This window comes from Rhodococcus sp. BP-349 (assembly GCF_019835845.1).
Taxonomy (GTDB): Bacteria; Actinomycetota; Actinomycetes; order Mycobacteriales; family Mycobacteriaceae; genus Rhodococcoides.
This window is the reverse complement of sequence record NZ_JABUDR010000002.1, coordinates 283,652-385,719: the sequence shown is the minus strand read 5'-3', so window position 1 is coordinate 385,719 and position 102,068 is coordinate 283,652. Positions and strand designations below refer to the sequence as shown.

Sequence of the window (102,068 nt, the reverse complement as noted above, 5' to 3'; positions counted from 1 at the left end):
AACGGGCAGGCCGGAGGCCGGTCGAGGTGATACGTTCTGCTCGTGAAATCCGCAGCGATCAGCGCCGTCATCGGCGTCGTACTGGGAGTGGCCGTGGTGTTCGGCGCCACCGCCGCCGCCTCGTCGAACACCCGCCCCGAGGTCGATCGTTCCGGTAACGCCGAGTCCTCCCTCCTCAACCAGGTCGAGTACGGCAGCCGCTGACGTCCGATGCTCCCGTCACCGCGCCCGTAGGGGCCCGGTGGCGTTTCTTCTCCGCGGTCGGCGCGCTGGTCCTGGCGTTTCTGCAGGCTCCCGGTCTGACCGTCGCCGACACCAAGTACGACTTGACGCAGAACCCTCTGGGGTTCCTCTCGCGGGCGTCCCATCTGTGGACGTCCGACGCCACCTTCGGCCAGGTGCAGAACCAGGCCTACGGCTACTTCTTCCCGCACGGGTCGTTCTTCGCCCTCGGTGACGTACTGGGACTGCCCGGGTGGGTGACGCAGCGCCTGTGGTGGGCCGTCCTGATCTTCCTCGGGTTCTGGGGTGTCCTGCGGCTGTGCGAGGCCCTCGGGGTCGGGAGCCGCGGGTCGCGGGTGGTCGGTGCACTCGCGTTCGTCCTCGCGCCGCGGGTGATCACCACACTGGGGTCGATCAGTTCCGAGTCGCTGCCGATGATGTTGGCGCCGTGGGTGCTGATCCCCCTGGTCCGGGTCTTCTCGGGCCGTGCCGTGAGTATTCCGCGGGCTGCGGCGTGTTCTGCGCTCGCCGTCGCGGCGATGGGTGCCGTGAACGCCGTGGCGACGGCGGCAGCCACCCTCGTGGCGGTCGTGTGGTGGCTCGCGCACAGACCGGACGCCCGGTGGCGACGGTTCTCCGTGTGGTGGATCGGGTGCCTCGTCGTCGCGACGGCGTGGTGGCTGGTCCCCCTGTTCATCCTGCGCGGTGTCAGCCCACCGTTCCTCGACTACATCGAGTCGGCCGGCACGACGACGCAGTGGACCTCGTTGGTCGAAGTTCTGCGCGGCACCAGCAGCTGGACACCGTTCGTCTCGCCGGAACGCATCGCCGGCGCGGTCGTGGTGACGCAGCCCGCCGCCGTGATCGCGTCCGCCGTCGTGGCCGCGGCGGGCATGGCCGGGCTCTGCATGCGGTCGATGCCGGCGCGCGGTCGGCTGACCCTGGTGCTGCTGATCGGGCTGATGGGCATGACCGCCGGCTACGTCGGCGGTCTGGCCTCGCCCGTTTCCGACGAGGTCCGCATGTTCCTCGACACCTCCGGCGCGCCGCTGCGCAACATTCACAAGCTCGAACCGATGATTCGACTGCCGTTGGCGCTGGGCCTCGCGCAACTGCTCACGTACGTGCCGCTGCCGGGTTCGGTGCCGTCCCCCCGCTGGCGTCGCGCGGCAGTGCATCCGGAACGGGAGCCACTCGTCGCATTCGCCGCACTCGTCCTGGTGGCGCTCACCGTCTCGACCTCGCTGGCCTGGACCGGTCGGCTCGCACCGCAGGGGGCGTACGAGGCGGTTCCCGACGAGTGGTCCGACGCGGCGGCCTGGTTGGCCGACCATGCGGGCGCCGGAGCCGAGCAGTCACGCGCGCTCGTCGTCCCCGGCGCACCCCTCGCCGCGCAACTGTGGGGACTGACTCGCGACGAACCGCTGCAGGCGCTGGCCTCGTCACCATGGGCCGTCCGGGACGCCGTTCCGCTGGTTCCACCCGGCGCGATCCGAGCACTCGACTCGGTGCAACGGCTCCTCGCGGACGGCAGGCCGTCCGACGGACTCGCCGACACGCTGGCGTCGATGAACATCCGCTACCTGGTGATGCGCAACGATCTCGATCCCGAGACGTCGCGCTCGACACGAACCCCGCTGGTGCACCAGAGCATCGAGAACTCACCGGGGCTGCGACGGGTCGCGACGTTCGGCGACGACGTCGGACCCGGACGGGTGGACGGCTTCGTCGCCGACTCCGACCTGCGACCCACCTATCCGGCGATCGAGATCTTCGAGGCGACACCCAGCACTCCCGCCGTCGCCGGCCCGTACACGGTGGTGGCCGACGACGTGCCCCGCGTCCAGGGCGGACCCGAGGTCCTCGCTCGCCTGAACGAGCACCGCGAGCGCGGCGGCCTGGACCCGACCCCGGCGGGGCCCGCGCTGCTCGACGGCGACGCCCGGGCTGCGGGACTCACGGTCGACGACGTCCTGGTGACGGACACCCCGATGAACCGCGAAGTGGACTTCGGCTCCGTCGATGATCACAGCAGCGCCCTGCGCGCACCGGACGACCCTCGCCGCACCCTCAACCTCGTGCCCGACTACCCCGTCCAGGGCACGCCGCTGGTCGAGGGCGCGTGGTCCGGCGCCCGAGTGTCCGTCTCCTCCGCGGCGTCGGACGCGACCCAGCTCGGCGGCGCGTCGCCCGGCAACGGTCCGGCGGCGGCCGTCGACGGTGACGCCGCGACGAGCTGGGTGAGCAACGGCCTCGAGAGCTCGGTCGGTCAGTGGATCCAGCTCGATCTCGAGCGCCCCGTACGTTCCGGCCTGCTCGAGCTCCGCACCAGCCCCGGAACCCTGGGGTCACCGGTGAAGTGGGTGGAGGTCGAGACGGACAACGGAACCGCGGCCGCACGCATCACCGAACCGGGCGCCCCGGTGACGGTCTCACTTCCCGCCGGCACGACGACGCGCATCCGGGTGACGGCCACTCAGACCGAGAACGGTTCCGTGGGAGCACAGTTCGGCGTCAGCGACCTCCGACTCACCGACTACACGGATCCCGATGCGCCGGCGCCGGTGATCATTCGGCACCTCACCGCGATGCCCGCTCCCGCTGACGGTGTCACGGTGACGGGATGGAATCTGGCACAGGAGCTTCCCGGCCGGACAGGCTGCGTGGACACGCCCGATCGGGTGCGCTGCGCGGGTGGTGTCGCCGTGGAACCCGAGGAGCTCGACAGTGTCCAGCGCACGCTCTCGGTTCCCACCGGCACGGCGGTGACCCCCGAGCTGTGGCTGCGCTCGCGTCAGTCGCCCGCGCTGGAGGACCTGCTGCACGACGCCACCCGCCCGCGGGCTCGGGGCGCGGCCGAGGTCACCGACGTGCGAGGATCGGCCTTCGCCCTGACCGACGGCGACGACCGTACGTCGTGGACCGCGAGCCAGGACTCGATCGACGGCCGGGCCGGAACGAACCCCACCGTCACTCTCGAACTGCCGCAACGTGTCTCGGTCGGTGGTCTCGACATCGCTCAGAGTCTCGGCGTACTTCCGGCCCATCCCACCCGGATCGCCGTGAACCTCGGTACCGGCCCCCAGGTCCGCGACGTCGACGCGGACGGCGACACCCGCATCTCCCTCGAGCCGGCGACGACCGACCGCATCACCGTCTCGCTCGTCGAGTGGGACGACGTACTCGACCGCACGGCACTGGGATTCGACCAGGTACGGCCTCCCGGTCTGGCCGAGATCACCGTGCTCTCCGAATCCGGTTCCGCGTTCGCTGGGGCACCGTTCGATCCCGACCGACCGATCGTGCTGCCGTGCGCGACCGGCCCCACCCTGAGCATCGCGGATCAGCTCGTCCGTACTGCCGTGTCGACGACCGCCGGGGCGCTGGCCACCGGCGCCCCGATCCGTGCGACTCTCTGCGCGGGCGATCTTCCCGTCGCGGCGAACGTCTCCACGCCGGTACCGCTTCCGGTCGGCGACCAGTCCGTGTCGGTCGACCCGGGAGACATCTTCACCGTCGACAGCGTCGCTCTCCGCGTGGCCCCACTGGAGCTGTCGTCGCGTACCGGGCCACGGCCCGTCGCCGTGAGCACGAGCACGTGGACCACCGACACCCGCCGAGTCCTGGTGCCCGGTGCCACCGCGGAACGCCTGCTCGTCGTGCCCGAGAGCACCAACCCGGGGTGGGTGGCCACGCGTCCGGACGGGGAGACACTCACACCGGTGGTCGTGAACGGGTGGCAGCAGGGGTGGATCCTCCCTGCCGGCCTCTCGGGGGAGGTGACTCTGACGTTCCCCTCGGACACCTGGTACCGGACGGCGATCGTCGTGGGCCTGGCGATGCTCGTGGCTCTGGCCCTGATGGCGATGCGACGGCGCACGCCGGCCACGCCCACCGACCCGACTCCCACGTGGCGACCCACCCTCGTGGGCCACGCGGGGCTGTTCGCCGCCGTGTGGGTCATCGGTGGTCCGGCGGCCGTGGGCTGGCTCGCCGTTCTCGCCGTGGCCGTCGCCGCCACCGACCACCGCTGGGGGCCTCGGGTTCGCGGTCGTGTTCTGGTCGCGGTCGCGGGGCTCGGGCTCAGTCTCGCCGGGGCGATGCTGTCGACCGGGCCCTGGCGGGATCCTGACGGCTATGTCGGGCACTCTGCCGTGATTCAGCTGGCGGCGTTGGCATCCGTCGGCGCTGTGGCGCTCGCGGCGCTTCCTTCCGTCGCCCGGATCCGGTCGGCCCTGCGCGCTTCCCGCGTGCGGAGTGCGACACGGACCGGCTCCTCCACCAACGCATAGCTCGCCGCGGCGACGGGCAACGTCAACACCGCCGTGGCACAGAGGACGAGAAGGAATCGGCCGCTGAACGGAGACACCCCCAGCATCGGGAACACCACGGCGAGCACGGCGAGGTGCCAGACGAAGATGCCGTAGGACCACCGGCCGATCATCAGCGCGAGCGGGCCCGTCAGCCACCGTGGAGGTACGCCCGCGCCGACGGCGAGTGGCGCGATGAGGCAGAACGCGACGACCGCGCCCAACGCCACCTTGACCGCGAACTGCCAGGCGGCCGGGGTCGTGAGGTCCTGCGCACCGGCGATCGGTGTCGACGATGCCGCGAAAGCGACCGCGGCGATGCCGGTGAGCAGCCATCGCCGGCTCGCGATCCTAACGACCAGTGGTGGAGCGGGCAGGTCGGAGACCGGTCGGGGTGGAGCGGGAAGGTCGGAGACCGGTCGGGGTGGAGCGGGCAGGTCGGAGACCGGTCGGGGTGGGGCGGGCAGGTCGCGCTGAGCTCGGGCGGCAGCCGCTTCCGCGATCACCATCCCGGCCGCGAACCACGCGAGGAAGCCGGGCAGCCAGTTCTCGATGTTCACGCCGTCCGTGGTGGAGATCGGAAGGAAGGTCCATCCCAGCGACAGGACGGAGACCCCACACAGCACCGGCGTCCGCAGACGTGCTCGAGGTCCGCGAAGCGTGGCCATAGCGAACCCGATGAACGGCAGCAGCAGGTAGAAGGCCACCTCGACGGACAGCGACCACATCTGGGTCATTCCCTCTGTCAGCGTCAGGGGAACGAACACCTGAACGAGCGTCAGATTGGCGGCCCAGAGGCCGACTCCGCCACCCGCGCCCGGAAGCAACGCCAGCACGATCACCACGACCACCCAGTACGCGGGGAGAACCCTCGCGGCCCGGTGCAGCAGGTAGCGGCGAACCGGCGGCGTGGGGCGTGATCCACGGGCTGCGGCCGCGTGTGGACGCCACAGGAGGAATCCGGACAGCGCGAAGAAGACCGCCACAGCGAGATCGAGACGAACCAGCAGGGGGCCGACCACGGGCACGCTGGTCGAACCTGTCTGGAAAGCGACATGGGTGATGAGAACCCCGATCGCCGCGACGCCCCGCATTCCTTCCAGTGCAGGCAGGAATGTATCGGTGCGATTCGTGTCCGGTGTGGTCATCGCCGGCAAGTCTGCCGTATCCGTCCCGGCAGGTCTGCCGTATCTGTCCGGGAAACCGCGCGGCCCAATACGTTAGTGTTCGACCCATCACGGCCGGTATGCACTGACAAGTGCACTTGCACAAAGGGGACCTCCAGTATGGCGAACAGATCCACACCGACGCGTGTGATCCCGCCGATCCTCATCGGGCTCGGAGCATTCTTGCTGGTCATCGCGATCCTGATACCGCTGTACACGGTCGGGCGCCTCGAGAAGACGCCGCTCGACCTGGAGATCACCAGCGTGTCCACCGGTACCGGCTCGGTGCTCGATTCGCGTTCGCTCACAGCGGGTTCCGCCGTCGTCGATCAGAACGTCCCCCTGATCTCCCAGCGCTTCGTCACCACTGAGGAGCCGTCCAACTCCGACGTCATCACCGTGCAGGCCGGCTCCTCGCTGCGGCGCACCGACCGCCAGGGCGACACCGGTCTGCTCACCGCGACCGTCGACCGTGTGAGCTTGGACCGCGTGTCCTCCATGCCGGTCGACCCGGTCGGATCCATCCAGAGCCAGGCCGACAAGCCTGCCGAGGAAGTGCCGCACACGGGACTGCAGTACAAGTTCCCGTTCGACTCGCAGAAGCAGACGTATCCCTTCTTCGACACCGTGGCCCGCGAGAGCTACGACATGACCTTCGTCGAGGAGACGCAGATCGAGGGCGTCACGGTCTACCACTACACGCAGACCATCCCCGCCGTGGACCTGTCCGCCGTCGTGGCCTCGCCGTCCAACAAGCTCGCACTTCCCGCCAGCACCTGGGGCGTCGAGGGCGGCGCCACGCCGATCACGATGACGCGGTTCTACGAGAACACCCGTGACATCTACGTCGAGCCCGTCACCGGCGTCATCGTCAAGGGCCAGGAGGACGTGCACCAGTACTACGCACGCCGCGCCGGAACCCCCGAGGTGGACGTGGTCAAGGCCGTCATCGGCTTCGACGACAACACCGTCACCTACCAGCTCGGTCGCGCACAGGACGGCAAGGACCAGATCGCCCTGATCGGCCGCACCGTGCCGATCGTCGCCGGCGTGCTCGGCGTCATCTTCCTGGCAGTCGGCCTCGTTCTGCTCCTGCGCGGCGGCCGCACCAGCCGCGGAACGCGTCCGGTGGCCGACGGTCCCGCGACCGGACCTCGAACCTCAGGCTCCGGCGCCGGCTCTCCCGCACCGGACCACGACTGGACGACGGACCGTACCGAGGAGATCCCCCGCACCAACCTCCGCAAGGACTGACGCCCCGCCTTCCCGTCTCGAATCGGCCGGCCTCCGGCCTTCCCGTCTCGAATCGGCCGGCCTCCGGCCTTCCCGTCTCGAATCGGCCGGCCTCCGGCCTTCCCGTCAGGGATACAACAGCGTCACTCCTGCAGACTCACCGAGGGCGTCCAGCGCGAGCTGGGCGTCCTCGAGTCGTCTGCGGGCTCCGATCATCGACTCCACGGCGGCGTGCGGGAGCGTGCGCAGCAGTTCGGGATACTCGTGAGCGGCCAGCCCGTGACTGCCGAGCACGTCGATCTCCCGCCCGATCACCACGTCCAACGACACGTGCGCGCCGCCGGGTAGCAACCCGATCTGCACGTGCCTGCCACGTCGCCGCAGACCGCGGATCGCCTCGTCCGCCAGCCCGGCGTGCCCGGAGCACTCGAGTGCGACGTGCACGTCGTCGACCGGCGCCTGCACCGTCCGAGACGCTCCGAGTCGGCGCGCCAGGTCCAAGGCCGACGTCGAGCGATCCACTGCCGTCACCTCCGCGCCGGCCCCGGACGCGATGATCACCGCGGACAGGCCCAGACCACCGCACCCGTAGACGGCGACGCGCTCGCCTGCCACCACACGCGCGCGCCGACGGACCGCCCGCCACGCGGTCGCGTATCGGCATCCCAGAGTGGCCGCCACGTCGAACGACACCTCGTCCGGCAACGCGATCAGGTTGGTCCCGGCGTAGCGCACCGCGACGAACTCGGCGTACGACCCGTCGTGGGTGAACCCGGGCTGTTCCTGACGGGGACACACCTGGTGGTCGCCGGCAGCACACGTCGGGCACGTCCCACACGCACACACGAAGGGGGTGGTGACGCGACGGCCGATCCAGTCACTGTCGACGTCCGCACCTACGGCGACGACCGTCCCCGCGAACTCGTGGCCCGGAACGAACGGCAGTCGCACGTCGCCGTCGTGTCCCTGCCAGGCGTGCCAGTCACTCCGGCACACCCCGGTGGCGGCCACCCGGATCACCGCACCGTCGGGGGCCGCGTCGGGACGGTCGATCTCCCGCACGGTTCCAGGTCGGCCGAACTCCTCGATCACCAGCGCACGCATGCACCGACACTACTTTTCGCACGACCGGCCTCCGGCCTGCCCGCTTCGAACGACCGGCCTCCGGCCTGCCCGCTGGCCAGCCACCCGGCTAGGCAGGCTCCGCCACCGTGTTGGTCACCGACCCGATGCGCTCGACCTCGAGGCGCACCACGTCGCCCGGCCGCACCCAGCGGTCGAGTTCCATCCCGCATCCCGACGGCAGGGTTCCCGACGTCAGCAGCTCGCCGGGGCCGATGCTCTCGGACCTGCTGGCGTAGGCGAGTCCGTCTACCAGCGACCACCGGCCGCCTCGCGTCGACGTCTCCGACCACACCTCGCCGTTGACGGTGACGGTGCCGCGCAGGTCGGTCAGGTGCGGCAGGACCTCGTCCGCGGTGACCACCTCGGCACTCATGGAACTACCGAACGTCTTGGTCTTCACGACGGGTCCGAAGGGGCCGTTGCGCTGCTCGTCCCACTGCACGTCGCGCGCGCTGAAGTCGTTGAACACCACGAAGCCGCCGATCGCCGCTTCCGCCTCCGCCGTCGAGGCGCTGACGACCGGCCGGACCACCACGGCGCCGAACTCGAGTTCGAAGTCGAGCAGCTCGGTGTACGCGGGCCACGCCATGGGTTCACCGTCGCCGACGACGGAGAGGTGATTGCCCGTGTAGTAGATCGGATGCTGGGACGCTGCGGCGCCCGGCCGCAAGGGCGGGAACGGCTTCCGGGCGATCGCCTGGAAGGCCTTCGCCAGCGGCACGACGGCGGGCAGGTTGCGCCGCACCATCTGCTCGGCCGCCTGGTGCCAGTGCTGGTCCCACCCCGCGAAGCAGCGGAGCGATCGCGGCTCGAACGGCAGAGCGGCGAAGGACGTCGACGCGGTGGCTGTCCCGGCGGTGACTGCCCGGTCCACGAGATCGCGCGCCGCGTCGCGTGCACGCTCACCCGCCCCGAGGAAATCGACGATTCCGCTCGGAAGCTCTTCTCCCCCAGCAGCTCTCAGATCGACCCACGTTCCCGTGGTCTCGTGCAGCACGTCGATACCCGCCATGCCTCTACGCAGCCTCACGGACCCACCCCCCGGATTCGGTCATCCACCGATCCAAGCACACGGACACGCCCGAGCGCGCTGGTCGAGACCACAACAGATGCCACCGCAGCACATGCCGCGGCCACGACCACGAGCTCGGTCGCGCTGCCGACGACCGTCAGGACGAGAACGGCCTCGACCACGAGCACGGTCCACGCCGCCAGTGCCGAGCGCGTGTCACCGCGGGCCACGGCCGCCAGCAGTCCGCACTGCACCAGGGCCAGCAGCGCACCCTGCGCCGCGAACAGCCACAGCAGGTACTGCACCGGCGCGTAGTCCGCGCCCATCACCAGCGGAACGATCGGCCCGACGATCGCAGCGCCCAGCACCACGACGGACCCGACGCCCAGCAGCACCAGCAGGGCAGCGCGGACCGCCGACGCCGACCGACGCGGATCCGCCATCCTCGGGTACAGCACCACGCCGACCGACTGCGGGAGCCAGAAGGCTGCCTTCGCGGCGACGGCGCCGAGCGCGTAGACACCCGCGGCCTCCGGGTCGAGGACGCGTCGGGCGAGTAGGAGGTCGACCGAGGACAGCGCGACGATCACGAGTTGGACCTGCGATGCGGCGAGCACGTCGCGCCAGGTCCCGGCTGCGGCGAGCCGGGTGCGCTCGTCCGTCTGCTCGGCGCGGTCGACGACGATGCGCGCAGCCAGAGCCATGACCGCGGTCCCCATCGCGCCGGCGACCAGGGCGGGTCCCACACCTCCGCCCAGCAGCAGCGTGGTCACCGCGGGCACCACCTTCGCCAGGCCGCTCGCCGCGAGCACACCGCCGAGGGCACCGAAGCGCGAGTCCCCCTGCAGCAGGCCCTGTTCCGTGGCCAGCAGCACGAGGAACGGAGCCGTCACGACGGCCGCCGCCGTGGTCACGACGTCGGTGTGGAGCAGGGCCGCCACGACGGGGGTCGTGACGACGGCAAGACCGGCGACGACCACGGCGTACAGGTGTCCGAGCCTGCGCGAGGCGGCCACCGATCGCCCGCGCACCCGGTCTCGCGCCACGACGGTCTGCACTGCCAGCGCCGGCACCGCGAGTACCAGCTGGGCGGCCAGCAGAGACGCGAAGACCCCGTAGCCCTGCGGTCCGAGCACGCGTCCGGCCGGGAGGTGCAGCAGATACGAGGCGATGTTCGCCGCCATCGACCCCGCCGTCACGATGCTCACCCCGGCCACCACGGTCGAGGCGCGCGCAGGGATCATGCCCTCATGATCGCAGGGTCGAGCAGGAGAGCCGGGGCGTGGTCCCTCGCCTGGTCCGTCGTGCTCACCGGTGTCGTTCTCGGCCCGCTCCTGCATGTTCTGCCTCCGGGTGGCGGCCACCTGCTGCTGCGTGACGCGGTGTCGACACCTCGGTCGTATCTCACCGACTCGGCCCTGGGTCTGTCGGACTCGGCGGCACGTGCGGTTCCTCAGGACGCCGTCGTCTCGGTCGCCACCAGCGTCGTCGACGGCGGCGTGGTGGTCGTCGGACTTCTCGCTCTTGCGTTGATCGCCGCCGGGTGGGGCGCCGCGCAGATGACGGCGCGGGTGCTCGGCGGCGCCTCGACCGGCCCTCGTCTGGTGGCCGCCACCGTGGCCGTGTGGAACCCCTACGTCGCCGAACGTCTGCTGCAGGGGCACTGGAGCCTGCTCGTCGGCTACGCGGCACTGCCCTGGACGGCCGTCGCGGCCATGACGCTCCGCGACCGCGGTGACCTGCGGTCCGCTGCCCCACTCGTGCTGGTTCTCGGCATCGCCGGGCTCACCCCGACGGGCGTCCTGCTCTGCGCCGTGCTCGCTGCGGCGGTCCTGGCCGCACCGGGTGGGGAACACCGCGTACGGCGGCTCGTCGTCGTGGCCGTCGCCACGGTGGTCCTGTCTTTGCCCTGGCTGGTGGCCACCGCCGTGTCCGGGGCCGGTACCGGCGCCGATCCGGCGGGAGTCGCGGCCTTCGCGGCGCGGGCCGAACCCGGACTCGGGACGATCGGAGCGCTCGCCGGTCTGGGCGGCATCTGGAACGCCGACGCGGTTCCCGGCAGCCGAACCAGCCTGTTCGCCGTCGTCGGCACCGCCGTGCTGCTCGGCCTGGCAGCCGCCGGACTCCCTCGTCTGCGCCGGACCGCATCGCCCGTGGTCGCGGCGCTCCTGCTCACCGGCGCCGTGTCCGTGGTGCTCGTCGCCCTCGCCGCCACCCCGATCGGGCTCGACGTCGGCCGATGGGCCGCCGAGTCGGTACCCGGTGCCGGGCTGTTCCGGGACGGTCAGAAATGGGTCGCCCTGTGGATGCCGGCACTCGCCCTGAGTGCAGGCTCCGCGGTCGATCGACCCGGTTGCAGCGGGACACGTCCCCGGCTCGCAGCCGTGTCCGCCGTCGCCGCGCTGCTCGTCGTCCTGCCCGATCTGGCATGGGGCGTGCACGGCGCGCTGCGTCCGGTCGACTATCCCGCCGGATGGTCGTCGGTGATCGACACTGTCGGTCCGTCCGACGCCCTCGTGGCGGTCCTGCCGACCGGCACGTTCCGCCGGTTCGACTGGTCGGGCGAGGCACCGGTCCTCGATCCCGCTCCGAGGCTGCTCGACGCCGACGTCCTCGGCACCGGTGATCTCCCGGTCGGCGGCACGGTCGTCCGGGGGGAGAACACCGTCGCGGGGCTGGTCGAACGACTGCTCCTGGACGGCGCTCCGGCGAGCGACCTCGCCGCACTCGGAGTCGGGTGGATCCTGATCGAGAGGTCGGCGGGCGAGAGCGGGGACTCCGCGCGCACGCTCGCGGGTCTGGAACCCGTGTACGCGGACGCCGATCTCACGTTGTACTCACTCGCTGATCCGGCACCTCGTCCACGCTCGGATCGTCTGCCGGCGATCGTCGCTCATCTGCTGTGGGCGGCCGCGGTCCTGACGTCGGCCGCCGTCGCCGTCGCGGGGGCGCGTCACACCCGGACTCGCTGACCGAAGACCACCGGCCTCCGGCCTGCCCGCCACCTACCGACCGGCCTCCGGCCTACCCGCCACCTACCGACCGGCCTCCGGCCTGCCCGCCACGACAGACCGACCGGCCTCCGGCCTACCCGCGACCAGCCCAGACACCGCTCGGCCGTCCACTCGCTCGCGCAGCACCGACTCCACCGCTCGCGCGCACCACGTCCACGAGAACTCCCGGGTCCGCAGCCGCGCCTTCTCCCCGAGCTGTCTACGGAGATCACCGTCGTCCAGCAGCGTCCGCACCGCGTCGGTCAGTTCACCGACGTCGGAGTCGCGGCTGAGCCACTCGTCGCCCACGAGGACTCCGGTGACACCGTCCACCACGGAGTCGGTCAACCCCCGAGAATGCCGGTAGCCGACGGTGGGGACACCGTGCTGAGCTGCCTCGACGACGGCGAGTCCCCACCCCTCCTTCCGGGACGGGAGCACGTGGACCCACGACTGCGACAGGATCTCGTGCTTACGGGTCTCGGACACGTGACCGTGGAAGGTCACGGCGTCGGCCACGCCCCGCGCGCGGGCGTGATCGCGCAGATTGTCGTCCCACCAGCCGCCGCCGATGACATCGAGACGCAGTGCAGGCGTCGCATCCCGCAGCGCGGCGAGGACGTCGATGGCGTCCTCGATCTGCTTGTGCGGAACGAGCCGGGACAGGACCGACAGCGTCGGTGCGTCCGCTCGGGTGTGTGGGTCGCCCACCGTGACGGAAGCGGGAATGTCGTCGACACCGTTGCGGACCACGGCGACCCTCTCGCGGTCCACGCCGAGGGCGATCAGCTCGTCCGCCGAGGGAAGCGACACCGTCAGGTACTGCGAGCGTCGATGGACCCGCGGCGACAACCTGGACTCGATGAACCATCCCAGCCGCGCCATGACCGCACCGGCCACCGGCCATTGTTCGCGGTGACAATGGTGGACCAGCACCGTGACGGGAGCCGCCGTCACGAGTCGTGCGAAGAAGGGGATTCCGTTCTGCGTGTCGATCACCGCATCGGGCTTCAGACCTGCCAGGGGACCGAGGCCGAGCCGCCCGGCGAGGAGCGCTCCGAGCGCTCGCGGGTAGACCGTCAGGCGCCCGCCGCCGCGGCTGACGCGCACGCCGTCGATCGTGTCTGACGCGGGTGCGCCGGGGTAACCGGCCGTGCGCAGGGTGACCTTGATGCCCTGCGACGCCAGCCCTGCGCCCACGTGCTCGAGGTAGCGCTCGCTACCTCCACCCTGTGGATGACCGCTGTCGCGCCAACAGAGCAGCAGTACCTCACGCAACTCCGTCATCTGCTGTCACCCCCTGGCGATCCTTCGACCATCGACGCCGTTCAGTATGCCGTCGTCCCGCCGCACTGCTGCATCCGAGAACCTCTACAGTCTCCACTCGTGCCCTCGTCTCCCGTCACCGCCGGACTCGCTCGACGGGCCACCCTGCGACGGTCACTCTCCCTCGTGGCGGACTTCCGATTCGAGCAGTCCGATCCCGCACGCTTCTACGGGGCGCTGGCTCGCGACACCGCGACGCTGATCCACGACCTGTGGACCGGGGCCACCGGGACGACGCTCGACGGACTGACGGTGCTCGACGTCGGCGGCGGACCCGGCTACTTCGCCGACGCCTTCGCCGACGCGGGCGCCCGCTACGTCTCCGTGGAGCCGGACGCCTCGGAGATGCACGCCGCGGGGCTCGACGCCCGCGGATCCGTCCGAGGCTCGGGTACTGCACTGCCCGTCCGCTCGGACAGCGTCGACATCTGCCTGTCCTCCAACGTCGCGGAGCATGTCCGACACCCGTGGGTCATGGCCGAGGAGATGCTGCGCGTGACGCGGCCCGGTGGACTGGTGGTGCTGTCGTACACGATGTGGTGGGGCCCGTTCGGTGGGCACGAGACCGGGCCGTGGCACGTGTTCGGCGGCGAGCGCGCCGCGCGACGCTACGCCCGCGTGCACGGCGCGCAACCCAAGAACCGTTTCGGGGTGTCCCTGTTCCCGATCCGCGCCTCGCACGGATTACGCTGGGCGGCAGACACTTCGAGCGGAGAGCTCCTCGCCGCCTTCCCGCGGTACCACCCCCGCTGGGCGTGGTGGTGTGTCCGCGTGCCCGGATTCCGCGAGCTGGCGGTGAGCAATCTGGTGCTCGTGCTCCGCGCGCACGCCGCTACCGACCGCGGGCTCGGGACCACGCTCGCCCGTTAGGGTGGCGTGAATGACGACGACCGAGAGAACATCGCTCGCACTCGACATCGGCGGCACCAAGTTCACCGCCGCGGTGGTGGGCGCCGACGGCCGACCGCAGGATCCCGTCGTCGTTCCGACACCCACCGAGAACGTGTGGGCAGCGTGCGAGGAACTCCTCCTCACGGTGGTCTCCGCGGCAGGGGTCGAGGTCCAGGACATCGACGCCGTCGGTATCGCGTCGGCCGGGCCCGTGGACACCGTGGCCGGCACGGTGGCACCGATCAACATCGCGGAGTGGTACGAGGGCTTCGGGCTCGTGGACGCCGTCCGCGGCGTGGTTCCGCACGCCACCGTGACCCTGGCGCTCGACGGTGCCTGCGCGGCGCTGGCCGAACATCGATTCGGGGCCGCCCGCCACGTGCAGAACGTGCTGGGCATGGTGGTGTCGACCGGCATCGGCGGCGGCCTGGTCCTGGGCGGGGAGATCGTGCGCGGCCACAGCGGTAACGCCGGGCACGTGGGACACATCGTGGTCCCCGGATCCATCGAACCCTGCACTTGCGGCGGGGTCGGCTGCGTCGAGACGGTCGCCAGCGGCCCGAACGCGGTGCGCTGGGCCCGCGAGAACGGCTGGGAGGGCGCCACCGGCATCGACCTCGCCGAGTCCGCCCGCGCCGCCGACCCGGTGGCGGTCGCCGCTCTCCAACGGGCCGGCGTGGCACTGGGGCAGGCGATCGCATCCGCTGCAGCGCTGCTCGACATCGAGACGGCCGTCATCGGCGGCGGCTTCAGCGCGGCGGGCCCGGCGTTGTGGAACCCTCTCCGCGAGACCGTGGCGCTGCACGCCCGGCTCGGCTTCCTGGAGTCGTTCACCGTGGTTCCCGCCGCGCTCGGGGCCGTCGGCACTCTGACGGGAGCGGCCGCACTGGTGACACCGAGACAGCACTGACGCCCGCCCCCGGAATCGGGAACGGGCGTCAGAGGTGGCGGATCAGGAGTTCAGGCGCTGCTTGAGAGCGTCGAACTCGTCCTGGATACCGGTGGGGAGCTTCTCGCCGACGAAGTCGAACCACTCCTCGATGAGCGGGATCTCCTTCTTCCACTCGTCGACGTTCACCGCGAGCGCCTCGGCCACATCGGCCGTGGCGACGTCGAGTCCGTCGATGTCGAGCGCGTCGGCCGTGGGCACCACACCGATGGGCGTGTCGACACCGGCGGCCTTGTGCTCGATGCGCTCGACGATCCACTTCAGCACGCGGGAGTTCTCACCGAATCCGGGCCACAGGAAGCGCTTGTCGTCGCCACGGCGGAACCAGTTGACGTAGAACACCTTCGGGAGCTTGGACTCGTCGGCGTTCTTGCCGAGGTCGATCCAGTGCTGGAAGTAGTCGCCGACGTTGTAGCCGAGGAACGGCAACATGGCCATCGGGTCACGACGGATGGTGCCGACGGTGCCCTCGGCCGCTGCCGTCTGCTCGGAACCGACGGTGGCGCCCATGAACACGCCGTGCTGCCAGTCACGAGCCTCGGTGACCAGAGGAACGGTGGTCTTGCGGCGGCCACCGAAGAGGATCGCCGAGATCGGCACACCCTGTGGGTCGTCCCACTCGGGCGCCATGGACGGGCACTGTGACATCGGCACGCAGTAGCGCGAGTTGGGGTGCGCCGCATTGCTGTCCGAGTCAGGCGTCCAGTCCTTGCCGGTCCAGTCGATCAGGTGCTGGGGATCGCCCTCGAGACCCTCCCACCAGACGTCGCCGTCGTCGGTCTGCGCGACGTTGGTGAAGACGGCATTGCCCTGGTCGATGGTGCGCATCGCGTTGGGGTTCGAGTCCCAGTTCGTTCCCGGCGCGACGCCGAAGAAGCCGAACTCCGGGTTGACCGCGTACAGCCGGCCGTCCTTGCCGAAGCGCATCCACGCGATGTCGTCACCGATGGTCTCGGCGCGCCAACCCGGAATGGTCGGCTGGATCATCGCGAGGTTGGTCTTGCCACAGGCGGACGGGAACGCCGCGGCGATGTAGTACGCCTTGTCCTCCGGCGAGATGAGCTTGAGGATCAGCATGTGCTCGGCCAGCCAGCCCTCGTCGTGGGCCATGGCCGACGCGATACGCAGCGAGTAGCACTTCTTGCCCAGCAGCGCGTTGCCGCCGTAGCCGGAGCCGTAGCTCCAGATCTCGCGATCCTCGGGGAAGTGCGAGATGTACTTGGTGTCGTTGCACGGCCACGGCACGTCCTGCTGACCCTCGTCGAGCGGGGCGCCGAGCGAGTGCAGGGCCTTGACGAAGAACCCGTCGTCCCCGAGCTTCTCGAGCACCTTCGCACCCATGCGCGTCATCACGCGCATGGAGACGACGACGTACTCGGAATCGGTGATCTCGACACCCAGCTTGGGGTCGTCGGCCTCGAGCGGGCCCATGCAGAACGGGATGACGTACATGGTGCGACCGCGCATGCAGCCGCGATAGAGATCGCGCATCGTGCCGCGCATCTCCTCCGGGTCCATCCAGTTGTTGGTGGGACCGGCGTCGATCTCGCGCGTGGAGCAGATGTAGGTCCGCGACTCGACGCGCGCCACATCGGACGGGTCGGAGTTGCCCAGGAACGAGTTGGGCTTCTTCTCGGCATTCAGCCGGGTGAACGTGCCCGCATCGACCAGCTGGTCGGTGAGGCGGCTCCACTCCTCGTCCGAACCGTCGGCGAAGACGATCCGGTCGGGCTGGGTCAGCTCGGCCACGTCGCGTACCCAGGCCAGCAGGCCGGCATGGGTCGTGGGCGGGGTGCCGTCGGTTCCGTTGAGACCCGGAATGGTCGCGGTCATCTTGTCTCCTGGGGTGGTGCAGGAACGTGTGGCCGTCACCGCCTCGGTCCGTCGATCGGCGCCGGACCGAAGTGCGTGAGCGAACCATGGGTTCCCAGTGGGCGGGGTAGTCCCGTGACCTTCGATCGACAGATCGCAGGGCCCCGAGTGTCCTGGACCTAGAGGTTAACGCTGTGAAGAACGGCGAGGGCACTCGGGGCATGTCCGTTCCGTCACAAAACCGATTCAGTGACCTGGCCGTAAAGCGCACTATGTCAGGACATTTGGTGTTCATCGCGTCACAGCGAGCCGCGATCGGTGGCACGCCAGGACCCGTCGGAACCGCCCGCGAGGTCGGTCGAGGACACCCACACCGTGTACTCACCGTCGGCCTCGAAGACCGTCGCGCGGTCGACGACGCCGTCACCGTCGAGATCGGTGAGAACCGTCATCTCCGTCGAACCGTGGTCGAACGCCGATGCGTACGCATCGGACAGACCCCCGTGCAGTACCGCCGTGTCTGCCGTGCCGTCGCCGTCGAGATCGATGACGGGGTCGAATCCACCCTCTCCGACGCCCGGCCCGTCCAGGTCGAACGATCCCGACCACTCGGCCATGTCAGTCCCCCGTGTTCCTCGACGTCGTACTCACCTCGTGCTTGGACGCACCTGCCGAGGGGACGGTTCCCCGCCGCCCGAGGGTGGGTGCGACGCGGTCCAGAACCTCCAGATCGCGTTGGTAGGCGGCGGCACGCGAGGCGGCCCGAGAGGTGATGTCCCGGATCTCGCCGTCGATCTCCGCGATCACCGCGTTCCGCCGGGCGGACGCATCCCTGACCTGCGCCGACAGTCTCACGGTGAGCCACGAGTCGGCCATCACGAGACGGGACGCGGTGTCCCGTTCCCATCCGGACGCGGCATCGGCCACCACGTCCGCGGCCCACCGGCGCACACGCGCACGGCGCGTCGAGAGAAGCCGCGTCCGCACCACCGCGGCCGCCATCACCACGGCGCAGAGCACGGTCACGACCACAGCAGACGCGCCGCCGAGCGAGGCAGCCCACACCGCGACCCGCCCCACTCCGGCACCCGCCGAGGCACCGACGACACCCGTCAGCACGTCGTCGACTCCCCACCGTGCCGACGGGGGCGGTTGGTGGGTCGTCGAGACACGCTCGACCGGAGGTGCGGAACCCGGGGCGCCGAGCGCGGTCAACGCCGTGGTCACCTCGTCCGAGAGCCGACCCGATGCCGCACCGATCTCCGCGGCGACCACCGACGGGAGTCGTCGAAGATCGGCGAAGCTCGCGTCCCCGACGGCGGCGGCGACCCGGGTGCCCGTCTCCCGCCGATGCACGCCGACTCGGTGAGCGAGATCGAGGCGCACCTCGGCCGTCGACCGCCGGAGGAGCAGTCCGTCGTCCGTCGGGATCGACGCGGCCCGGCGCCGGCGTTCCCGCGCGTCGGTGAGGTCCGCGCTGCCCGTGTCGCGTCGGGCCGCCGCCGTCAGTGCCGAGCGAGCCTCGGACAGCGCGCGCTCCACTGCCGACAGCGCCGCATCCGTCGGGTCCCACTCGTCCGCTGCCCGGTCGAGCGCGTCCACGACGGCACCGTCGTCGGGACCGGACACCACCACCGCGTCGGGGCGCGGGACCGACACCGTCCATCGGGCGAGGACGCGCCGTGCGTCGTCCGGTCCGGCGGCGATCCGGAGCACCACCGGAAGTTCGGCCGGGATCGACCGCGCCGCCCGGACGAGGGCGCCGCCCGGCGGCAGGTCGGGATCCACCAGGACGAGCACCGCCGAGGCCGCGGAGACGGGCCGGACGGACCACCCCGCAGAGGTCACCACCGCACCGACCGACTCCTGATCGAGGCCCGGTGCCGCGAGAACGGCGACGGTGCGCGCCTGTGTGCGTCCTCGCTCGAGCCGACTCAGGGAGTCCGGACTCCACGTCCGCACCACTCGGGCCACGTCGGAGGGCAGGTCGGCGGCGGCGTCGCTCACGCGCGCGCACCGCGCCGGACGTGCGCCGCCGCGGGGGCGCGCAGGAATGTCTCGACAGACGACCTCGCGTGCGGACGCCGGGCGGCCATGTCCTCCATCGCCACGAGCAGGTCGATGTCGCGGCGGTTCGCCGCGTGCGACACCGCCGTCGCCCAGACTCGGGCGAGCGTGTCGACGTCGTCGGCACCGATCACGGTCGTCCCTGCCGGCAGTGCCGCGGCGACGGCATCCGCGTCGATCGGAAGGTCGGTGCGTCCGAGGACGACGAGGGTCTCGAATCCACTCGACCGTGCAGCCACCACCTCCAGGTCCGCGGCGGTCACGGTCCGGGCGACGACGAGCGCGAGAACGTCGTGGTCGAGAACAGGACGGGGGAGATCGAGGGCGTCCACGCCGTGCACCTCGGCCGTCCCGGGAAGGTCCAGTGCCGTGACGACGCGGGACTTGCCCGCACCGGGCCGCCCCGCGACGGCAACGCGCAACGGAGAACGCCATCGCTCGATCACTGCTCCCAGCGCAGCGTCGTCGACACTGCGTTCCAGCTCGGTCACCGCGCGGTGCAGCGCGCTCGACTCGGTCCCCGGCATCCGTGATCCCCCGATTCTGCAGATGCGACGGGGCGATTCTCACACGCCGATCCCGGTGCCGGTAGGCCAGAGTCTCGACCTGAAGTCGAGACCCTGCTGTCACGAACTGCGCCCATGGGAGACAATGGGAGGATGACCGACCCCCGTGCCGTGGACGCAGCGCCCGAGAACGGCCTGTCCGACGGTGCCGACGACAGCCGGTCCGGCGGTTCCAGGCTGTATCCCCGGGTGACCAGTTTCCGGTCCCGACGCGGCGCACTCACCGAACCGCAGCAGTCCTCGTGGGACAGGATGTGGCCCAGCATCGGCCGCGACGTGGCCGACGAGCCGCTCGACGCCGCGTCGTGGTTCGGCCGACCAGCCCCCGTGGTGCTCGAGATCGGCTCCGGGACCGGCACGGCCGCACTCGCGATGGCGGCCGCCGAGCCGCACGTGAACCTGATCGCCGTCGAGGTCTACCGCCCGGGAATAGCGCAGACGGTCCAGGGAATCGAGCGAGAAGGGCTCTCCAACCTGCGCATTCTGCGCGGCGACGCGGCCGACGTGCTCGAGAACATGGTGGCACCCGGCTCGCTCGCCGGCGTCCGCGTGTTCTTCCCCGACCCCTGGCCCAAGGCCCGGCACCACAAGCGCCGGCTGCTGAAAGCGGAGACCTTCGCCCTGGTGGCGAATCGTCTCGAGCCCGGCGGCATTCTCCACGTCGCCACCGACCATGCCGACTACGCGGAGTGGATCGAGGAGGTCGGTGACGCGGAGTCCGCTCTCACGCGGCTGCCGTTCGATGCCGAACGACGTACCGTCGAGGGGTCCTCCCTGTCCGTCGACCGTCCGGTGACGAAGTTCGAGGGCAAGGCCCAGCAGGTCGGCAGGCCGACGAGCGAGTTCGTCTGGAGCACGCCGTCCACCGGAGCGACCGACGTCGCTGCGGCGACGATCACGCGACGAGAGAGCGAGAACCCACTCCGATGAGCGTGGACGAACAGAATCCGGACACGGCCGTACTCGACGTCGCCGGTGATTCTCGCCATACCAAGAAGGTTCTGCTCGTCTGGGACGCCCCCAACCTGGACATGGGCCTCGGCGCCATTCTGGGCGGTCGCCCCACCGCTGCCTACCGCCCGCGCTTCGATGCGCTGGGGCGATGGCTTCTCGGACGCACCGCCCAGCTCTCCGCTCTGGAGACCGCGACCCTCGAACCCGAGGCCACGGTCTTCACCAACATCGCCCAGGGCAGCGCCGACGTCGTTCGTCCCTGGGTCGAGGCGTTGCGTAACGTGGGCTTCGCGGTCTTCGCCAAGCCGAAGATCGACGAGGACAGCGACGTCGACTCCGACATGCTCGATCACATCGAGCTCCGCTCGCGAGACCACGGTCTCGCGGGGGTGGTGGTCGCGTCCGCGGACGGTCAGGCCTTCCGGCTTCCACTCGAAGCCATCGCGGCGACGGGTGTGCCCGTCCAGATCCTCGGGTTCCGTGAACACGCCAGTTGGGCTGTCACGTCGGACATCCTCGAGTTCCTGGATCTCGAGGACATCCCCGGTGTGTTCCGTGAACCACTGCCGCGAGTCAGCCTCGATTCCCTCCCGGACGAGGGCGCCTGGCTGCAGCCGTTCCGTCCGCTGTCCGCTCTGCTCGTCGGGCGTCAAGGAGTGTCCTGAGTGTTTTCTCGATGGGGAGATCTGGTTCACCGATCGCGGTTCACCGTCATCGGTGTGATGGTCGCGTTCCTGTTGGGCCTCGCCGCGTACGGACTCAGCCTGAACGACCACTTGAGTCAGAGCGGCTGGGACGACCCGAACTCGGAGTCGGTGCACGCCGCGGTCACCGCGGACGGCACGTTCGGTCGCGACAGCACCGGCGACGTCGTCGCCCTCTACACCGCGCCCGAGGGATCGACGGTCGACGACCCGGCGTTCCAGCAGACCGTCACCGCCGGTCAGGACGCCATGATGGCGGCGCATGCGGACAAGATCTCCAAGATCAACATCAACTATTTCCAGCAGCGCCTCCCCGCACTGGCCTCGCCGGACAAGACGAAGGCGATCGCGACGTTCGCGATCGCCGGTGCGAACGACACGGAACTGACCAACAACTTCCGTGACGTGAAGGACGCGTTCGCCATCGACGGCGTCGACGTGCAGCTCGCCGGACTCCAGCCCATCGCGAACGCGCTGAACGACACCATGGCCGGCGACATCAAGCGCATGGAGATCCTCGCCATCCCTGTGGTGGGCGTGCTCCTGTTCTTCGTGTTCGGCGGCGTCGTGGCCGCGGCGTTGCCGCTGATCATCGGTGGTCTCACCGTGGTCGCCGCCAACGGCATGGTCCGGCTGTTCACCAACTTCGTCGAGGTCAACAGCTTCGTCGCACCCGTCGTCTCGCTCATCGGTCTCGGGTTGGCCATCGACTACGCGCTGTTCATCGTCAGCCGGTTCCGAGAGGAACTGGCCGACGGCCGCACGACACAGCAGGCCGTGCAACGCTCCGTCATGACCGCGGGCCGCACCGTCGTCTTCTCGGCCACGATGATCGTCGCGAGCCTCGGCGGACTGCTGCTCTTCCCGCAGGGCTTCCTGAAGTCGGTCGCGTTCGGCGCCATCGCCACCGTGGCGCTGGCGGCCCTGACGGCCGTCACCGTCCTCCCTGCGATCCTGTCGATCCTGGGCAAGCGCATCGATGCGCTGGGCCTGAAGAGCATGCGCAAGACGAAGACCACCGAGGAGATCGAGTCCGGGCCGTGGGGCAAGCTCACGCGCTGGGTCATGCGAAACCCGCTCAAGGTGTGTGTGCCGATCGTCCTGGGACTGTTGATCCTCACGCTGCCGGTCGGCGCCATCAAGTTCGGCGGCATCAACGAGACGTACCTGCCGCCGGACAACCCCACCCGTGTCGCGCAGAACGTGTTCGACGAGAACTTCCCGTCCTACCGCACCGAGCCCCTCAAGATCGTTCTCGAGGATGCTGCCGGTCCGCAGTTGGGCACGATTCTGCGCGAGGCGTCCAACGCCCCGGGGCTCGTCGAGCGGTTCTCCATCGAGCGCAACGAGAACGGTGTCGCCGTGCTCAAGGCGGGCCTCGTCGACCGCAACGTGTCGTCGCCCGCCATCGACTACATCCGCTCGATCGACGTTCCCGACGGGGTGACCCTGTCGGTCGGCGGCACGCCCGCGATCGAACAGGACTCGATCGCGGCGCTCGTGGATCGACTACCTCTCATGGCGACGCTCGTCGTGCTGGTCACGACGTTGCTGATGTTCCTCACGTTCGGGTCGCTCGTCCTGCCCCTCAAGGCCATCCTGATGACCACGCTGGGGCTCGGCGCGACGCTCGGCATCCTCACGTTCATCTTCGTCGACGGCAACGGCGCAGGCCCGCTGAACTTCACTCCGGGGCCGATCATGGCCCCGGTCCTGGTGTTGATCATCGCGATCATCTTCGGGTTGTCGACCGACTACGAGGTGTTCCTGCTCTCCCGGATGGTGGAGGCGCGAGCCCGCGGAGCGAGTACCACCGAGGCCATCCGCGTCGGCACCTCGCACACCGGCCGCATCATCACCGCGGCCGCCATGATCCTCATCGTCGTCACGGGCGCATTCGCGTTCTCCGAGCTGGTGATGATGAAGTACATCGCCTACGGCATGATCGCCGCGCTCATCATCGACGCGACGTTGATCCGCATGTTCCTGGTACCGGCGACGATGAAGCTGCTCGGCGACGACTGTTGGTGGGCGCCGCAGTGGATGAAGCGCATCCAGCAGAAGCTGGGCCTCGGCGAGCCGATCCTCGACGCGGAGACGATGCCCACCGACGTCCCCGAGCTGGTCGCGATCGGCTCTGCTCCGCTCCCCGCACACACTCGGGAGCCGCTCACCCAACCGATTCCGCGGGTACTGCAGGGCGGCCACTCGGCCACTCGTGCGATGCCCGAACGAGTCGACCCGCCCGCACCGGATCGTCCCCGGCCCGTCGATCCGCGTCCGGCTCCGGCGCGCGTGCGGAAGCCCGTCGTCCAGAACCCCGTCGTCCAGAACCCCGTCGTCCAGAACCCCGTCGTGCAGCAACCCACCGCGCCGGAGCCCGCTGCACCGCGCGCCGTCGAGCCCACGGCCAGCCCGGTGGCACCCGAGCCCGCGCCTGCGCCTGCGCCTGCGGAGGAGATTCGGGTCGCACGCCCGGCCGAGGCTCGACCCGCACCAGCGACGGAGAACGAGCACGTGCACCCGACGGCCCGTCCGGAGCCGACGTCGCCCGAACCTGCACCCCGGAACGGAGCGCCCGCCCCGCGCCCCATCGAGAGCTGGCTCGCCGAACTCCGCGCGCCCTCCGTCGCCCAGCGTTCGAACGGCTCGAACGGCTCGAACGGCTCGAACGGCTCGAACGGCTCGAACGGGCACGAGACCACGTCGTTCCGGTACGGCTCGGTCTCGGGCGACGGCATCGACGTCGATCGGCCCCGCAACGGCGACGGTCACAGCAACGGCAACGGCAACGGCAACGGCAACGGCAACGGCAACGGTCACAGCAACGGCACCGGCTCGCGCACCAGCGCCGAGGTCGATTCCTGGATCGCCGGTCTGCGGATGCCCGAGCGTGCGGACCGGCCGGCGGACGCGCCCGAGAACCACAACCTCTCCACGCCCGAGGTCTCCGAGCCCGACGAGACACCGCCGACGACCACATCGGGTCGTCGGCGGGCTCGGGACGGAGACGACGAGTCGGGCGGTCGTCACCACGGTCAGTCCGGTGCCATCAGTGTGAGCGAGTTGCTGGCCCGCCAGCGTCGGCAGTGACGGCAGCGTCGGCGCGGTCCGCGAAGGACCTCGCGTAGCGGGTTCCGATACCGAGCAGCATCACTCCCACCACCAGGAACGCGGCGGCGCGGGGCAGTCCACCGAGTGCGCTGAGGTCGAACAGGAACAGCTTGGCGATGGCCGAGGCCGCGACGGTCAGTCCTGCGGCGAGGACCGTGCGGGCCCCGGTGGCGTCGGACAGACCGCGTATCAGCAGTGCGACGGCCACGGTCATCCACACGATGGTCGCTGCGCCGTGGCCGACGAGGAACCCGGCGCGGCCGCCGATCTCGATGCCGGTGATCACGCACACCGCCGTCGCACCGAAGAGGCCCGCGACCCCCGCCAGGCCGGCGGCGAGAGTTCGGAGCGTCGAGTCCGCGATGGTGCGCAGCGCCGCGAGCACTCCCGCCACAGCCATCGCGATCATGGCGACCGACGCGGGCACCGATTCCCAGCCGGAGTCGAGAGCGCGAACGGGGCTGCTCAGCGAGTCGACGGAGGTGATCTGCGTGTGTGCACTGGTCCCGAGGACGGCGAAGAACGCGCCGGCCGCGGCCGACACACCCGAGCGGGTCCGGGCACCGACGAGGAGCGCCGTGATGGCGACCAGCAGCAGGGCGAGAATGCGGACCTGATCGGCTGTGCCCGCCACCAGTGCCGACGCCACCGCCACCGAGGCCGTCGCCGTGAGCACCAGGCGAACCGTGGTGGCCAGCTCGCGTCGAGCGATCAGGGTCGCCACCAGGACGAGCGCGACGACGGCGTCGATGCCGCCGGCGACGGGACGAGAGAACAGCGCCGCCGTGACGAGGACCGCGCCGGCGGTGGCCGAGATCGAGGCGAGTGAGACCGGGTCCACTGCGCGGCGCGCGAGGGTGGTCCACCAGGCGACGACAGCGGTACCGAAGGACAGTCCCGCGACGACGAGGAGCGGCACCAGATCGGCGGTAGGGACGGTCTTCACGTGGGCGAGCAGCCCGGCGAGCAGCACCGCTCCGACGACCGGGACCGTGCGGACGACGCGCAACCAGACCCACTGCTCACGGATGTCGACGAGCGAGGCGGCGATCTGCACGACCACCAGGAATGCGAGGAGTGCCGGCGTGATGCCGCCCGTGACGACGGGTGCCAGTGTCGCGATGCCGGCCACGACCATCACCGCGAGTGACTGCGACGACCAGCGCAGTGCGACCGCGACGCCGAGCGCGGCGACACCGAGTCCCACCACGAGCCCGACGACGGGATGCACCCACCCGTACAGCGCGGTGACGGCCGCGAGGTCGAGATACAGCCCGGCGAATCCCGTCGCGGCGAGTGCGACGGCGCCGACGCGGCCACCGGGTCGTGCGACCACACGGTGCGCGGCGGAGACGAGCACTCCGGAGATCAGCGCACCCGCGGCGACCCGAGGACCGGGGCCGAACCAGCCCGACTGCGCCGCGAGTACCACCAGCATCACGACACCGATGACGGTCACCGCAGCACCCGCGGCCGCGAGCACACGGCTGACCACACCGTCGCGCTGCCACCACGGGGTGGTGTCACGGGGAGGGGCGGGCGTCGGGCGCGGTAGCGGCCGCACCGGGAAAGTCGACACCGGGGAAGTCGACACCGGGGAAGTCGACACCGGGGAAGTCTGCACCGGCGGCCTCGGAGCGGGGTGCTGCTGCCACGACACCGGAGGCGGCTGCATCGGCGGACCGTCGAGCTGCTGTCGGAGGAGACCGAGGTCGTGGCCGACGCGGGCGAGGTGCTGCTGCAGGGAGGCGACCTCACCGGACAGCACGTGCACGAGTCGCGGATCTATCGAGGGAGTGGTCATACCTCGATCGTGCTGGCTGGGGCGGACAGGGGGAACACGGGAAACTACTCGAGTCCCACGCTGTTCTACTCAGCCGCCGGTGCTGTTCCTACCCGAACATGCGCTTGATGGACGTCCCGAAGGGGTGCTTGGCCGTGACGGACCCGAATCGGATGCGCCCGCGCACGACGACGTGCAGACCACCCTCGACGGGCCGACTGCGCACCTTGTTGGTCGCACTGCCGCCCACGGTGTCGACGCCGTCGAGATCCACCGACGCACCCTCGGGCACCACGACGGTGATGGTGCTGCAGTAGTCGTCCACGTCGATCCGCACCTCGCGTGAGGTCAGTACCGCGGAACTGAAGTCGAGGGTCACCGTGGCCATCTTCGACGCGACCCGGATTGCCGATGGCGCGGTCCAGGTACCGGAACGGGTGACCGTCGACATCGTGGCTCGGATGTCCACAGGTGCGCCGTCGGTGGCGGCCGGAAGTCCGGGTGCCGACGTCAGCGCGTCGCTCGGGACCACGGCGGGCGGTCCGGCCTGCTGGGGTGGGCCGCCCTGCAGTGTCATGCCCGGCAGGTCGACCAGCACCGCGTTGAGCTCACCGCGCGTCTTGGCCGCCAGCACCGAGTCCATCCGCTCGGTGAACTCGCCGAGTGAGAGCATCCCCTGTCCGACGGCCCGTTGCAGCAGGCCGCCCACGTGCTCTCGTTCGGCGTCGCTCACGCGCATGTTCCTGGGGTCGGTGCCGTCTCCGGTCATGGCGACCAGAGTAGTGAACACGACGCCGTCACTGCAGCCCCTGCTCGAGCGCCCACCGGGTGAGTTCGACACGATTCGCGAGGTGCAGCTTGCGCAGCGTCGCCTGTACGTGGTTCTCGACGGTGCGATGACTGATACCCAGCCGAGTTCCGATCTGCTTGGCGCTCAACCCTTTCGCGACCATGCGCAGCACCTCCGTCTCGCGGTCGGTCAGAACGGGAGGCGGTTCCGCGTCCGTGGGAGCGGCTGCCATACGGCGGTACTCCCCGAGCACCAGCCCGGCCAGTCCGGGTGTGAACACCGCATCGCCGCGACTCGTCGCCTGCACGGCCGACACCAGATCGTCGATCGAGGCACTCTTCACGAGGTAGCCGGTCGCCCCAGCCTTGACCGCGCCGAGCACGTCGTCCCGTTCGGCGGACGCGGAGAGCACCAGTACCCGGCTGTCGGGCGAGACCGCAAGCACCGACGCGGTGCCCTCGGCACCGGTTCCGTCTCCGAGATCCATGTCCATGACGACCACCTGCGGCGACGTCGCCCGCGCACGCGCGATGGCCGAGCGGACACCGTCGGCGGTGGCAACCACTCGAAAGCCCCGCGCGTCGAGGTCCCGCGCCACTCCGTCACGCCACATCGGGTGGTCGTCGACCACCATCACCGTCACCGAGGCGTCGGCGCTGTCCGTGGCAGCGTCAGTTCCCATTCCGTTCCCTCTCCTGGCCTGCTGTCCACCCTCGCACGCCCACCGATGGCTGCCGTCCGGCCCACGATCGAGCCGGAGACGCCGAGTCGTCCCTCCGCACGCGCCTCGTCGAGACGGCCGGGGGCCATTCCTGCCCCGTCGTCGCGCACTGTCACCACGACCTCGTCGCCGAGGTCCTCCACCAGCACGAACACGTGGACGTCGGGCCCGCCGTGTCGATGCGCGTTGTCGACGGCGGCGAGTGTCGCGGCCGCGAGCTCCGACGCGACCGACGCCCGGAGAACGACGGCCTCGGACGGCGCCGAGACGACAGCGCGCGTGCCCACCGCAGCGCGCACCAGCGCGGCCAGGTCGGCCGCGCCGTCGGAACGCCCGGTGGCCGACCCGGACAGCAGGGCGCGGAGCGCGGCCTCCTGACTGCCGGCGAGATCCGCCAGTTCTGCTGCTGCGCCGCCGATCTCACGGCCGCGGCGACTCACCATTGCCAGCACCTGCAGCACACCGTCATGCACCTCGCGGGCCAGTCGCTCGCGTTCTGCGGTCGCCGCGGCCAAGGCGACCGCCTCGTCGAGACGGCTGCGTGCGAGGCGTGCCGTCCGCGCTGCGAGCCCCAGGGCCAGCCCGACCGAGAGCAGTACGGGCCCGGTCGAGTCGCGCCACAACTCGCCGTCGACGGTGCCGCGCACCACGGCGATGGCGGCTGTCATCACCGCCGCCGAGGCGAGCCCCACCCGTGGTCCTCCGAGAACGGCTGCGCCGATCACGGCGTTGGCCACCCAGAGGGTCGTCGGGAGCACCTGGTGGTCCTGGCGCCACGCCGAACTCGCCACCAGCAGCGTGCTGCAGATCAGTGCCAGCGTCATCACCTGGTCGGCGACGACGACGGGGCGCCGTGCAGGGGTCGTCAGGGTCGCGATCGCCGCGATTCCGGACCAGATGACAGTGACGACGACGAAGAGCCAGCTCAGACGGGGTGCGTCGTACCGGTCCTGGACGACCAACTGGAACCCGGCCACGTACAGGACGGTGACCAGTCGGAACGCTGCCGCGGCGCGCCACAGCGGTGCCTCCGCGACACCGGTGGCGTCAGCTCGCGGGACCGTCGACCTCGCCACGGCTCAGCTTCTGGTTCTCGGGGTGCGGACTGTTCGGTGCGGCCGGGAACATCGGTTCCGACGGATCCGCGTCGGCGATCTCCTCGTACGCCTCCTCGGGATCGTCGGCGAGCAGCGAGCGGACCGCGGTGTTGGCCATCGCGACGAGCGGCACCGCGAGCAGGCCACCGATGATGCCCGCCATGACGATGCCGGTGGCGATGGCGAGCACCACGGCCAACGGATGCACACGGACTGCCCGGCCGAGCAGAAGTGGTTGCAGCACATGGCCTTCCACCTGCATAACGGCGATGACGATCGCGAGTGCGATGAGCGCCGTGATGAATCCCTTGGTGACCAGGGCGACGAGCACCGCGACGAAGCCGGTGAGCACCGCACCCACGATGGGAACGAAGGCTCCGATGAACACCAGTGACGCCAGCGGAAGAGCCAGCGGGACACCGAGGATCGCCAGACCCGTGCCGATACCGATGGCATCGACGGCGGCGACCGCGACGGTGGCGCGCACGTACCCGACCAGCGAGCCGAAGGCCTGACTGCCCGCCAATCGGACGCGGCGGCGCGCCCGCGTCGGGACGATCCGGGACAGGAAGTCCCAGATCTGCTGCCCGCCGTACAGAAAGAAGATCAGGGTGAAGAGCACGAGCAGTGCCCCGGTGAGCATCTCGCCGATCACCGCGGCGGTGGTCAACGCGCCGCTGGTGAGGGCTTCCTGATTCGACTGCACCGACCGGACCACCGAATCGCCGGCGCTGCGAATCTGGTCCTCGCTGAAGTGGAGGGGCCCCTGAGTCAGCCAGTCCTGGATCTGGGTGACGCTGCCGGTGAACTGATCCGTGAGGGCGGGGACGCCCTCGATGAACTGCTCGACGACGAATGTCAGGATGCCGACCAGCAGCCCGAGGCTGCCGAGTATCGAGACGATCACCGCGACGACGCGTGGGATGCCGCGCCGCTGCATCCAGTCGACGAGCGGGGACAGCAGTGCCGACGCCAGCAGGGCGAGGGCCACCGGGACGATGACGCTCTCGAGCCGGTGCACGATCATGCCGATCACCACGAGCCCGGCGAACAACACCAACAGACGCCAGGTCCAGGCAGCGCCGACACGTACCACAGGGTGTACCGACTCCGCCGGATCGTCCGTCACCGAGGAAGCCTAACCGAGCACCCGGTAAGTTGACCTCGTGCTGACGCTTCTACGTGCGGTCTCGTTGACCCTGAGAAGTCGCTGGCCGCTGTACCTCGCGTCGATGCTGCTGGCCAATCTGCTCGGCGCGATCCTCGTGTTCGCCTTCGTCCGGTACGGGCTGCCCATTCCGGAGAACGAGTCGATCGTCGTCGATCGGGTGCGCAACGTCTTCATCTTCGGGGCGTACCTGCTCTTCGCAGCCGTCGTCAGCCTCGCGACCGCCGCCGTCATGCTGCGCAGCGTCATGCGGTGGCAGATCCGAGGTGGCCCGCCCAGTCGATCCGAGCAGATGGCCGCCCTGCACGCACCGCTGCGCCAGGCCATCGTGCACCTGGTGCTGTGGATCGTCGGCGGCGTCATCTTCATGCTGCTCACCGCGTCGGAGATGCCGTCGCTCGCGGTGGCCGTCGCGGTGACGGTCGCCATGTCCGCGGCGATCACCTTCGGCTTCACCTACATGCTGGGCGAACGCATCCTCCGACCCGTCGCCGCGCAGGCGCTCAGCGAGGGCAGTTTCGACCGCACGATGACGCCCGGCGTCGGCACGCGCATGGCGATGACGTGGGGACTGGGCACACTGATCCCCGTCGTCGGCATCCTGCTGCTGTGCGCGACCCAGCTGACCACCGACCTGGTCTTCTCCCCCGACTCGCTGGCCATCGCCATCAGTCTGCTCTGCGTGCTGGCGATCATCCAGGCGTTCTGCCTGTCGATGCTCACCGCCAGCCAGATCTCCGACCCCATTCGTCAGCTGCGCCGCGCCATCGAGAAGGTGCAGGAAGGCCACACCGAGGTCCAGGTCGAGGTGTTCGACGGCAGCGAGATCGGCCGCCTGCAGGTCGGCTTCAACCGGATGATGGCCGACGCGTCGGAAAGGGCAGTCCTGCGCGAGCTGTTCGGGCAGCACGTCGGTGAGGACGTCGCGCGGCGCGCCCTCAAGTTCGGCACCGAGCTCGGCGGCGAGACCAGATTCGTCGCGGTGCTGTTCGTCGACATGGTCGGCTCGACCGCTGCTGCCTCCGAACGTCCCCCCGGCGAGGTCGTGGACCTGCTCAACGACTTCTTCCGCGTCGTCGTCGACGTGGTCGACCGGCACCACGGCTTCGTCAACAAGTTCGTGGGCGACGCGGCGCTGGCCATCTTCGGCGCGCCCCTGGATCGCCCGGACGCACCCACCGCGGCACTGTCCGCAGCGCGGGAACTGCGCAGCGAGCTCACCGAGATCGCCGGACTCGACATCGGCATCGGCGTGTCGGCCGGACTGGCGGTGGCGGGAAACATCGGCGCCAAGGAACGCTTCGAGTACACCGTCATCGGTGATCCCGTGAACGAGGCGTCGCGCCTGACGGAACTCGCGAAGTTCACTCCCAGTCGGGTTCTCGCGTCGACGTCGGCACTGTACTTCGCCGACGAGGACGAGCAGTCCGAGTGGGAACTGGGCGAGAAGGTGCAGCTGCGCGGGCGACGCCGCGCGACGCACCTGGCCTCCCCGGTCGACTATCCGCGCTGATCGTCGGCACCGTTCGTTACTCTCGGTGCCGTGGTAGTTCCGGAGCAGGGCCGATCCGCTGGGTCGCCCCGCGCCGGTGGCAGATGGCGATGGCTGCGCTGGGTTGCCGCGGTCGCCCTCGTGGCCTTGCTGGTCGGTGAGGGTGTCTACCTGTGGCCGCGCCTGCACGAGTCGTGGCGCGCACTCACCGAGATCCACTGGGGGTGGGCTGCGGCCTGCGTCGTGATGCAGGCGATCTCGCTGTCCGCGTTCGCCCGCGTCCAGAAGCAGTTGCTGCGTGCGGGCGGTGTCCGGGTGTCGCAGCGGCGTTCGCTCTCCGTCATCTACGGCAGCACGGCGATGGCGCTGACACTGCCGGCCGGCCAGGTCTTCTCCACGGCGTTCACCTACCGCGAGACGCGCCGCTGGGGCGCGAGCCCGGTGGTCGCGTCGTGGCAGCTCGCCATCTCCGGCGTCATCGCCGCGCTCGGGCTGGCGGTCCTGGGCGTGACGGGAGCCTTCCTCGTCGGCGGCAGCGCCAACACCCTCGCACTGATCGTCCCCGTCGCCGGCGTGATCGCCCTCATCGCCGGTGTGCGCTACGTCCGCTCGCACCCGCAGTCGATCGTGGGTATCGGCCGCTGGGGGCTGTCGAAGTACAACTCGCTGCGCAACAACGATCCCGAGACCGGCATGGCCCGGCTGGACGAGATCGTCGAGCAGGTGAAGTCGGTGCGTCTCGGTGCCCGCGACGGCACGGTGTCGCTCGGCTTCTCCGCGGTGCACCGCCTCGCGGACGTCGCGTGCCTCGGGTTCGCCTGCTACGCCATCGGTGCGGATCCGAAGATCTACGGGCTCCTCATCGCCTTCTCGGCCAGCAAGACGGTGGGGTCCATCCCCGGTGCGCCCGGTGGTCTGGTCATCGTGGACGCCACTCTCATCGCGACCCTCACCACCGCCGCCAGCATCAGCGCGTCACAAGCGGTCGCGTCCGCGCTGGTGTACCGCCTGGTCAGCTTCATCCTGGTGGCTCTCGTGGGCTGGGTCGTCTTCCTGGTCCTCTTCCGCAAGCACCAGCACGAGGACCTGCACTTCGATCTCGCCGTCGAGCAACGCGAGCGGACGGAACTGCGCGACAGGACCGAACAGCCGTCGGCCACCCACCCACTCGGCAAGGATTCTCCCCCGCGGGAATAGATGCGGACCGCGGTCCGGTTGTGTACTGTGAGGCTTGAACCTTCAACCACACAGGAGTTCGTCATGACTGCAGCAGTGTCCGTCCCCCAGCTCACCGCCGGCACGTGGGCCATCGATGCCACCCACTCGACCGTCGGATTCACCGTCCGCCACCTGATGGTGAGCAAGGTCCGTGGCCGTTTCCAGACCTTCACCGGCACCATCACGGTCGACGAGAACGGCGCGCCCACCATCGACGCCGAGATCGACGTCGCCTCCATCACGACCGACAACGCGCAGCGTGACGGCCACCTGAAGACCGCCGACTTCTTCGAGGTCGAGAAGTTCCCCACTGCCACCTTCCGGTCCACCTCGGTCAAGGCCAAGGGCGACGACTTCGTGCTCACCGGTGACTTCACGCTGCACGGCGTGACCAAGTCCATCGATCTGAACGTCGAGTTCAACGGAGTCAACGCCGGCATGGGCAACGGACCGGTCGCCGGCTTCGAGGCCACCACCACGATCAATCGCAAGGACTTCGGCATCAGCATCGACATGCCCCTCGAGGGTGGCGGCGCCGTCGTCGGCGACAAGATCGGCCTGCTGCTCGAGATCGAGGCCGGCCACCAGGCCTGACCTCCTCCCGGAAAGACCCGCTCGACGCCCGCACAGCCGGCGCCGGTGCGGGTCTTTCCGTGTCTCGGCGCCTCGTAGTCTGGTGGCATGCCCGCGCGCACCCGCACTCCCGCCCTGTCGGCCCTCGCAGTGCCGGCGGTGATCGACGTCGTTCTCGTCCTCGTCTTCAGCGCCATCGGCCGAGGCAGCCACGAGGAGGGCGTGACCGTCGGGGGCACACTGTCGACGGCCTGGCCGTTCCTCGTCGGCCTCGCCGTGGGATGGGCGGTGACCTACGCGCTGTACCGCGAGAAGTTCGTCGCGGTGTCCCTGGTCCCCACCGGGGTGCTCGCGTGGATCGGCGCCGTGGCCGTGGGCATGGTGTTGCGGCAGGTGTCCGGCGAGGGAACGGCCTTCAGCTTCATCGTGGTCGCAACGGTGACGCTGGCGGTGTTCTTGCTCGGGTGGCGACTGGTCGCCCGCCTCGCGCAGCGTCGTCGAGCCTGACCCACACGGTTCCTCAGCCCAGCCACAGCCATGCTGCGAGGCCGAACCCGCACAGCGCCACGGCGATTCGGAGCGGATTCGGCGGGAGGTGGCGCACGATGCGCGGGCCGAGCGTTCCGCCGGCGATGGTGCCGATGCCCATCGCCAGTGCGGCGAGCCAGTTCACCTGGCCGGAGAACGCGAAGATCACCGCGGCGACCAGATTGGCCACGCCCAGCAGGTAGCTCTTGAGGAGCGTTGCGCGCCAGACGGGTTCGGCTGTACAGATCAGCGTCAGAGCCATGAAGATGACGCCTGCACCCGCACCGAAGTAGCCGCCGTAGATCGCGACGAGGAAGACCGCGCTCGGGTACAGCACCGGGAACGTCCGGTCACCGGCGAGGATGCGGATCCGCGGCTGCAGCAGCATGGCGACGGACGCGAGGACGACGAGGATCGGGACGACCGCCTCGAACGTCTCCCCTGGCGCGCGCAGCAGGACGACGGCTCCCGCGATGCCGCCCAGCGCGGCCCACAGGGTGAGCCAGAGCAGCGAACGACCGCTCTTGGCAAGCTCTTTGACCGACGACGCGGTGGCACCGACACCGGCCCCGACGAGTGCGACCGTGTTGGTCACGTTGGCCGCGACCGGTGGCAGACCCACCGCCAGCAGCGCGGGGTACGACACGAGCGACGCCAGGCCGGTGATGTAGCCGATGACTCCGGCACCGAAGCCCGCCGCGATCAACAGGACGAACTCGGCGACGGTCACGGGGTGAAACGTAGCAAGCCGGTGATCACTCCGACGGAGAGGCCAACTCGCGCATCAACATGTTCGTCATGCGCGCCGCGGCATCGGTCCCGTCGGCGTCCTCGATGTAGACCGCGAAGGCGAGATCGCCCTTCGTGCCGAGGAACCAACGATCGTCCCCGTTGTCTCCGGCGAGCCCGGTGACCGACGGATCGCTGACGCCCTCGCTGCGGGCGGTGTCACGCAGAGTGTTCCGCAGCGAGGTCAGTACGGCCGGGGCGACGGGTGACCCCGCCCCGGAGACGGCAGCGGGTACGCCACCGACGATCATCGGAGCCGGTGCCGAACCACGAGCGACGGACGATGCCATCTCGGCGAGGCCGAAGGGCGTGACCTTCATGTCCGGTGCGGACGACGTTCGACTGACACCCCGGAACTGGTCCATGGCCGACTGGCCGTCCGGAAGCGAAGCGGTGACGACGTCGAGACCGGGGATGTCGAACGAGGTGCCCAACCCGAACTGCCTTGCGGCATCGGAGAATCCGATCTTCTGACGATCGGCCGATGCCTCGATCACGTCCACCAACGTTCCGGCCGGATAGAGGCCGGTGAACGCCGGCGTGCCCTCGTCGTTGGCGTAACTGTTCTGCGCGGTGGCGACGACGGCGCCGGTGGACGGCTTCATGACCACGATCGAGGCCGGGGTCCCGACGCTGACGGCGGCGGTCTCCGCGGCGAGCTGCACGGCCGGGTCGAGAGTGGACGTGATGTCGGGTGATCCCGGACCCTGGAAACCTGCCAGGCGGGTGGTCTCGCCGTCGGTGTCCGCGACCTCGACGGCCCAGCCCGCGGTGGCGTCGCGGGAGTCCTGCCACACGGTCCGCAGCGAGTCCAGTACCGGCGACGTCAGCCGCCGGTCACCGGCGATGAGCTTGGGTTCCGCGTAGAGGACCACACCGGGGATCGCACGCAGGTCGTCCTCCAGCACGGCGTAGTCGTCGGCACGCAGGTTCACGGCGGTGATCACCGCGCCGGGATCGGCGGCGGCGTCGGACTGCAACGACTCGGACGTGATGAGCGGCGCCACGACGTCGATGACGTCGGCGAGGCGGGACGTCGTGTCGGCCAGGTCGGAGGTGGCGGAGGGATCGAGCCGCACGGAGGCGACGTTCTGTTCCGCCATCATCACGGCGCCCGAGGCGTCCAGCACGCGCGGCGCCGGTGCATCGGTGCGGGCGTAGCGGACGGAACCACCGGCACGAAGGTCCGGGGCCAGGATCGACGGATCCCACGAGATGCGCCAGCCGACGCCGAGCTTGCGCGTCGTCCCCTGGGTGGTGACGCGCCACTCGCGCGTGTCCTGGCCGCGGGGCTCGCCGAAGGACCAGGTGGAGTCGACGGTGAAGAAGCCGGACTCGTCGTCCAGCCCGATGTACTGCGACATGCGGCTCGTCGAGACCCCGGGGCCCATCGAGTCGACCATGGCGCCGATCGTTTGGGCCGCGGCATTGGGGTAGGAGGTCAGCGCGGCGGCCGCGGCCACGTCACGTTGATCGAGGGCAGCGACGAACCGGTCCACCAGCACCGCCGCCTCACTGCGAGGCTTGTTCACCACGAACGAGGCGACAGTCGCGAGCGACACGAACACTGCGAGCAGCGCGACGATGTACCTGGAACGCAGAACCATGCACCAATAATCACATGAGTCACACCAGTAACACAGCACGGTGAGCACTCGGACCGGTCACGATCCGGTCACCCCGTGCGCCTTGTGCGTATCCAGGGGTGCGCAAAAGGCGCACAGGGCCGAAGGCCACTCAGCGCAGGAAGGACCCCGCCACCGTCAGCGCCGGCGCGGAGGAGTCGCCGCCCTCGACGAACACGGCGAACGCCAGGTCACCGCGGATGCCGACGAACCAGCCGTGCGCCGGGCCGCTCGCGACCTCGGCGGTGCCGGTCTTACCGAGCAGTCCGTCGATGTCCTGCAACTGCGTCGCCGTACCCGCGGTGACCGTCTCCCGCATCATGGCGCGCAGCTGGTCGGTCACCTCCGCCGGCGGGGCTGCGACGGTGCGATCCGCGGTACCGGGTCGTCCGGTGATCATGGTCGGCGACGGGGTCGATCCGTCCGCGATGGACGCCGCGACGAGGGCCATCCCGAACGGCGACGCGGTGACGGTGCCCTGCCCGATCGCGCTCTCGACGCGCTCGGCCGGCGTCGTCGCGGGCGGAACACTGCCGGTCACGGTGGTGAGCCCCGGTGTCAGGTAGTCGACGCCGAGACCGAACTGCAGGGCCGCCTGCTGCAGCGCGTCGTCGGGCAGATCGACGGCCAGCTGACCCATGGTGGTGTTGCACGAACGCGCGAATGCCGTCTGCAACGGAACCGATCCCAGGTCGAAGTTGTCGTCGTTGGGGATGGTCCGGCCCTCGATGTTCGCGGATCCGGGGCACGGCACCACGGTCGTGGGGGTGACGGTGCCCGCCTGCAGTGCCGCCGACGTGGTGACGGTCTTGAAGGTGGAGCCCGGCGGGTACAGGCCCGTGAGGGCGATCGGACCCTGCGCGTCCGCGGCCGAGTTCTGCGCGACGGCCACGACATCCCCGGTGGAGGGCCGGATCGCCACGACGGCGGCGGCGTTCGGTGTCGACGCGAGGGCGTTCTCCGCCTTCAGCTGCAGCAGTGTGTCGAGCGTGACCTGGATGTCCGGGCCGACGGTCGCCTCGACGCCGGTCACCCGTTGTGCGACGGAACCGTCGGCGGCCACCAACTGCACGGCCCACCCGGCGGTATCGTCCTGCTGCTCCTGCCACAGCTGCGCCACGTCGTTCAGCGCGGGAGAGGACAGCGCGCGATTCTCGGTGAGGAGCCGTGTCTGCGGCGCCAGAGTGACGCCGGGCAAGGCGGAGAGCAGGGACTCGATGGGGGCGAGATCCTCCTGCCGCAGGCTCACGGCAGTCACCGACGGAGCGCTCGACTGCGCGACACGAAGGGACTCGGCCGTGACCGTCGGTGCGAAGGGTGACACCAGTGCCGCGACAGCGCCGGGATCGGCGGTCTGGTCGAGATTCACCAGCGTCACGACCTGCTGCGACATGAGCGGCGCTCCCGAGGTGTCGACGACGCGGGGCGCGGTCGACGCGGTGACCGGGGTGTAGCGGACCGTCGTCTCCGGGGTCAGACCCGGCACGACGACTCCCGGGTTCCAGGTGACCTTCAGCCCCTGTCCGCTGTCGGCGACGGATCCGGTCGTCGTGTAGGTCCAGACGCGTTCCGCCTCCGCCGGGGCCGAGGTGGTGGCGGCTGCCGTCGTGGTCGCCGTCGCGGAGGCGGTGCCGGTCGCGGGTACCTCCGCCTCCTCGGGTGGCGCGAAGGACCAGGAGGCGGACAGTGTGAACGTCTGCTGCTCGTCGTCCGCCTGACTCACCGTGAAACGCGGTGTCGCCGTGACCGTTCCGCCACCGCCGAGTCCGTCGTACATCTGCGTGAGCACCTCGGTCGCTGCCGCCGGATCCGAGGTCAACTCTGCCGCGGCTCCCACGTTCTGCGTGCTCAGCGCTTCGGCGAACTGATCGGCCGTCACGCGTGACGCGGGGGGCTCGTCGGCACTGCACGCGGTGGCGGCGAGCGCGACCGCGATGGTCGCGGCGGCGAGACGGAGTCCACTGCTGGAGGACGGGCCGAATCGGCGGGACGGTCGAGACATCAGCGAAGGCACGCACTGATAGTGCCCCACCGATCCGTCGGTCACACGACGCGACGATCTCTTGACGCTCGACGCGACGTGTGTAATCTTGTAATCACTGGCGTTGTAATCAAGTAATCGCGCCACTGACGAGAGTAGAACACCATGAATCACGAGAACTTCCCATTCGGCGAACATCCCTTCGGTCGAGGTGACGCACCCCGACGCAGCGGACCGCACGGACACGGCCGCGGCCGCGGCGGAAAGCGCGGTGAACGCGTCGGCCGGCCCGGCGGATGGCAGCAGAAAGACGTACCCGACGCGGGCGATGCGGAACAGTGGTTCCTGGGCCGCCTGCCCGACGACTGGTTCGACGGCACCGCCACGGTCGAGGTCGACCGCGAGGAGATCGTCGTGATCGGCGAGCTGAACGCCCCCGAGTCCGATGCCGGCGTCGAGGGCCGCATCGCTCGATTCCGCGAGTCCACCCGCGACGACCGGATGCGTATCGCCGACGAGGCCGAGGCCCGCTACGGCCGCAAGGTCGCCTGGGGTGTCACCATCGACGGCGACACCACCCTCTTCACCCACCTCGCGGTGCCGGTCATGACCCGACTGCGTCAGCCCGAGCGCAAGGTGCTCGACACGCTCGTCGACGCCGGCGTCGCACGCTCGCGCGCCGACGCGCTCGCCTGGGCCGTACGCCTGACCGGCGACCACATCGACCCGTGGCTCGCAGAACTGCGCGAGGCCATGGCGAAGGTGGACGACCTGCGGGCCCAGGGACCCGACGTCCGGAACACCAACACCCGGGACGACGAGACCGACTGATGCACAGTCACATTCGATATCACTGTTGACCGTTCCACGCGGCCGACCTACAGTGTGTGACTCATCGTCCCCGACGAACGGACAGGCAGTTGCTCCTCTCGTAAGTAGTGCGGATCCCACCGACGCGCACGTCGCGGTGGCACGACACTCCTCTCGAGGTGCTCCATGTCAGTATCACCCTCCGTCGTTCTCTCCGATCTCACCTTCTCCTGGCCCGACGGCCGGCCTGTCCTCGACGGCCTGGACGCGTCGTTCATGCCGCGTCGGACCGGCCTCGTCGGCACGAACGGAGCGGGCAAATCCACTCTGCTGCACCTGATCACCGGGCGGTATCGACCGCAGCGCGGGTCGGTGCGCGTCACGGGCACCGTCGGCCATCTTCCCCAGCAGGTGGTCACGAACGTCTCGGACACCGTCGCCGATCTCCTCGGTATCGGAGACGTCCGACAGGCCCTGGCACGCATCGAGCACGGCAGCACCGATTCCGACGACTTCACCGTCGTCGGTACGGACTGGGACGTCGAGGAGCGCACTCTCGCGTTGCTCGACTCGGCCGGCCTCGGCGAGAGTCTCGGCACGGCAGCAGATCTCGATCGACCGATAAGAACCCTGTCGGGGGGCGAGTCGACGCTCGTCGCACTCGTCGGTCAGGTGATCCGGCGGCCCTCCGTTCTGCTTCTCGACGAACCGACCAACAACCTGGACGGACGAGCTCGATCCGCTCTGAGACGAGTACTCGACGAATTCTCCGGCGCCGTCGTCGTCGCGAGTCACGACCAGGGCCTGCTCGACACCATGGACGACATCGCCGAACTCCACTCGGTACGGTCGTCGCCCGCGTCGCTCCGGATGTTCGGCGGCAACTGGACGCACTACCGGAACGTCGTGGAGGGCGAGCAGGAGGCGGCGCGGGCCGCGGCGCGGTCGGCCGATCAGGATCTGCGCCGGCAGAAGCGGGATCTGGTCGAGGCGCAGATCACCGTGGCCCACCGGCGACGCATGGGGGCGAAGGCATCTCGCGAGAAGCGGGTACCGAAGATCGTCGCCAACAACCGGCGCAGCGCCGCACAGGAGTCGGCTGCCAAGTACCGCATCGGACACGAGGACCGTGTGGCGGATGCGCGCGCCCGCGTCGACGAGGCGCACGAGATGATTCGTGACGACACCGAGATCGTGGTGGATCTTCCCGAGACGGCGGTGCACGCGTCGAAGTCGGTGGCGTCGACGGGCGAGATGCTGCTCGATCTTGACGGTCGGTACCCGGACAGGACGGTCGAGCTCACCGTCGTGGGCCCGGAACGCATCGCGCTCGTCGGGGACAACGGAGTCGGCAAGACGACGCTCCTACGGGCTCTGTCGTCGTCGGTACCGACGGCGGTCCTGCCGCAGTCGCTCGACGTGTTCGACGACGACGCGTCCGTGGTGGAGAACGTCCGCCGCGCGGCACCGGACACCTCGATCACCAACGTCCGAACTCGGCTCGCTCGCTTCCTCTTCCGCGGTCGGCGGGCCGACGCGGTGGTGCACACCCTGTCGGGCGGGGAACGGGTGCGCGCGGCCCTCGCGATGCTGCTGCTGGCCGATCCGGCACCGCAGTTGCTGATCCTCGACGAACCCACGAACAATCTCGACGTCGCGTCGAGGACGCACCTGAGCACGGCGCTGTCGTCGTACCGGGGAGCCCTGATCGTGGTCAGCCACGACGAGGCGTTCCTCGATGCGCTGGGAATCACGCGGCGGGTCGATCTCACCAGCGACGGGCTCACCTCGACGTCCGCCTGAGATTGTTCACCTGCGACCATGTCACCGTGGACTTCGCAACGAACCCGGTGGACGGCACCCGCATCGCCTGGTCGGTGACGGGTGACCCCGCCGGCCCGCCGGTGATGCTGGTGCACGGCAGCCTGTTGTCGCACCAGATCTGGCGCACGTTCGGATACGTGCGCGCGCTGTGCGACACCTACCGCCTGATCCTCGTGGACCAGCGTGGACACGGACGGAGCGACGCTCCTCGCACCGTCGACAGCTATTCGATGGACCGTGTCAGCGAGGATCTGGTCGCCGTCCTGGACGCCGCGGACGTGGCCGCCGCGCACTACGTCGGCTACTCGTTCGGCGGGCGGTCCGGCCTCAATCTGGTCACCCGCACTCCCCAGCGTGTCGCATCACTCGTCGTGGGCGGAGCCGGATCGGGGCCGCAGAAGGGCGCGCTGGACAGCCTGTTCTTCGACGGCAGCGCCGACGTCCTCGCCGAACGGGGAATGGACGGCTTCGTGGACGAGTGGTCGAGTCGCCGGGGCTTCCCGGTAGACTCCGGCACCCGAGCCGCGTTCCTACGCAACGACTCCGAGGCACTGGCCGCGTACTTCCGAGCATCGGACGACGATCCCGGCATCGCCGACGACGCCGTCCGCGCCATCACGGCGCCGACACTGTTCTACGTCGGTTCGCGCGACGTCCAGCGTATCGACGACACCCGACGCACCGCATCGTTGATCGCCGGCTCCGAGTACGAGGAGCTGCGTGGGTACGACCACGCGACGGCCGTGGCTGCGCCGGAGGCCGTCGAGCTCGTGTCCGGGTGGCTGAGTGAGGTCACGTCGTCGGAGCGGTGAGTGGATCGGGTGCTCGCCGTGTACGTCCGGTGTCGGACACAACGGCGAAACCCTCCCGTGTCCAGTACTCGAATCCCCCGATCAGCTCCCGCACGCGGGAGTAGCCGAGGCGACTGAGCGTCAGGGCCGCTCGGGTGCTGCCGTTGCATCCCGGTCCCCAGCAATAGACGACGATGTCGGCGTCGCGATCCGCCTCCACCTCGGCGATGCGCGTGCCCACATCGGCCCCGACGATGTGCACCGCTCCGGGAATGCGTCCCGCACTCCAGGACGCGTCCGAACGAACGTCGATGAGCAGCGGCCCCGCACCGCGGGATCGCTCGGCGGCAAGATCGGCGGGATCTGTCTCGAACCTCAGTTTCGCGGCGAAGAAGTCGGCGGCGGACGGTGTCTGTTCCATGACCTCAGCCAATCCTGTTCGGGCGACTGGGAGAAGTGGTGATCACCGGCTGATCGCACGATCCGGCGTCGATCGGCCGGTATCGGTTTCTTTGTGCCGCGTAATCCATACCCCGAGGTCGACGAGATCGACCGACGACTGCTGGACGAGCTGCAGAGTGACGGGCGCGCGAGCGTTGCACATCTGGCCCGAGTGGTAAACCTGTCGTCGAGTGCGACGGCCGACCGCGTCCGTCGCCTGACCGACATCGGCGTCATCACCGGCTACTCCGTCACTGTCGACACCGAGGCTTTCGGCTACACGGTCTCGGCGTTCGTCCGCCTGGCGTACCCGTCGGGTAATTACGGTCCGTTCGACGCACTGGTGGCGTCCACCCCGGAGATCATCGAGGCGCATCACGTCACGGGTGACGACTGCTTCATCATCAAGGTCCTCGCCCGCTCGATGCGGGATCTCGAACGTGTCACCGGCCGGCTCGCCACCCTCGGCTCCATCACCACTAACGTCGTGTACTCGAGCCCACTCCCCAGTCGGCGCATCACTCCTGCGTGACGGCCCCCCGGTGGCCTGGACCTTCGAACAACGCACGTCGCGCAGCCATGCGATGCCCACGGTGACCATGGTGAACGTCGTCCTCTCTAGCCGTCCGGCCGCGACCGTCTCAGATGAGGCGGTTCCCGCGTCGGACGCGCTGCGACAACGGGTGTGCGCACCCCTTCTAGTGACCGCACACCCCTCCCCACCGGCAGCAGAGGGTGTGCGGTCACCGATAGGGGTGTGCACACGGCTTGTGACCGCACATACGAGGCCGTCGGTAGCCTGGCGAACATGGCGTCACGGTTCTGGTCCCTGCTCGGTCGTTCGGTCGCGAAGGGGCATGCGCGGTCGCAAGGTGCCGTGGAGGCAGCCCGGGCGCTCGAGGAGCGCCACAGCGACCTCGACGCGGACGGCCTGCGTGCAGCCGCCGATGACCTACGACTAGCCGGAACGCTCGACGTTCCCGCATTCTTCGCTCTCGCCCGCGAGGCATCCGATCGCGCATTGTCCCTGCGGCCCTTCGATACTCAGCTCTACGGAGCCGTACGGCTGCTGGAGGGCGACGTCATCGAGATGGCGACGGGTGAGGGGAAGACACTCTCCGGCGCCGTCGCGGCCGCCGCCTACGTGCTGCAGGGCAGGGACGTGCACGTGGTGTCGGTCAACGACTTCCTCGCTCGACGCGACGCCGAGTGGATGAGCCCGTTCTACGACGCGCTCGGAGTCACGGTCGGGTGGATCACGGCGGAGTCGACGGCGGACGAGCGGCGCGCTGCCTACGGGTGCGACGTCACCTACGCCTCGGTCAACGAGGTGGGCTTCGACGTACTGCGCGACCATCTCGTCGACGACGTCGACACGCTGGTCTCCCCCACCGCGGACGTCGCCATCGTCGACGAGGCCGACTCGGTGCTCGTCGACGAAGCTCTGGTGCCCTTGGTTCTCGCCGGCTCGATCGATCAGGACGTGTCGGCCGACGACGTGCTCGACGCCGTGCGATCCCTCGACGCGGACACCGACTGGGAGGTCGACGCCGAGCGTCGCAACGTGTTCCTGACCGATGCCGGGGCCGAGAAGCTCGAGGACGCACTGGGCGGGATCGATCTCTACAGCGAGGAGCACGTCGGCACCACGTTGGTGCGCGTCAATCTCACCCTGCACGCAGAGGTGTTGGTACGCAGGGACGTCGACTACATCGTGCGGGACGGTCGGGTACAGCTGGTCAACGCCTCCCGCGGCCGTGTCGCGGAGCTGCAGCGTTGGCCGGACGGTCTCCAGGCCGCGGTCGAAGCGAAGGAAGGCCTGGCGCGCACGGAGACTGGGCAGGTCCTCGACACCATCACCGTGCAGGCCCTGATGGGTCGGTACCGCCGCGTGTGCGGAATGACCGGAACGGCTCTGGCAGCAGGAGAACAGCTTCGGACGTTCTACGGCCTCGGGGTGTCGGTGGTCGAGCCGAACGAGCCGCTCGTCCGCGTCGACGAGGTCGACCGCGTGTACGCCACCGCTCCCGAGAAGAACGCGGCCGTCGTCGCCGCGGTGCTGGAAGCCCACGCCACGGGGCAGCCCGTGCTCGTCGGGACGCACGACGTCGAGGAGTCCGAGTCGCTGGCCGCCCGGCTCGAGGACGCCGGAGTGCCGGTGGTCGCCCTCAACGCGAAGAACGACGCGGAGGAGGCCGAGATCATCGCGCGGGCCGGACTGCGCGATGCGGTGACCGTCTCGACCCAGATCGCCGGCCGCGGAACCGACATCAGGCTCGGAGACGGCGTGACCGACCTCGGCGGCCTTCTCGTGATCGGCACGGCGCGGTACGTCACCGAGCGTCTCGACAACCAGCTACGGGGACGCGCAGGGCGACAGGGTGATCCGGGCCGCTCCGTGTTCTTCGCCAGTTGGGACGACTCGCTGGTGACGCGTTATCTGGAGAAGAGCGATCGACCCGGCCACCCCGACGACACGGGTTTCCTCGAGTCGGAGGTCGCGGCCAAGCGCATCGACCACGCGCAGCGCATCGCGGAGGGCGCGATGCTCGACACCCACGCGTCCACCTGGCGGTACAACCAACTGACCGCCCAGCACCGCGACATCCTCGACACGCGTCGGGCCGCGCTGCTCGGCACCGACGAGGCGTGGGACCTGCTGGCCACCCGCAATCCCGAGCGTGCCGCGGAACTGGAGGCCGTCGACTCCGACGCCCGCGTACGCGCCGCCCGGCGCATCGTTCTCCACCATCTCGATCGCGCGTGGTCGGACTACCTGGCGCACCTCGGCGATGTCCGCGAGAGCATTCATCTCCGGGCACTCGGCCGGCAGAACCCGCTCGACGAGTACCACCGCATCGCGATCGAGGCGTTCGCCGAGGTGCAGTCGCGTGCCCTCGAGGAGTCCGACCGCACCTTCCTGACCTCGACGATCGACGACGACGGCGTGGACCTCGAGTCGGCGGGGCTGGTGCGTCCGTCCTCGACCTGGACCTATGTGCGCGAGTCGCACCGTCCTCTCGCGTTCTGAGTGGCCTCCGGCCCCGTGCGCCGTTTGCGAATCTCTGGATACGCAAAAGACGCACAGGGGACGAAGTCCCACTATTGCGAGTGATCACTCTCTAAGTTACGGTGAGCCCATCGCACAGTGATGGAGGTCACATGAACGAGTCGCACTTCGATGTGGTGATCAGCGGCGGGACCGTCTTCGACGGCGACGGTGGACCGGGGGTTCGCCGGGATGTCGGCATCGTCGACGGGGTGGTCCGCGCCGTCTCCTCGGACGCGCTGGCCGTCGGACCGGACACCGAGGTCATCGACGCCACCGGCCAGTGGGTCATGCCGGGCTTCGTCGACGTGCACACCCATTACGACGCGGAGGTCCTGGTGGGTCCGGGCCTGAGCGAGTCGGTCCGCCACGGCGTGACGACGGTGCTGCTCGGCAATTGTTCGCTCTCCACTCTGTACTCGACTCCCGTCGACATCGCCGACCTGTTCAGCCGCGTCGAGGCCCTCCCCCGTGATCACGTGCTCAAGGCCGTCGACACGCACAAGACGTGGAAGGGTCCCGAGGACTACATCGCCGCGCTCGAACGACTTCCGCTCGGACCGAACATCGCTGCACTGGTGGGCCACTCGGATCTGCGCGCCCACGTCATGGGACTCGACCGGTCGACCGACCGCTCCCAGCGTCCGACGCGCGAGGAGACGGCGCAGATGGAGGACGCACTCGGGAAGGCACTGGACGCCGGCATGCTCGGCATGTCCACGATGACCAATCCCTGGGACAAGCTGGACGGCGACCGATACCGCTCGCGCTCGCTGCCGTCGTCCTACGCATCGTGGTCGGAGTTCCGCCGCCTGCACAAGATCCTGCGGCGCCGCGGCCGTCTCCTGCAGAGCATCCCGAACCTGAACACCAAGTACGACATGGTGTTCTTCCTCGGCGCCGCAACGGGCATCGGCCGACGCGCACTGAAGGTCTCGTTGCTCGCCGCTGCCGACGCCAAGGCGTCGCCGTGGATCCACCACATCTTCGGTCCTCTCGCCGCGATCGTGAACGGACCTGGCAAGGGCCAGTTCCGCTGGCAGCACCTGCCCACGACGTTCGACGTCTACTCCGACGGAATCGACCTGGTCGTGTTCGAGGAGTTCGGTTCCGGCAGAGCAGCTCTGCACCTGCGTGAAGAGCTCGGCCGTAACGAACTGCTGAAGGACGAGGCCTACCGGCGCTGGTTCCGCGCGGACTTCGAGAAGAAGTTCTCCTCCCGCGTGTGGCACCGGGACTTCGGCGACGTCATCATCACCGAGTGCCCCGACTCGTCCGTCATCGGCAAGAACATCGCCGAGTTGGCGCAGGAGCAGGGAATCCACGTCGTCGACGCGTTCCTCGACCTGGTGGTCGAGCACGGCCGGAAACTACGCTGGCACACCACGATCGCCAACCACCGCCGTAAGCAGATGGACAAGCTCATCACGAAGCCCGGCGTGACGGTGGGGTTCTCCGATGCCGGGGCGCACCTGCGGAACATGGCGTTCTACAACTTCGGGATCCGCCTGCTCCGTCGGGTGCACGACGCGCACGAGTCCTTCCTGACAGTGGGCCAGGCAGCGCACAAGCTGAGCGGCGAATTGGCCGACTTCTACGGCGTCGACACCGGGCACCTGCGCCTCGGTGACCGTGCGGACATCGTCGTGGTGAACCCGGCGGGACTGACGGACGAGGTCGACGCCTACAACGAGGAGTCGATGCCCGAGTTCGGCGGGCTGAGTCGGATGGTCAACCGTAACGACACCGCGGTCACCGCGACGCTCGTCGGCGGACGAGTCGCGTACCGCGAGGGCCGATTCGCCTCCTGGTTCGGTGTGTCCGAGCGCGCCGGCCGATTCCTGCGAGCGGGCGTGAGGACACCTGCGGCCACTACCGTGTCCGTGTGAGACGAACGCAGGAGCAGCGCCGGACCGACACCATCGCGCGCCTCCTCGACGCGACCATCGCGTCGCTGTGCGAGAGGGGCTACGCCGCGACGACGGTCAACGAGGTGGTGACCCGCGCGGGTGTGTCGTCGGGCGCGCTCTTCCGGCACTTCCCCACGCGTCTCGATCTCGTCGTGGCCGCGGCGGACGAGGTCCGGAGGCGCCAGTTCGAGGAGTTCCGCGCCGGGCTGTCCGGCTTCGGCTCGGCGTCCGTCGAGCACTGCCTGACGTTGCTGCGTGCCGCGTGCCGGGCGCCCATCAACGGCGCGTGGTACGAGCTGCTCATCGCCGCCCGGAGTGACGATGCACTGCGGGAGCGTCTCGTTCCGTTCACCGTGCGCTACCACCAGGAGATCACCTACCTCGGACGCTCGCTGCCGATCGCGGGCACGATTCCCGCGGCGGAACTCGATACGGTGCTGTTCACGGTGGTACACCTCCTCGACGGGGAAGCTCTCTCCGCCGTGGTGCATCCGCAGCCCGAGCAGGACGAGGTGCGGCTGCACCTCGTCGCGCGACTGCTCCGAGGAGAGTCGCTGTACAGAAGAAGCGAGGCAGGATGACCGAGCCGCACAGCAGGTGGACCGCTCACTCGACGGGTGCCGCACTGGCCGTGTTCGAGTACGGCGACCCGGAGTCGGACACGACGGTGCTGCTCGTGCACGGGTATCCGGACGACCAAACCATGTTTCACCCGATGATCGACGCCATCGGTGATCGCGCCCGCGTCATCGCCTACGACACCCGCGGTGGTGGCCGCACCGTCGTCGAGCACCCCGAACGGTCCGAGTCGTTCGCCATCGAACGCCTGGCCGACGATACCTATGCGGTGGTGGAGTCCATCCCCGATCTCCGCGGACCGGTCCACGCCTTCGCCCACGACTGGGGTTCGGTGCAGATGTGGGAACCGATGCGCGATCCCCGCGCCGCCGAGGTGTTCGGATCGTTCACGTCCGTCTCCGGTCCCAGCATCGACCACCTCCGCGAGACGTCGCGTCGGCGCGGTCTGCGGCCCACCCAGTGGCCGTCGGTGCTCGGTCAGCTCGCCCGGTCCTGGTACATCTGGGGCTTCCACGTGCCGGTCCTGGGGAAGTACGTTCCGACCCTGTTCGTCCAGGCCGGTCCCGCGGACCCCGCTCCCGCCGCGGATCCGCTGAACATGCAGCGCGGTGTCGAGCTCTACCGCGCCAACATCATTCGGCGCATGCTGTCCGGACCACCACCGCGGTGCGACGTGCCCACACTCGTCGTCGTTCCGCTGAAGGATCGCTTCCTGTCCCCCGATCTGGTCGAGGACATCGACCGCTGGGTCCCCGACCTCACCGTCCTCGAGGTCGACGCGAAGCACTGGTGGCCCTGGAGCCACCCGGGAGACGCGGCGGACGTGCTGCTCGACCACGCCGGCCGGGGCTGAGGGCCCGCCAGCGAGTGTGAGCACACATCATCGACGAACAATCCGCCGATCCGCAGATTCATCGGCGATCGTGTGGCCTCACACTCGCAGACGAGGAGCGGCGGCGTCCGGATCGAAGTTGGACGGGTGTGGGAACGGTCTTCCCGGCACGTTCCCACACCCGAGTCTTGCCCCCTGCTGCTGCTCAGGCCCCGATCCGCTCCCCCGAGGTCGGGTGGAACAGGTACGCGGTGCCCTCCTGCTTGGTCAGCGTGACCTTCTCGCCGATCCGCGCGGGTGCCCTTCTGGGTGAGCGTGCCACGATCGTGGCCGGTGTGCCGTCCGAAGCGCGGATCCGGGTGTCGTCGAAGCTGGCGTAGAGGTAGCTCTCGTTGCCGAGCTCCTCGACGAGGTCGACGGTGACCAGCAGTCCCTCGTCGTCCGCCGAACCGATCGCGAGCTGTTCGGGACGCAGGCCGAGGGTCACCTCGTCGAGTCCCGCCGCGGCGATCGCAGTCAGCTGGTCGCGCTCGAGCGGCACGGTACGCTCGCCGACCTTCAGGCCACCGGACACGACGGGCACCGTGAACAGGTTCATCGCCGGCGAGCCGATGAAGCCGGCCACGAAGGCGTTGACCGGGTGGTCGTAGAGCTCGGTCGGCGCGGCGAACTGCTGCAGCTTGCCGTCCTTGAGGATCGCGACGCGGTCGCCCATCGTCATGGCTTCGACCTGGTCGTGCGTGACGTAGACGGTGGTCGTCCCCAGCCGACGCTGCAACGCGGCGATCTGCGTGCGCGTCTGCACCCGCAGTTTGGCGTCGAGGTTCGACAGCGGCTCGTCCATGCAGAACACCTGGGGCTCACGGACGATCGCGCGGCCCATGGCGACACGCTGCCGCTGACCACCGGAGAGCTTGCCGGGCTTGCGATCCAGGTACTCGGTGAGGTCGAGGAGCCGGGCCGCCTCGGCGACGCGGGCCTGACGCTTCTCCAGGCTGACCCCGCGCATCTTGAGCGCGAAGCCCATGTTCTCGCCGACGGTCTTGTTGGGGTAGAGCGCGTAGTTCTGGAACACCATCGCGATGTCGCGGTCCTTGGACGGCACACCGACCATGTTCTTCCCACCGATCTCGATGGCGCCGCCGTCGATCTCCTCGAGGCCGGCGAGCATGCGCAGCGCGGTGGACTTCCCGGAGCCCGACGGTCCGACGAGGACGACGAACTCGCCGTCCTGGATGTCGAGGTCGAGTGAGTCGACCGCGAGCTTGTCGGCGCCGTCGTAGATGCAGGACGCTTGCTTGTACGAGATTGCAGCCATGGTTCTTTCTCCTACTTGATGGCGCCGAAGGACAGGCCGCGCACGAGCTTGTTCTGCGCGAACCATCCGGCGAGGACGACGGGGAGGGCTGCGAACGTCGCAGCAGCGGAGAGCTGGGCCCAGTACAGGCCCTGCCCGGTGATGAAGCCGACGAGGTAGACCGGAATCGTCTGTGCCTGAACGGCGGTGAGGTTGACGGCGAAGAAGAACTCGTTCCACGAGAAGATCACACAGATCAGCGAGGTGGCCGCGATGCCGGGCGAGACCAGCGGCAGGATGACCTCCCGCACCGATGTCCACAGCGAGGCACCGTCCATGCTCGCGGCCTCGAGCAACTCGCTCGGGACCTCGAGGAAGAACGACCGCATCATCCACACCGCGATCGGCAGATTCATCGCCGTGTACAGGATGATGAGCGCCCAGATGTTGTCGAGCAGACCGATGTCCCCGACGATGACGTACAGCGGCACGATGGCCGCCACGACCGGCAGCATCTTCGTCGAGATGAAGAAGAAGAGCACGTCCTGCGTCTTCTTCACGGGACGCAGCGACAGGGCGAATGCAGCCGGGACACCCAGCAGCAGAACGAGAATAGTGGACACGACGGTCGCGAAGGCCGAGTTGAGCAGCGTGGTGCCGATGCCGCTCTCGAGAACGCCGCGGTACTGGTCGAGGGTCGGGGTGAAGAAGATCTTCGGCGTCGCGGTGTACGCATCGGCTTCCTGCTTGAACCCGGTGATGACCATCCACAGGACCGGGAAGAAGAAGGCGATGCCGGCGACCCAGGCGACGAAGGACCAGATCGATCCGGGCCCCCATCGCTTCTTGCGTGTGATCGGCGCGGTGACGCTCGGAGTTCCGCTGCCGGCGCTCCGCTCGGTGGTGGTACTCATCAGGCAGCCTCCTCTTTCCCGCTGAAGCTCGTGAAGATCAGTCGCAGCGCCAGTGTGCTGACGACGATGGTGGCCACCACGGTGACGACGCCCATGGCCGCGGCCTGGCCGATGTCGAAGCCGAGGAACGCACGTTGGTAGATGTAGAACGGCAGGTTCGACGACGCCACACCCGGGCCGCCGGACGTCATCATGTAGACGGCGTCGAAGGTGTTGATGAGGTAGATGGCGCCGAGCACCGCGCCGAGCTCGATGAAGCGTCGCAGATGCGGCAACGTCAACTCGCGGAACAGCTTGAAGGGCCCGGCACCGTCCACCCGCGCCGCCTCCGCGATGTCCTTGGGCATGGACTGCAGTCCCGCCAGGATCAGCAGCATCATGAAGGGGGTCCACTGCCAGACCAGGTTGGTCATGACCGCGGCGAGCGGGAACCGCGAGACCCAGTCGATCTGGTCCACCCCGAACGGGCTGAGCACGAAGTTGATGAGGCCGAACACCGGATCGAACATGGTGGTCTTCCAGATCAGTGCACCGGCGACCGGGGTGATGAGGAACGGAGTGATCAGCAGGGTGCGAATCAGACTGCGACCGATGAACTTACGGTCCAGCAACAGTGCGAGCACCAGGCCCAGCGCCACCGAGATGATCACCGTGCCCACGATCATGATGACCGTGTTGAACGCGACCGAGCGGAACTGACTGTCCCGGAACACGTCCACGTAGTTGTTCAGACCGTTGAACTCCCGCGATCCCGGGCGCACCAGGTTCCAGGACTGCGTCGAGTAGTACAGCGTGAACAGGAACGGGATCTGCGTGACGACGATCGCGAAGACCATGGCCGGCAGCAGGGGACCGCGTCGCCGCCACCCCTCCGCCTTCGAGATCACCCGTTCGCGAGGAACGAACGGCGTCTCGGATCTCGCCGAGCCGACTTCGGTCGTGGTCATCACTGATCCTCCTGATACGTCTTGCCGACCACTTCGGCGTACTGCTGCGCTTGAGCGAGCGCGTCCTGGACGCTGATCTGTCCAGCCACGGCGGCGCTGATCTGCTGACTGACCCGGGTGCCGAGGTCCTGGAACTCGGGGATCGTGAGGAACTGGACGCCGGTGTAGGGCACCGGATCGACCGTCGGGTTCAGCGGGTCGGCGTTGTTGATCGAGTCGAGCGTGACCTGACCGAAGGCGGCCGACGCCTCCTTGTACTCCGGGATCTCGTAGGTGGACAACCGGCTTCCCGGCGGCACCCGCTCCCAGCCGAGCTCGGTGCCGACCTTCTTCAGGTAGTCCTTGTTCGTCATCCACGACACGAACTTCCAGGCGTCGTCCGGACTCTCCGACGTGGTCGGGATACCGAGCGACCAGGAGTACAGCCACCCGTTGTCGCCCTTGACCGCCGACGGCGCCTTGGCGTACCCGATCTTGCCGACGACGTTGCTCGACGTGGGGTCCTCGAGCACCGACACCGCCGAGGTGGCGTCGTACCACATGGCCGTGTTGCCCTGTGCGAGTTGCGTTCCGCACTCGCTGAAGCCGCTCGTCGCCGCGCCGGCCTGTCCGTGCGACCGGACCAGGTCGACGTAGAACTGCACGGCTTCCTCGACCTGCGGGCTGTCGAGTTGCGCGTTCCAGTTCTCGTCGTACCACCGGCCGCCGAAGGCGTTGATGACGGTGTCGAGGGGCGCGAGCACCTCGCCCCAGCCGGGCTTGCCACGCAGGCAGATGCCGGACATGCCCGGGCGGTCGAGTGTCGCGGCGGCCTCGGCCACCTGGTCCCAGGTGGGCTCGGCCGGCATCGTGATGCCCGCTTCCTCCATCAGGTCCTTGCGGTACATGAGGAAGGACGACTCACCGTAGAACGGCACCGAGTACATGCTGCCCTCGTAGGAGAGCGACTCCTTGAGCGACGGGATGAAATCGTCCTCGTCGTACCCCGGTGTGGCCTGCGCGTACTCGGACAGGTTGGTGAGCCACCCGTTCTCGGCCCACTGCGGCGTCTCGTAGTTGCTGATCATCACCACGTCGAACTCACCACCGCCCGTGGCCACCGACGCCGTGATCTTCGCGCGCGCCTCGTTCTCGGACAGCGAGACGAACTTCAGGTTCACACCCGGGTTCTCGGCCTCGAATTCCGGTGCGAGCGAGATCGCGTCGGACATCTGGGAGTTGGAGACGATGGCCACGGTGATGGTCGTACCGCCACCGTCACCTCCGAACGATCCCGCGCCCGCGCAGCCGCTCGCCGTCAGCACGGTGGCTGCGGCGAGGGCGGCGAGTGGGACGAATCGTGATGTCACGTCGGTACTACCTCGATTCCTTCATGGGGTTGCTGCCGTGCTCGTCGAGAAGGTCCAGAGCACAAGCGATATCGGTCACCAGGACGGTGGCGAGACGGCCGCGCAGAGCGGCCCGGATCGCGGCGTGCTTGCGCGCACCGCCGGAGATGAGGAGTGTGGTGGCGCAGTTCCGGATGTCGTCCAGCGGCACCGAGACGGTGCGGTCGGTCAGCGAGCTGTCGACGTCGGCGCCGTCGGAGTCGAAGAACCGACCGCCGATCTCACCGACCGCACCGAGTCGGCCGAGTTCGGTCAGGAGGTCGGCATCGAGGAAGCTTCCTTCGAACAGCGTCGTCGACGTCGAGACCGGGCCCAGTCCGAAGAACATGAGATCCGCGGTGCGTCCGGCGTCGAGTGCCTTGGACATCAGCGAGTCCTGTTGGAGCGCGACGACTGTCGCCGGGTCGGCGTAGAGAGGGGCGTTGAGCCGCATCGGAGTCGCCTGCAGTTGCTCGGCGCAGCGGGTGAGGACGAAGTCGACCCCGGTCTGGTAGTCCGCGGTGCTCATGGATCCGTCCAGCTGCACCACGCGGGCGCACCGGCTGCCGCGTCCCTGGAGCGACTGCGCCACCGCGACCGTCTCCGGCCCCCACGTGAAACCGAGTGTGTGAGCAGGCTGCACGCGCCGGGTGAGGATGCCCGACGCGGCGCGCCCCACCGCGTCGTACCGACCGCCGGCATCGTCGATGGTCGACGTGACCACCAGCGCCTCGTCCAGGCCGTACCGCTCCTCGAGTCGACGTTCGAGATCGGTGTGCACCGATCCGCTGATCTCCTCGGGCACGTGGATCTCGATGCGCACGAGCCCGTTCGCCCGAGCCCGAGCGACGAGTCGACCTGCCGTGGGACGGGAGACCCCGAGCTTGGTGGCGATCTCCGCCTGGGTCGCGCCCTCGACGTGGTACATCGTCGCCGCACGCAGCGCGAGCCTCAGCTCGTCGCTCGAACTCGGCGTCGTCACGATGTCACTCCCGGTCGTCGAGGTGAGCATTTGCTCACCTGGTGTTCATCTGCTCACTTAAGCTAACATCCAGGTGTGATCCACACAACAGTCGATTCCATGCGTGCCGCAGTTCTCACCGAACCGGGACACATCGGGACGCAGACGCGACCTGTGCCGACGCCGAACGCAGGTGACGTCCTCGTCCGGGTGGCATCCGTCGGAGTCTGCGGATCGGATGCGCACTACTACCGCGAGGGTCGCATCGGCGACTTCGTCGTCGAGTCGCCGCTCGTTCTGGGCCACGAGGCGTCGGGTGTGATCGTCGCCGTCGGTGACGGCGTCTCCCCTCGGCGAGTGGGGTCGCGGGTGTCCATCGAGCCGCAGCGACCCGATCCAGACAGTCGCGAGACGCGCTCGGGCCACTACAACCTGTGCCCCCACATGGAGTTCTATGCGACCCCTCCCGTGGACGGTGCCCTCTGCGAGTACGTGACCATCGGATCCACGTTCGCGCACGACGTCCCCGACTCGGTGTCCGACGACGCCGCGGCCCTGTTCGAGCCGCTGTCGGTGGCCATCGCGACCGCACGCAAGGCCGGGATCACCGGGGGCTCCCGAGTGCTGATCGCGGGCGCCGGGCCGGTCGGAGTGCTCACGGCCCAGGTCGCACGCGCCTTCGGCGCGACGGAGATCGTCGTGTCGGACATCTCGGCCGACCGCCGCGCCAACGCCACGCGGTACGGTGCGACCCGCGTGATCGACCCGGCGGCCGAGTCGGTGCACGACCTCGATGTCGACGCGTTCGTCGACGCGTCCGGCGCACCCCGCGCAGTGCAGGACGGGATGCGCGCCGTGCGCCCTGCGGGCAGAGTGGTGCTCGTGGGCATGGGAGGCGACGAGTACCCGATTCCCGTGTCGGTGATCCAGAACCGCGAACTGTGGGTCACCGGCGTCTTCCGCTATGCCGACACCTGGCCCACCGCACTGGAACTCGTCCGTACCGGACGGGTCGAGCTCGACAGCATGGTCACGGGCCGGTTCGACCTGGACCATGTCGACGACGCATTGAACCACGACCGCACCGACGGCAGCATCAAGGCTGTCGTCACCGTGACACCCAGTCAGGAGACTCTCTCGTGAAGCTGTCCGCCGCCACCCTCGACCAGCTTCCCGACGACGTGGACGTGCCACGGTACGACCGCTCGTCGATCACCACCGGGATCGTCCACTTCGGAGTCGGCGGCTTCCACCGTGCGCACCAGGCGATGTACGTGGACCGGCTGCTGCGCACCGACTTCGACTCGGCGTCGGCGTGGGGCATCTGCGGTGTGGGCGTGCTGCCGGGTGATCGCCGCATGAAGGACGTCATGGACGCCCAGGACTGTCTCTACACCCTGGCGCTGCGGCACTCCGACGGCTCGTGGGACACCTCGGTCATCGGATCCATCACCGAGTACCTCTTCGCGCCGGACGATCCCGAGGCGGTGATCGAGAAGCTCGCCCACGCCGACACCCGCATCGTCTCTCTCACCGTCACCGAGGGCGGCTACAACTTCTCGGCCACCACGGGCGAGTTCGACGCCGAGAACCCGGCTGTGCGAGCGGATCTGGCCCCCGGTGCGGTACCGGGCACGACCTTCGGGCTGGTGTGCGAGGCGTTGTCCCGCCGGAAGGATCGCGGGCTCGCGCCGTTCACCATCATGTCGTGCGACAACATCGAGGGCAACGGACACATCGCCCGGTCGACCTTCACCGCGTTCGCCCGCCTGAAGGATCCCGCACTGGCACAGTGGATCACGGACACCGCGCAGTTCCCCAACTCCATGGTCGACCGCATCACACCCGTCACCACACCCGACGTCGTCGAGGAGCTCGCCTCCCGGTACGACCTCGAGGACCAGTGGCCGGTGGTCGCGGAGCCGTTCACCCAGTGGGCGCTCGAGGATCACTTCACCCTCGGCCGGCCGCCGTTCGAGGATGTGGGCGTGCAGGTGGTCGACGACGTCACCCCGTACGAGCTGATGAAGCTGCGCCTGCTCAACGCGAGCCATCAGGCCCTCTGCTACGTCGGGTACCTCAGTGGTTACCGGCTCGTGCACGACGTGACGCAGGACGCACTGTTCGCCGAGTTCCTGTTGCGCTACATGGACGAGGAAGCCACTCCCACACTGCAGCCGGTTCCCGGAATCGACCTGGCCGAGTACAAGAAGACGCTGATCGAGCGCTTCTCCAATCCGGAGATCCGGGACACCGTGGCCCGGCTCTGCGCCGAGTCGTCGGACCGGATCCCGAAGTGGCTGGTTCCGGTGGTGCGCACGAACCTGAAGTCCGGCGGACCGGTTGCATTGTCCGCCACGGTGATCGCGAGCTGGGCGCGCTACGCCGAGGGAGTCGACGAGCAGGGTGAGCCCATCGAGATCGTCGACCGTCTGAAGGACACGCTCACCCCGCTGGCTCGGCAGCAGCACGAGGACCCCCTCGCGTTCGTGCGGAACCGCGAGTTGTTCGGCGATCTGGTGGACGATCCACGCTTCGTCGACGCCTACACGTCGGCTCTCGACTCCCTGCACACCCGCGGAGCCCGCGCCACCGTGGAATCGTCGGTTCGCTGACGCCCGTGAGCCTTGTGCGCATCCCTGGATACGCACAGGGCTCACGGGGGCCGAAGGCCCACTACAGCCGCTGCAGCACCTCGGCGAAGGCCAGCTCTGCCGCACCGATCACCGAGATCCGCCGACCCAGGCCCGAGACGTGCAATTCCACCCCGTGCTGACGCCCGACCAGGCACTCCCCCACGCCCTCGGTGATGCGGGCCATCGCCGAGGGCACCCGGAGGACGTCGGCGAAGAGGCCGCCGAACACGACGACGCGGGGGTCCACCATCGTGACGATGGTGCAGACGCCCGTCTCCAGTGCCTCGATGTAGCTCTCCGGCAGGGCACCACCGCTGGCCGCGACGTCGGCCAGTGCGCGCCCGATCGCGGACGGCGTGGCGGGTTCCCGCATCGCGAGTGCCCTGCGCAGTGCGTCCTGCCCGACGGACAGCTCCCAGCACCCGTTGCTGCCGCAGCTGCAGAGGCCCCCGCCGGCGGCGGTCCGCATGTGTCCCACCTCGCCGGCGTAGCCACCGGAACCGCCGAGAAGCGCTCCAGCGCTGAGTATTCCGGCACCCACACCGAACTCCGCGAAGAGGTAGACGACGTCGTCGACACCGCGAGCGCATCCGCGGGTGTGCTCCGCGACGACCCCCAGATCGGACTCGTTGGCCACGATGCACCGCACCCCGACCGCCTCACCGATCAGACGACCGAGCGGAACGTCGGTCCAGCCTAGGTTGGGTGCGACGCGCACGAGACCGTCGGCCGACCGCACGAGGCCGGGTACCGCGACGCACACCGCACGCGGGGCGGATCCCACCCGATGGGTGAGCTCGGTCGCGGCATCGGCGATGCGACGCACCAGGTCCGCCGGGTCCGGGCCCGCTCCCGCCTCGTAGTCGAGATCCGCCAGAACCGCTGCGCCCCAGCCGATCGCGGAGACGGACAGCCAGTCGACGGCCGCGTCGACGGCGAGTACCCAGGCGGCCGACGGGATGGGGTCGACCACCAACGACGGCCGGCCGGCCCCGCCACCGGACGACGGATGTTCGGAGACCAGGCCGTCGGCGACGAGGTCGTCGACGAGAGTCTTGACGGTGCTCCGGTTCAGCGAGAGGTCCTCCGCGAGTTCCGCCCTCGTCCGAGCCCCACCGAGGTGGACACTACGGACGAGGGCGGAACGAGCCGGTCGACCTGTCACCGACCAGTCGGAGCTCGTCGACGCGACAGTGCGTCGACACTGGCCGCGAGCAACAGCACGAGACCGGTGACGATGGAGACCACCGCCGCGGACTGCCCCTGCAGGCGCAGTCCGTTGTCGATCACCGCGATGACGGCAGCACCGATCACCGCGTCCCGGACGCGACCACGTCCACCGAAGAGCGACGTTCCACCGATGACGGCGGCGCCGACGGCGAAGAGCAGCGTGTTGCCGCCACCCGCCTGCGGATCCACGGATCCGACCTTCGACGCGGCCACGATGGCGCCGAGTGCCGCGATGGTCGAGCTGACCACGAAGACACTCATGCGGATGCGCCGGACGTCGATACCCGCTCGCCGCGACGCCTCCGCGTTGCCGCCCACCGCGTAGACGTGTCGGCCGTAGGACGTCCGGTCGAGCACGAACGTGGCGAGCACCAACACGAAGAGCGCGATCGGAACGACGTAGGGCACACCGGCGATGGAGAGCACCGCCGGGTTGGGACTACGGTTCACCGTCATCGCCCACGTGGCCAGAGCGGCGAACACCGTCAGCGCCGCGATCTTGACCAGCAACAGCGACGTCGGGGGAGCCGTCAGTCCCTGCTTCAGTCGAGTTCGCTGACGCGAGAGGTTGATCGCCGCGAATCCACCGACGACCACCGCGAAGAGCACCCAACTCGCCCACACCGGGAGCGACCGGTTGGCCACCGCGAAGAGCACGGTGTTGTCGGAGATGCCGAGGGTGCCGCCCTCGCCGATCAGCTGCAGGACCACACCGCCCCAGGCGAGGAACAGTGCCAGCGTGACCACGAACGACGGGATGCCGACGCGGGAGACGAGGAACCCGGTGAGGCAGCCGATCGAGGCACCGACGCAGATCGCCAGCACGATCTCGATCCACGGATTCGCGGGCACCCCGAGCAGCGCGATGGCGAGTGCGATCGCGGCCGGCACGATGGCCGCCCACAGTCGCGTGATCGCCGCCAGCACTCCGGCCACCACCAGAACGGCGCAGAACGTCAGGAACACTCCGGTTCCCATGCCGCCGAGCAGGTTTCCACCCTCCGTGTAGTGCAGGGCGAGAATCGCGGCCGCGACGCCGGAGCCCGTGCCGGCGGAGAGGTCGATCTCGCCGAGGAGGAGCACGAACACCAGCCCCATGCCGATCAACGCGGTGGCCGCTCCCTGGGTGAGCAGATTGGCCACGTTGTTCAGGGTGAGGAACTGTCCGGACAGCGACGAGAACACGACGAGCAGGACGACAAGCCCGGCGAGTGCGGGCAGCGCCCCCAACTCGCCGCCGCGCAGTCGCGCCACGTAGTCGCGGCCGGCGTCGCCGAACGACCGCCGATCGGTGTCCATCGAGAAGTCGGACCGGGCGCGGTCCTGTTCGGGTGCGGCGGTCATATCGTCACCGCCTTCGCCTCGGCCGACGGCAGACCGAGGTCACCGCTGCGGCCGGTCGTGATGAGCTCGACGATGCGTCCGACGGACACGTCCGCCGTGCGCACCTGCGCCGCCATCCGCCCCAGGAACAGGGCGGCGACGGAGTCGGACACCTCGACGACGTCGTTCATGTTGTGGCTGATGAGCAGCACTCCCACACCCGAGTCCGCCAGTCGGCGAACGAGGTCTAGGACCTGTCGCGTCTGCGCGACTCCCAGTGCGGCCGTGGGCTCGTCGAGCAGCACCACCTTCGACTCCCAGAGCACCGACTTGGCGATGGCGACGGTCTGCCGCTGGCCACCGGACAGCGACGCGACCGGGGTGCGCACCGACTTGACGGTGCGCACCGACAGCGACGCGAGGGTGTCGCGCGCCGCCTGTTCCATCGATGCCTCGTCGAGCAGACCCTTGGCCGTGCGCTCACGGCCGAGGAACATGTTCTGCACGATGTCGAGGTTGTCGCACAGGGCAAGGTCCTGGTAGACGACCTCGATGCCCAGTGCCGCAGCCTCTTTCGGATTCGACACCGACACCGGCTCGCCGCCGAAGCGGACCTCGCCGGAGTCGGTGCCGTGAATTCCGGCGATGCACTTGATCAGCGTGGACTTGCCCGCGCCGTTGTCACCGACCAGTGCGGTGACTTCTCCTGCCCGGATCGTCAGATCGACGTCGTGCAGGACGTGCACCGGACCGAAACTCTTGTTGATGCCCTGCAACTGCAGGACGGGCTCTCCCGCGGCGGTCATGGTGGTCAGGAGATCCCCGCGTCCGTGCAGGCCTGAGCCACGTCGCCACTGCACAACGCGTCCGCCGAGACGGCGCCGCCGTCGACGGCGACCTTGACGTTGTCGCGCGTGATGGTGACCGGGTCCAGCAGGACCGACTTCACCTGACGGTTGCCCTCGGGGTCCTCCGACGTCGCCGTCGCCTTGGCGTCGGCAGCGGCGGTGTCACCCTTGGCGAGGTCGATGGCGAGCTCGGCGGCAGCGGCCGCCTCCTTCGCGACGTCCTTGTAGACGGTCATGCACTGGTCGCCGCGGAGCACGGCCTTCAGTCCGTCCTCGGTGGCGTCCTGACCGGTGACCGGCACGGTGCCGTTCAGGCCGTTCTTCTGCAGGACCGTGATGACGGCGCCCGCGAGTCCGTCGTTGGCGGCGAGAACGCCGTCGACCTTGCCGCCGTTGGCGGTGAGCAGCTGCTCGAAGGTGGTGCCACCGACCTGGTTGTCCCACTCGGGAATGGCCTGGTCACCCGCGAGGCGCAGGTCGCCGGAGTCGTACTTGGGCTGCAGCACCTCGAGCGCGCCGGCCTTGAACAGCGTGGCGTTGTTGTCGGTGGGCGAGCCGTTGATCTGGATGATCTGCGCGCCGGGCTTCGCGCCCACACAGTCCACCAGGCCCTGTCCCTGCAGGTTGCCGACGGTGGTGCTGTCGAAGGAGACGTAGTAGTCGGCCGAGCCGCCGAGGGTGAGTCGGTCGTAGTCGATGGTGGCGACGCCCGCTTCGGTGGCCTTCTTCTGCACGGCGGCGCCGGACTCGGACGACAGGTTGCTCATCAGGATGACCTTCGCACCCTGGCTGATCATCGAGTCGGCGATCGACGAGAACTTGGTGGTGTCGCCCTCCGCGTTCTGGATGATCGGATCGAGACCCGCGTCGCTCAGCGCCTTCTGCAGGAGCGGTCGGTCCTGCGACTCGTAGCGTGCGGACGACTTGGTGTCCGGCAGGATGACGCCGACCTTGGTACCGCCGTTGCCGGATCCGCCGGAGTCTCCGCTGCCGCTGTCGCTGCTGGAGTTGCTGCCACACGCGGTGAGTGCCATGACCAGACCGATACCCGCCGCGGTGAGGGCGAGCCTTGTGTTCTGCATCGATCGTCCCTTCGGTTGTATGTTGCGGAGCACAACATATTCCCTCGAGTGTGATCTGAGCAATAGGCTGTCCGACAAGGTGACACCGGTCACACCTACTTACGCGACGCCCTCCGTCAGGTCCCGCACCTCGGCGTAGCGCTCGCGCACCGCCGGGGTCGGGTCCGCCTCGTATCGAGGAATGTCCGCCGCGACCCAGGCGGGCGGTTCGGCCCCGCCGGACAGCACCCAGGCCGCCTGCCGCGCGGCACCGTCGGCCACGTACTCACCGGGCGGCGGGACGTCGACGGGCATGCCGAACACCGCCGGCGCGAGGACGCGCACCGCCTCAGACTTCGCGCCCCCGCCGACGAGCAGAACCCGAGACACCGTGGCGCCCTGTGCCACCAGGTGGTCGATCCCGTCGGCGAGGCTGCACAGCAGCCCCTCGATGGCGGCGCGGGCGAGGTGCGCGGGGGTCGAATTGGTCAGGCGCAGGCCGTGAATCGCGCCGGTCGCGTCGGGCCTGTTCGGTGTGCGCTCCCCCTCGAGATAGGGCACCATGACCAGACCCTGGCTCTCGGTGGACAGCGCGAGCCGCGACAGCTCGTCGTGGTCGACGCCGAGCAGTCGCGCGGTCGCATCGAGCACGCGCGCGGCGTTCAGCGTGCAGACGAGAGGTAGTTGACGCCCGGTGGCGTCGGCGAAGCCCGCCACCAGTCCCGACGCGTCCCGAGGAGCCACGGTGGACACGGCCGAGACGACGCCGGACGTGCCGATCGAGACCACCAGGTCACCCTCGCCGGCACCGAGAGCCAGTGCGGCGGCGGCATTGTCACCGGTACCGGGTCCGATGGCCGCGCCGCCGGGCGTCGTGCCGATCCGCGTCGACGGCGCCGCCACGGTGGGCACGTGCGGGGTGCGCCCGCGGAGCGCGAGACCGAGCAGATCGACGCGGTACTCGTTCGTGGCCGCCGAGAAGTATCCCGTGCCGCTGGCGTCACCCCGATCCGTGGCCAGGGCGTCGAGGCGGCGGTCGTCACCCAGACGCCAGGACAGCCAGTCGTGCGGAAGGCAGACTGCCGCAGTGCGATCCGCGTTGTCCGGCTCGTGGTCCGCGAGCCAGCGCAGCTTGGCCGCGGTGATGGACGCGACCGGCACCACGCCCACGGCGTCGGCCCACGCCTGTCCGCCACCCAACTCGGTCACCAGGTCGCGGGCCGACTCGGCGGAGCGAGTGTCGTTCCACAGCAACGCGGGTCGGACGGTGTCACCCGTCTCGCCGAGACACACCATGCCGTGCTGCTGCGCTCCGACGGAGACCGCATCGACGCCGTCCATCCCACCGGCGTCCGCGAGAGCGGTCTCCAGAGCTTCGTGCCACCGGGCCGGGTCGATCTCGGTGCCGTCGGGATGGCCGGCTCGACCGTGGCGGACCAGCTCACCGGAATCCGCGTCCCGAACAACGATTTTGCACGACTGGGTGGACGAATCGACACCCATCACCAACGCCACGAACCCGTCCCTTCACCGTCACGTGCGTTCCGGCAGCTCACCGGTCCGAGCAGTTCACGCTACCGTGAAGCCATGCCCGCCCACGACGAACCGCGTGAAACCGAGGACGCCCGGTTTCGTCTCGACGTCATGGGCGCGGCACTCGAACTCTTCGAGAGCAAGGGGTACGAGGCCACCACGGTCGACCAGATCGCGGAGCGCGCGGGGCTGTCGCGCCGCACGTTCTTCCGGCAGTTCCGGTCGAAGGAGGACGTGGTCTTCGTCGACCACGACGCCACCCTCGCCCACGTGCAGGATTTCCTGGGGACGACCGACCTCGACCCGCACGACGCCGTGTGCGAGGCCGCCGCGCGCGTGTTCGCCCGGTTCTCCGGCACGCCGGACACCACCCGTCGCCGGTACCGCGTCCTGCAGACGGTGCCCGCCCTGCGCGAGCGCGAACTGGTGATGGTGCTGCGGTACGAGCGCGTCTTCGTCGACACCCTGCGCCGCGGCGCCCCGACGCAGGAGCCGCTATCCCTGGTGCAGTTCGCCGCCGCGGTCACGGCGACGCACAACTACCTGCTGCGCACGTGGCTTCGCGACGGGGCCCGAGTCGAGGTCGAGGACGTCCGGCGCGCCCTCGGGGCGGTGAAGCGGCGGTTCGTCACCGACACCGCGGGCGACCGGCCCATCGCACTCGTGTTACCGCCGGGGACGTCGGTCGCCGACGTCACGACCCTGCTCGCACAGCACTTCGGGGACGGTCTCACCACCACCCCGTGACCTCGCCGACCGTGCTGTCGACCACCGGTACCAGTGACCGGACGTACGTCGCCGACAGGTGATGGGAATCGTGGTAGACCAGCACGTTTCCCTCGACGACGCGACACACGTCGGGACCGCAGACCGCATCGGAGAAGTCGACGGGAACCACTGAGGGGAACGGCAGCGACGCGGCGACCGCCGGATCGATCTCGGACAGGACCTCGCTGCGCGGCAGTCCGCAGGACTCGCTGTCGCCGCCGTCGGCCAGGCAGTCCGCAGCGCGATACGGGACGCCCTCCCGGCTGAGCCAGGGAGTGTCCCGCACGGCCACGACGGGGAGAGCGAGCGCGGACAGACGTGCCCAGACGTCGAGGTATGCGTCGGGAGTGACGTCGCCGAACTCCGTGGGGCTCGGCCGCGTCGAGGTGGTGAACACCCAGTCGGGGCGGTCCGCCGCGAGGATGTCCAGCACGTCCGACGACCAGTCCCGGCAGTCCGGGTAGGGCAGATCCACCAGTAGTGGCTCGCCGATGTCGAGCGGGCACCCCATCTTGAGGTAGGTGACGACGGCGAAGCCGCGATCCCGGCCGATCCGGTCGAGAGCGGGGAGCCAGTGCTCGGCGTGCGATCCGCCGGCGAGGGCCAGGGTGCGCGCCGCGTCGGGATCGCCGTACACGCATGAGATCACCTCGCGCTGCGTCATGTCCGCGATGCACCCGTCCAGCGTCGACTGCGGCAGATCCAGATCGGCATCGAGCACGCTGGGTCGCATCGGAGCGTCCGGCACGGGCACACCGTCGACGAGTGCGAGAGCCCCCGGGTAGCGGTCGTCGGCACTCACGTCTGCGGTCGGCTGGGCCGTCGCGCGATCGAGATAGCCCTGCCAGGTCGCGCTCGCTGCAGCGAGCCCGATCGCTCCGACAGACACCAGGGCGGTGAGCACACCGCGGCCCGCGCCCCGACCGTGCACCGGTTCCTCCACCCACGCACGCGTGGCGACGGCCAGGGCGATCGAGACGACCACCACGGCCGAGCCCGTCACCACGGTCACCGAGTGCCCGGCACCCAGCACCGCGATGAGGATCGGCCAGTGCCACAGGTACAGCGGGTAGGCGATGGAGCCGAGGAACTGCAGCGGTCGGGACTCGAGAGCGCGCGTCACGGCAGGTGCTCGTGACTCGGGGGCACCCGCGCCGGCGACCACCAGCAGCATCGCGGCCCCGACCGGTACCAGCGCCGCAGGACCGGGAAAGTGCGCCGCACCGTCGACGAGGAACCCACAACCCACCAGTGCGGCGAGTCCGACGACGGCGGCCGCGGCACGCAGCGCGGCCGGCAGAACGACCCGGCCGATCACCAGCCCGGCGATCGCACCGACCGCGAGTTCCCACGTCCGCGCCCCGGTGTCGTAGTAGGCCCACCCCTGATGGGTTCGACCGATGTCGGCTGCATAGGCGAACGACACCGCGGCGGCGACCGCGAGCACCGACACCAGCGCCGGCGTGGTCAGGTCCCGCCGACCACACCGTCGGCACGCCGCGGCGACCAGGAACACCACTGCCGTGACACCCAAGTAGAACTGGACCTGCACGGACATCGACCACAGGTGCTGGAGGGGACTGACCGACAGGTCGGCCGCCGCATAGTCCGACGCGGTACGCGCGAGCTCCCAGTTCTGCACGTACGCCAGCGAGGCGAGCAGCTGCCGCGACGTCGCGTCCCACATCGTGAAGGGTCGGTCCCACACGGTCCACAGGGCGACCGCGCCGAACACCACCACGGCCGCGGGGTACAGGCGTCGCGCGGTGCGCGTGACGAGGGGGCGCAGGACGGGACCGTCGGCTCGCTCGACGCGGCGCAGCACCATCGACGTGAAGAAGAAGCCGGACAGGACGAGGAAGACGTCGACGCCGCCCGAGACCCTGCCGAACCAGATGTGGAAGACGACGACGAGGGCGATCGCCAGCCCGCGGAGGCCGTCGAGGTCGATGCGGCGGCCCGGACCGCGTTCACCGAGTGCCCGGACACCCGGCGCACGAGTCGTCGCCTGGTGGTGCACGACCACCAGAATAAGGGACGAACGGTACGAGTTCGGATCACCCAGACGAGACCGGTGACACCAAGTGCCACTGCACGATGGTCATTAGCCGGACAGTCCGGTAAACTGGTGCCATCCCGTGACACCGAGTGCCACGAACTCTCACCACGACGAACGGACACCTCATGGCCGGCAACCCCAGCTTCGACCTCTTCCAGCTCGCCGACGAGCACAACGAACTGCGCGAGGCCATCCGCGCACTCTCCGAGAAGGAGATCGCCCCGTACGCCTCGGAGGTCGACGAGCAGGAGCGTTTCCCCGAGGAGGCACTGAAGGCCCTCAACGCCTCCGGGTTCAACGCGGTGCACATTCCCGAGGAGTACGGCGGACAGGGCGCCGACTCCGTCGCGGCCTGCATGGTGATCGAGGAGGTCGCCCGCGTGTGTGGTTCGTCCTCGTTGATCCCCGCCGTGAACAAGCTCGGCACGATGGGCCTCATCCTCAGCGGCAGCGAGGAGCTCAAGCAGAAGGTGCTGCCGTCGATCGCCGAGGGCGAGATGGCGTCCTACGGACTGTCCGAGCGCGAGGCGGGCTCCGACGCCGCCGGCATGAAGACCCGCGCCAAGGCGGACGGCGACGACTGGATCCTCAACGGTACGAAGGCGTGGATCACGAACGCCGGCAAGTCCAGCTGGTACACCGTCATGGCGGTCACCGATCCGGAGAAGAAGGCCAACGGCATCTCCGCGTTCATGGTCCACAAGGACGACGAGGGCTTCTCGGTCGGCGAGAAGGAGCGCAAGCTCGGCATCAAGGGCAGCCCCACCCGTGAGCTGTACTTCGAGAACTGCCGCATCCCCGGCGACCGCATCGTCGGCGAGCCCGGTACCGGCTTCAAGACGGCACTCGCGACGCTCGACCACACCCGCCCCACCATCGGCGCGCAGGCCGTCGGCATCGCGCAGGGCGCGCTCGACGCGGCCATCGCGTACACCAAGGACCGCAAGCAGTTCGGCAAGGCCATCAGCACGTTCCAGGGCGTCGAGTTCATGCTCGCCGACATGGCCATGGAGATCGAGGCTGCCCGCCTCATGGTGTACGCAGCGGCCTCTCGCGCCGAGCGCGGCGAGAAGAACCTCGGCTTCATCTCCGCCGCCTCCAAGTGCTTCGCCTCCGACGTCGCCATGAAGGTGACCACCGATGCGGTGCAGCTCTTCGGCGGCGCCGGCTACACGCGCGACTTCCCGGTCGAGCGCATGATGCGTGACGCCAAGATCACGCAGATCTACGAGGGCACCAACCAGATTCAGCGCGTCGTCATGTCGCGTGCACTGTTGCGCTGACGCCCGTGGCGGGACCGCCGTGCGTCACTCGCTCGGCGGTGCCGACCGCAACCGGTCGATCTCGCGCCGGTCCCGCTTCGTCGGCCGCCCGGCTCCGCGATCGCGAACGGGCACCGCGGCGAACAGTTCTCGCGGCGGTGGTGGCGGGCTCCGGTCGATGTAGCACGCCACCGCGGCCGGGGCGCCCACCCGCTTGTTCACGAGCTGGGTCACCTCGACGATCTTCTCGAAGCCCCCTGCGCGAATGCGTACCTCGTCACCCGGCACCACGTGCTGCGCCGGTTTGGCGGCGCTGCCGTTGATCTTCACGTGTCCGCCGCGGCACGCCGACGCTGCCGCCGACCGCGTCTTGAACAGCCGCACCGACCACGTCCAGGCGTCGATGCGCGTCACAGCCGCACCAGGTCGACGTCGCCGATCGCGCCGTCGGCAAGTGTCAGGGTCATGTAGGTGCAGTGCGGTTGCCGCCGACGGTCGGTCGGCGAACCCGGGTTGAGCAGGCGCATTCCGTTGTCGGACACGGAGTCCCACGGAATGTGACTGTGTCCGAAGACGAGCAGGTCGGTGTCCGGGAACTGCGCGTCCATCCGCTTCTCCCGTCCCCCTTTCGCACCCGTCTCGTGCGTCACCACCATGCGTACGCCCTCGACCGTCCGCCGTGCGATCTCCGGCAGACGTGCGCGGAGATCGTCCCCGTCGTTGTTTCCCCAGCAGGCGATCAGATCAGTCGATCGTTCCTCGAGCGCGTCGAGCAGCGACGGCGCCATCCAGTCACCCGCGTGCACCACCAGCTCGGCGGCGTCCACCGCGTCCCACACCGCGGCGGGCAGATCCCGCGCGCGGGTGGGAACGTGGGTGTCGGAGAGAAGAAGAACTCGCATCGTCAGTCTTTGGGCCCGCCCGCGACGTAGACGACCTGGCCGGACACGAATCCTGCACCCTCGCTGCAGAAGAACGACGCGGTGTGAGCGATGTCCTCGGGCTGACCGATCCGGTTGACCGGGATCTGCGACGCGGCGCCCTTCTTGAAGTCCTCGAACGGCACGCCGACGCGCTCGGCCGTCGCCGCCGTCATCTCCGTCTCGATGAAGCCGGGTGCGATCGCGTTGACGGTGACGTTGTAGCGGCCCAGCTCGATGGCGAGCGTCTTGGTGAAGCCCTGCATGCCGGCCTTCGCCGCCGCGTAGTTGGCCTGCCCGCGGTTACCCAGCGCCGAGGTGGACGACAAGTTGACGATGCGTCCCCACTTGGCCTCGACCTGGTGCTTCTGCACCTCGCGGGACATCAGGAACGAGCCGCGCAGGTGCACGCCGAGAACCGCGTCCCAGTCGTCGACCGACATCTTGAACAGAAGGTTGTCGCGCAGGATGCCGGCGTTGTTCACCAGCACCGTAGGCGCCCCGAAGTCGGTGGCGATGCGCTCGACGGCAGAGACGACCGACTGCTCGTCCGCGACGTTCGCGCCGATGCCGATGGCGTGACCGCCCGCGGCGGTGATGGCGTCGACCGTGCCGGCACACGCCGCCTCGTCGAGATCGACGACGGCGACACCGAAGCCGTCCGCGGCGAGACGTCGGGCGACGGCGGCACCGATTCCTCGCGCACTTCCCGTGACGATTGCTGTCCTGACCTGCTCGCTCACGACTACCCTCTTTCTCATCTCGGCCCCGAAACCCCGCGGCTCCCACTCTTTCTATCAAGTCACAGGAGTCGGCGGACCACCCCTGCTCAAGAAAGAGGCTCACGATGACCACCCGACTCAATCCGTACCTGTCGTTCCGGGACACGGCGCGGGAGGCGATGGAGTTCTATCGCACCGTGTTCGGCGGAGAACTCACGCTGTCGACGTTCGGTGACTCGGGCATGCCCGTCGAGGAGTCCGAGTCGGGCAACGTCATGCACGGTCAGCTCGACACCTCGAGCGGCTTCACGCTGATGGGCGCCGACACTCCGTCGTCGATGGACGTGAGCACCAACGGCACGGTGTCCCTGAGCGGCGACGACGAGGCAGAACTGCGCGGCTACTGGGACGCGCTCGCCGAGGGCGGCACCCTCGGCGTCCCGCTCGAGACAGCGCCCTGGGGCGACACCTTCGGGATGCTCACCGACCGGTTCGGGATCGGCTGGATGGTGAACATCGCCGGCAGCTAGCTGCCGACGGTCACACGGCCGGCAGCTAGCTTCCGAACGCGAGCGGGAGGTCGCGGCGGAAGGTGACCTCGTCGAACTCCCGCCCGTACTCGTCGACCGCGGCGATGCGCATCCGACTCGGCGTGATGCCGGGGATCCCGGGCGTCACGTCCGCGCGGACGAACGAGTAGTTGCGGAATCGCACCCGTGACCAGGTGAGCGACTCGGGCACCTTCGAGCCGTCCGCGGCGACGACGTAGCTGTTCGGCACCGACGTGTCGGCCACCTCGTTGCCGCGGTAGCTCTCGGGTTCGCCGTCCTGGAACCCGTAACGCGGGCGCCCACCGCCGCCCACCGTGTAGTAGACGGTGCCGTCCGAGACGGAGGTGACCTCCGACCGGTCACCGGCGACGCGGGTCGGCGAGCCGCCGCGGATCGGATCGGACCGCTCGAACACGTGGTTGTGCGCCTGCAGCACCACATCGACGTGGTACCGGTCGAAGAGCCCCGCCCACGCACTGCGGACGCCGCCGTCGCTCGCGTGGTCCTTCGTCGTCGAGTACGCGCAGTGGTGGAAGAAGCAGACGATGAAGTCGACGGCCGGATCGGCCCGGTAGCGCGCCAGGGTCGACTCCACCCATCCCGTCTGACGTCCGCCGCTGTAGCCCGTGTTCGCGCGGATCTCGTTCGAGACGTCGTTGGCGTCGAGCGAGAGCACGGCGACGTTGCCGTGGACGAACGAGTAGACCGACGGGCACCCGGCGGGACCGTTGTCGGGTTGATCCAATCGTGCTGCGTGCCCGCCGTATCCGTTCGGCCCGTACAGCGCCTCCATGTCGTGATTCCCGGTCGCGAAGAGCCAGGGCGTCGATGCCGCGCTCGGCTCGATCGCCGCGAGGTAGCCGTCCCAGACGTACGGGTTGAACTTGTCGAATGCCTTGTCGACGGTGCCGCCACTGGGTACGAAGCGAGGAGTGCGGCCCTGTCCCGACGGGTCCGCGTACGCGATGTCGCCCGCGAGGATGTGGAAGTCGGGCCGCGACGCCGCGATCTGGCGCACGATGTTCGCCGCGTGCTTGGCCGACGGCTCGTTGTCGGGCTTGTAGTACAGATCGTCGTAGTCGCCGGGCTTCAGGCCTGGCGGCAGAGCCGGTGTCTCGTCGACTCCCTGATCGCCCATCATCGTGAACCGGAACGGTGCGAGCCGTCCGGGCGGCAGAGCCGGTGCGGCACTGCGGACATCGCTGACGTAGCCGTCGGCGGTGCGCCACCGGTAGTAGTGCGGAAGACGGGGCGTGAGCCCGTCCACCGGAACGTGCACGTAGAACTGCTCCGCCGCCAGGATGCCGCCGTCGGATCGCGGCACCTGGCTCACCAGGTTGCGCACCTCGGCCGACGTCGTCGCGCCGAGCGCCGGGGTCGGACCGTGATCGAGGAACACCCCGGTGAGTCCGGGACTGCGGGAGAGCTGCGCGGAGAACCGGAGCTGTGTCGCGGCGTCGGAACCGAACGAGAGGTGACGTCCCCCGACGGTCAGCGGCGCGTCCTGCGCGTACGCCACTCGGCTCCAACCGGGGTTGCCCACACCGGCCGCGGCCGCCACGGCGGCGGCACCCACCAGGAAGTTCCGGCGCGACACCCGATGGCGTCGGAGGTTGCTCAGGTGCCAGTCGTGCTGCTCGGCGATGGACGCGTTCGCCGCGATGTGCGCGGGAACTCCCGTGTCGACGATCTCCCCGGCCGGGTTCAGTGCGTTCTCCACCATGGAGACGACGCTGCTCCCGTCACCTCGACGTCAGGCGCACGGCAGGCGAGCAGGAGCCGAACCGGACGTGAACAACGATGCAGCACATGACATTTCGGTCCGACCGGACAAAACCACCAGTCAGTACTGGCGGACCGACAACTCCACGGCCACCTGAAGGTACTCGGCGACGGTGCGCGCGATGGAGACCGGCTTGTCGGGGAGCGCGATGTCCGGCACGTCGATGTGCACGCTCGCCGAGCGGTACCTGCCGGGCGGCGGTCCGTAGTGCAGCCCCATGACCACGAGCCTCGGTTCGACGCCGCGCGTCCGTGCACGCGTGACGATGTGCCCGATGCCGCTCCCGACGTGCTGGAGGACCGTCGGATCGCCGTCGTTGCATGTGCCCTCCGGGAAGATCGCGAGATCGTCGCCGCGAGAGAGCCGTTCGGCGCACACGTCCATCATCATGTTGCCTGCCCGGGACACTGCGCGCAGACCGTGGTCGCGGCTGCGGAAGACCGGGATGCCGCCCATCATCTCGATGCGGCGTCGCTGCGACGTCCGCTCGGCGATGCGGCGGGTCCTCGGACGGTTCGGTTCGGTCTCGACGAACAGCTCGTCCTTGGCCAGGACGCGGGTGCGGCCGATGACGGGCCGCAGCGCGCTGGACCACGCGGCGGCGGCGACCGTGTACGGGTCGGTCTCGCTGACGTGGTTCACGGCCAGGATGAACCGCGTGTCGTCGTAGATGAGGGCGCGGAGGCGTTCGCGCGCACCGTCGCCGTACCGGACGCGGGGTCGGAACCGTCCGGCGAGAGCCCCGTAGGCGAGCCGCGTGACGCGTCGATTCTGCTGATGCTCCCGGTAGTACTCGTACACGGCGTCGGCGTTCTCGAGGGCGACCACGGGGCGATCCATGCTCGAATCGTAGGCGTTCGCCCTGTTCCACCTATTTGTTCTGACAAATCGAGCGCGCCGTGTATGGTCTGGGTCACAGACGGAAACCCCGTCGGAGGCGGACCCGCAGGTCGGCCACGTGAAGTGAGAGGAACGGGCACCGTGACCACCACCACAGCCCCGCACCGCGTCGTCGTCGTCGGCTCCGGATTCGGCGGCCTGTTCGCGACCAAGGCCCTGCGTCGCAGCGACGTCGACGTGACGATCGTGGCGCGCACCGCGCACCATCTCTTCCAGCCGTTGCTCTACCAGGTGGCCACCGGCATCCTCTCCGAGGGCGAGATCGCGCCCTCCACCCGTCTCATCCTCAAGAACCAGGCCAACGCCGCCGTCGTGCTCGGCGACGTCACGGAGGTCGACCTCGAGGCACGCACCGTCGTCTCGGTCAGCCGTGGCCGCGTCACCGTCACTCCGTACGACAGCCTCGTCGTCGCCGCGGGCGCCGGCCAGTCCTACTTCGGCAACGATCACTTCGCCGAGTTCGCCCCCGGCATGAAGACGCTCGACGACGCCCTCGAGCTGCGCGGACGCATCATGAACGCGTTCGACGCCGCCGAACTCACCACCGACCCCGTCGAGCGCGCACGGCTGCTCACGTTCGTCGTCGTCGGCGCCGGCCCCACGGGTGTCGAGATGGCGGGCCAGATCGCCGAGCTCTCGCGCCGCACCCTCGCCGGAACGTTCCGCACGATCGACAGCCGCGACGCCCGTGTGATTCTGCTCGACGCGGCCCCGAAGGTGTTGCCGCCCTTCGCCGACTCGCTGGGCGAGAATGCTCGACGACGTCTCGAGAAGGTCGGCGTCGAGGTCGAGCTGGGCGCCGCGGTCACCGACGTCGACGCCGACGGATTGTCGGTCCGCGACAGCGACGGCACCGAGCGCCGCATCGAGTCCTCCTGCAAGGTCTGGTCGGCCGGTGTCTCCGCGAGCCCGCTCGCGGCACAGCTCGCGGCGAAATCCGGGGCCGAGGTCGACCGCGCGGGCCGCGTGCTCGTCGAGGCCGATCTGACACTGCCGGGCCACCCCGAGGTCTTCGTGATCGGCGACATGATGGCGCGCGACAAGCTCCCCGGCGTCGCACAGGTGGCGATCCAGGGCGGCCGCTACGCCGCGCGGTGCATCACTGCCGACGTCCGCGCCGCTGCCACCGACACACCGCGCCCCGAACGCACCCCGTTCCACTACCGGGACAAGGGCAGCATGGCGACCGTGACGCGGTTCTCGGCCGTAGCGCAGGTCGGACCCGTCAAGATCACCGGCTTCCTGGCATGGCTGATGTGGCTCGCGGTGCACCTCGTCTACATCGTCGGATTCAAGAGCCGACTCACCACCGTCTTCAACTGGACGTGGACGTTCCTCGGCCGAGCGCGCACCCAGCTGACCGTCACGCAGCAGCAGATGCACGCGCGCACGGCACTCGGCAGGCTCGTCGTGCTCGAGGACGCCCGCCGGGAGCGTGACGCGGGTGCCCCGGCCCGCGAGGACGCTCGCGCCAGCTGAGTACTGTTCCAGTACATGGGCAGTCGACTCGCCGCTCTCCTCGTCGCCTCCCACCCCGGCCCGGCCGCCGCGGTCACGACGTTCGTCGCACTGCTGTCGGTCAGCATCGGACCACCCTCGGCTGGACTCCTCGTCGTCGTGGTCGTGGCGGTGCTGAGCGGACAGCTGATCGTGGGATGGACCAACGACCTCATCGACGCTCCGCGGGACACCGCGGTCGGCCGCCAGGACAAGCCGCTCGCCGTCGGACGCCTCGACCCTGCCACCGTGCGGGTGAGCGTCGCGGTCGCGGCGGTGGTCTGCGTGGTGTTCTCGATGCTGTGCGGCGTCGTTCCGGGTGCGGTGCACCTCGTGCTGGGAGTCGGTTCGGCCCTCGCCTACAACCTCGGCCTGAAATCGACCGTGGTGTCGTGGCTGCCGTACACCGTCGCGTTCGGGTCCGCGCCCGTCGTCGTCTCACTGACCGTGGCCGACGCGATGCCGCCCTGGTGGATGATCACCGTCGGGGCGCTGCTCGGCTTCGGCGCCCACCTGGTCAACGTGCTGCCCGACATCGCCGACGACGCGGCGACGGGGGTCCGAGGGCTGGCACACCGACTTCCTGCTCGCACGGTCGCTCCACTCGCCGCGGGTGTGCTCGTCACGGCATCGATCGTGGGGGTCGTGGGGAGCGGGGCTCTCGGCCGCACCGGGGTGTCGACCGCAGCGGGATGTGCCGCGCTGGCCGTCGTCGCCGTCGCCGCGTGGATCGCGTCGACGAGCAGCGGCCGGACGCCCTTCCGGGCGGCCATCGTGATCGCCGGCGTGACCGTCCTGGTGCTACTGCTTCCGCGCTGACGACTCCGAGTCCGAGTTCAGGTCCCCGGCGGCCTCGAGGTCGTCGGTGTCGCGGAACACCAGGCATCCGTTGTCCAACGCCACCGCCCACCGGTGCGCCACGGCCCAGTCCCGTCCCACGGACGACGAGTCCACGAAGTCGGCGAAGTCCTCGACGATCGATCCCGCCTCGAGTGGCCACGAGGCCGCATCCGCATCGCGGTCGATCGAGTGGCGGGTGCGCACCCGCGCACCGACCTCGAACGACGGCGTCGGCCCGGTGGGCTTGTGCGGCGTCGCTGCTCCGGGGTTGTTCAGGGTCGATGTCATGGCAGCCTCCAGCTGGTTCCTCGGCGCGGTTTCCCCGTTTCGCACAGTTCACACACGGAACACCGTGATTCTCGTGATCTGATGGTGACATGGCCATCACTGTCACCACACGCGTCCCGGAAGGTCCGATTCGAGGCGGTGTCGTCGTCGTCCAGGAGGCGTTCGGCGTGACCGACCACATCGCGGAGGTCTGCGGCCGCTTCGCCTCGGCGGGATGGATCGCCGTGGCCCCGCATCTCTTCCACCGAGCCGGCGATCCGGTGGTGTCGTACGACGACATGAGCACGGCGATGGATCTCATCGGCGGGCTGAAGGCCGACGAGATCGACCAGGACATCGACGCGGCGTTCGACGAGCTGGCCGGGTACGGCTACGGACCGAGCGGGTGCGCGATCGTCGGGTTCTGCATGGGCGGCACCGTCGCCTTCGAGACGGCGGTGCGGCGTCCACTCGGTGCCGCGGCCACGTTCTACGGCGGCGGCATCCGCGAGGGTCGCTTCGGCTACCCGCCGCTGCTCGACGGCGCCACGGCACTGCGAACGCCGTGGCACGGGTTCTTCGGCGACCTCGACACCGGGATCCCGGTCGACGACGTCGATGCGCTGAACGCCGCCGTCACCGACGCGCAGGTGGACACTCGCATCGCCCGCTATCCCGACGCCGAGCACGGCTTCCACTGCAACGATCGACCCGCCGTCTACAACGAACGGGCTGCGTACGACGCGTGGTCGCGCACCCTCGACTGGTTCGATCTGCACGTGGATCCGGCCGGGGAACAAGGACGGGCCCCTCGCGGTTGAGCCGGGCAAGTAGTTGATTCGTCAACTTTATCCCAGGAGGCCGACATGCCCGCAGTGACCGTCGACAACGTTCTCGCGCTCCCCCGCATCTCCGCCCCGCAGCCCGGCTCGGCGGATCGGCCGGTCCGCGCCGTCACCACCGCTCCCACCGGCTACGAGGGCGAGGGGTTCCCGGTCCGACGTGCCTTCGCGGGCGTCGACATGACGTACCTCGACCCCTTCATCCACATGGACCAGATGGGCGAGGTGAACTACGCGCCGGGTGAGCCCAAGGGCACACCGTGGCACCCGCACCGCGGCTTCGAGACGGTCACATACATGATCGACGGGATCATGGACCACCAGGACTCGCACGGCGGTGGCGGTTCCATCACCGGCGGCGACACCCAGTGGATGACCGCGGGCAGCGGCATCCTGCACATCGAGGCCCCGCCGGAGCACCTCGTCGTCTCGGGCGGGTTGTTCCACGGCGTGCAGCTGTGGGTCAACCTCCCGCGCAGCAACAAGATGGCGTCGCCGCGGTACCAGGACATCACCGGCCGCGAGGTCGCTCTGCTCTCGAGCCCGGACGGCGGCGCACTGGTGCGCGTCATCGCCGGGGAGATGGACGGCCACCAGGGCCCCGGATCCACCTACACGCCGATCACGTTGTCCCACGTGACCGTCGCCCCGGGTGCCTCGGTCACCCTGCCCTGGAACGCGCGCTACAACGCCATCGCCTACGTGCTGGGCGGATCCGGCACCGTCGGCACCGAGCGGCGGCCCGTACGCACGGGTCAGACCACGGTCTACGGCTCGGGCGACACCCTGACCTTCGCCGCCGCCGAGGGCACCGAGTCGATGGAGATGTTCGTTCTCGGAGGCGAGCCGATCCGCGAGCCCGTCGCGATGGCCGGGCCGTTCGTCATGAACACCGAGGCCGAGGTGCTCCAGGCGTTCGAGGACTTCCAGTCCGGGCGGTTCGGTCAGCCCTGATCGAGCGTCCCTGCCCGATCACCATGGTGGCGTCCCGGTCCTCGTCGTGTACCACCGTCGGCTCCAGACCGGCGGCAGCGAAGATCTGCCGCACCGTGTCGGCCTGGGCCGCGGACGCCTCCACGATCAGGGATCCGCCGGGCGCCAGCCAGTCGCGTACCTGCGCCGCCACGCGGCGCTGGACGTCCAGTCCGTCCGGTCCACCGTCGAGCGTGACGCGGGGTTCGTGATCCCGCGCCTCGGGCGGCATGGTCTCGATGGCCGACGAGGGAACGTACGGCGTGTTGGCGGTGACGACCGCGATGCCGTGGCGCAGGTGCGTCGGTATCGCGGCGAACGTGTCGCTCTCGAAGACCGTGCAGCCGGGCAGGTTTCGACGAGCGCACGCCACCGCCACCGGGTCGATGTCGGAGGCGTACACCGTGGAGCCCGGCGTTGAGCGCATCACCGCGGCGGCCACGGCACCCGAGCCGCAGCACAGATCGAGCAACACGCCGCCGCCGAGTCGGTCGAGCGCCGCGTCCACCATGGCCTCGGTCCGCCGGCGCGGTACGAAGACGCCGGGCTCGACGAACACGCGGCCACCGTGGAACTGCGCCCACCCCACGATGTACTCGAGTGGCTCACCGGCGACCCGGCGCGCGACCCAGTCGGCCAGCGTGCTCTCGTCCGGAGCCTCGCCGATCAGCAGAGCTGCCTCGTCCTCGGCGAACACGCAGCCGGCCGCCCGCAGTACGGCGACCGTCCGCGAGGTCACTCCGCGACGAGCCGTTCGATGGCGTGCAGGGGGATCGAGAGCCAGGTCGGGCGGTTGCGCGCCTCGTAGACGGCCTCGTACACGGCCTTGTCCAGCTCGTACGCTCGCAGCAGCGCCCACGAGATGCGTGGGTCGTGTCCCGCCACCTCGGTGTAGCCGTCGCAGAACGCGGACACGTTGCGCTCCACCCACTCCCGCGCCACGGGCTCGAGTCGTGCCCGTTCCTGCGGCTCCTCGATCTCGACGACGTGACTCATGGCGGCGTAGTCGAAGGAGCGGATCATGCCCGCCACGTCGCGCAGCGTGCTGTCCGGAGTGCGCCGCTCCTCGAACGTCTTCGACGGTTCGCCCTCGAAGTCGATGAGGACCCACCGCTCCGACGTGCGGAGCACCTGCCCCAGGTGCAGGTCACCGTGGATGCGCTGGGTGTCGATGCCGCCCGTGCCCGCGGCCTGGTCGATCAGGGCCCGGATGCGCGGGAGGTACTGCTCCAGGTCGGCGATCACCGGCAACGCCGTCTCCACGCGTGCCGAGATGTCGGCCGCCGTACCGGCCGCCGGCGCGAGGGACGTGCCCAGCACCGACGCGAGATCGGCGTGCACGGAGGCGACGGCGCGGCCCAGCTCGCGGGCCTCGCTCGTGAAGTCGGACGTCGTCACGTCACCGCTGGCCAGGACGTCCCGCACGCTGGCCTGCGCGGTGGTCCACCCCTCGGTGGACCCCGCCACGAAGTCCTGCGCCATGGCGAGGGTCGTCTCGGTGTGGTCGATGTCCGCTTCCATCCATCCGCGCAGCGGCGCGACGTTCTCGCACCCCGCCTGGCCCAACGCCCGGTGCAGCTCCACGTCGGGATTGATCCCGATCGTGACGCGCCGGAAGATCTTCAGCAGATGGTGGTCGCCCAGGATGACCGACGTGTTCGACTGTTCGGCGCCCAGCACCTTTCCGCGCAGGCCGGTCTGCAGGTCGCTGCCCGGCATCGCCAGGAAGCGCACCTCGCCGGTCCCGCCGGTGGCCAGGAGGTCGGAGTAGACCGAGATGGCATCGGGATCACGCAGGGCGTCGAACACCACCGCGCCGCCGTCCCGAGTGACGACCCACGGGTCGAGGTCCTCGTCCACCGAGGCTCGGACACCGAGGGGCACCTGGAAGATCTGCGCCTCGGCACCCTCGAGGTCCACCCGCACGAGCACGTGCTCGACGACGAGCTCGGAGGTGGTGGCCAGCGTCTCCCGCGTGAGCAGGTGCACGCCGGTGACGGTGTGGCCCTTCGCGGAGAACCACCGTTGTTCCGGCAGCCAGGAGGCGAGTGCGCGGAGGAGGGCGCCCTCGTCGAGGGGTGGCGGCGCGACGGGCTCGTCGATGCTGTGCTGTTCCGTGGACATGAGCCTCGGTTACCCCGAATTCTCTCGTCGACAACGTGACCCTGCGCGGACCAGCGTAATGCCCCGTCGACCCCGCGCATCTCGTCCGGCCTGTCAGGATGGAGGCATGACCTCGGACGCATCACTCGCACGGCCCTCGGGCCTGGACCTGAAGTTCGTCGACGCCGCCACTCGGGCGCAGGACGATCTCTTCGAGCACGTCAACGGCCGTTGGCTGGCCGAGTACGACATCCCGGCCGACCGCGCCGTCGACGGCGCGTTCCGGACGCTGTACGACCGGGCCGAGGAGCACGTCCGCGACATCATCCAGGTCGCGGCGGACTCCAGCCCGGCGCCCGGCTCGGACGCCGCGAAGATCGGTGACCTCTACAGCAGCTTCCTGGACGCCGACGCCATCGAGTCGGCCGGCACCGCGCCGATCGCCGACGAGCTCGCGGCGGTGGCCGACGCCACCGACAGCGAGGCGCTCGCTCGCGCACTCGGCACCCTGCAGCGCACCGGTGTCGGCGGCGCGGTCGCGCACTACGTCGACACCGACTCCAAGAAATCGGACCGCTACCTCGTCCACTTCTCGCAGTCCGGCCTCGGCCTCCCCGACGAGTCGTACTACCGGGAGGACGAGCACGCACAGGTTCGCGAGCAGTACGCCGAGCACGTCGGCGCCATGTTCGCCCTCGCGGGCGTGACCCATTCTGCAGCGAGCGTCCTCGATCTCGAGACCGCCCTGGCGGCGGGACACTGGGACGTGGTGAAGCGCCGCGACGCCGATCTCTCCTACAACCTGACGACGCTCGCGTCGCTCCGAGCGGACGCGCCCGGCTTCGAGTGGGGCGCCTGGATCGAGGGCCTCGGCGCCGACGAGGACCGGCACTTCGCCGAGATCGTCGTTCGCCAGCCCGAATTCCTCACCACGTTCGCGGAGCTGTGGTCGACGCGGAGCCTCGACGACTGGAAGGCGTGGGCCACCTGGCGCATCCTCCACTCCCGCGCGCCGTACCTGACGTCTGCGATCGTCGACGAGAACTTCGCCTTCTACGGCCGCACGCTGACGGGGACCGAGACCAACCGCGAGCGCTGGAAGCGCGGCGTCTCCCTCGTACAGGATCTGATGGGCGAGGCGGTGGGAAAGCTGTACGTGCAGAAGCACTTCCCGGCCGACTCGCGGACGCGCATGCAGGAATTGGTGGCCAACCTCGTCGAGGCGTACCGGCGCAACATCTCCGACCTCGAGTGGATGAGCCCGCAGACGCGGACGGCCGCGCTGGCGAAGCTCGACAAGTTCACCCCGAAGATCGGCTACCCGGACACCTGGCGGGACTACTCCTCGCTGCTGATCGACCCGGCGGACGTGGTGGGCAACTACCGCCGCGGCTACGAGGCGGAGTACCAACGCGATCTGGACAAGCTCGGTGGTCCGGTCGACCGCGGCGAGTGGTTCATGACGCCTCAGACCGTCAATGCCTACTACAACCCGGGCATGAACGAGATCGTGTTCCCCGCCGCGATCCTGCAGCCCCCGTTCTTCGACCCGAGCGCCGACGACGCCGCGAACTACGGCGGCATCGGTGCGGTCATCGGACACGAGATCGGCCACGGATTCGACGATCAGGGAGCCAAGTACGACGGTGACGGCAACCTCGTCGACTGGTGGACCGACAGTGATCGCAGCGAGTTCGGCAAGCGCACCACCGCGCTGATCGAGCAGTACGACTCGTTCGAGCCGAAAGCGCTTCCCGGGCACCACGTCAACGGCAAGTTCACGATCGGCGAGAACATCGGCGACCTCGGCGGTCTGTCGATCGCCGTCGAGGCGTACAGGATCTCGCTCGACGGCTCCGAGGCCCCGGAGATCGACGGCCTGACCGGTCTGCAGCGCGTCTTCTTCGGCTGGGCTCAGGTGTGGCGCACCAAGGCGCGGGACGCGGAGGCGCTGCGCCGCCTGTCCATCGATCCGCACTCGCCGCCCGAGTTCCGGTGCAACGGCGTGGTCCGCAACCTCGACAGCTTCCACGAGGCCTTCGAGGTGACGGAGCAGGACGCGCTCTACCTGAATCCGGAGCAGCGCGTCCGCATCTGGTGATCTAGCGCAGGCGAAGGCCGGACTCGGGATCGAAGAAGTACACCTCACCCGCGTCCGGCCTGACGCGCAGGCGCTCGCCCGCACCGACCACGACACGACGATCCACCCGCACCACCACGCGGCCACCGCGGGCCGTCCAGCCGGCGTCGGCCGGTCCCACCGAGTACGCGAACGACTCCGCGCCCAGTTCCTCGACCAGCTCGGTCGTCAGTTCGACGGCCTCGGTGTCGGACTCGCCCACCAGTTCCCACGATTCGGGGCGGACGCCGACGACGATCCTTCCCTTGTGCACGGCGGGCACCGGGATGCGCGCGCCGCCCAGGACGGCGTGGCCCTCCACCACGTCCGTCTCGAGCAGATTCATCGCGGGCGAGCCGATGAACGACGCGACGAAGTCGTTGACAGGGTTCGCGTACAGCTCTCGCGGACTCGCGACCTGTTGCAGGAGACCGCCCTTCAGGACCGCGACCCGGTCCCCCATCGTCATGGCCTCGACCTGATCGTGCGTCACGTACACCGTCGTCGTGCCGAGCCGGCGCTGCAACGACGCGATCTGCGACCTCGTGCTCACCCGGAGCTTCGCGTCCAGGTTGGAGAGCGGCTCGTCCATGCAGAACACCTCGGGGCGACGCACGATCGCGCGCCCCATCGCCACGCGCTGACGTTGGCCGCCGGACAGCTTGCCCGGACGCCGGCCGAGGAGGGGCTCGAGCTCGAGCATCCGAGCCGCCTCCTCGACACGGACGGCCGTGTCCGCCTTCGACATTCCCGCATTGCGCAGCGCGAAGCCCATGTTCTCCGCCACCGTCATGTTCGGATACAGCGCGTAGTTCTGGAACACCATCGCGACGTCACGCTCCTTGGGCGCGAACCCGCTGACGTCCTTTCCGCCGATCTCGATGCGCCCGCTCTCGATCGCTTCGAGCCCGGCGAGCATGCGCAGGCTCGTCGACTTGCCGCATCCCGACGGTCCGACGAGCACGAGGAACTCGCCGTCCGCGATGTCCAGACTGAGCGCGTCCACCGAGGGAGTCGGTGCTCCCGCGTAGCGGTGGGTCGTCTCCACGAAATGTACCGAGGCCATGACAGAGGTGATCCGCTTCTACTTGGGCAGCTTGGGAGTGATCTGGCGATCGATGATCTGCTGCAACTGGTCCTGCACACCCGAGAACGTCGAGGCGACGTCGGCGTTCTGCAGGGCGATCTGCTCGAGACCCGCACCGATGATCTGATCGCCGCCGGGCACGAACACGCGGGCGTAGTCCTGCGACCGCGTCCGCGCGAGCTGGTCCACCGCAGTCCGCGAGCGGGGGTTCTGCTCGAGGAACGCGACCTCGGAGGGGTCGGTGGCGGACGACTTGCGCACCGGCATGTAGCCGACGTTCTGGGAGAAGTACGCCGTGTTCTCGGTGTTGGTCACGAACTCGATGAACTTGAGCGCGTTGATCTTCCGCTCGTCCGGGATGTTGGCCGGGATGGCCAGTCCGGCACCACCCGTCGGGCACCCGGGAGTGCCCGCCTCGGCGGGGAGGAACGCCGTGCCGAAGTCGAACTTGGCGTTCTTCGTGATGCCCGACAGGTCGCCGGTCGACGCGATGGTCGAGCCGAGCAGGCCCGCGGAGAAGTCGTTGGCGATGTCGTTGGACACGGCCGCGTACTTCTTCGTGTGGATCATGTCCTTGAGGAAGTTGCCGGCCTCGATGGTGCGCTCGTCGGTGAACTTCAGATCGAACTCGTCGGAGTAGCTGCCGCCGAACGTCCAGATCGGGCCCTCGAAGGTCCACCCCAGGTAGTCCTCCGCGTTGCCCCAGCCGTGCGCGAGCTTGCCGGATCCGATGGCGCGCTGGATCTCCGGGCCCCACTGGTCGAACTCCTGCCACGTGGCCGGCCCGCGATCCGGGAGTCCGGCAGCAGTCCACACCTCGCGGTTGTAGTAGAACAGCGGGGTCGAGCGGGCGTAGGGCAGCGCCCACGTCTTGTCGTTCCAGTTGTAGTCGGCGACGAGCGAGTCGACGTAGTCGCTCGTGTTCACGCCCGCCTGCGAGAACAGGTCGTCGAGCGGCGAGATCGCGCCGAGCAGGGCGAAGTTGAACCACCACACGTCCGAGAGCAGCACGACGTCCGGCAGCGACCCTCCCGACAGCGCCGCGTTGAACTTCTGCGCGATCTCCTCGTAGTTCTTGCCGCCGTCGACCATCTGCACCGTCAGGTCGGGATTGGCGGTCTGGAAGCGCGAGATGAGCTCGTTCTCGATGTCCTTCGAGCTGCCCGGGTGGGACGACCAGAACGTGATCGTACTGGCATCGCCACCACCGGACGCCGACGAGCTGCTCGTCGAACTCGTTCCGGCACAGGCGGTGAGGGCGGCACCGGCGGCGACGGCACCGGAGAGGCCGAGGAATCCGCGGCGAGTGAACGGTTGCATGATGTGCTCCTTGTGCAAGAACTCGGTGGATGGGGGAGAGGGGTCAGCCCTTGACGGCGCCGGAGGTGAGTCCCTTGATCATGTGGCGTTGCAGTGCGAGGAAGACGACGAGGATGGGCAGCATGGTGAGCACCGTGCCGGCCATGACGGGCCCCCAGTTGGTGACGCCGTCGTTGTTCTGCAACTGGGTCAGGCCCACCGGCAGCGGCGCGACGGACGAGTCGTCCGACATCAGGAACGGCCAGAGGTACTCGTTCCACTCGTTCACCACGGTGATGGTGGCGAACGCGACCATGGTCGGGCCCGACAACGGCAGGACCACCCGGAACAGCAGACGGACCGGGCCGGCGGCGTCCATGCGGGCGGCCTCGATGATCTCCTGCGGTATCGACAGGAAGTGGTTGCGCATGAGGAACGTTCCGAATGCCACGCCCGCCAGCGGCACGATGATGCCCTGGAAAGTGTTGCGCCACCCCAACTGTGCCACCAGCGCGTAGTTGGAGATCACCGTGATCTGGTTCGGCACCATCAGTGCCGCGATGATCACGAGGAAGACGATCGTCTTGCCCGGAAAGCGCAGGAAGACGAGGCCGTAGGCGCTGAGCACGCCCAGCGCGAACTTCACGACGGCCAGGATGCTGGTGATGATCAGGGAGTTCTTCAGGAACGTCCAGAACGGAACGGTGGTCGTCGCCTCGTCGTAGTTCTCCGGGCGGAACACTGCGGGCCACCAGACCGACGGCTGCACGTAGATGTCACCGCGCTCCTTGAACGAGGTGACGACGATCCAGAAGAGCGGCAACCCGATGATCACGATGACCACGACCATCGCGGCGTAGCCGAAGAGTGTGGAGAGCCGACGACGACGGGCGGCGTCCCGCGCCGGGCGGGCATCGTCGGTGGTGGCGGCGGGCGCCCTGTCGATCACGCTCATCGCGCGTCACCTCGATCCATGACTCGCACCTGCAGGACGGTGATGATCAGCAGCACCAGGAACATGATCGTGGCGACGGTCGCGCCGTAGCCCGCCCGGAAGTTCCTGAATGACTCCTCGTACACCTGATAGACCATCGTGGTGGTGCCGGTACCCAGCGGACCGCCCCGCGTCATCACGTTGATGATGTCGAAGACCTGCAACGAGTTGAGCATGACCGTGATGGACAGGAAGAACGTGGTGGGACGCAGCTGAGGCAGCGTCACCTTGCGGAACGTCGTCCACCGACTCGCGCCGTCGATCTGCGCGGCTTCGGTCAGATCCTGCCGAAGCCCCTGCAGCGCTGCGAGATAGATGACGAAGGCGTAGCCCAGGTTCTTCCACAGGTACGTCACGGTGATCATGAACAGCGCCCAGCCGGGGCTCTGATAGAAGTCCGGCACTCCCTCGAAGCCGAAGCGCCGCATGACGTCCTGGATCAGGCCGAAGTTCGGATCGAACACGAACTGGAAGGCCACACCGATGGCGGCGCCGGAGATCACGAACGGAGCGAAGACGGCCGAGCGGACGATGTTGCGGCCGCGCAACTTGCGATCGAGGAGCATCGCCAGGACGAGTCCGAGGAGCATGCTGCCCGCCACCGCCGCGATGGTGAAGATGACCGTGTTCGACACGATCTGCCACGTGTCGCTGCGGCCCCACCATTCCCGGTAGTTCGCTGTACCGATGAACGTCGACGTCGGCGACGAGATGTTCCAGTCGAAGAACGAGAGCCTGATGTTGTCCAGCAGCGGCCGGTAGGTGAACACGCCCAGCAGGACGAGGTTCGGTCCGACCAGCACCAGGAACAGCGCGTAGTCACGCCACGGTCGGCGGAGGAAAGATCGTTGTGCGGGTGGCAGTTCCGGCAACGTGCGCTGAACCACCGGCCGCGATCGCGGCGGGCTTGCTCTCACCGATGGGACATTAGCGTAGGTAAAGCGAACGAATGGTGAACATGGACCGATCAGTATCGGTCCGTGACGTGATCGTTCAGAGTTGCCAGTCGCCCAGACCGTCGCGACCGTTCAGAATGCCGCCGTCGGTGTTCTGCACCACCACGGGATCACCCTTCTGGGCCGTCTCGAAGAACCATTTCGCATCCTCGGTGCTGACGTTGAGGCAGCCGTGGCTGACGTTCTCGACACCCTGGCTGTCCACCGACCACGGCGCGGCGTGGACGAAGATGCCGCTGTTCGACATGCGGGTGGCGTACTCCACGTAGGTCCGGTAGCCCTCGGGCGCATCGACCGGCACGCCGTAGGTGGACGAGTCCATGTACATGTCGCGGAAACGCTCGCCGACGATGTAGGTGCCGTTGGGTGTCTCGTGGCCGACCTTGCCCATCGAGGTGGGCATGGTGCGCACCACCTCGCCGTTGCGCGTCACCGTGATGGTCTTGGTCTCGTCGTCGGCCGTCGTGACGATCGCGTCGCCGACGGTGAAGGTGGACGACGCGTCTCCCGCGGTCACCGTCACGGTCGTGTTCGCCGGCCAGAAGACGTCGGGTCGCCAGCGGACCTGGCTGTCGGAGAACCAGAAGAAGCGGCCGGCGACGTCACCGGCGGACGTGGTCACGTCGATCGCCCGCTCGGCGACCGCGCGGTCGTCGATCGGGCCGGCGAACCGGACGATGATGGGCTGCGCGACACCGACGACCTCGCCCGCGGACGGGTTCAGTGCGGGAGCGGAGAAGTTCGCGGGACCACGCGGCGCCTCGACGGGTGCGGGCGGGGCGACCGGCGGTGTCGGGACACCGGGCGCGGGGGCGGTGATGCCGGGGATCGGCGGGAGCGAGATGTCCGGGCCACCGGGCCACAGCGGCGCCGCGGAGGCGGGCACGGCCACCCCGACGGTGACGGCGGCCGCGGCGAGGACGCCTGCAGCCGAACGAGCGAGGAAACGAACCGAACGTCGAGCACCCATGCTTGTGAACCATCCCTAGCGAAGTCGCTGTACCTGATCGCACCGCAATTAACACATACGCGTGGTCCCCATCGCCAATCGGGTAATGTGGTGAGACACCCGGGAGGGCGCTGACTGCGCCGTGTCGGGATGACGTAGGACTCCTGTCAAACCACGGCGGCGGTCGAGGGTCGAGCACGTTCCTCGCGAACGCGCCGACATGACGGAAGGGCACACGCCGTGGTGATCGACGACCGAACCAACACAGCCGGAAGCAGGCCGGCCCGTCCCGTGCTGTTCTCCGGCGACCGGGACGGGGGCGGACTCAGCGATCTGCTCGGTCCCGAGAGCCTCCGCACGTCGTTCCAGCGCATCATCGATCTGCAGACCGATGCCATCGTCGGGTACGAGGCGGTCGTTCTGGGTCCCGCCGACTCGTCGTTCGCGGATCCCGTGTCGCTCGCGTCCGCCGCGAAGTCGATGGGCATGACACCCGACCTCGACGCTGCTCGCTGGAACGGAGCCCTCACCGAGGCCGCCCGTGCCGAGCTCCCTCGTGAACTGCCGCTGTTCATCGCGGTCGATCCCGACTCCCTCACGGAACTGCCCGATCTTCGGGACCACGACATGGGCGGCGCGGTGCTGCAGTTCGACGAGACCGCCCTCATTCGCCGACCGGCGCACCTGATGCAGGTGGTCGCCGAGGTCCGTCGACTCGGCTGGGCCATCGCCGTCGACCACGTGGGAGTGCGGCCGGAGTCCCTCGCTCTGCTCCCACTGCTCGAGCCGGACGTGATCAAGCTGGACCGGACCCTCCTGGCCACGCGCCCCAATCGCTTCACGGCGCGGGTGGTGAACGCCGTCGCTGCTCAGGTCGAGCGCACCGGCGCCGTGGTCATGGCCGAGGGCATCGACACCCCGCGAGCAGCACTCACCGCGCAGGCCATGGGAGCGCGCGTCGGCGAGGGCTCCCTCTACGGATCGACCACCGACCTCTCGGTCGACACTCCCGTGGGATCACCCCTCGAGTTCGAGATCGCGCGCGATCGCGGCTTCACCCCGATGTCGACGCCGTACAACCTGGCTGCCGGCGGTCGCGACGTACGCCGCGCGAGCAAGCGTCTGCTCATCGAGATCAGCAAGAACCTCGAGGCGATGGCGACCGACAGCCAGCAGACCGCGCTGATGCTCGGAGCGTTCCAGCACGTCAAGCACTTCACGCCCATCACCGGACGACGGTGGGAACTGATGGCCATGAACGCGACGCTCGTCGGCGCGCTCGCGGAGAACATCGGCACCGAGCCTGCCCCGAAGATCCGCGGCGCCAACCTCGCCGCGTCGGACGCGTTGCGCGAGGAATGGGACGTCGTCGTGCTGACGCCCCATTTCTCCGCGGTGCTCGCGGCCCGCGACCTCGGCGACACCGGACCCGACATGGAACGTCGGTACGACTACGTGCTGTCCCACGACACGACGCTCACCATCGAGTGCGCGCGGTCCCTCATCGCCCGGCTGCCTCCCGAACGAAGCGGTTCCTGGTAGAAGGCGCCTGCTCAGACCTCGTCGGGGACGATGACGGAGTGGACGAAGCGCATCTTCTCCAGCACCTTCGCCGGCAGGACGAAGGGGTAGAGATCCTGGTGTCCCATGGACCTGTTCAGCTGGTTGAGTGCCCACGTGAGCGGTAGCCACCAGTCGATGATCCGGCTGAAACCGACGTCGCCGGCCAGGGGCGCCTCGAAGGTGGATCCGGCGGGCGCGAAGGCGTAGGCCGCAGCGGTGTCCAGGGTGTCCCGGATGTGCAGGTAGTGGGCGAACGTCTCCGCCCAGTCCTCGGCCGGATGCATCGTCGCGTAGGACGACACGTAATTCTTCTTCCAGCCGTCCGGTGCACCCTCGCTGTAGTGCCGATCCAGTGCCGCCTGGTAGTCGTCGTCCGGGTTGCCGAAGAGTTCCTCGAACCGCGCGCGATGCTCACCGCTGCCGATCAGCACCATTTGATAGAAGTGGCCGATCTCGTGCCGGAAGTGGCCGACGAGCGTGCGATAGGGCTCGTCCATCGACACTCGCAGCTGCTCGCGGTGCACGTCGTCGCTCTCGGCGAGGTCCAGCGTGATCAGACCGTTGGCGTGGCCGGTGATGACGTTGCGGTTGGCGCTCGAGAGCAGGTCGAAGGCGAGACCGCCCTCGGGGTTCTCGTCTCGCCCGATGATCGGCAGGTGCAACTCGTCGAGTTCGAGCACCACGCGGCGCTTCGCCGTCTCCGCGGACGCGAACTCGGCGATGGCCTCCTGGTCGGTGTCGGCGGGCCGCGTGCGGGTGAGGGCGCAGGACAGGCACAGCGTGGCCCCGTCCGTCGCGTCGACCAGCCAGTTGCACTGCGCCAACTTGATGTTGGCGCAGCGTCGCCAGGTGGTGCCGTCCACGACCACGGACAGATCGTCGTCGAGCACCTGCATGCTGCGACTCGGCAGGTGGAAACCCAGCCTGCTGTCGCAGCTCAGACAGATGGAGTTCTCGAACGACAGCTGTTGACCGCACTTGCGGCAGAAGAAGACTCGCATGACTCGTGGAACACCCTTCTCGACAACGCTACGACGCTCAGCCTACGCAGATGCGGGGTCGCTCCGGACCACACCGAGACCATGCCCCGAGCCGGTGTGACCTGCGACGCCGGGGGGTTTGAACGAGGGGCCGACGGTGAATCCACGGTGCATGACTGACACGACGCAGAAGACGGCCTCGTACACCGTTCCCGGCATGGACGTCGCCGACGGTGCCCATGTGGCGGAGGTTCTCCAGGATCGCCTCAACGCCCTGAACGACCTGCATCTGACGCTCAAGCACGTCCACTGGAACGTCGTCGGACCCAACTTCATTTCCGTGCACGAGATGCTGGATCCCCAGGTCGAGGCTGTTCGCGGCTTCGCCGACGACGTCGCGGAGCGCATCGCGACGCTGGGCTCGTCCGCACTCGGCACCCCCGGCACCATCGTCTCGCAGCGCAAGTGGGACGACTACAGCATCGGCCGCGCGCCGGCCATCGAGCACCTCGGCGCGCTGGACCTCGTCTACACCGGCGTCATCTCGGACTACCGTGCAGCGATCGAGGAGGTCGGCAAGGTCGACCCCGTCACCGAGGATCTGCTCATCGGACACAGCGGTCAGCTGGAGCTGTTCCACTGGTTCGTGCGTGCGCACCTCGAGAACGCCGGCGGCCAGCTCTCGACGGCCGGCGCCGATTCCGAGAAGGAAGCGGCACGCGACGCGAGCTGACACTCGCCACTCCACCGAACAACTCACAGCGCCGCACCCCGCGAGGGGTGCGGCGATGCGTGTATTTTCGTGCGGTGACGGAGTCGATCACCGCGCATCGGACGCGGCTCAGAGGCCTGGTCGACAAGATCGCCGACGCGCGCCGGGGAGACAGCAGCGAGACCGTCGCTGCGGCGTTCCTCCTCGTCGCCACCGTGGTGGCGCTGATCTGGGCGAACTCGCCGTGGGGTGAGACGTACCAGTCGTTCTGGCACACCCCACTGTCGGTCACGCTGGGTGATCAGGGCATCGAGCTGGACCTGCAGCACTGGGTCAACGACGGGCTGATGGCTCTGTTCTTCTTCGTCGTCGGGCTCGAGGTGAAGCGGGAGTTCGCCATGGGCGAGCTCCGCGACCGGTCCCGCGCCGCCGTTCCCATCGTGGCGGCGATCGCCGGGCTCGCACTGCCCGCGGCATTGTTCCTCCTCCTCAATCCCACCGGTCCCGAGGCTGCGGCGTGGGGAGTGGTGATCTCGACCGACACCGCGTTCGTGGTCGGGCTCCTGGCGGTCGTCGGGCCCACCCGAGCTGTGCGTCTGCGCATCTTCCTGCTCACCCTCGCCGTCGCGGACGACGTCGGCGCCCTCGCCATCATCGCGGTGTTCTACACCGACGAACTGCGCATCGGGCCCCTGCTCGTGTCCGTGGCGGGCCTCGCCCTGATCGCGTCGCTGCGCGGTCTGCGGGTGTGGCGCGGCGCCGGCTACGGACTCGTCTCGGTGGTCACCTGGGTCGCCATGTACGAGTCCGGCGTCCACCCCACTCTGGCGGGCGTCATGATCGCCCTGATCCTGCCCGTCTACCCGCCGCGGCGGCGTGAGGTGGAACATGCCGCCGCGCTGACCCGCGCGTTCCGGCAGTCCCCCAATCCGGAGTACGCCCGCGCCGCGCGGCTCGGACTCGAGCGCGCCGTCTCGGTGAACGAGCGGCTGATGCGGCTGTACCAGCCGTACACGGCCTTCATCATCGTGCCGATCTTCGCCCTCGCGAACGCGGGTGTGGTCCTGAGCTCGGAGACGCTGCGTGCCGCCGCCACGTCGTCGCTGACCTGGGGCATCGTCGTCGGCCTGGTGCTCGGCAAGTTCGTCGGCATCACGACGGCGAGCGCGGTGTTCGCGAAGCTCCGGCCGGGATCCATGACGCCGGGGCTCACCTTCCCGCAGATCGCCGGCGGCGCCGCGCTCTCCGGCGTGGGATTCACCATCTCGCTGTTCATCGTCGATCTCGCGCTGGACGACCCGGCTCTTGCAGATCAAGCCCGCGTCGGCGTGCTCAGTGCCTCCGTGATCGCCGCGCTGCTCGGCTGGCTGGTGTTCTCGCTCGGCAACCGATTCGCGCCGCCGCCCGCGGAACCGTCACTGGACCTCCTCCGCCGCGTGAGCCCGAAGCGGGACCACATCCGCGGACCGGTGGACGCGCCGCTCACCATCGTGGAGTACGGCGATTTCGAGTGCCCGTTCTGCAGCAAGGCGACCGGAAGCACGCGCGAGGTGCGGGAACACTTCGGAGACCAGGTGCGCTACATCTTCCGCCACTACCCGCTCGACGACTACCACCCGCATGCCCGGTACGCGTCCGAGGCGTCGGAAGCTGCTGCGGCACAGGGCAAGTTCTGGGACATGCACGACACGCTGTTCCTGCACAGCGACGCCCTCGAGCGCGACGACATCGACCGCTACGCCGCGGACCTCGGGCTCGACATGGATCGCTTCGAGGACGACCTCCGGACCGGCGACTTCGTCACCCGCGTCGAGGACGACGAACTCGACGCGCTCACCAGCGAGCTACCGGGAACGCCGACGTTCTATCTCGGCGTCGAGGGCCGGGTTCCGCAGCGCCACAGCGGCCCCCACGACGCCGCGACCATCATCCGCGAGCTCGAGGCGATGCGCGCAGCCGCCCGCCGGCCTGTCGCCGACTGACGTCGCCTACTCCTGCGCCCGGTTGCCGTCCTCGTCCCAATGGGCGGCCACCTTCTTCGACGGCTGGACGCGGGGCGGCTCACCGGGCATCTTGGGGTAGTCCGGGGGGAAGTTGAGCTCGCCGCCGGGCAGCGTCTCCCACAGGTCGAGCAGCGGAGCCAACGAGTACGCCTCGTCGTCCATCGACGCCCAGGGATCGCCGTCCTGCAGGTAGTCGGGGACGGTGACCAGGGAGTACTCGCGGGGGTCGCTGGTCTCGGCGAGGCGCTCCCAGGTCAGCGGCGTCGACACCGGGGCGCCGGGACGCGCCCGCAGACTCCACGCACTCGCGATGGTGCGGTCCCTGTTGTTCTGGTTGTAGTCGATGAAGAGGCGCGCACCGCGCTCCTCCTTCCACCAGGCCGTGGTCACGCCGTCGTCGCGGCGTTCGAGTTCACGGCCCAGGCCGATCGCGGCGTGACGCACGTCCTCGAACGTCCACTCCGGCCGGATCCGCACGTACACGTGGATGCCGCGGTTACCACTGGTCTTCGGGTAGCCACGAAGACCCAGTTCCTCCAACAGTTCTCGCGTCACCAGAGCGACGCGGCGGGCGTCGGCGAACGAGGTTCCCGGCTGGGGGTCGATGTCGATGCGCAACTCGTCGGGACGGTCGACCTCGGGCCGACGGACCGGCCACGGGTGGAAGGTCAGGGTGCCCATCTGGGCGGCCCACACCAGCGACGCCGGCTCGGTGGGACACAGTTCCTCCGCGCGCCTCCGACTCGGGAACGTGATCTCGACGGTCTCGACGAAATCGGGTGCACCTCTGGGCAATCGCTTCTGATAGAAGCCGTCGCCACCCTTGTCCTGCGGGCCGGTGGCGAGGCGCATCCCGTCGCGATACCCGTCGGGCCAGCGCTCCATCGCGGTGGGACGGTCCCCCAGGGCGCGCATCAACGGCTCGCCCACCGTCGAGAAGTACTCGCACACCTGCAGTTTGGTGATGTCCGGTGTGCGGTCCGTGGCCTCGTAGATGATGCGGTCCGGACTCGAGACCTTCACCTCACGCTCGCCGACCTGCAGCATCACGGGCGTCGACTTCGCGGCCACGGTCAGGACCTCTCGAGGATGTCGGAGACGTCGTAGTCCGCGGGCACGTCGAGCTGGTCGTACGTGCAGCTCAGCGGATCCCGGTCCGGGCGCCAGCGGACGAAGCGCGCGGCGTGGCGCAGCCTGGACTTCTCCATCTGGTCGTAGGCCACCTCGAGAACCCGCTCGGGCCGCACCGGGATCCATGTACGGTCCATGCCGGAGCGCCAGCGGGTCTGCTCGCCGTCGGAGACGATGTCGTCACCGAGCCGCAACGGTTCCAGTTCCTCGAGGTAGGACAACCGCTTCGCGTCCGTGAACGCGGACGCGCCGCCGATCATCTGGAGCTGGTCACCGTTGTAGAGACCCAGCAGCATCGACCCGATACCGTTGCCGCTCTTGTGAATGCGGTACCCGATGAGAACGCAGTCGGCCGTGCGGGCGTGCTTGACCTTGATCATCTCGCGCTTGTTCGGCATGTACACGCCGTCGAGCCGCTTGGCCACGACCCCGTCCAGTCCCGCTCCCTCGAACCGGTCGAACCAGTCGGTGGCCAGAGCGGCGTCCGCGGTCACGCGCGTCACGTGGCACCGCGGCTCGGTCCGACCCGTGTCGAGGATCGTCTCCAGGCGGGCACGCCTCTCGGCGAAGGGAAGACCGGTCAGGTCCTCGTCACCGAGAGCCAGGAGATCGAATCCGATGAACTGCGCGGGGGTCTTCTCGGCCAGCATCCGCACGCGACTGTCGGCGGGGTGGATCCGCTCGGACAGCGAGTCCCAGTCGAGCCGCCACGATCCGTCGGTCTCGAGAGCGACCACCAGCTCGCCGTCGACGACACATCGTTCGGGCAGTTCCTCGCGCACGGCGTCGACCATCTCCGGGAAGTACCGGGCCAGGTCCTTACCACCGCGTGACCCGAGCACGACCTCGTCCCCGTCACGGAAGACGATCGTGCGGAAGCCGTCCCACTTCGGCTCGTAGGACCACGCCGGATCCCCCGAGTCGGGCTGGTCGGGGACCGTCTTGGAGGCCTTGGCGAGCATGGGCTGCAACGGGGGTGAAACGGGGAGGTCCACCGCTCAATACTTACACGTCGGACAAACGGTGCAACGGGCTTACAGTGTCGTCCATGACGATTTCTCGGCGACCGGGAACGCGGCGCGCTCCGGCCGTTCTCCTCGTGCTGACGGCGGTCGCTCTGCTGGCAGGATGCTCGTCGACGATCACCGGTACCCCCGTCGCTCAGCAGGGCTCCGTACCCGCGTCCGAGGTGCCCGAGTTGCCGAACGATTCGATCCTCCCGCCGGTCCCCACCACTCCGTCCGGCACCGGCGGCGACGTCTCCATCGACGCGCAGGCGGGTGACTGCGTGCGTCTCGGCGGCACGGTCGACGAGGCCACCATCGAGGAGGCCGCGTGCGGGTCTCCCGAATCGAACTACCGCGTGGTGTCTGCCGAGGTCTCCACCGACTTCTGTCCCGGTGACGTCGACCAGACGTACTACGAGACGCTCGCCGGCATCGAACAGGGCGCGCTGTGCCTCGACATCGACTTCGTGGTCGGGGGATGCATGGATCTGGGCACGCCCGACCCGGAGCGCTCGGACTGCGACGCCCCGATGATCGGCGGTGTCCGGGTCGTCGACGTCCTGCAGGGCACGACCGACGCGTCGGAATGCCCGTCGTCACGCAGTTACGTCTACGACGAGCGCGCCTTCGTCGTCTGTCTCGACGACCAGTGACCTCGCCCCCGCCGACCGTCCCCCTGTCGTCGGCGCGCGGCCGGTGGATCGTGCTGGCCACGGTGCTGGGATCGACCCTGTCGCTGCTCGACGGAACCGTGGTCACCATCGCCCTCCCCGACATCGGGACCGAACTGGGCGCCGACGTCAGCGGGCTGCAGTGGACGGTCACCGGCTACACCCTGACGCTTGCCGCGTTCGTGCTGCTGGGCGGCTCGCTCGGCGACCGTGTCGGACGGCGGCGCATCTTCGTCCTGGGCACGATCTGGTTCGCGGTCGCGTCGGTCGCGTGCGGTCTGGCGCCGAACGTCGAGTTCCTCGTGCTCGCTCGTGTCGTGCAGGGCATCGGCGCGGCGTTGGTGACGCCGGGTTCGCTGGCGATCCTGTCGGCCTCGATCGACCCGAAGGATCGGGGTGCGGCCATCGGCCTGTGGTCGGGCTTCGGTGGCATCGGGTCCGCGGTGGGCCCGCTGCTGGGCGGCTGGCTCGTGGAGATCGCCGGGTGGCGATCCATCTTTCTGCTCAACGTGCCGCTCGCCGTCGCGGTCGTCGTCGTCGCGTTGCGCCACGTGCCCGAGACGCGAGACCCCGAGACCTCGGGCCGACTCGACCTCCCCGGGGCTGCCGTCGTCGCCCTCGCTCTCGCGGCACTGACCTACGGGGCGATCGACGGACGGTGGCCGATCATCGCGATCGGCTTGGTCGGCATGGCCGTGTTCGTGGTCGTCGAGCGCCGAACGGCCCACCCTCTGGTGCCGCCGTCGCTCTTCTCGTCCAGGGTCTTCGTCGCGGCGAACATCGTGACCTTCGCGGCCTACGCCGCGCTCGGCGGCGTGTTCTTCCTGCTGCTGCTGCAACTGCAGGTCGCGCTCGGCTACTCGGCCCTCGCCGCCGGCACGGCGACACTGCCGATCACCGCGGCGCTCCTCCTGCTGTCCGCCCGCGCCGGCGCGCTGGCCGGCCGCATCGGACCTCGTCTGCCCATGACGGTGGGACCGTTGGTGGCCGCGGTCGGGCTGGTACTCATGATCCGCATCGAGCCGGGATCGACCTACCTCGGTGCCGTCCTGCCGGCCGTCGTCGTGTTCGGCGTGGGGCTCTCCCTGCTCGTGGCGCCGCTCACCGCGGCCGTCATCGGTGCGGCACCGGCATCGCACGCGGGTACCGCGTCCGCGGTGAACAACGCGGTCGCGCGCACGGCTCAACTGCTCTCGGTCGCCGCGATTCCCGGCATCGTCGGCATCTCCGGGCAGCTGGATCCCGCGCAGTTCTCGTCGGGATTCCGCGCCGCGATGCTCATCTGTGCGGCCATGCTGGCTCTCGCCGGGGCACTCGCCGCCGTCTCGATCCGCACGCCTCGCCCGACGGGTCGCACACCGCTGCACTGCGACGTGTCCGGACCGCCCGTGACGGACGGCCGCTGACGGTCACTCCGCCAGGCAGGCCACGCGGGGATCGACGCGCATCTTCGCGAGTGCGCTGCGGATCCGCGACTTCATCGTCGACACGGGCACGCCCATCCGATCGGCGGCCTCCGCGTACGTGAGACCCTCGAAGAACGCCATGAACAGGCATTCCCGCTGCCGACCACTCAGTTCCTGCATCGCGTCGAGTACCGGACGGCGGTCGAGGAAGCGGTCCGACGTGTCGTGGATCCCCACGGCGGCGTCGAGCATCGCGTACTTCGACTCACGATCGGTCCGCGACTGCTCCGACCGCACGCGGTCGATGGCTCGCCGGTGCGCCATGGTCACCAACCACGCCGCCGGCGAGCCCTGCTCGGGCGAGAACGTGGGGGCCTTCTGCCACACCTCGAGGTAGACGTCCTGGACGCACTCCTCGGAGAATCCACGATCGCGCAGTACCCGGAGTACGGCTCCGTAGACGCGGGAGGAGGTCGCGTCGTAGAACCGGGCGAATGCCTCTCGGTCGCCACGGCCGACTGCCTGGAGCAGTGCGGACAGTTCCGCCGTCGAGCGGGCCGCGGGTCGAGGCGCGGGAGACACCGCCGAATCATCCGTAAGCGGCTGTGCAACAAGTGTATTCACGGTCTTCACCTCGATCCGTCGAACGCGGGACGTGCTCTCGATAGGCATGACGATGCCAGCGCTACCACGCGGTAGCGCATCGCGAGTGTCGCGATCGGGTCACTGGTTGGTAACGGAAGGGTAACGACGTTCGAGGTGCAGTGCGGTGCCCGATGATCGGCGATTCCGGTGCGGTCTAGGGTTTTTGCCATGAGCAGCACCCCCGCAGACGCCACCACCTCCACCAGCGCCGACACGGCCGACGTCAAGCCCCGCAGCCGCGACGTCACCGACGGACTCGAGAAGACCGCAGCGCGCGGCATGCTGCGCGCGGTCGGCATGGGCGACGCGGACTGGGGCAAGTCCCAGATCGGCGTCGCGTCGTCGTGGAACGAGATCACCCCGTGCAACCTCTCGCTCGATCGCCTGGCGAAGGCGGTCAAGGAGGGTGTGCACACGGGCGGCGGCTATCCCCTCGAGTTCGGCACCATCTCCGTGTCCGACGGCATCTCCATGGGCCACGAGGGCATGCACTTCTCGCTGGTCTCCCGTGAGGTCATCGCCGACTCGGTCGAGACCGTGATCAGCGCCGAGCGCCTCGACGGCTCCGTGCTGCTGGCCGGCTGCGACAAGTCGCTGCCGGGAATGCTCATGGCGGCCGCGCGCCTCGACCTCGCGAGCGTCTTCCTCTACGCGGGCTCCACTCTTCCCGGTTTCGCGACACTCTCGGACGGCAGCGAGCACCAGGTGACCATCATCGACGCGTTCGAGGCCGTCGGCGCCTGCTCGCGCGGCCTGATGTCGCGTGAGGACGTCGACACCATCGAGCGCGCCATCTGCCCCGGCGAGGGTGCCTGCGGCGGCATGTACACCGCCAACACGATGGCCAGCGCGGCCGAGGCCATGGGCATGTCGCTCCCCGGCAGCGCCGCCCCGCCCGCTCCCGACAAGCGTCGCGACGGATTCGCTCGTGCCAGCGGCGAAGCCGTCGTCGAACTGCTGCGTCGCGGCATCACCACGCGCGACATCATGACGAAGGAAGCGTTCGAGAACGCCATCGCCGTCGTCATGGCCTTCGGCGGTTCCACGAACGCCGTGCTGCACCTGCTCGCGATCGCGTACGAAGCAGGTGTCGACCTCACCCTCGACGATTTCGTCCGCGTCGGCGCCAAGGTGCCGCACCTCGCCGACGTGAAGCCGTTCGGCCGCCACGTCATGACCGACGTCGATCGCATCGGCGGCGTTCCCGTCGTCATGAAGGCCTTGCTCGACGCCGGCCTGCTGCACGGCGACTGCCTCACGGTCACCGGCAAGACGGTGGCGGAGAACCTCGCCGACATCGCCCCGCCGGATCCCGACGGTCTGGTGCTGCGCGCGATGAGCGAGCCGATCCACCCGACCGGCGGCATCACGATCCTGAAGGGCTCGCTGGCTCCCGGTGGCGCCGTCGTGAAGTCGGCCGGCTTCGATTCCGACGTCTTCGAGGGCACCGCCCGCGTCTTCGAGCGTGAGCGCGCCGCGATGGACGCCCTCGAGGACGGCACCATCACGTCCGGCGACGTCGTCGTCATCCGGTACGAGGGCCCCAAGGGCGGTCCGGGCATGCGCGAGATGCTGGCGATCACCGGTGCCATCAAGGGCGCGGGACTCGGCAAGGACGTCCTCCTGATGACCGACGGGCGCTTCTCAGGTGGCACGACGGGCCTGTGTGTCGGACACATCGCCCCCGAAGCCGTCGACGGTGGACCCATCGCCTTCGTCCGCGACGGCGACCGCATCCGTCTGGACGTCGCCAGCGGAACCCTGGATCTGCTGGTCGACGACGCGGAACTCGAGTCGCGCAAGGCGGAGTGGGCACCGCTCCCGCCCCGCTACACGCGCGGCGTGTTGGCGAAGTACTCCAAGCTCGTGGGATCCGCATCGCAGGGCGCTGTCTGCAGCTGAGACCACGCGGTGACAAGACCGTGACTCTACCGTGACCATCGTCGGCGTTGGCTGATACCCGGCGGGGGCATCCTTCGACCAAGACGCGGCAACGATCGTTGCCGTCGATCCTTTTCGGGAGAGGGCAACCCACGTCATGTCAGTAGTCAAGAGAACCATCGCCGGAGCATTCACCGTCGCGCTCGGTGTCGCCGCATTCCTGCCCGCCACCGCGTCGGCTGCACCGGTCACGGCATGCCAGGCACCCTTCGGTGCGGACGCCGTGCCCGCCGGTGGTCTGTGCTCGGCGACCAGCGACGCCTCCAGCGCCGCTGCCGCCTACGGTGACGCGTCCGCCGACGCCAGCCGCAACGCACTCGCCCTGGCGCTCGGCCTCAACGGTGGCATCGCCAGCAGCTCGGCCGTCGGCTACGCGGCACCGGCCGCCATCGCGTTCGGACCGGGATCCGTCGCGGAGGCACTCGGCCTGAACCCGGGTCTGTCCATCGCCATCGCGGCACCGGGATCGACCGTCCGGGTCGACTCCCTCGGTGGCGTCACGTGCGACGGCGCCGGCTTCGCCGGTGACCTCACCACGTTGAAGGCGTGCCTGCGCGTCAATTGATCCACAGCTCCACCCAGCCGACACGACGAAGGCCGTGACCCCCTCTCGGGAGTCACGGCCTTCGTCGTGCTGCTGTGATGTCCGGCGATCAGGCCGTGACGGTGAACCCGGTACCGACGCCGCCACCGCGGTTGATGTCGTCGAGCACCGTCTGGATGTTGGTGCCCACCTCGGGACCGATGCACGGGATGCCGAGGTACGCGTTGACCATGCCCACCAGCGTGGTGCCGGCGACGACGGGGCCGCCCGAGTCACCCTGCTGGACGCAGATCTGCGTGTACGTACGGTCGTTCTGGAAGAGCTCACCGTAGGTGATGCCGCACGTGTTGCCGGTGGTGCGGCCTTCCTTGCACATGATGCCGGGGAAGGTCGAGGGCGCCCCCACGCCCGTGATCGTCACGTTGCCGACACGATTGGTCGGTGCGACGCGACCCCGATCGAACTCGATCACCGCGTAGTCGAGGCCGGGCACCGAGCTGACGATACGGCCGACGGCACCTGCGTCGGGCAGGTACTCGGCGCCGATCAGATCACCGGGAACGCCACAGTGACCTGCGGTGATACCGACCAGTCGACCGGCGGCATCGTTGCCGATGGTGGTGAGTGTGCAGTCGAACTTGCCCTTGCCGGTGCTGTCCGCGACGAGCACTCCGGATCCACCACCGAGCACGGCGACGGGTGCAGCCGACGCGGTGCCGGCTCCGATTCCGCCGGCGAGCGCCAGGGCCGTGGTGGCAACGAGCACGATTTTCTTGAGCATGTATCCCCTCCGAGGTCACGCACACCGTAGCAATACGTGCGACCCGGAACGCGACGCTTCTACTCGTTCTTCAGTCGATCGAGCGCGCGGCGTGCCTCGTCGAGTTCCCGACTCAGGGCCTCGACCCGCTCGAGCGCGGCAGCCCGAGCCGCCTCGATCTTGTCCTCGACGGCAGCGGAAGCCACATCGTCGCCCAGTTCGCGGATCGCGCGGAGGACCCGGTCTGCCGTCACGTCCGACGGCTTGGCCAGCTTCTTCGCACCGTGCGACACGGTGACGGTCCACTGATCGTCGGGCCCCGACGTCACGGTCACCGACACGGGCGCAGGCTGAGCCCTGGCACGCCGCGTCGGCCGGGCGGTGGGCTTCACCGACGTCTCCGGCGCGAGAGCCGGCGTGGCCACCGACTTCTCGGGTGTCGATTCTTCAGGCACCGGGGTCTCCGATCGGGGCGTCGCTGCATGTGGGACGACGGGGGGTGGGACCACGGCGGGACGGGTGGTCGGGCGCGCCGCCGTCGTGCGCGGAGCGACCTTCGTGGCCTTGCGCGCGGGCTGTGGCGCGTCCTTGCTCAGCCGCAATTCGTCCGCTTCGTACGGCAACTGATCGTCGATGCCCTTCGGGCTCACCGTCACCGTGGTGCCGTCGACCGAGATCACGCGCGCCGAGGCGCCTGCCTCGAGGCCCAGGGACGGCGTCGCCTCGCGGAGGTAGACGGTGACGCGACGACCGACCGCCAGCCCGTCCGCGAGTGTCGTGAGGTCCTCGGCGGACAACGCCTCGCCGGGTCGGGGGGCGCGGCGCCGGGCGGGAGCGCTCATGATCGGGTGCCTCTCGTCGCGAGTGGATCTCGGGTGTGACTGGAACTGGGGTGGACCGGAGAGGGAGCAGACCGGACGCGACAGCAGTTTTGCACGACCCACCGACACTGCTCGACGCAGCGAGGTCGGCCTCGGCCGGTTGCACACCCGCCGCCGGGGGTAGCCGTGCCGCATGACTACTGACGAGCGAACCGAAGGCACCGCCCGCGTCGCAGAACTGCTGTCCGACGCGAAGCTCTGCATGTTCACCACCCACGGCACCGACGGCCACCTGAAGGCGAGGCCGATGGCCCTGCAGGAGACCGAGTTCGACGGCGATCTGTGGTTCTTCGCGGCGAACGACTCGAGGAAGGTGGCCGACATCCGCTCCGATCCGTCGGTCAACGTCTCGTTCCAGTCGGGCACGTCGTGGGTCTCGTTGTCCGGGCGCGCGAGCGTGGTGCTCGACGATGCGAAGAAGAAGGACCTGTGGAGCCAGGGAGTCGCCGCGTGGTTCGAGAACGGGCCCGAGTCGGACGAGGTCGTCCTCATCCGCGTGGAGTCGGAGGGCGCCGAGTTCTGGTCGGCGCCGGGGTCGAAGGTCTCGACGCTGATCGCGTACGCCAAGTCCCGCATCACGGGCGACAAGCCGGACGTGGGTGACAACGAGAAGGTGGACATGTCGTGACGGATGCACCACTTCGGTTCCGCGGCCGGGGCGGCTGGTGAAAGTGGCACCGGGGTACCTGTCCCGGGCGTAGCGTTGCGGACCATCACGTGCACGGCCCACCACCGGTGGCGCATCGGAGGGGGAAGGCGAGCGGACATGTCTCAACTGGATTCGACCGAGCATCCGCTGACGGGGAGATCCTCGTCCGCCGACGAGCAGGTCTTCCTCATCGACGCGGTCTCCGACGTCGACGTCCACGCCGCCGACGACTGGATCGATCGTCATCACGGCGACGGTCGGCCGGAGTCGGTCGTGATGACGGGCAAGGCCCTCGACGAACTCACCGAGCGTGCCGGCGGCGCCAACCCACTCATCACCCCGATCCGCGTCAGCTGGACCAAGGCTCCGAGGAAGGGCTTCGGTCTGCGTCTGGGGCGGGCACGCCGCGGGGAGTCGCGCATCATCGAGGGCGAACCCGCCTCGTTGTCGGCGCTGCGGGAGCGGTTCGAGGCGACGGCGGGCCGCTCCCTGTCGTCCTACATCGCGCGTCAGGCGAGCCTCACGTTGGACAAGGCCGAACGCGAGGTCATCGGCAGCGAGTACAAGGTGCCGCGCTTCGTCGTCGAGGAGATGACGGAACGCTCGCAGTTCCGTGCCGATCTGGCCGAGTTGGCGGCATCGGTGGACACTCCGGTGTCGGCGGTCAATGCCCGGGTCCACGAGATCCTCGACGAGATGGTGGCGACCGAGAACAAGGGCGCCGTCGAACTCTGGGGTCAGCTCGGCGCCTTCTTCTCGCGGGCGTACCGCGTCGAGGTGGACACCGAGAAGCTCGCCGAACTTCGCGATCTCGACAAGTCGTTCCCGCTGGTCTTCCTGCCGAATCACCGCTCCTACCTCGACCCGCTGGTTCTGCGGCCCGCTCTGCTCGAGCAGGGCTTCCCGCTCAATCACGTCATGGGCGGCATCAATGTCGGGTTCTGGCCCATCGGCCCGCTCGCGAAGCGCAGCGGTGTGGTGTTGATCCAGCGCAAGTTCTCGGATGCGGTCTACAAGTGGACCCTGCGTCAGTACATGAGCTTCCTGTTGAGCAAGAAGTTCAACCTCGAGTGGTACATCGAGGGCGGCAGGTCCCGCACCGGGAAGCTCCGGCCACCGCGCTTCGGCCTGCTCACCTATCTGTTCGACGCACTGGAGAACAGCACGGCGGCCGACGCGTACCTCGTCCCGACGTCCATCACGTACGACCGGTTGCACGAGGTCGGCGAGATGGCCAAGGAGTCGCACGGTGCGACGAAGCAGGCCGAGGGAATCCGGATGGCCATCGGGTACGTCCGCGCCCAGGGCCAGTTACGCGGAACCGTGTATCTGCGGTTCGGGACGCCGATATCGGCACGGCAGTTCCTCGACGAGTACGACGACAAGCGGGTCGCGGTGCAACGTGCGGCGCTCGCGGTGTCGCATGCCATCAACGAGTCCACCCCGGTGACGCCGGCGGCGTTGGTGGCGATGGCGATGCTCGGCATCGAGGACCGCGCGCTGAACAAGCGTGAGATGTGGTCGATCATCGAGCCGTTGGCGACGTACATCCAGCAGCGCGGCCTCCCGACGGCGGGCGGGGTGGATCTGACCGACATCGACGTCATGACGGCCGCTGTGCGTGCGCAGGTCGCGGCGGGTGTGGTGCGGCGCTTCGACGACGGACCGGAGCCGCTGTTCCTGCTCGCGCAGGACAAGCACCTGGTCGCGTCGTTCTTCCGCA

General features: G+C 69.0%; 87 protein-coding genes and 1 pseudogene (1 of these 88 cut by a window edge). 40 read left to right on the top strand and 48 right to left on the bottom strand.

All coding sequences use genetic code 11. The features are described from left to right. The first annotated feature begins 42 nt into the window (after nt 1–42). Both HQ325_RS12220 and HQ325_RS22795 read left to right on the top strand, forming a co-directional pair. Nucleotides 43–204 carry a DUF2613 domain-containing protein gene (locus tag HQ325_RS12220; protein WP_285186808.1) on the top strand — a complete coding sequence of 54 codons (162 nt, stop codon included), beginning with the start codon at nt 43–45 and terminating at the stop codon, nt 202–204. Further along, the gene (locus HQ325_RS22795; RefSeq protein ID WP_222630989.1) at nt 201–4,514 is read left to right on the top strand and encodes an alpha-(1->3)-arabinofuranosyltransferase; all 4,314 of its coding nucleotides are present in this window, start codon (nt 201–203) and stop codon (nt 4,512–4,514) included. Before HQ325_RS12220 ends, HQ325_RS22795 begins: the two co-directional genes overlap by 4 nt. Here HQ325_RS22795 and HQ325_RS22445 read toward each other — a convergent pair. Then, nucleotides 4,439–5,680, bottom strand: a pseudogene (locus tag HQ325_RS22445) (acyltransferase family protein); the annotation flags it as partial. The gene HQ325_RS22795 and the pseudogene HQ325_RS22445 sit on opposite strands and share 76 nt — an antisense overlap. 138 nt (nt 5,681–5,818) lie before the next feature. On the opposite strand from HQ325_RS22445, the gene HQ325_RS12205 reads away from it, so the two are divergent. Next, nucleotides 5,819–6,952 (top strand): DUF3068 domain-containing protein, encoded by a 1,134-nt coding sequence (locus HQ325_RS12205; RefSeq protein WP_222629856.1) that lies wholly within the window; start codon nt 5,819–5,821, stop codon nt 6,950–6,952. Between the two features lie 105 nt (nt 6,953–7,057). Here HQ325_RS12205 and HQ325_RS12200 read toward each other — a convergent pair whose 3' ends face one another. From HQ325_RS12200 to HQ325_RS12190, 3 genes are all read right to left on the bottom strand, one after another. Next, on the bottom strand, nt 7,058–8,035 hold the full coding sequence (locus HQ325_RS12200) for an alcohol dehydrogenase catalytic domain-containing protein (RefSeq protein ID WP_222629854.1): 978 nt from the start codon (nt 8,033–8,035) through the stop codon (nt 7,058–7,060). 88 nt (nt 8,036–8,123) lie between these two features. Beyond that, complete coding sequence (locus HQ325_RS12195) at nt 8,124–9,086, bottom strand: fumarylacetoacetate hydrolase family protein (RefSeq protein WP_222629851.1); 963 nt, start codon at nt 9,084–9,086, stop codon at nt 8,124–8,126. Then, on the bottom strand, nt 9,083–10,312 hold the full coding sequence (locus HQ325_RS12190) for a lipopolysaccharide biosynthesis protein (protein WP_222629849.1): 1,230 nt from the start codon (nt 10,310–10,312) through the stop codon (nt 9,083–9,085). The genes HQ325_RS12195 and HQ325_RS12190 overlap by 4 nt, the downstream gene beginning before the upstream one ends. A gap of 6 nt (nt 10,313–10,318) precedes the next feature. Between HQ325_RS12190 and HQ325_RS12185 the strand changes: the two genes are divergently transcribed. Next, a complete protein-coding gene (locus HQ325_RS12185; RefSeq protein WP_222629847.1) occupies nt 10,319–12,040 on the top strand; it encodes a hypothetical protein in 1,722 nt (573 codons plus the stop codon). 63 nt (nt 12,041–12,103) lie between these two features. Here the strand turns inward: HQ325_RS12185 and HQ325_RS12180 are convergent, their stop codons facing one another. Next, nucleotides 12,104–13,339 carry a glycosyltransferase family 4 protein gene (locus HQ325_RS12180; protein WP_222630987.1) on the bottom strand — a complete coding sequence of 412 codons (1,236 nt, stop codon included), beginning with the start codon at nt 13,337–13,339 and terminating at the stop codon, nt 12,104–12,106. 108 nt (nt 13,340–13,447) lie between these two features. On the opposite strand from HQ325_RS12180, the gene HQ325_RS12175 reads away from it, so the two are divergent. Beyond that, nucleotides 13,448–14,257 carry a class I SAM-dependent methyltransferase gene (locus tag HQ325_RS12175; RefSeq protein WP_308014489.1) on the top strand — a complete coding sequence of 270 codons (810 nt, stop codon included), beginning with the start codon at nt 13,448–13,450 and terminating at the stop codon, nt 14,255–14,257. A 10-nt stretch (nt 14,258–14,267) separates the two neighbouring features. Continuing rightward, the gene (locus tag HQ325_RS12170; RefSeq protein ID WP_222629842.1) at nt 14,268–15,188 is read left to right on the top strand and encodes an ROK family protein; all 921 of its coding nucleotides are present in this window, start codon (nt 14,268–14,270) and stop codon (nt 15,186–15,188) included. Between the two features lie 42 nt (nt 15,189–15,230). Here the strand turns inward: HQ325_RS12170 and HQ325_RS12165 are convergent, their stop codons facing one another. The 4 genes from HQ325_RS12165 to HQ325_RS12150 form a co-directional block, all read right to left on the bottom strand. Next, entirely contained in the window at nt 15,231–17,060 is a 1,830-nt protein-coding gene (locus HQ325_RS12165) for a phosphoenolpyruvate carboxykinase (GTP) (protein WP_222629840.1), read from the bottom strand. A gap of 278 nt (nt 17,061–17,338) precedes the next feature. Continuing rightward, nucleotides 17,339–17,656: a DUF6802 family protein gene (locus HQ325_RS12160; protein ID WP_222629838.1), complete on the bottom strand. Its 318-nt coding sequence runs from the start codon at nt 17,654–17,656 to the stop codon at nt 17,339–17,341. A gap of 1 nt (nt 17,657) precedes the next feature. After that, the gene (locus HQ325_RS12155; protein ID WP_222629836.1) at nt 17,658–19,046 is read right to left on the bottom strand and encodes a hypothetical protein; all 1,389 of its coding nucleotides are present in this window, start codon (nt 19,044–19,046) and stop codon (nt 17,658–17,660) included. Further along, nucleotides 19,043–19,633 carry a hypothetical protein gene (locus HQ325_RS12150; RefSeq protein WP_222629834.1) on the bottom strand — a complete coding sequence of 197 codons (591 nt, stop codon included), beginning with the start codon at nt 19,631–19,633 and terminating at the stop codon, nt 19,043–19,045. Before HQ325_RS12150 ends, HQ325_RS12155 begins: the two co-directional genes overlap by 4 nt. Before the next feature lie 96 nt (nt 19,634–19,729). Between HQ325_RS12150 and trmB the strand changes: the two genes are divergently transcribed. Genes trmB through HQ325_RS12135 form a run of 3 tightly spaced genes read left to right on the top strand, consistent with a single transcriptional unit; the run spans nt 19,730 to nt 24,423 of the window. Continuing rightward, the gene (gene trmB, locus HQ325_RS12145) at nt 19,730–20,602 is read left to right on the top strand and encodes a tRNA (guanosine(46)-N7)-methyltransferase TrmB (protein WP_374107229.1); all 873 of its coding nucleotides are present in this window, start codon (nt 19,730–19,732) and stop codon (nt 20,600–20,602) included. Further along, the gene (locus HQ325_RS12140) at nt 20,599–21,291 is read left to right on the top strand and encodes an NYN domain-containing protein (RefSeq protein ID WP_222629830.1); all 693 of its coding nucleotides are present in this window, start codon (nt 20,599–20,601) and stop codon (nt 21,289–21,291) included. The genes trmB and HQ325_RS12140 overlap by 4 nt, the downstream gene beginning before the upstream one ends. 57 nt (nt 21,292–21,348) lie before the next feature. Then, the gene (locus HQ325_RS12135) at nt 21,349–24,423 is read left to right on the top strand and encodes an MMPL family transporter (protein ID WP_261778393.1); all 3,075 of its coding nucleotides are present in this window, start codon (nt 21,349–21,351) and stop codon (nt 24,421–24,423) included. Here the strand turns inward: HQ325_RS12135 and HQ325_RS12130 are convergent. From HQ325_RS12130 to HQ325_RS12110, 5 genes are all read right to left on the bottom strand, one after another. After that, on the bottom strand, nt 24,383–26,248 hold the full coding sequence (locus HQ325_RS12130) for a DUF2339 domain-containing protein (RefSeq protein WP_222629824.1): 1,866 nt from the start codon (nt 26,246–26,248) through the stop codon (nt 24,383–24,385). The two genes, HQ325_RS12135 and HQ325_RS12130, sit on opposite strands and share 41 nt — an antisense overlap. Before the next feature lie 88 nt (nt 26,249–26,336). Further along, on the bottom strand, nt 26,337–26,996 hold the full coding sequence (locus HQ325_RS12125) for a DUF1707 domain-containing protein (protein WP_222629821.1): 660 nt from the start codon (nt 26,994–26,996) through the stop codon (nt 26,337–26,339). 28 nt (nt 26,997–27,024) lie between these two features. Next, nucleotides 27,025–27,699, bottom strand: a complete 675-nt coding sequence (locus tag HQ325_RS12120) for a response regulator transcription factor (protein ID WP_222629818.1) — start codon at nt 27,697–27,699, stop codon at nt 27,025–27,027. Continuing rightward, nucleotides 27,657–28,814 carry a MacS family sensor histidine kinase gene (gene macS, locus HQ325_RS12115; protein WP_222629815.1) on the bottom strand — a complete coding sequence of 386 codons (1,158 nt, stop codon included), beginning with the start codon at nt 28,812–28,814 and terminating at the stop codon, nt 27,657–27,659. The genes HQ325_RS12120 and macS overlap by 43 nt, the downstream gene beginning before the upstream one ends. Beyond that, a complete protein-coding gene (locus HQ325_RS12110) occupies nt 28,786–29,964 on the bottom strand; it encodes an AI-2E family transporter (protein WP_308014490.1) in 1,179 nt (392 codons plus the stop codon). Before HQ325_RS12110 ends, macS begins: the two co-directional genes overlap by 29 nt. Before the next feature lie 103 nt (nt 29,965–30,067). Between HQ325_RS12110 and HQ325_RS12105 the strand changes: the two genes are divergently transcribed. The 4 genes from HQ325_RS12105 (at nt 30,068) to HQ325_RS12090 (ending at nt 33,793) form a co-directional block, all read left to right on the top strand. After that, nucleotides 30,068–31,516, top strand: a complete 1,449-nt coding sequence (locus HQ325_RS12105; protein WP_037186160.1) for an adenylate/guanylate cyclase domain-containing protein — start codon at nt 30,068–30,070, stop codon at nt 31,514–31,516. 30 nt (nt 31,517–31,546) lie between these two features. Then, nucleotides 31,547–32,692: a YbhN family protein gene (locus HQ325_RS12100; protein WP_222629813.1), complete on the top strand. Its 1,146-nt coding sequence runs from the start codon at nt 31,547–31,549 to the stop codon at nt 32,690–32,692. 63 nt (nt 32,693–32,755) lie between these two features. Beyond that, nucleotides 32,756–33,307 carry a YceI family protein gene (locus tag HQ325_RS12095; RefSeq protein ID WP_027506170.1) on the top strand — a complete coding sequence of 184 codons (552 nt, stop codon included), beginning with the start codon at nt 32,756–32,758 and terminating at the stop codon, nt 33,305–33,307. Between the two features lie 87 nt (nt 33,308–33,394). After that, entirely contained in the window at nt 33,395–33,793 is a 399-nt protein-coding gene (locus tag HQ325_RS12090; protein ID WP_222629810.1) for a DUF3054 domain-containing protein, read from the top strand. A gap of 13 nt (nt 33,794–33,806) precedes the next feature. On the opposite strand, the gene HQ325_RS12085 is transcribed toward HQ325_RS12090, so the two are convergent. The 3 genes from HQ325_RS12085 to HQ325_RS12075 form a co-directional block, all read right to left on the bottom strand. Further along, nucleotides 33,807–34,544, bottom strand: a complete 738-nt coding sequence (locus HQ325_RS12085) for a sulfite exporter TauE/SafE family protein (RefSeq protein ID WP_222629807.1) — start codon at nt 34,542–34,544, stop codon at nt 33,807–33,809. 25 nt (nt 34,545–34,569) lie between these two features. Further along, nucleotides 34,570–36,210: a penicillin-binding protein gene (locus tag HQ325_RS12080; RefSeq protein WP_222629805.1), complete on the bottom strand. Its 1,641-nt coding sequence runs from the start codon at nt 36,208–36,210 to the stop codon at nt 34,570–34,572. A 130-nt stretch (nt 36,211–36,340) separates the two neighbouring features. Next, nucleotides 36,341–38,242 carry a penicillin-binding transpeptidase domain-containing protein gene (locus HQ325_RS12075; RefSeq protein WP_374107223.1) on the bottom strand — a complete coding sequence of 634 codons (1,902 nt, stop codon included), beginning with the start codon at nt 38,240–38,242 and terminating at the stop codon, nt 36,341–36,343. Between the two features lie 132 nt (nt 38,243–38,374). Between HQ325_RS12075 and HQ325_RS12070 the strand changes: the two genes are divergently transcribed. The 3 genes from HQ325_RS12070 (at nt 38,375) to HQ325_RS12060 (ending at nt 41,655) form a co-directional block, all read left to right on the top strand. Next, a complete protein-coding gene (locus tag HQ325_RS12070; RefSeq protein WP_261778202.1) occupies nt 38,375–39,040 on the top strand; it encodes a hypothetical protein in 666 nt (221 codons plus the stop codon). 165 nt (nt 39,041–39,205) lie between these two features. Then, the gene (locus tag HQ325_RS12065) at nt 39,206–40,822 is read left to right on the top strand and encodes an ABC-F family ATP-binding cassette domain-containing protein (RefSeq protein ID WP_222629802.1); all 1,617 of its coding nucleotides are present in this window, start codon (nt 39,206–39,208) and stop codon (nt 40,820–40,822) included. Nucleotides 40,823–40,848: 26 nt separating this feature from the next. Next, complete coding sequence (locus HQ325_RS12060) at nt 40,849–41,655, top strand: alpha/beta hydrolase (RefSeq protein ID WP_308014491.1); 807 nt, start codon at nt 40,849–40,851, stop codon at nt 41,653–41,655. Here HQ325_RS12060 and HQ325_RS12055 read toward each other — a convergent pair. Beyond that, on the bottom strand, nt 41,636–42,055 hold the full coding sequence (locus tag HQ325_RS12055) for a rhodanese-like domain-containing protein (RefSeq protein ID WP_222629800.1): 420 nt from the start codon (nt 42,053–42,055) through the stop codon (nt 41,636–41,638). The genes HQ325_RS12060 and HQ325_RS12055 overlap by 20 nt on opposite strands. Nucleotides 42,056–42,148: 93 nt before the next feature. Here HQ325_RS12055 and HQ325_RS22790 point away from each other — a divergent pair, with 93 nt between their 5' ends. From HQ325_RS22790 to HQ325_RS12030, 5 genes are all read left to right on the top strand, one after another. Then, nucleotides 42,149–42,607: an Lrp/AsnC family transcriptional regulator gene (locus HQ325_RS22790; RefSeq protein ID WP_222629798.1), complete on the top strand. Its 459-nt coding sequence runs from the start codon at nt 42,149–42,151 to the stop codon at nt 42,605–42,607. A 276-nt stretch (nt 42,608–42,883) separates the two neighbouring features. After that, the gene (gene secA2 / locus HQ325_RS12045) at nt 42,884–45,106 is read left to right on the top strand and encodes an accessory Sec system translocase SecA2 (protein WP_222629796.1); all 2,223 of its coding nucleotides are present in this window, start codon (nt 42,884–42,886) and stop codon (nt 45,104–45,106) included. A gap of 131 nt (nt 45,107–45,237) precedes the next feature. Continuing rightward, the gene (locus tag HQ325_RS12040) at nt 45,238–47,013 is read left to right on the top strand and encodes an amidohydrolase family protein (RefSeq protein WP_222629794.1); all 1,776 of its coding nucleotides are present in this window, start codon (nt 45,238–45,240) and stop codon (nt 47,011–47,013) included. Next, nucleotides 47,010–47,615, top strand: a complete 606-nt coding sequence (locus tag HQ325_RS12035; protein ID WP_222629793.1) for a TetR/AcrR family transcriptional regulator — start codon at nt 47,010–47,012, stop codon at nt 47,613–47,615. Before HQ325_RS12040 ends, HQ325_RS12035 begins: the two co-directional genes overlap by 4 nt. Further along, complete coding sequence (locus HQ325_RS12030) at nt 47,612–48,466, top strand: alpha/beta fold hydrolase (RefSeq protein ID WP_222629791.1); 855 nt, start codon at nt 47,612–47,614, stop codon at nt 48,464–48,466. The genes HQ325_RS12035 and HQ325_RS12030 overlap by 4 nt, the downstream gene beginning before the upstream one ends. 184 nt (nt 48,467–48,650) lie before the next feature. Here the strand turns inward: HQ325_RS12030 and HQ325_RS12025 are convergent, their stop codons facing one another. The 5 genes from HQ325_RS12025 to HQ325_RS12005 are packed head-to-tail and all read right to left on the bottom strand — an operon-like array spanning nt 48,651 to nt 53,982. After that, nucleotides 48,651–49,763 (bottom strand): ABC transporter ATP-binding protein, encoded by a 1,113-nt coding sequence (locus tag HQ325_RS12025; RefSeq protein WP_222629789.1) that lies wholly within the window; start codon nt 49,761–49,763, stop codon nt 48,651–48,653. 11 nt (nt 49,764–49,774) lie between these two features. After that, nucleotides 49,775–50,656, bottom strand: a complete 882-nt coding sequence (locus HQ325_RS12020) for a carbohydrate ABC transporter permease (RefSeq protein WP_027506157.1) — start codon at nt 50,654–50,656, stop codon at nt 49,775–49,777. Continuing rightward, complete coding sequence (locus HQ325_RS12015; protein ID WP_222629786.1) at nt 50,656–51,603, bottom strand: carbohydrate ABC transporter permease; 948 nt, start codon at nt 51,601–51,603, stop codon at nt 50,656–50,658. Before HQ325_RS12015 ends, HQ325_RS12020 begins: the two co-directional genes overlap by 1 nt. Continuing rightward, entirely contained in the window at nt 51,603–52,952 is a 1,350-nt protein-coding gene (locus HQ325_RS12010) for a sugar ABC transporter substrate-binding protein (protein ID WP_222629784.1), read from the bottom strand. The genes HQ325_RS12015 and HQ325_RS12010 overlap by 1 nt, the downstream gene beginning before the upstream one ends. Nucleotides 52,953–52,959: 7 nt before the next feature. After that, the gene (locus HQ325_RS12005; RefSeq protein ID WP_222629782.1) at nt 52,960–53,982 is read right to left on the bottom strand and encodes a sugar-binding transcriptional regulator; all 1,023 of its coding nucleotides are present in this window, start codon (nt 53,980–53,982) and stop codon (nt 52,960–52,962) included. Nucleotides 53,983–54,051: 69 nt separating this feature from the next. Here HQ325_RS12005 and HQ325_RS12000 point away from each other — a divergent pair, with 69 nt between their 5' ends. Together HQ325_RS12000 and HQ325_RS11995 are read left to right on the top strand one after the other, a co-directional pair. Next, nucleotides 54,052–55,074 carry an NAD(P)-dependent alcohol dehydrogenase gene (locus tag HQ325_RS12000; protein WP_222629779.1) on the top strand — a complete coding sequence of 341 codons (1,023 nt, stop codon included), beginning with the start codon at nt 54,052–54,054 and terminating at the stop codon, nt 55,072–55,074. Next, nucleotides 55,071–56,546, top strand: coding sequence for a mannitol dehydrogenase family protein (locus HQ325_RS11995; RefSeq protein ID WP_222629777.1), 1,476 nt, complete (start codon nt 55,071–55,073; stop codon nt 56,544–56,546). The genes HQ325_RS12000 and HQ325_RS11995 overlap by 4 nt, the downstream gene beginning before the upstream one ends. Nucleotides 56,547–56,607: 61 nt before the next feature. Here the strand turns inward: HQ325_RS11995 and HQ325_RS11990 are convergent, their stop codons facing one another. From HQ325_RS11990 to HQ325_RS11970, 5 genes are all read right to left on the bottom strand, one after another. Then, nucleotides 56,608–57,732: an ROK family transcriptional regulator gene (locus tag HQ325_RS11990; protein WP_222629775.1), complete on the bottom strand. Its 1,125-nt coding sequence runs from the start codon at nt 57,730–57,732 to the stop codon at nt 56,608–56,610. Continuing rightward, nucleotides 57,729–59,141 (bottom strand): sugar ABC transporter permease, encoded by a 1,413-nt coding sequence (locus tag HQ325_RS11985; RefSeq protein ID WP_222629773.1) that lies wholly within the window; start codon nt 59,139–59,141, stop codon nt 57,729–57,731. The genes HQ325_RS11990 and HQ325_RS11985 overlap by 4 nt, the downstream gene beginning before the upstream one ends. Beyond that, the gene (locus HQ325_RS11980) at nt 59,138–59,926 is read right to left on the bottom strand and encodes an ATP-binding cassette domain-containing protein (RefSeq protein WP_037186144.1); all 789 of its coding nucleotides are present in this window, start codon (nt 59,924–59,926) and stop codon (nt 59,138–59,140) included. Before HQ325_RS11980 ends, HQ325_RS11985 begins: the two co-directional genes overlap by 4 nt. 5 nt (nt 59,927–59,931) lie before the next feature. Further along, nucleotides 59,932–61,050, bottom strand: a complete 1,119-nt coding sequence (locus tag HQ325_RS11975; protein ID WP_222629771.1) for a sugar ABC transporter substrate-binding protein — start codon at nt 61,048–61,050, stop codon at nt 59,932–59,934. Between the two features lie 99 nt (nt 61,051–61,149). Next, nucleotides 61,150–62,544 carry a xylulokinase gene (locus HQ325_RS11970; protein ID WP_222629770.1) on the bottom strand — a complete coding sequence of 465 codons (1,395 nt, stop codon included), beginning with the start codon at nt 62,542–62,544 and terminating at the stop codon, nt 61,150–61,152. Between the two features lie 72 nt (nt 62,545–62,616). Here HQ325_RS11970 and HQ325_RS11965 point away from each other — a divergent pair, with 72 nt between their 5' ends. Next, complete coding sequence (locus tag HQ325_RS11965; protein WP_222629768.1) at nt 62,617–63,309, top strand: TetR family transcriptional regulator; 693 nt, start codon at nt 62,617–62,619, stop codon at nt 63,307–63,309. Here HQ325_RS11965 and HQ325_RS11960 read toward each other — a convergent pair. Next, on the bottom strand, nt 63,293–65,350 hold the full coding sequence (locus tag HQ325_RS11960; protein ID WP_222629766.1) for an acyltransferase family protein: 2,058 nt from the start codon (nt 65,348–65,350) through the stop codon (nt 63,293–63,295). The genes HQ325_RS11965 and HQ325_RS11960 overlap by 17 nt on opposite strands. A gap of 164 nt (nt 65,351–65,514) precedes the next feature. On the opposite strand from HQ325_RS11960, the gene HQ325_RS11955 reads away from it, so the two are divergent. Then, a complete protein-coding gene (locus HQ325_RS11955) occupies nt 65,515–66,672 on the top strand; it encodes an acyl-CoA dehydrogenase (RefSeq protein WP_222629764.1) in 1,158 nt (385 codons plus the stop codon). 24 nt (nt 66,673–66,696) lie between these two features. Here HQ325_RS11955 and HQ325_RS11950 read toward each other — a convergent pair whose 3' ends face one another. The 3 genes from HQ325_RS11950 to HQ325_RS11940 are packed head-to-tail and all read right to left on the bottom strand — an operon-like array spanning nt 66,697 to nt 68,314. Continuing rightward, the gene (locus HQ325_RS11950) at nt 66,697–67,065 is read right to left on the bottom strand and encodes an RNA-binding S4 domain-containing protein (protein WP_222629762.1); all 369 of its coding nucleotides are present in this window, start codon (nt 67,063–67,065) and stop codon (nt 66,697–66,699) included. Then, nucleotides 67,062–67,553: a metallophosphoesterase gene (locus HQ325_RS11945; protein WP_222629760.1), complete on the bottom strand. Its 492-nt coding sequence runs from the start codon at nt 67,551–67,553 to the stop codon at nt 67,062–67,064. The genes HQ325_RS11950 and HQ325_RS11945 overlap by 4 nt, the downstream gene beginning before the upstream one ends. A gap of 2 nt (nt 67,554–67,555) precedes the next feature. Beyond that, nucleotides 67,556–68,314 (bottom strand): SDR family oxidoreductase, encoded by a 759-nt coding sequence (locus HQ325_RS11940; protein ID WP_222629758.1) that lies wholly within the window; start codon nt 68,312–68,314, stop codon nt 67,556–67,558. 104 nt (nt 68,315–68,418) lie between these two features. Here HQ325_RS11940 and HQ325_RS11935 point away from each other — a divergent pair, with 104 nt between their 5' ends. Then, complete coding sequence (locus HQ325_RS11935; RefSeq protein WP_222629756.1) at nt 68,419–68,823, top strand: VOC family protein; 405 nt, start codon at nt 68,419–68,421, stop codon at nt 68,821–68,823. Nucleotides 68,824–68,848: 25 nt separating this feature from the next. Here HQ325_RS11935 and HQ325_RS11930 read toward each other — a convergent pair whose 3' ends face one another. Continuing rightward, complete coding sequence (locus HQ325_RS11930; RefSeq protein ID WP_222629754.1) at nt 68,849–70,567, bottom strand: metallophosphoesterase; 1,719 nt, start codon at nt 70,565–70,567, stop codon at nt 68,849–68,851. A 120-nt stretch (nt 70,568–70,687) separates the two neighbouring features. Beyond that, nucleotides 70,688–71,467: a 1-acyl-sn-glycerol-3-phosphate acyltransferase gene (locus HQ325_RS11925; RefSeq protein WP_222629751.1), complete on the bottom strand. Its 780-nt coding sequence runs from the start codon at nt 71,465–71,467 to the stop codon at nt 70,688–70,690. Nucleotides 71,468–71,608: 141 nt separating this feature from the next. Here HQ325_RS11925 and HQ325_RS11920 point away from each other — a divergent pair, with 141 nt between their 5' ends. Together HQ325_RS11920 and HQ325_RS11915 are read left to right on the top strand one after the other, a co-directional pair. After that, nucleotides 71,609–73,006: an NAD(P)/FAD-dependent oxidoreductase gene (locus HQ325_RS11920; protein ID WP_308014494.1), complete on the top strand. Its 1,398-nt coding sequence runs from the start codon at nt 71,609–71,611 to the stop codon at nt 73,004–73,006. Between the two features lie 15 nt (nt 73,007–73,021). Next, nucleotides 73,022–73,843 (top strand): UbiA family prenyltransferase, encoded by an 822-nt coding sequence (locus HQ325_RS11915; protein ID WP_222629746.1) that lies wholly within the window; start codon nt 73,022–73,024, stop codon nt 73,841–73,843. On the opposite strand, the gene HQ325_RS11910 is transcribed toward HQ325_RS11915, so the two are convergent. Beyond that, nucleotides 73,826–74,152 (bottom strand): hypothetical protein, encoded by a 327-nt coding sequence (locus HQ325_RS11910; RefSeq protein WP_261778205.1) that lies wholly within the window; start codon nt 74,150–74,152, stop codon nt 73,826–73,828. The genes HQ325_RS11915 and HQ325_RS11910 overlap by 18 nt on opposite strands. A gap of 89 nt (nt 74,153–74,241) precedes the next feature. Between HQ325_RS11910 and HQ325_RS11905 the strand changes: the two genes are divergently transcribed. After that, nucleotides 74,242–74,952, top strand: coding sequence for a dienelactone hydrolase family protein (locus tag HQ325_RS11905; protein WP_222629743.1), 711 nt, complete (start codon nt 74,242–74,244; stop codon nt 74,950–74,952). Between the two features lie 45 nt (nt 74,953–74,997). Further along, nucleotides 74,998–75,927, top strand: coding sequence for a pirin family protein (locus HQ325_RS11900; RefSeq protein ID WP_222629740.1), 930 nt, complete (start codon nt 74,998–75,000; stop codon nt 75,925–75,927). Here HQ325_RS11900 and HQ325_RS11895 read toward each other — a convergent pair. Both HQ325_RS11895 and HQ325_RS11890 read right to left on the bottom strand, forming a co-directional pair. Next, nucleotides 75,857–76,684, bottom strand: a complete 828-nt coding sequence (locus HQ325_RS11895; RefSeq protein WP_222629737.1) for a putative protein N(5)-glutamine methyltransferase — start codon at nt 76,682–76,684, stop codon at nt 75,857–75,859. The two genes, HQ325_RS11900 and HQ325_RS11895, sit on opposite strands and share 71 nt — an antisense overlap. Further along, nucleotides 76,681–78,069 carry a phosphotransferase gene (locus HQ325_RS11890; protein WP_222629735.1) on the bottom strand — a complete coding sequence of 463 codons (1,389 nt, stop codon included), beginning with the start codon at nt 78,067–78,069 and terminating at the stop codon, nt 76,681–76,683. Before HQ325_RS11890 ends, HQ325_RS11895 begins: the two co-directional genes overlap by 4 nt. Nucleotides 78,070–78,175: 106 nt before the next feature. Between HQ325_RS11890 and HQ325_RS11885 the strand changes: the two genes are divergently transcribed. Beyond that, nucleotides 78,176–80,149, top strand: a complete 1,974-nt coding sequence (locus HQ325_RS11885; RefSeq protein ID WP_222629733.1) for a M13 family metallopeptidase — start codon at nt 78,176–78,178, stop codon at nt 80,147–80,149. Nucleotide 80,150: 1 nt separating this feature from the next. Here HQ325_RS11885 and HQ325_RS11880 read toward each other — a convergent pair whose 3' ends face one another. From HQ325_RS11880 to HQ325_RS11860, 5 genes are all read right to left on the bottom strand, one after another. Then, nucleotides 80,151–81,233: an ABC transporter ATP-binding protein gene (locus HQ325_RS11880; protein ID WP_222629731.1), complete on the bottom strand. Its 1,083-nt coding sequence runs from the start codon at nt 81,231–81,233 to the stop codon at nt 80,151–80,153. An 18-nt stretch (nt 81,234–81,251) separates the two neighbouring features. Continuing rightward, entirely contained in the window at nt 81,252–82,574 is a 1,323-nt protein-coding gene (locus tag HQ325_RS11875) for an ABC transporter substrate-binding protein (protein ID WP_222629729.1), read from the bottom strand. 43 nt (nt 82,575–82,617) lie between these two features. Beyond that, complete coding sequence (locus HQ325_RS11870; RefSeq protein WP_204869290.1) at nt 82,618–83,508, bottom strand: carbohydrate ABC transporter permease; 891 nt, start codon at nt 83,506–83,508, stop codon at nt 82,618–82,620. Continuing rightward, nucleotides 83,505–84,464, bottom strand: coding sequence for a carbohydrate ABC transporter permease (locus HQ325_RS11865; protein WP_374107224.1), 960 nt, complete (start codon nt 84,462–84,464; stop codon nt 83,505–83,507). The genes HQ325_RS11870 and HQ325_RS11865 overlap by 4 nt, the downstream gene beginning before the upstream one ends. Before the next feature lie 76 nt (nt 84,465–84,540). Next, nucleotides 84,541–85,473, bottom strand: a complete 933-nt coding sequence (locus HQ325_RS11860; protein ID WP_222629727.1) for a L,D-transpeptidase — start codon at nt 85,471–85,473, stop codon at nt 84,541–84,543. Nucleotides 85,474–85,692: 219 nt separating this feature from the next. Here HQ325_RS11860 and HQ325_RS11855 point away from each other — a divergent pair, with 219 nt between their 5' ends. Then, nucleotides 85,693–86,994 (top strand): EAL domain-containing protein, encoded by a 1,302-nt coding sequence (locus HQ325_RS11855; RefSeq protein WP_308014497.1) that lies wholly within the window; start codon nt 85,693–85,695, stop codon nt 86,992–86,994. Between the two features lie 11 nt (nt 86,995–87,005). Here HQ325_RS11855 and HQ325_RS11850 read toward each other — a convergent pair whose 3' ends face one another. Beyond that, nucleotides 87,006–88,016: a putative zinc-binding metallopeptidase gene (locus HQ325_RS11850; protein WP_222629725.1), complete on the bottom strand. Its 1,011-nt coding sequence runs from the start codon at nt 88,014–88,016 to the stop codon at nt 87,006–87,008. Nucleotides 88,017–88,167: 151 nt separating this feature from the next. Here HQ325_RS11850 and HQ325_RS11845 point away from each other — a divergent pair, with 151 nt between their 5' ends. Both HQ325_RS11845 and nhaA read left to right on the top strand, forming a co-directional pair. Beyond that, nucleotides 88,168–88,728 carry a Dps family protein gene (locus tag HQ325_RS11845; RefSeq protein WP_222629723.1) on the top strand — a complete coding sequence of 187 codons (561 nt, stop codon included), beginning with the start codon at nt 88,168–88,170 and terminating at the stop codon, nt 88,726–88,728. A gap of 86 nt (nt 88,729–88,814) precedes the next feature. Continuing rightward, on the top strand, nt 88,815–90,689 hold the full coding sequence (nhaA, locus tag HQ325_RS11840; RefSeq protein WP_222630973.1) for a Na+/H+ antiporter NhaA: 1,875 nt from the start codon (nt 88,815–88,817) through the stop codon (nt 90,687–90,689). 6 nt (nt 90,690–90,695) lie between these two features. On the opposite strand, the gene HQ325_RS11835 is transcribed toward nhaA, so the two are convergent. Further along, nucleotides 90,696–91,781 carry a DNA polymerase domain-containing protein gene (locus HQ325_RS11835; protein ID WP_222629720.1) on the bottom strand — a complete coding sequence of 362 codons (1,086 nt, stop codon included), beginning with the start codon at nt 91,779–91,781 and terminating at the stop codon, nt 90,696–90,698. 2 nt (nt 91,782–91,783) lie between these two features. Further along, the gene (locus HQ325_RS11830; protein ID WP_027506118.1) at nt 91,784–92,836 is read right to left on the bottom strand and encodes an ATP-dependent DNA ligase; all 1,053 of its coding nucleotides are present in this window, start codon (nt 92,834–92,836) and stop codon (nt 91,784–91,786) included. Nucleotides 92,837–92,889: 53 nt separating this feature from the next. Between HQ325_RS11830 and HQ325_RS11825 the strand changes: the two genes are divergently transcribed. After that, complete coding sequence (locus tag HQ325_RS11825) at nt 92,890–93,501, top strand: hypothetical protein (protein ID WP_222629718.1); 612 nt, start codon at nt 92,890–92,892, stop codon at nt 93,499–93,501. Next, nucleotides 93,498–94,925, top strand: coding sequence for an MFS transporter (locus tag HQ325_RS11820; protein WP_308014499.1), 1,428 nt, complete (start codon nt 93,498–93,500; stop codon nt 94,923–94,925). The genes HQ325_RS11825 and HQ325_RS11820 overlap by 4 nt, the downstream gene beginning before the upstream one ends. A 3-nt stretch (nt 94,926–94,928) precedes the next feature. On the opposite strand, the gene HQ325_RS11815 is transcribed toward HQ325_RS11820, so the two are convergent. Further along, a complete protein-coding gene (locus HQ325_RS11815) occupies nt 94,929–95,507 on the bottom strand; it encodes a sigma-70 family RNA polymerase sigma factor (protein WP_285186675.1) in 579 nt (192 codons plus the stop codon). 231 nt (nt 95,508–95,738) lie between these two features. Here HQ325_RS11815 and ilvD point away from each other — a divergent pair, with 231 nt between their 5' ends. After that, nucleotides 95,739–97,472 (top strand): dihydroxy-acid dehydratase, encoded by a 1,734-nt coding sequence (ilvD, locus tag HQ325_RS11810; protein ID WP_222629712.1) that lies wholly within the window; start codon nt 95,739–95,741, stop codon nt 97,470–97,472. Between the two features lie 136 nt (nt 97,473–97,608). Continuing rightward, nucleotides 97,609–98,076 (top strand): DUF6764 family protein, encoded by a 468-nt coding sequence (locus HQ325_RS11805; protein ID WP_222629710.1) that lies wholly within the window; start codon nt 97,609–97,611, stop codon nt 98,074–98,076. An 88-nt stretch (nt 98,077–98,164) separates the two neighbouring features. On the opposite strand, the gene HQ325_RS11800 is transcribed toward HQ325_RS11805, so the two are convergent. Beyond that, nucleotides 98,165–98,836, bottom strand: coding sequence for a S1 family peptidase (locus HQ325_RS11800; RefSeq protein WP_222629708.1), 672 nt, complete (start codon nt 98,834–98,836; stop codon nt 98,165–98,167). A 59-nt stretch (nt 98,837–98,895) separates the two neighbouring features. After that, nucleotides 98,896–99,657 (bottom strand): DUF6319 family protein, encoded by a 762-nt coding sequence (locus HQ325_RS11795; RefSeq protein WP_222629705.1) that lies wholly within the window; start codon nt 99,655–99,657, stop codon nt 98,896–98,898. Nucleotides 99,658–99,829: 172 nt separating this feature from the next. On the opposite strand from HQ325_RS11795, the gene HQ325_RS11790 reads away from it, so the two are divergent. Together HQ325_RS11790 and HQ325_RS11785 are read left to right on the top strand one after the other, a co-directional pair. After that, the gene (locus HQ325_RS11790; RefSeq protein ID WP_027506110.1) at nt 99,830–100,324 is read left to right on the top strand and encodes a pyridoxamine 5'-phosphate oxidase family protein; all 495 of its coding nucleotides are present in this window, start codon (nt 99,830–99,832) and stop codon (nt 100,322–100,324) included. 138 nt (nt 100,325–100,462) lie between these two features. After that, nucleotides 100,463–102,068, top strand: partial view of a glycerol-3-phosphate 1-O-acyltransferase gene (locus HQ325_RS11785; RefSeq protein WP_222629702.1) — the 5' portion only. Its footprint extends 668 nt past the window's final position; the window shows 1,606 of its 2,274 coding nt (coding positions 1–1,606); it begins with the start codon at nt 100,463–100,465; the stop codon falls past the right edge of the window.

Excerpts from the sequence above, each read along its gene's own strand:
- HQ325_RS12205 (WP_222629856.1), top strand. The coding sequence starts at position 5,819 with ATGGCGAACAGATCCACACCGACGCGTGTGATCCCGCCGATCCTCATC.
- HQ325_RS12200 (WP_222629854.1), bottom strand. The coding sequence starts at position 8,035 with ATGCGTGCGCTGGTGATCGAGGAGTTCGGCCGACCTGGAACCGTGCGG.
- HQ325_RS12190 (WP_222629849.1), bottom strand. The coding sequence starts at position 10,312 with ATGATCCCTGCGCGCGCCTCGACCGTGGTGGCCGGGGTGAGCATCGTG.
- HQ325_RS12185 (WP_222629847.1), top strand. The coding sequence starts at position 10,319 with ATGATCGCAGGGTCGAGCAGGAGAGCCGGGGCGTGGTCCCTCGCCTGG.
- HQ325_RS12170 (WP_222629842.1), top strand. The coding sequence starts at position 14,268 with ATGACGACGACCGAGAGAACATCGCTCGCACTCGACATCGGCGGCACC.
- HQ325_RS12165 (WP_222629840.1), bottom strand. The coding sequence starts at position 17,060 with ATGACCGCGACCATTCCGGGTCTCAACGGAACCGACGGCACCCCGCCC.
- HQ325_RS12160 (WP_222629838.1), bottom strand. The coding sequence starts at position 17,656 with ATGGCCGAGTGGTCGGGATCGTTCGACCTGGACGGGCCGGGCGTCGGA.
- HQ325_RS12150 (WP_222629834.1), bottom strand. The coding sequence starts at position 19,633 with ATGCCGGGGACCGAGTCGAGCGCGCTGCACCGCGCGGTGACCGAGCTG.
- HQ325_RS12140 (WP_222629830.1), top strand. The coding sequence starts at position 20,599 with ATGAGCGTGGACGAACAGAATCCGGACACGGCCGTACTCGACGTCGCC.
- HQ325_RS12135 (WP_261778393.1), top strand. The coding sequence starts at position 21,349 with ATGGTCGCGTTCCTGTTGGGCCTCGCCGCGTACGGACTCAGCCTGAAC.
- HQ325_RS12130 (WP_222629824.1), bottom strand. The coding sequence starts at position 26,248 with ATGACCACTCCCTCGATAGATCCGCGACTCGTGCACGTGCTGTCCGGT.
- HQ325_RS12125 (WP_222629821.1), bottom strand. The coding sequence starts at position 26,996 with ATGACCGGAGACGGCACCGACCCCAGGAACATGCGCGTGAGCGACGCC.
- HQ325_RS12120 (WP_222629818.1), bottom strand. The coding sequence starts at position 27,699 with ATGGGAACTGACGCTGCCACGGACAGCGCCGACGCCTCGGTGACGGTG.
- HQ325_RS12105 (WP_037186160.1), top strand. The coding sequence starts at position 30,068 with ATGCTGCTGGCCAATCTGCTCGGCGCGATCCTCGTGTTCGCCTTCGTC.
- HQ325_RS12095 (WP_027506170.1), top strand. The coding sequence starts at position 32,756 with ATGACTGCAGCAGTGTCCGTCCCCCAGCTCACCGCCGGCACGTGGGCC.
- HQ325_RS12090 (WP_222629810.1), top strand. The coding sequence starts at position 33,395 with ATGCCCGCGCGCACCCGCACTCCCGCCCTGTCGGCCCTCGCAGTGCCG.
- HQ325_RS12080 (WP_222629805.1), bottom strand. The coding sequence starts at position 36,210 with ATGGTTCTGCGTTCCAGGTACATCGTCGCGCTGCTCGCAGTGTTCGTG.
- HQ325_RS12070 (WP_261778202.1), top strand. The coding sequence starts at position 38,375 with ATGAATCACGAGAACTTCCCATTCGGCGAACATCCCTTCGGTCGAGGT.
- HQ325_RS12065 (WP_222629802.1), top strand. The coding sequence starts at position 39,206 with ATGTCAGTATCACCCTCCGTCGTTCTCTCCGATCTCACCTTCTCCTGG.
- HQ325_RS12055 (WP_222629800.1), bottom strand. The coding sequence starts at position 42,055 with ATGGAACAGACACCGTCCGCCGCCGACTTCTTCGCCGCGAAACTGAGG.
- secA2 (WP_222629796.1), top strand. The coding sequence starts at position 42,884 with ATGGCGTCACGGTTCTGGTCCCTGCTCGGTCGTTCGGTCGCGAAGGGG.
- HQ325_RS12040 (WP_222629794.1), top strand. The coding sequence starts at position 45,238 with ATGAACGAGTCGCACTTCGATGTGGTGATCAGCGGCGGGACCGTCTTC.
- HQ325_RS12030 (WP_222629791.1), top strand. The coding sequence starts at position 47,612 with ATGACCGAGCCGCACAGCAGGTGGACCGCTCACTCGACGGGTGCCGCA.
- HQ325_RS12025 (WP_222629789.1), bottom strand. The coding sequence starts at position 49,763 with ATGGCTGCAATCTCGTACAAGCAAGCGTCCTGCATCTACGACGGCGCC.
- HQ325_RS12020 (WP_027506157.1), bottom strand. The coding sequence starts at position 50,656 with ATGAGTACCACCACCGAGCGGAGCGCCGGCAGCGGAACTCCGAGCGTC.
- HQ325_RS12015 (WP_222629786.1), bottom strand. The coding sequence starts at position 51,603 with ATGACCACGACCGAAGTCGGCTCGGCGAGATCCGAGACGCCGTTCGTT.
- HQ325_RS12005 (WP_222629782.1), bottom strand. The coding sequence starts at position 53,982 with ATGCTCACCTCGACGACCGGGAGTGACATCGTGACGACGCCGAGTTCG.
- HQ325_RS12000 (WP_222629779.1), top strand. The coding sequence starts at position 54,052 with ATGCGTGCCGCAGTTCTCACCGAACCGGGACACATCGGGACGCAGACG.
- HQ325_RS11985 (WP_222629773.1), bottom strand. The coding sequence starts at position 59,141 with ATGACCGCCGCACCCGAACAGGACCGCGCCCGGTCCGACTTCTCGATG.
- HQ325_RS11980 (WP_037186144.1), bottom strand. The coding sequence starts at position 59,926 with ATGACCGCCGCGGGAGAGCCCGTCCTGCAGTTGCAGGGCATCAACAAG.
- HQ325_RS11975 (WP_222629771.1), bottom strand. The coding sequence starts at position 61,050 with ATGCAGAACACAAGGCTCGCCCTCACCGCGGCGGGTATCGGTCTGGTC.
- HQ325_RS11965 (WP_222629768.1), top strand. The coding sequence starts at position 62,617 with ATGCCCGCCCACGACGAACCGCGTGAAACCGAGGACGCCCGGTTTCGT.
- HQ325_RS11955 (WP_222629764.1), top strand. The coding sequence starts at position 65,515 with ATGGCCGGCAACCCCAGCTTCGACCTCTTCCAGCTCGCCGACGAGCAC.
- HQ325_RS11945 (WP_222629760.1), bottom strand. The coding sequence starts at position 67,553 with ATGCGAGTTCTTCTTCTCTCCGACACCCACGTTCCCACCCGCGCGCGG.
- HQ325_RS11935 (WP_222629756.1), top strand. The coding sequence starts at position 68,419 with ATGACCACCCGACTCAATCCGTACCTGTCGTTCCGGGACACGGCGCGG.
- HQ325_RS11930 (WP_222629754.1), bottom strand. The coding sequence starts at position 70,567 with ATGGTGGAGAACGCACTGAACCCGGCCGGGGAGATCGTCGACACGGGA.
- HQ325_RS11925 (WP_222629751.1), bottom strand. The coding sequence starts at position 71,467 with ATGGATCGCCCCGTGGTCGCCCTCGAGAACGCCGACGCCGTGTACGAG.
- HQ325_RS11915 (WP_222629746.1), top strand. The coding sequence starts at position 73,022 with ATGGGCAGTCGACTCGCCGCTCTCCTCGTCGCCTCCCACCCCGGCCCG.
- HQ325_RS11910 (WP_261778205.1), bottom strand. The coding sequence starts at position 74,152 with ATGACATCGACCCTGAACAACCCCGGAGCAGCGACGCCGCACAAGCCC.
- HQ325_RS11905 (WP_222629743.1), top strand. The coding sequence starts at position 74,242 with ATGGCCATCACTGTCACCACACGCGTCCCGGAAGGTCCGATTCGAGGC.
- HQ325_RS11900 (WP_222629740.1), top strand. The coding sequence starts at position 74,998 with ATGCCCGCAGTGACCGTCGACAACGTTCTCGCGCTCCCCCGCATCTCC.
- HQ325_RS11890 (WP_222629735.1), bottom strand. The coding sequence starts at position 78,069 with ATGTCCACGGAACAGCACAGCATCGACGAGCCCGTCGCGCCGCCACCC.
- HQ325_RS11885 (WP_222629733.1), top strand. The coding sequence starts at position 78,176 with ATGACCTCGGACGCATCACTCGCACGGCCCTCGGGCCTGGACCTGAAG.
- HQ325_RS11880 (WP_222629731.1), bottom strand. The coding sequence starts at position 81,233 with ATGGCCTCGGTACATTTCGTGGAGACGACCCACCGCTACGCGGGAGCA.
- HQ325_RS11875 (WP_222629729.1), bottom strand. The coding sequence starts at position 82,574 with ATGCAACCGTTCACTCGCCGCGGATTCCTCGGCCTCTCCGGTGCCGTC.
- HQ325_RS11870 (WP_204869290.1), bottom strand. The coding sequence starts at position 83,508 with ATGAGCGTGATCGACAGGGCGCCCGCCGCCACCACCGACGATGCCCGC.
- HQ325_RS11860 (WP_222629727.1), bottom strand. The coding sequence starts at position 85,473 with ATGGGTGCTCGACGTTCGGTTCGTTTCCTCGCTCGTTCGGCTGCAGGC.
- HQ325_RS11850 (WP_222629725.1), bottom strand. The coding sequence starts at position 88,016 with ATGCGAGTCTTCTTCTGCCGCAAGTGCGGTCAACAGCTGTCGTTCGAG.
- HQ325_RS11845 (WP_222629723.1), top strand. The coding sequence starts at position 88,168 with ATGACTGACACGACGCAGAAGACGGCCTCGTACACCGTTCCCGGCATG.
- HQ325_RS11825 (WP_222629718.1), top strand. The coding sequence starts at position 92,890 with ATGACGATTTCTCGGCGACCGGGAACGCGGCGCGCTCCGGCCGTTCTC.
- ilvD (WP_222629712.1), top strand. The coding sequence starts at position 95,739 with ATGAGCAGCACCCCCGCAGACGCCACCACCTCCACCAGCGCCGACACG.
- HQ325_RS11805 (WP_222629710.1), top strand. The coding sequence starts at position 97,609 with ATGTCAGTAGTCAAGAGAACCATCGCCGGAGCATTCACCGTCGCGCTC.
- HQ325_RS11800 (WP_222629708.1), bottom strand. The coding sequence starts at position 98,836 with ATGCTCAAGAAAATCGTGCTCGTTGCCACCACGGCCCTGGCGCTCGCC.
- HQ325_RS11795 (WP_222629705.1), bottom strand. The coding sequence starts at position 99,657 with ATGAGCGCTCCCGCCCGGCGCCGCGCCCCCCGACCCGGCGAGGCGTTG.
- HQ325_RS11790 (WP_027506110.1), top strand. The coding sequence starts at position 99,830 with ATGACTACTGACGAGCGAACCGAAGGCACCGCCCGCGTCGCAGAACTG.